We start from the raw sequence: 112,861 nt of genomic DNA, 5'->3' as shown, positions 1-112,861 counted from the left end.
TCGGAGGTGGAAGGGCTGCGCTGCCACAGGCCCGAAGGCGCCTTCTACATCTATCCCAACATTTCAGGGCTGATCGGCAAGACCAGCAAGGGCGGACGAAAGATCGAAACGGATGTCGATTTCGTTATGGCGCTCGTCGAGGAGCATCATGTCGCGACCGTGCAAGGCGCCGCTTACGGAATGAGCCCCTTCTTCCGTATCTCCTATGCGACAAGCATGGAAAAACTCGGCGAAGGCTGCGCCCGCATCGCTGAGTTCTGTAGGGATATGCGCTGACCGGCAGCCGTTAATCCTTCAGCCGCGCCGTCAGCTCGAGGAGGATGTCCCGGACGGCAAGCGCCGGCTCCGACAGGGGATTCTGGTCGGAAACGCAAAGCGACAGGGTTTCCTCGATCCGCGGAGAGACGAGCCGGCAGATCAACGGCTCGCTCGATTCCGATACGATACGATCGGCGATGGCCTTCGGCATAATCGTCGCGCCGAGACCGTCGCCGACCGCGCGTCCCAGGGTGCGGACGATCTCGACTTCCGCCACGACCTTCAAATTGGTGCGGGTGCGCGTGAAGGCGGTATCGACTGCGCGGCGAACAAAATTATAGGCCGGCGGCAGCAGCATCGGTATCCCGTCGAGAGCGTTGACGGCGACAGGTTTGGCATCCGCGTCGATCGCAAAATCGCGATGCGCGACCAGGAAAAATTCCTCGCTGAGGATCGGTTCGAACCGCACGCCTTTGATTGGCCCGGTTCCATGCAGAAGTGCCATCTCCAGCCGGCCGTTCATGATCATCTGGCTATAGGTCTGACCCACGCTTTCGGTCAGATGCAACAGGATGCCGGGATGCCGCTTCCGGGTCTCCGCCAGCAGATCGACCGACAACGTGGCAGCGCTGCTGAAAGGGACCAGACCGACGGACACGCGCCCTGCAAGGGAATTGCCGGCCGCCGAAGCATCCGCTTGCGCCTGCTCCATCTGCCGGAGGATAATCTGCGCGTGGCGATACACCGCATGGCCCGCATCGGTCATGCTGACGCCCTGCTGGCTGCGGATCAAAAGCTTCTGGCCGAAATGCTCCTCCAGCGCCGCCAGCTGCTGACTGAGCGCCGGCTGGGCGATATGCAAAAGATCCGCCGCGCGCGTGATGCTGCCGCTGTCGACGATCACGATGAAGGATTTGAGGCGTCTGATGTCCATGAGGATCGGGGAACCATTCTGATCTGCTGGGATGGCATGTTTGCAGACGCGTATAGCTTTTGCAACGCGACGAGATCGCCAACCGGGCCGGGCCTTGCTGAGCACGAACCACGCCAATAGCGCCGACATCGCGTCTTTCTGTTCTTCGGCAGCCGCGCAAGGCTCCATAACCGTTGCTTATTGCTCCAGAGATAATCGGTCTTAGGCAAGGAGTTAAAGCTTCGCTACTCTCTCCATCAACAACAAGGGAACGACAATGCCATTCTCCGACTACAAGACCGCACTGGTAACCGGCGCATCCTCCGGAATCGGCGCAGCCGTTGTCGAGCGGCTCCGCCGGGAGAACATCGAGGTCCATGCCGCTGCCCGCAGCACTGAGGCGCTGCAGCAGCTGGCCACGCGGACCGGCTGCATCCCTCATGTCATCGATGTGACCGACCGAAAGGCAATGGCCGAGCTCGCGGCTCGGGTGGAATTCGACATTCTCGTCAATAATGCCGGCGTCGACCGGCCGAAGAAGTTCCTCGAAGCCGACGAGGGCGACATCGATCTTATCGTCGACGTCAATCTGCGGGCGGTGCTGCACCTCTGCCGCCTGGTGGTGCCGGGCATGGTGGCGCGCGATCGCGGCCACGTTATCAATATTTCCTCGATCGCCGGCACCTACAATTTCGGCGGCAACTCGTCCTATCATGCCACCAAGGCGGGGGTGAGCATGCTGTCCAACCAGCTGCGCATCGACGCCTTCGGCAAACGGGTGCGGGTCACGGAAATCTGCCCCGGCCGGGTCGCCACGGATATTTTCAACCACGTCCACGGCAATGATCCCAGCATCCGGGAGCGGTTCATCGACGGTTTCGAACTGCCGCAGGCCACCGATATCGCCGACGCGATCGCCTTCGCCATATCAGCTCCGGTCGCCGTCAATATCGGGCATATGGAGATCACGCCGACGCTGCAGGTCATGGGCGGCCTGCAGACCGCAAGGCCGCAGCCGAAGACGGATCCATCCGGGGAGCCAAGTCCGTGAGCGGTTTCGACCTTTCGGCGATCCTCGGAAATCCCGAATATTCCTCCATGCTGCTGCATGGCATCGAGATGACCTTCATCATCTATGCCGGGTCCTGGTCGCTGGCGATGGCGCTGGCATTGCTGCTGCTGGGTCTGCGCCTGTCGCCCTTTCGCTTCGGCGATCCGTTGGTCGCCGCTTACGTTTCCTATCACCGCAACGTCCCGACGCTGGTGCAGCTCATGCTCTGGTATTTCGGGATCTTCACGCTGATGCCGAGCGGCATCGCGAATTGGCTTGCAAGCCACAATGCGGAATCCATCTTCGCGGTGATCGGGCTGGGGCTCTGCCAGGCGGCCTATTTCAGCGAAGATCTTCGTTCAGGCGTACGCTCGGTCGGTGACGGCCAGATGCAGGCAGCCCGTGCACTGGGCCATGGCTACGTCTCGGCGATGCGTTTCGTCATCATGCCACAAGGCGTGCGCAACGCTCTACCGCCGCTCATCAATCACAGCGTCTCCCTGTTCAAGAACAGCAGCCTCGCCGTCATCATCGGCGCGTCGGAACTGACGCATGCCGTCAAGGAAATCGAGAACCTCAGTTTTCGCACCTTCGAGATCTACCTGATCGGCACGGTTCTCTACCTCTTCTTCTCGCTCGTGATCATGAGCATCGGCGCCTACCTCTCGATGCGCGCCGATCCTGCCCGGAGTGCACGCGCATGATCCAGGACATGATCGCCATCATCAAAGACTATTGGCTGCTGCTCTTGATCGGCCAATATCCGAACGGACCGCTCGGCGGGCTTGCCAACACGCTGATCCTCTCGGCGCTCAGCATCACTCTCGCCTTTCCGGCCAGCATTCTGTTTGCAATGGCGCGGCTCTCCAAGTCGCGGCTGCTGCGCTGGCCCGTCACCGCGCTCGTCTATTTCACCCGCGGCGTGCCGCTTCTGATGCTCATCCTGTGGAGCTATTTCCTGGTGCCGCTCTTGACCGGCGCCGATGTGCCAAGCTTCGTCACCATGCTGACGACGCTCGTGGTCTATCAGAGCGCGTTTCTCAGCGAAGTCGTCCGCGCCGGCATCGTCGCGCTCGGACCCGGCCAGATGGACGCGGCGCGTGCGCTTGGCCACGGCTATATGGGCGCGATGCGCTACATCATTCTGCCGCAGGCGCTCTACAACATGATCCCGAGCATCCTCTCCACTTTCGTCTCGACGATCAAGGATACGACGCTCGGCTATGTGATCAACGTGCCGGATCTGACCTTTGCGGCGAGCCAGGTCAACAACCAGCTCCTGACGCAGCCCTTCCAGGTCTTCCTCATCCTGGCGATCGTCTACTTCATCATCTGCTGGACGCTCACCTACTTCGCAAATCGCCTCGAGCGGCGCATCACGCGGCGACGTGCGGGACTTCTCAACGTTCCCACGGCCTCTCTCGTCACGCCATCGAAAATCATATCGGAGCAGCTATGACCATGTCGGTTTCCGCGCAGGAATCGCAGACGATCCGGCTTTCGCAGGTCTGCAAGAGCTACGGCGACTATCCGGTCCTGAAGAACATCGATGCTGAGGTCGCGCGCGGCGAGGTGGTCGTCATCTGCGGTCCATCCGGTTCGGGAAAATCCACGCTGATCCGCACGATCAATCGCCTCGAGGAGATCAACAGCGGATCGATCACGCTCGACGGACAGAACATCCATGCGTCGATGCGGGCGAAGGAGCTCAACACAATGCGCAGCCGGATCGGCTTCGTCTTCCAGAACTTCAACCTCTTTCCGCATCTTTCCGTGGCTGAAAACGTCTCGATGTCGCCGATCCGGGTGAAGGGCGTGGCGCCCGATGTCGCGCACGAGAAGGCGCTCAAACTTCTCGACCGCGTCGGCCTCGCCGACAAGGCCCGAGCCTATCCCGGCCAACTCTCGGGCGGCCAGCAGCAGCGTGTGGCGATCGCCCGTGCCCTTGCGATGGAGCCCCCGGTGATGTTGTTCGACGAGCCGACGAGCGCGCTCGACCCTGAAATGGTCGGCGAAGTTCTGGCCGTGATGAAGAGCCTGGCATCGGAAGGCATGACCATGCTCTGCGTCACTCATGAAATGGGCTTCGCGCGCGAGGTCGCGGATCGGATCTGGTTCATCGATGCCGGCCAGATCATCGAAATGGCGACGCCTAAAAATTTCTTCAGCAATCCGACCCATCCTCGGGCTCAGCGTTTCCTCGCTGACCTCAGGCATTGAGACCAACCATCAAAAACAAAGGAGAACAGCAATGAACTGGAAATACCTGAGCCTCACCGTCGCATTGGCCGGCCTGGCGGCGGCGATGCCCGCGAAAGCCGATCAGCTCGACAACATCATGTCGGCAAAGACCCTGCGCTGCGCGACATTTGCCGACGTTCCCCCTTTCGCCTCTCCCGATCCGAAGACCCGCGAAATGGCCGGTTTCGACGTCGATCTGTGCGGCGCCATCGCCAAGGAACTCGGCGTCAAAGCTGAAATCAAGCCGGTTTCGGTCGAAGCCCGCGTGCCCGAGGTCAAGCTCGGCCGCGTCGACATCACCGTTGCCAACCTTGCCTATACGCTGAGCCGCGCCGAGCAGATCCAGTTCAGTGATCCCTATTACCTCGCCAAGGAAATGCTGATCGTGCCGGCGGACGATGCCGGCAAGACGAAGGCCGATTATGCCGGCCAGCGCATCGCCTCGACCAAGGGCTCGACGTCAGAAATGTCGATCAAGCTCAACAAATCGGAACCGCTGACCTTCCAGGATACCGCCTCGGCCTATCTCGCCGTTCAGCAGGGCAAGGCGCGCGGCATGGTGGCCAACACCATGACGACGACCAAGTTCGTCAATGAATCGAAGAGCAAGGGCAAGGAAATGCGGATGATCGAGGAGCCGATGCTCTACCAGCCGATCGGCATCGGCATGGCCAAGGATCAGCCGAAGCTGACGGCCAAGATCAACGAAATCCTGCACAAGCTCGACGAGTCCGGTGAAATCAACAAGATCTGGGACAAGTGGCTCGGTCCGAACACCGAGTACAAGATGACCCGCACCGACAAAGTCGTGCCGCTCGCGCAGCTGAAATTCGACCCGATCCCGTAGACCACCGGTCTCGGAACCTCCCGAAGACATTCAACCGAGACAAGACGGCGGGATTTGCCCGCCGTCTACCAACGATGCGAGGCACCCATGATTCATATAAAAGACATCGCTGAACGGCCCAGCAAAGCCGACATCGAGGCCGTTTCGAAATTTTCGCCGGCGACCATCCACGAAGCCCAGGGGCGCCGCGGCGCACTTTCCTCCCGTCTCAAGCCCGTCGACTACCGCATGAAACTGTGCGGCCCGGCATTCACGGTCAGATGCGCGCCGCGCGACAACATCATGCTGCAGCTCGCCATCAACTATGCAAAGCCCGGCGACATCATCGTCGTCTCCGCCGGCGAATATGAAGAGGCCGGCTCCTTCGGCGACGTGCTTGCCAATGCCTGCCTTGCCAAGGGCATCGGCGGTCTCGTGACCGATACCGGCGTACGCGACACGCTGCAGCTGCGCGAACTCGGCTTCCCGGTCTTCTCGCTCAGCGTCTGCATCAAGGGCACGGTGAAGGAAACCATTGCCGCGGTGAACGATCCGATCATCGTCGGCGGCGAAATCATTAATCCCGGCGACATCGTCGTCGGCGATGCCGACGGGCTGGTGGTCGTGCGCAGGCAGGAAGCCCAGGAAGCCGCCCGGCTGTCGCAGGCTCGCGAAGATGCCGAAGCCGGTTATATCGCCGCCTACAAGGCGGGCAAATCGGTCATCGAGGTCAGCAATCTGGCACCGGTGCTGAAAGCCAAGGGCCTTGTCGTCGACGTCTGAGACGATCGCCTCACTCCCAGCCCGCGCCGGCCTTCCGGTCGCGGGCTCAGATATTCTCAGGCGTCACGATTTCAAAGGTAATGGTCCGCTGAATCGTGCTGCCCGACGCGCCCTGCGTGATCGTTTCGATCATCGTCTCCACCAGCGCCGTGGACGTCTGTTCCAGCGGATGACAGAGGGCCGCGGTAATCATCCCTTCTGACAGGCCTTTTCGCGTCTCCGGGCCAATATCCCGGCAGACGAGGCGGATGCTTCGGCGCCGCTCCTGCGGCACTTCCCTCAGCGCCCGCAAGACCCCGGAAATGCCACCGCCGACGATCAGGATGCCGGTGAGGTCGTCCGTCGTCGCCAAGAGTTCCTTGACCATCCGATAGGCCTCGTTCGGCTCCTCATGCGTGGGGCGGCTGTCCTCGATGGTCAGATGCGGCGCATGTTCGCGCACATAGGAGCGGAAGCTCGCGTCGGAGACGTCCTGACACTGGTAACGGTGATTGCCGATGAAGACGGCAATCCGCCCCGGTCCGTGCGTCATGTTCGAGATCAGCCATGCCGCCGTCCGCCCCATTTTCCAATTGTCGGCCCCGACATAAGCGGCCCGCTCGCGGGCGGATTGGTCGGTAATATAGGCAATGACCGGCTTGCCCTTCTCGTGCAGCTCGCGGATGGCCTGGGCGATCACCGGGTGATCGGCGGCGACCACCGCGACGGCGTCACAGTTTGCGCCGAGCGCCTTGAGCCGGCCGGCAATATTCTCCGGCGTCAGGAGATCCACAAAATCGACCACCGGGTCGATGACCTCGTCACGCCTGGCGCGGCATGCCTCGACGATCTTCTTGCCGAAGAGCTGGTAGAGTTCGCGGCTGGATTGCTGCAGCAGAAAGCCAAGCCGGTATTTCGGCACCGACTTGCGCAGCCGGTCCTCGATTGCCCCCGCGCCGTAAAAGCCGATGCGCTCCGCGGCGGCCTGGACGCGTTGCACGGTCGTTCCTTTGACGGAGGCGGTGCCCCCCAGAATCCGATTGACGGTCGCAATGGAGACATCGGCCTCCTTGGCAAGGTCGGAGATCGTCGGCCGCCGCATGATTGTTCCCTCCATCGTCAAAGCGTTCGTATCATTATGATTGATACTCTGTGATACTTTATGCATGTTTAGTATGATTTCACATTTCTGGAATTTCAAGCAGTGATATGTTTCTCCTCACGGTCACGCCAGGGAGGCGGACCAAGGGAGGAGATTGAGATGCCTAAATTTCGCCGCCTTGCGGCAACCGTATCGGCCGCCGCCATCATGACCTGCACTGCCACGGCCGTTATGGCCGCAAACATCTTCGTCGTGGGCGGCAAGCCGGACGACCCGTTCTGGTCGATCGTCAAGCGTGGCGCCGAGGATGCCGGCAAGGTCGCAGAAGCCCAAGGTGGCAAGGTCGTCTGGCTCGGGCCGCAGAACTACGACAATCTCGGGGTCGACGCGGCCGAGCTGATCCGCCAGGCCATCGACCAGGGCGCCGACGCGATCGTCGGTCCGGACTGGGTGCCGGAAGCGATGGACCCTGCCTTCAAAGCGGTCGTCGACAAGAAAATTCCGCTTGTCATCTATAATGCCGGCGGCATCGAAGCTGCCGATCGTCTCGGCGCGATGAACTATGTCGGCTCCAACGACTATCTGTCCGGCAAGGCAGCGGGCACCTACTTCGCCAAGCATGACCTCAAGAACGCCGTCTGCCTCAATACGCTGCCCGGTGCGGCAAACATCGAAGCCTTCTGCAAAGGCATGACCGATGGCGTGACCGAAGGGGGCGGCGTCGGCTCGTCACTGCCGCTGCCGGCAACCTCGTTCGGTTCGGCGACCGCCGTGGCGCAGGCCCTGAAGGCGCATCTCCTGCAGCATCCGGAAATCAAGGCCGTCTTCGCAATCGGCAACGTCGACACCAACTCGGCGGTCAACGGCGTGACGCAGGCCGGCAAGCAGGGACAGGTGAAGGTCTGCGGCATGAATATGGATGAAACCGTTCTGAACAACATCAAGAGCGGCAGCCAGCTTTGCGCGATCGACCAGCAGGGTTACCTACAGGGCTACCTCGCAGTCTCGATCCTGAACGGCAACGTCAACTACGGCCTCACCGTACCGACGCGTGAGATCCTGACCGGCCCCGGCGTGATCGACGCCTCCAACGTCGACGCCACCCTGGCAGGTGTGAAGGCCGGCGCCCGGTAAGGGATCGGCCGAACGTCGGAAGCTGCCTGTCCCTCACGCAGGCGGCTTCCATTCTTTCAAAAGCCCGGCCGATCGGTCGCGCGGCTTTATGGTGGTGTCAAATGAACGCGAGAAACGATGTCCTCGCCTCTTCGGTTCCTTCGAGCGGCCACGCCAAAGCGACCATCGGTCAGCTTTCCCGGCGCCCTGAAGCCGGTTCGTTACTAGGCTTGATTGCGGTGTTCGTCTTCTTCGCCTTGCTGGGCGGCAAGGTCTTCCTGTCCGCTGCAGGCTATGCAAGCTGGCTTAACGTCGCCGCGGAGATCGGCATCGTCGCGCTGCCGATCGGGCTCCTGATGATCGCAGGTGAAATGGACCTCTCGATCGGCGCGGTCATTCCGGCATCATCCCTGACGGTCGCGATCATATCGGGCCATTACGGCCTTCCCGAGATCGTGGGAATTTCCGCCGGCCTGGGCGTCGGGCTGATCGTCGGGCTCTTCAATGGCTATCTGGTCAATCGCACCCGCGTGCCGTCTTTGATCATCACCATCGGTTCCATGTTCGGCGTCATGGGATTGACGCTGGGCTTCACCGTGCTCATTGCCGGCAGCACCGGCGTGTCGCTCGTGCCGAGCCCGAGCGTCAAGGCGATCCTCGGCGATTTCATTGGCGGCATGTTCCAGGTGACGGTCTTCTGGTGGATCCTGTTCGTGGCGGCATTTTTCTGGCTGCTGCACATCTCGCCCGTCGGCAACTGGATCTTCGCTCTTGGTGGCGATAAGGTCTCGGCCCGTAACGCCGGCATTCCGACGCAAAGGTTGACCATCGCGCTTTACATGATGTCGGGCTTTTCCGCCGCCTTCGTCGGCGTGAGCCAGGTGCTTGTCTACCAAAGTGCGCAGGTGCTCGGCGGACAATCCTTCATCTTCAATTCGATCATGTGCGTGGTCATCGGCGGCGTGCTTTTGACCGGAGGCGCAGGATCGGTGGTGGGCATCGTCTTCGGCACGCTCACCTTCGCGATCGTCAACCAGGGCATCTATTTCACCGGCATAGACCCGAACCTCGGCAGCGTCATCATCGGGGCGCTCCTGCTGCTCGCCGTGATGATGAATGACAAGTTCCGGCTGATGGCGATGTCCTACGCTGCGAAAAAGAAGAAGTGAGGGCAGGGAGATGAACGGCTTTTCCATAGGACACTTTGTACGCCGCCCGGAATTCGGCGCCCTGTTGAGCTTCATCGCGGTGATCGCTTTCTATGTCGCCTTCGGGGGCGTCAGCCTTGCCGCGCTCTTCGGCGCGGCAAGCTGGGTCAACTTCGCCGCCAATCTCGGTATCGTCGCCTTGCCGGTCGGCCTTCTGATGATATCAGGCGAGCTCGATATCTCGATCGGCGCGATGATCCCGGCGGGCTCGATGACGATCGCCATCCTCTCGGGCTATTACGAGTTGCCGATCGTCGTCGGCATGCTTGGCGTGCTCGCCATCGGCGTTGCCGTCGGGCTGGTCAACGGTGTGTTGGCGGTGCGCACCAGCGTGCCCTCGCTGATCATCACACTCGGCACGCTGGTCGCTGTGCAGGGCCTCATTCTTGCCGGATCCGTCATCCTGACCGGAGCCGCGTCGGTGCCCCTCAATGCCCCGGCCTGGGCCAAGACGGTCTTCGGCGACCTCATCCACGGCAAATTCCAGGTGATCATCCTGTGGTGGCTGGCGCTGACGGTGGTTTTTGGTTTCGTGCTGCATGCGACGCGCTATGGCAACTGGATCGTCGCGATGGGCGGAGACGAGGTCAGCGCGCGCAATGCCGGCATCCCGACCGACGGGCTCAGGATCGTCCTGTTCGTTCTCTCGAGCACGGCCGCCTCCTTCGTCGGAATGTGCGGCGCCATCTTGTTCAATTCCGCGCAGGTCTCGGGCGGCATGAACTATATCTTCAATACGATCGTCTCGATCGTGGTGGGCGGCGTGCTGCTCACAGGCGGCTTCGGTTCGGTCGCCGGGATCTTTCTCGGTACTTTGACCTTCGCCGTCGTCAGCCAGGGCATCTACTTCACCGACATCGACCGCAACTGGTCCAACCTGATTATCGGCGTGATGCTGATGGCCGCCGTTCTGATGAACAACACCTTTCGGCAGATGGCGCTGAGCTTCGCGCCGAAGAAAAACAAGTGAGCGTCACCATGTCCGACACTATTCCAATCCTTGAACTCCAGAATGTCGACAAGAGCTTCGGCCCGATCGACGTGCTGCACGATATCTCGCTCAAGGTCCGTGCGGGCGAGGTGCTCTGCCTGCTCGGCGACAACGGCGCCGGCAAATCGACGCTCATCAAGACGCTTGCCGGCGTTCACAAGCCGACGCGCGGCACAATCCTGATGGATGGCAACCCGGTAGAATTCAGCGGGCCGCGCGATGCGCAGGAAAAGGGCATCTCGGCGGTGCATCAATTCGGCGGAACATTTCCGCTGATGTCGATCGGCCGATCCTTCTTCGTCGGCGTCGAGCCGACCAAGGGCTGGGGGCCGTTCAAGGTCTATGACCGCACGAAGGCCAATGAGATTGCCGTCAAGGCCGTGCAGGATTTCGGCATCACCCGGATCGACGATGGCGATCGTCTTGTCGGCGGGCTTTCCGGCGGCGAACGCCAGTCGCTTGCGATTGCCCGAGCCGTGCATTTCGGCGCGCGCGTGCTGATCCTTGACGAGCCGACGGCTGCTCTCGGCGTCAAGCAGGCGGCGCATGTGCTGCGGATCGTCAACGAGGCGAAGCGGCGGGGCCTGGCGGTGATCTTCATCACCCATCAGGTCATGCATGCGATGGCGGTGGGCGATCACTTCGCCGTTCTCATCCGTGGGGCGATCGCCGCCGACTTCCGCAGGGGCGAGAAGACCCGCGAAGAGATCACAGACCTGATGGCCGGCGGGGAAACCATGGCGGATCTCGAGGCCCAAATCGATACTTACGTTGCAAGTCATGAGAGCCATTCGCCGCCGGCCGGCTAACCGCTGACGGCACCACAAACACACAGAGCAAAACACGTAACGTCCGGCAGCGTCAGAAAAGACCGCCGCCGGGAAAGGAAAATCATGTCTGGAATCCGGAGGTCAAAATGAAGATCGCAATCGACCCGTTCATGCATCGGCATCTCTCGCTTGAGGAGTTGCCGAAGAAGGTCAAGGAGCTCGGCTACGACTGGATCGAACTCTCCCCGCGCGGCGATTTCCTCGAATGGTTCAAAGCGCCGCGCGTCTTTCCCGAGCGGATCAAATCATTCAAGCGCGCGCTGAACGAGGCCGATGTCGGTATCGCCTCGCTGCTGCCGATGTACCGCTGGGCCTCCAACGACGAGATCGAACGCAAGGCCGCCGTCAAGCACTGGAAGCGGGCGATCGAGATCGCCGTCGAGCTGGAAGTCGGCGTGATGAATTCCGAGTTCGGCCGCGGTCCGCATCCGGACAAAGGATCGTGCTACTGCTGCCACACGGGATCGATGATCGAGGCCTGCGAGGACGCCTGGTGGCGCTCGATGGAAGAGCTGGTGCCGGTCTTCGAGCGCGAGGGCATCACACTCCATGTCGAGCCCCATCCCGAAGACTGGTGCGAGACGCTGCAGCCGGCGCTCGACATCATCCGCACGGTCAATTCGAAGAGCGTCAAATTCCTCTATTGCGCCCCGCACACCTTCTATTTCGGCGACGACACCAAGGCGATGCTGCGCGAAGCTAGGGATGTGCTGGCGCATGTCCATGTCGGCGACACCTTCAACCACAAGGCTTCGTCGGGCCTCAGATATATCCTCAACCCGCCCGGCACCAACGCACGGGTGCACCAGCATCTCAATATCGGCCAGGGCGAAGTTCCCTGGGACGAGTTCTTCGGCACGCTCGCCGAGATCGGCTTCGACGGCATCATGACCGCCTGCGTCTTCGCCTGGGAAGACAAGGCAGACCACAGCGGCACCTTCATGCGCTCGGAAATGCAGCGTTACATCGACAAGTACTGGGGGGCGAAATGACCCTCCAGGTTGGTGTCATCGGTACGGGTATGATCGGTCAAGATCATATCCGCCGCCTGACGAACGTCGTTTCTGGCGTTAAAATCGTCGGGGTGACCGATATCGATCAGGCCCGCGCTGCCGCTGCCGCCCCCGCAGGGGCGGAGGTATTCGCCACCCCTTCGGCACTGATCTCTTCGGAAAAAGTCGAGGCTGTGATCATCTGCTCGTGGGGGCCGGCGCATGAGGAGCAGTTGCTCGCCTGCATTGCCTCCGGCAAACCCGTCTTCTGCGAAAAACCTCTGGTGACATCCGAGTCGGCCGCGCTTCGCGTGATGGAGGCCGAAGCCGCCGGCGGCCGGCGGCTTATACAGGTGGGCTTCATGCGCCGCTTCGATGCCGATTATCGCCGATTGAAAGCGGTTATCGACGGAGGCAAGCTCGGCGCCCCGCTGATGTTCCATTCCGTGCATCGCAATGCCTCGGTTCCCGAGGGGCTCTACACCTCCGAAATGCCGCTCAACGACACGCTGGTACATGACGCCGATATTTCCCGCTGGCTCCTGTCCGACGAAGTCACCGGGGTAGAGGTGCGTGTGCCGCGCCGCTCCACGCGCGGCGGCGCGTTGCGCGATCCGGTTTTCGTGCTCCTGCACATGGCCTCCGGCGCGCTCGTCGATGTCGAGATTTCGGTGAACATCGCCTATGGCTACGACATCCGCGGCGAGGTCAGCTGCGAGGCGGGTGTGGCCGCGCTTCCGAACCGCCCGGCGACCGTGATTTCAGACACGAACGGCATTCGTCAGGCGATCCCCGAGGACTGGCGCGAACGCTTCATCGATGCTTACGACCAGGAATTCCGCGAATGGATCGTCGCCGCCTCGAATGGCACGGCCTCCGGCCCTTCCACCTGGGATGGATATGCGGCGACGCTCGTGGCCGACGCCGCCCTACGGGCGGCGGCTTCGAACCAGTCAACATGATAGCGAAACCCAATCTCTACGGACGTCCGGCCGCCATGGCGGCGGAGTGATCCGGCAGGTTATTTCAGGAGCGATGATCGGATGATCAACGGAGAAAGATTGATCGAGCGCCCCTTGCGCTGGGGCATGGTCGGCGGCGGCCGCACCGGGCAGGTGGGCTACAAGCATAGAACCGGCGCCCAGCGGGACGGCACCTATCGGCTTGTCTGCGGAGCCTTCGACCTCGACGCCGAGCGCGGGCGCGATTTCGGCACGAAGATCGGCGTCGCCGCCGACCGATGCTACGGCGACTACAAGGAGCTGATCGCAGGGGAGGCCGGGCGCGAGGACGGCATCGAGGTGGTCTCGATCGCCACGCCGAACTTCACCCATTACGAGATCACCAAGACGTGCCTGGAAGCCGGGCTGCACGTGATCTGCGAAAAGCCGCTGTTCTTCACCGTCGCCGAATGCGATGAGATCGCCAAGCTCGCCGAAGAGAAATGCCTGATCGTCGGCGTGACCTATGGTTTCACCGGCCATCCGCTGGTCCATCAGATGGCGGCGATGGTCAAAAAGGGCATGCTCGGCGAGATCCGCATCGTCGACATGCAATATACCCACGGCTTCAATTCGGGCGATGATGTCGGCGCCGGCGAGGCAGTGAAATGGCGCACCAATCCGAAGACGGCGGGCCCGACCTTCGTTCTCGGCGATATCGGCACCCACCTCTATTATCTCTCCGAAGTGGTGCTGCCGCATCTGAAGATCGAAAAACTGCTCTGCGACCGCAAGGCCTTTATTCCGACCCGCGCGCCGCTCGAAGACCACGCCACCGTTCTCATGCATTACGATAACGGCGCCCGCGGCCGTCTCTGGGTGTCGTCGGTCAATGCCGGCAACATGGGTTCGCAGCGCTACCGTTTCGTCGGCTCCAAGGCTTCGATCGAATGGTCGGATGCCCAGCCCGACCAGCTGATTTACGAAGTCCAGGGCGAGCCGAACCGCACCCTGCACCACGGCATGCCCTATCTCGAAGAGGAAAGCCTTGCAGCCGATCGCATGGGCGCCCTGCACACCGAGGGCCTCGGCGACAGCTGGGCGAACATCTACCTCTGGATCGCCCAGGCGATCGACGCAAAGCGCCGCGGCGACGAAGCCTTCCTCAACGGCCATCATTATCCCAGCATCGAGGCCGGCACCGACGGCGTGCGCTGGCTGGAAAACTGCGTCCGCTCGGCGGATGCGGGTGCCGCCTGGATCGATTTCAAATAGCTCCCTCCGGGGGCGCGCCGGGAACTCCTCCACCCCTCTCACAAGGCGCGCCCTCATTTTTGATAAGGAAAGATCGAGACGATGAAACTCTCCATTTGCACCGACGTGATGGGCAACCTGTCATTTACCGACATGCTCGACAAATGTGTTGAACTCGGCGTCGAGGGCATCGAAATGACCGGCGGCGGCTGGTCGCGTGCCCCACATTTCCACGCCGACGAACTGCTTGAAGACAAGGGGCTTTTGAAAACCAAGCTTAAGGAAATCGAAGCCCGCGGCCTTGAAATCGCGGCTCTAAACTGCTCGGCAAACCCGCTCGATCCCGGCGAGATGGGCAAGCGCCACCGCAAGGAAATGGAGCAGACGATCCGTCTTGCCGGCGAAATCGGCGTCAAGACGATCGTGACGATGTCCGGCCTGCCGGAAGCGGCCCCCGGCGACACCGTGCCGAACTGGCTCGTCTACACCAAGAGCTGGCCCGAAGAGATGCCCGAGCGCGACCGCTACCAGTGGGAAGACCGTGCCTTCCCGCTCTGGCATGACCTGGTGAAGCTCGCGAGAGAAGTCGGGGTCGAGAGATATGCGCTCGAAAATTTCTCGGCCATGCTGGTCTGGAATCCGGAGACCCTGTTCCGCCTGCGCAAGGAGGTCGGCCCGTCCGTCGGCATGAATCTCGATCCCAGCCATCTGTTCTGGAAGGGCGCCGATCCGATCGCTTCGGCCCGCGCGCTGGGAAGCGCGATCCATCACTGCCACGGCAAGGATACGCGCATCGAGCGCGGTCTCGCTGATGTCAACGGCCTGCTCGAACTCAAGGACGTCACCGACGTCGCCAACCGCAGCTGGAATTATGTCGCCGTCGGCGCCGGCCATGACCTGCAGTGGTGGAAGGAGTTCTTCTCGGTCGTCCGCATGGTCGGCTACAACGGCTGGGTCAGCCTCGAAATGGAAGACTTCACCATGTCGACCGATGCCGGGATCCAGTCCTCCATCGACGCGCTGCAGGCGACGATCAGCCGATGATGGAGCGGCGCCGGCGACGATGAGCAATCGGTGCCGGCGCTCCAAGATCGATCTGGACACTATTATGGACGCATGTTCTATAAAATGGACAGATTCGACGGGAGCGCGCCATGCATCTTTCCATGTGGACTTATCCCTGGGATATCCAGGACCAGGGGCTCGGCGTCTTTGCCGCCGAGCTTACCGGCCGGGCAGGCCTGACAAGGGTCAGCCTGGCGACCTCCTATCATGCCGGCCGCTTCCTTCAGCCGCGCAGCCCGCAGCAGAAGGCCTACTTCCCCGAGGACGGGACGGTCTACTTCCGGCCGGACGAAAGCCTGTGGCAGGACAAGCTGATCCAACCGCTGATGGCGAGCAATGTGACCGAGCGCGGCGATATGCTGGCAGCGCTCGTCAGGGAGCGCGAGGCGACAGGTCTTAAATTCTCCTGCTGGACGGTCTGCCTGCACAATACCCGTCTCGGCGTGCTGCATCCCGATCACGTGACGCGAAACGCCTTCGGCAATCTCAATTATTACAACCTCTGCCCCTCCAGCCCAGCCGCGCGGGATTATGTCGTCACTCTCGTGCAGGACATCACGACGAACTACCGGCCTGACATGGTCGAGCTCGAGAGCCCGAACTTCATGGGCTTCGCGCATGAATATCATCACGAAAAAGATGGGGTCGGCCTGAATGCCGAAGACGATTTCCTGCTGTCGCTCTGCTTCTGCGATCATTGTATCGCGCGCGCCGCCAGGGCCGGCGTGCCCGTGGAAGGCGCGCGCAGAACTGTAGCGCGCTTCATCGTCGAACTCTGCGAACGAGCGGTGCCGGAGCGGCAGTTCCCCGATTTCCCGGCGGCTGGCATCGATGCCTTCCGGGACCATCCCGATCTCCACGCCTATCTAGCGTGGCGCAGCGAACCGGTGACCAGCCTGATCGGCGAGATCAAGGCCGCGGCCGATCCGGCGACGCGTATCGTGCTTATCGATTTGAAGGACGGCTGGCTCGGCGGCGTCGATCTCGCAGCCGTCGGCAAGCTCTGCGACGGGGCAATTCTTTGCTGTTACGACATGACGCCGGAGGCGGTCGGCGATGTCATCCGAGCCGGCCGAGCGGCAATCGGGCGGGAAAAGTTCCTTGGAGTCGGCCTGCGCATCTTCTATCCCGAGGTCAGCGGACCCATGGTGCTCGCCGCACGCGCCAAGGCCGCCGTCGATGCCGGCGCCGACGGCGTCAATTTCTACAACTACGGCCTCATTCCGGCAAAGCGCCTCGACTGGGTCAAGGCCGCGGTGGACGCAATCAGTTAAGTGGAATCGCGCGCGGGGATTGGCTCAGGATGCGATAGATTCGGCGATCTGGATCAGGCAGTCGCCGGCCTGGCTGTCGCAATGCAGCCTGTGGGAAATCACCATGCCGCTCTCGGCAAAGCGCAGCTCTTCCTCCGTCTGCTCCAGGCGTTCCAGATCATGATACCATCCCGCCAAATCGCCGGCGGCAACGACGGTGCCGAGCCCGACAGCCGGCTCGAACCAGCCTCTGCGGCTCGCATAGATGCCCTGGCTGTGCCGAGATAGCGAAAGCAGATGCAGCGGCCCGGGCTGAGGGAGCGTTCCGCGCGACAGGACCGGGCGCTCGACAATGCCGAGCGTCACGAGCAACCGGTCGATCGCCGCCGCCGTGAAGGCCATTGTCTGGGGCGTCACGGTTCCGCCGCCGCCGAATTCGCCGGAAAGACCGATAATCCCCGCCCGTGCCGCGGCCCCCATCGATGTCGGCGCTGCCGGCCCGTTATCGGCGATGAAGGCATAGGACGCGCCGAGTGCCCGCATCAGCGACACGGAGCGCTCGAAGCGGACGGCATCGGCCTGCCGCTCGATCAGCGTGCAGGGCAGGTGCGCCATCGACGTGCCGCCGGAGTGCAGGTCGAGCAGGACGTCGTGCCGGGGAAAGAGGTCATGCTCGAGGAAATGCGCCATTCGCGCTGTCGGCGAGCCCATGGGGTCACCGGGAAACGCACGGTTGAGGTTGCCGCCGTCGAACGGCGAACAGCGCTTGGCCGCCATCACCGCCGGCAAGTTCGCCATCGGCAAGATGGTGACGGCGCCGCGGATTTCCGCAACATCCAACAGCCGCATCAGCCGGCCGAGCTGCAGTTCACCCTCATACTCGTCACCGTGATTGCCCGCCATCAGCAGCAGAGACAGGCCCTCGCCGTTCCTGAAATGAAAGACGGGGATGCGGATCTGATAATAGGGCGAACGGTCCACCGAATAGGGAATTGCGAGGTGGCCGGCTTGCCGGCCCTCACGCGAGAAGTCGATCGGGTTGACGAGGCCGCTGTGCATGATGTCTCCAGTCCAGGCGGTTACTGCGCCCTCAGAGGGCTGCGACCGCGGTCATTTCGACGCGCAGATCTGGATCGGCGAGGCGTGCTTCGGTGCAGGCGCGCGCAGGCGGGTTTTCTATATCGATCCAACCGTCATAGACGCCGTTCATCGCCTCGAAATCGACGATTGCCGGCAGGAAAACATTGACGGCGATCAGACGAGAGCGGTCCGTACCGGCTTCCTTCAAAAGAGCGTCGATTTTGCCGAGCACATCGCGAGTCTGCTCTTCGATCCCTGCCTTGCGATTTTCCGCGACCTGGCCGGCAATATAGACGAGACCGCCATAGCTGACGGCTTGGCTCATTCGCGAACCTTTCTGATAACGCTGGATCATGGGCAGGTTTTCCTTTTCTTGCTTTTTGAAGGAGAGGTCAGCCGAAGCTTGTGAGATAGGCCGCCGTCACCGAATGCTCGGGGTCGAGACCATAGAGAATGGCATGCCGGTCAAGGCAGGTGCATGGATGCGAGATGCCGAACTCGATTACGTCGCCGACGCGGACGTCACTCGCCTCGGCAAGGGCGACGAAGGCGTGTTGATCGTTGAGTCGGAAAACCTCGGCGCCTTTGAGGTCGCCGAGGCATGCCCCATCGCGATAGAGCGCCAGCGGCCGTGGCAGGCCCTGGTCCATCGCCACGTCGCGCATGCCCATGCCTGAGATCGCAAGCCGCGGCTCCGGCCGCGACAGGACTTCGGCCCAGACTCGCAGCGCCGGACGAAACCCTGCCGCCGCCGAAAGCGTCTCGCCAGCCACACGGAAACCGCCGCGCGCATCGAGACCGGCAAGGCCGCGCTCGTAGACGCCGTGATCATGGAAGAAGATGGCGCCGCTACGCAGGATCAGCCGGCAGACCGGATCGGCCGCAACCGCGGCCGAAAGCCCGGCGATCACGACATCGAAAAACACCGAGCCGCCGGCCGTCACAAGAAGCGGCCGGTCAGGGCCGGTGCGGGCGCGCACCTTCGGCAGAAAATCTGCCGTCATCGCCATCAGAGTCTCGATGCGAAGCATCGTCTCTGCCGCATCGGCGGTCGCGGCAGCACCTTCATAGGCGGCGATGCCGCTCAACCGGAAGGTCGACGTCTCGGCGGCAAGGATCGCATCGAGAACTGCCTCAGCGGCAGCGGCGCTGCGGATGCCGGCCCGGCCGGCGCCGAGCTCCACCAGCAGGCCAAGAGGCGGCAGGTCCATGCGCTCTCGCCACGCGGATCGGAGCGCTTCGACCAGCGCTGCCGAATCCACGAAGACGTGGAGTTCCGCATCGGGATACTGGCCGAGCAAAGCCGCAAGCCGTCGGGCGGCGGCCACGCCGCCGATCTCGTTGGCGAGGATCAGGCGGCGTTGTCCCGCCTCGAGCAGGACGGCGGCCTGGCGGATATCGGCGACTGTCGTGCCCCAGGCACCCGCCGTCACAAGCGCCTTTGCCAGCACCGTCGACATCGGCGTCTTGGCATGCGGCGCAATTTCGGCGCCGTGGCTTTTCACATAAGCCATCATCAGTTCGACATTGGCGGAGAAGGCCTGCCGATCGAGCGAGATCAGCGGCAGAGCCATCCTGCCGTCATAGGGCTTCCATCCCTGCTTGCCGATTTCCGAGAGCGAAAGCGGCGGATGGCCCGGCGGAAAGCCTCGCACCCGCTCATCGATCAGCAGGTTTTCCCAGGCAGCATGAAGGTCAGACATGGCAGCCCCTCCGGGCGTCGGCCGGTTCGGCGATACCGAGACGGTAGGTGTCGTTGGCGGTGGCAAAGAACAGAGCGCGCTGCTCGCCCGGAGAGAGCTGCGAGGCGACCGTACGGAAAACCTCATAGATCTCGTCGAAAGAGGCGTGCAGACCTGCTACCGGAAAATCGCTCGCAAACATCGAACGTTCCGGCCCGAAACAATCGAGGCAATGCTCGATCACCGGCCGCAGGCTTTCGAGTGTCCAGTCATTGTCGTAGGCGACGAGATCGGAAATCTTGAGCCGCACGTTGGCCTCTCTGCCGAGCGCCCGCAGGCCGCGGCGCCAGAGCGCCATGCCCTCCTGCGTCCGGTCAGCGGGGCTTCCGCCGTGATTGAGCACGAAAAGCGTTTCCGGAAAAGCCCGGACGAGCTCAAGCGCGTCATCCATCTGCCAGGGATAAAGCATCAGGTCGAAGACCAGCCCGAGCCGCGTGGCATGGGCAAGCCCCGCCCGCCAGACGGGATCCCTCATGCGATCCGGACGCGACGCAAAACTCTTGGCCACATCGGGATGCCAGCTCAGAATATCGCGGATGCCGACGACGTTGGAGTTTTCCGCTTCCGCCTCGAGCAAGCGCGCGGCGTCCGGCCGATCGAGGGCAATGCCGGCGATATAACGGTGCGCCACGCCGGAGCGGCTGTCGAGCCCATCCAGCCAGCGGCTCTCCTCCAGCGGATAGGCAGCGGACCAGCCGGCCTCGACATGAACGGTCGCAACCACATTCTGGCCCGCGGCGTCGGCGCGATAATCGTCGATGCCATAGTCGCGCAGGATCGGCGCCAAGCTCCCGAACACCATCCCTTCACCGGATGCCCGCGCCTTCTCAAGCCAGGGATGACGCTGCAGGCCGAGGTCCCAGAGATGATGGTGCGGATCGATTACCGGCCCATCGTAGCGTCCCGTCATCGGCGCGCCTCGCGGCCGGAAACGAGCAGGAGGGTGAGGATCAGCGTGCCGAACATGATCGACCGCCAGCCAGGCGAGGCGTTGACGACGGTGATCAGCGCCGTCGCCGTCACAAGCAGGATCGCTCCCGGAACGGTCCCGGCATAGGTGCCGCGGCCACCGAGAATTGAGGTGCCGCCGAGCACGACGGCGGCGATCGAGGTCAGCAGATAGGGATCGCCGATGCCGACATAACCCTGCCGATTCATGCCGAGAACCAGAATGCCGGCAAGGCCGGCGAAAAAGCCCGACAGGGTATGGGCGATCAGCGTGCTGCGCGTGACGCTGACGCCGGAAAGCCGGGCGGCCAGCGGGTTCGCCCCAACCGCGAGGAAACGGGCGCCGATCGGCATGCGGTGGACGAGCAGCAGGACGACAACCGCAACGACGAGCCACAGAATGATGCCCGAGGGAATGCCGAGCGGCCGCGCCTGCCCGAGCAGGATGACTGCGGGATTGCTGACGGTGACGGCGCTGCCGCCGGCGACGATGACGAGCAAGCCCTGCAGGAAGGTCGCCATGGCAAGTGTCATGATGATCGGCGGCACGCGGAGATAGGTGGAACCCGCGCCGTTCATCAAACCGATGCCGGTGGCGATGGCAAGCGCCGCCGCGATGCCGGCAAGGCCGGTCGGATCCCAAGCCGGCGAGATCAGGGGCAACAGGATCGCCGTGACGGTGATAACGGCGCCGACGGAAAGATCGATGCCGCCCATCAGAATAACCAGCGTCTGCCCGGCGGCAACGATGCCGATCACGGCGGCGAGCTCGAGAAGGTAGCGCAAATGGCCGTAGGCGCCGAAGCCCCGCAGCGTGAAGCTTGCGACGATCCACACGAGCGCCACCAGAAGGAAGGTCAGCAGCGGCGGGTTGCGGAATGCTGATCTGACGATGTTCAACGTCTTGCCCTCCACGCGCCGAGAAGTTCCGGAACGGCAACCGCGCCGACGATGATCAAGCCTTGAGCGACATATTGCGCCACCGGCGGGAAGCCGAGGAAGAACATGACGTTGATCATGACCGAGAGCAGCAGGCTGCCGCAGATCGCACCGCGCATCGTGCCCTTGCCGCCGAGGAAGCCGACGCCGCCGAGCACGGCGGCAGCGATCGAGTTTAGCGTGAAGGGCGTGCCGATGACAGGATCGCCGGAGCCGGTCTGCGCGGCGACGAAGAGGCCGGTCAGCGCAGCCAGCAGACCGGAGAGCGCGAAAGCCGTGACCTTCACCCGTTCGACGGGAACGCCGGAACGGAACGCCCCGACCGGGTTGTCGCCGGCCGCATAGATGCCGAGACCGAGCGGCGTCGCCAGGAAGGCTTTCCAGAGCGCCAGGATCACCGCGAGCATCAGAAAGGCGACGGGCGTATGGCCGGCCAGCACCATCGACAGCCAGTCGGGAACGGTGCCACCCGGCCGCGGCAGCAGAATGAGTGCGACGCCGCTGATGATGAAGGAGCCGGCGAGCGTGACGATGATCGCAGGAAGCCTCAGATAGGTGACGATGGCGCCGGTGACGGCGCCGACCGCAAGGCCGGCGGCGGCGACCGCGAGAATGCCGCCCGGCGCGCCGAGCGCCCCTTCCATCGTCGTCGCGGCGATGACCGCGCCGAGGCTGACGAGCGGACCGATCGCCAGCGTGATGCCGCCATTCAGCATGAGCAGCGCCTGCGCCATGGTGACGAGTGCGAGCGGGAACCAGTTCTGCGTGAACTTCGAGAAGCCGCCGATCGAAAGGATGCCCGGGAAGAGCATCGCATAGAGGATAAGAAAGGCTGCGACGACAAGATAGAGGCCGGAGAGGCCGCGATTGCGGCGCATCTGGATCGAGGGATAGAGCCGGGATGAGGAATTGGTGTTCATGCCGCCTCTCCCCGCGCCGTGGTGTTGACGCCCATGGCCGCACCGACGATCGATCCTTCGCTGATCTCATCCTGCGACAGCATCGCCGCGACGCGCCCTTCGCGCAGAACCACGACACGATCGCAGAGATGCACGAGTTCCGGCGTATCGGAACTGGCAAGGATGACGAGCCGCCCCTCGGCGGCGAAGGCGCGAAGCATGAGATAGATTTCCCGCTTGGTCTCGATGTCAACGCCGCGGGTGGGATCGTTGAGCAGCAGAACGGACGGATCGAGCGGCAGCCATTTGGCAAGCGCCACCTTCTGCTGATTGCCGCCGGAAAGCGCCTGTACCGGGCGGGCTGTATCACCTTTGATCGTCAGGCGGTGCGCGAGATCGGTGATCAGGCCGGTTTCCGCCGGCCGGTCGCGCAGGCCCTTGACGGCGAGCCGCCCGAGCGAGGGCAGGATGAGATTGGAGGCGATGGAATGCGGCAGCACCAGCCCCTCATGCTTGCGGTCGGCCGGGACATAGACGATCCCTGCCGCATTCGCCTCGGCGACATTAGCGGGCAGGCCAGGGTTGCCGGATATTTCCGCTCGGGCGGCTGCGGCCGGAATGGCGCCGTAGAGGCCAAGCAGCAGGTCTTCCTGCCCTTGCCCCACGAGCCCGCCGATGCCGACGATCTCGCCGGAGCGGGCGGAGAAAGCGATGTCGCGAACCATGCCGGCGGAAAAGCCTTCGACGCTGATGCGCATGACACCGGGTGTCGTGGCGCCGCGCGGCGGGAACAGGTCGCCGGTCTCGCGGCCGACCATGAGACGCACCAACCCTTCGCCGTCGATGCCGGAGAGCGACTGATCCGCAGTGACCCCGCCGTCTTTCAGCACCGTGACATGCGAGCAGAGCGCCTGCACCTCGTTCAGACGGTGGGAAATATAGAGGAGTGCCATGCCGCGACGCTTGAGCGTCTCGATCAGCCGAGCAAGGATGCCGGCTTCATGGGCCGAGAGTGACGAGGTCGGCTCGTCGAGGATCAGCACGCGCGGTTTGCGGAACAGCGCCTTGGCGATCTCCACCATCTGGCGGCGGCCGAGCGCGAGGTCGGCGACCGGCATGTCGAGCGGTTCGGTGAGCCCCACCATGCCGCACACCTCCTGCACCCGGCGTTGAAGCGCTCGGTAATCGATGAGACCGAAGCGGCGCGGAAAGGCGCCGAGCCCGATATTTTCGGCAATCGAGAGACTGGCCGTCAGGCTCAGCTCCTGCTGAACCACAGCGATACCGGCTTTGCGGGCCGCCGCCGGGCTGAAACGCCCGACGGGTTTCCCGTCGACAAGGATAGACCCGCCGTCGGGCTGGAGGGCGCCGGACAGGAGGTTGATCAGAGTGGACTTGCCGGCGCCGTTTTCGCCGAGCAGGGCGTGAACCCTGCCCGGCAGAAGGGCGATGTCGACGCCCTTCAAAACCGGATTACCGAAAAATCCCTTGAACAGCTGCCGGGCTTCCAGCAGGGGGTTTTCTTCCGTCATGACGACGTTCCCCAGACGCGGATCACTTGGTCAGCAGCTTGTCGAAGAGCGCCTTGTCGTAGTCCGAATAGATATAGCCGTCGGCCGGGAACTTGTCGGCGCGCGCGAGATAGCTGCCGATCGAGCTGTCGTCGATAACAGGCAGTGGCACCTTGACGAAGGCAGGGACATCCTTGCCTTGCAGCGCCTGGACGGCGGTATAGACGGAAAGCGCACCGAGCCAGTTGGGCTGCATCGTCGCCCAGCCCTTCAACCCCTTCTCTTTCCAGAGCTCGAGGAACTGGCGGGCATTTTCCCCTGTTGTCGGCACCTGATCGCGGCCCTGACGCTCGAAGGCGAGGACGGAGCCGGCAGACAGGGCGCCGCCGAGCGACAGCACGCCGTCGATTTCGGGATTGGCGAAGAGCAGGCTGGTCATCGCTTCCTGTGCCGGCGCGACATTATATTCCGTGTTGGTCTCGGTGATCACCTGAATGCCCGGATTGGCATCGAGCACCGGCTGGGCGCCCTTGCGGCGGTCGTCGCTCACCGAAATGCCGGCAGGGCCGTTCATGACGATGATCTTGCCCTTGCCGCCGAGCTGGCCGACCATCCACTTGGCAGCCGTCGCGCCCCATTCGTTGGAATCGGTGTTGATCTTCGCGGTCACCTTGTCGGTATTGACCAGGCTGTCGAAATTCACCACCGCAATGCCTTTGTCGCAGGCGTCGGAGATGACGCGATCAAGCGCGGTGGAGGAACCGGCGATCACGACGATGGCGTCGACATTGGCGTCGATCATCGACTGGATATGCTGGATCTGCGTCTGGGCGTTCCCCTGCGCATCCGTGATCATCAGATCCTTCACCAGACCGGCTTTCTTCAGCTCCTCCACTTCGGCCGTAATCGTGCCTTCGGTCTGCTTCATCCAGGTCGGCACCGAATAGATGTTCGCCCAGCCGATCGTGAAAGGCGCCTTCCTATCGCCTTTGATGCAATTGGCCGCAGCCGAGGCCGAACCGGTGGAAAGAACGAGAAGGGCGGCAGCAGCGGCAGCGCCGGCGAGAAGGCGGCGGCGAGGCGAGGCGGAAATGCTGTTTTCAGAATTTTTCATGTCGATCCCCTTTTTGTGTGGAAGCGTTAAACGCTTGCCATCTGTTTTTGTCCAATATAATGTACATATGATCTAAATACCGGACGCGCCGATCTTATGCCGATTTTTCCGCCTCGCAAGAGGGATGAAAAAAATTTTCGTCGGCCGGGAACAACAGGATCGGTTGACAGATGTGGCGGAGGGTTTGAAAAGCTTGGCCGGACAGAAATTGGGATCGACAGCAATGGACGCAATTCAGGACGAAGCGATCGGCAAGCGTGCCCGAGGGCTCGACCGCGCCTTCGAAATCCTCGATTTCCTGCGCCAGAAGCGGCAGGCTTTGAAGCCGAATGAAATAGCAGCGCAGATCGGCGCACCGCGCTCATCGGTCTACGAGCTCGTCAACCTGCTGCTGAGCAATGGCATTCTGGAATTCACGGGCGGCGAGGGGCGCGTCTACCTCGGCCGTAAGCTCTATTTCCTCGGCGCCGCCTATGAAAACCATTTCGATTTCACCCGCGAATGCGAGGCCGCATTGGAACAGCTCGCCGACGAAACGCGGGAGACGGCGCAGTTCTGCATGCTGGACGGAAACAAATATACGGTCGTGCGCATGCGCGAAGGCGCGCGGCCATTCCGCATTTCGACGGATATCGGCCAGTCGGTGCCGATCCCGTGGACGGCCTCCGGGCGTCTGCTCGTCGCGCATCTGTCGGATCAGGAAATTCTGAACTTCATTCCATCGCAGGATTTTCGTCTGCCGAACGGCGAATGGCTCGATCCGCAAAGCTTCATCGTCGAGGTACGCCAGGCCGAGCGAGAAGGTTTCTTTACGTTCAACAGCATCGTCGACAGCTTTACCCATTGTTTTGCCGTGCCGGTGCGGGGCGAGGAGGGCCATGCGGCCGCGACGCTCTGCCTGGTCACGCCGCGCGACGACGGCATCGCGAACCGCGACCGCTACCTCGATTGCCTGAAGAAGGCCGCCGCCGGCCTGGAGCATGCCCCGGCCCGCCCGAAGCGGGGCTGATACCCGGCACACGAACACGCATTGATCGCCGGCGACACTTCCTGCGGGAAGCCGCACCGAGCCGCGTGCTTCCTTAAATCATAGCGCGCTCGCGCTCGTTCTCTGCCGCGTGCATATCGAAGAGCCGCCGCAGGACGAGCCATGTCTCGTTGCGCGCTTCGATGTTGATTTCCAGTTTCAGTCCAATCCCGCAAATCTATTCACTCTTCTCCCGAAACTACGGAATGAAGTTTCTCTATAAAATTTATAGAGTGCGTATTTTAACATTCCGACGACAGACGGAAAACGGAGAGGACGCGAAATGACACGGAAAATCAGGCTTGGGGCATTTCTTCCCGGCGGCGGACAGCATGTTGCGTCGTGGCGGCATCCCGACCAGCCGGTCGACGGCGCGACCAGTTTCGAGTTTCACAAGCAGCTCGCCCTGACGGCGGAACGCGGCCTCTTCGATGCCTACTTCCTGGCCGATGGATTGGCCGTCGGTTTCGGTGGAGCGCGTGAAGGCGGCAACGCCCGCGTGGCCGGCTTCGAGCCCGTCACCTTGTTCTCCGCTCTTGCGCCTCTCACCACCCATCTCGGCTTCATCGCGACCTCCTCGACCACCTATGAGGAGCCTTATACGACCGCCCGCAAGTTCGCTTCGCTGGACCTGATTTCGGATGGCCGCGCCGGCTGGAACGTGGTGACAACGACGGGCGACCTCACGGCGCAGAACTTCAACCGTGAAACCCAGCTTCCGCATGCCGAACGATATCGCCGCGCCGCCGAGCATGTCGATGTCGTCCGCAAACTCTGGGAGAGCTTCGAGGACGACGCATTCATCCGCGACAAGGAGACCGGCGTCTTCTTCGATCCGGCGAAGCTGCACGACACCGACCACCGCGGCGAGCATTTCAGCGTGCGCGGTCCGCTCAACGTCTCGCGCTCGCCGCAGGGGCACCCGGTCATCGTGCAGGCAGGACAGTCGGAAGACGGGCGCGGGCTCGCCGCAGCAACCGCCGAAGTCATCTTCACCGCCCACCAGCATATCGAAACCGCCCAGGAGTTTTATCGGGACATCAAGGCACGCGCCCGTGGTCTCGGTCGAAATCCCGATCACATCCTGGTTATGCCCGGCGTCTCCGCTTTCGTCGGCAGGACCGAAGCCGAGGCACGCGAAAAATACGAACGTCTGACCTCGCTGATCGTCGAAGAAGACGGGATCGGCCTCCTCAACGGCCTGACCGGCGGCACGCTCGACTTGCACGGTTACGATCTCGACGGGCCTCTTCCGCCCGCACCGCCGACCGAAGGCATGAAGAGCCGCCAGGCCCTCATCCGCCAGATCGCGGACGAAAACAACTTCACCATCCGCCAGCTCTATCAGTGGATCGCCTCAGCCCGCGGCCACTACACGATCGTCGGCACGGCCGAGCAGATCGCCGATACGCTGCAGACATGGTTCGAGAACGAAGCCGCCGACGGCTTCAACATTTTGCCGCCCTGGCTGCCGACGGCGCTCGACGACTTTGTCGATCTCGTTATTCCGGAACTCCAGCGCCGCGGCCTGTTCCGCACTGCCTATGAAGGCAAGACGCTCCGGGAAAATCTCGGCTTGCCTTTCCCGACAAACCGCTGGGCTGCCGGACGCACCGTCCTTGAGGCAGCGGAGTGAGGAGAAACCCATGGCCTACGAAATCAATCAGGCTCTTCCGAGAAGCTTCGGCCGGCTGAAAAGCAGCAAAAGCAGTAGTTCCCCTCTGGTCTCCCATGTCCGCGGAGTGCTCGCGGCATTTCTGCCGCGCTACGGTCTGCTCATCAGCTTCCTCGTGCTCTGGCAGGTGTCGAGCACCCGGGGCTGGATCAATCCCGCCGTCTTCCCGCCCTTGAACGTGATCCTGTCGGCGCTGTGGACCAATCTTGCCAATGGCGCCTTGCTCGATGACATCGCCATCAGCCTGCAGCGCTCCGGAACCGCCTTCGCCTTCGCCGTCGTTGTCGGTATTCCGCTCGGCCTGTTCATGGGCCAGTTTCGCTTGGTCGAACAGGCGCTCGACCCAATCCTGCAGCTCTTCCGGCAGACCTCGGCGCTGGCGCTCTATCCGGTTTTCATCCTGCTGCTCGGCCTCGGCGAAACATCGAAGATCTTCGTGATCTTCTGGGCGACGCTGTTTCCGGTGCTGCTCGCCACGATCGGCGGCGTCAAGGAGGTGGACCAGAAGCTCATCGAGATGGCGCGGACCTACGGCGCCGGATCGCTGACCGTTTTCCGCCGCGTCATCCTGCCGGCCTCCGTTCCCGCGATCTTCGTCGGCCTGCGTCTTTCGGCGACGACTGCGCTTCTGCTGCTGATCGCCGCCGAGATGATCGGCGCCAACAAGGGCATCGGCTTCCAGGTGATGAACGCCCAGTACAATTTCCAGATCCCGCTGATGTTTGCGGCGATCCTGCTGCTCGCCTTCCTCGGGCTTGCCGCCAATGCCCTGCTCGTTCTGCTGCAGCGCCGCCTCTGCCGCTGGTCGCAGCCGAACGCCTGACCTCTTCCTTCGATTTCCCTCTTCCGAAAGGACTTTCCATGACCTTCCATCCCCGCAATTTTCTCCTGCCGGCCGTGATCGCTCTCGGTCTTGCCACACCGGCCGCCGCCGACACGGTGAAGCTGCGCTATCTCGCAAGCCAGGGCGGCCTCGCCGCCCATGAACTCGCCGACGCGCTCGGCTATTTCAAGGACACCGGCATCACGTTCGAGAATGTCGGCTATGCCCAGGGCGGCCCGGCCTCTCTCATTGCCCTTGCATCCGGCGACGTGGAGATCGGCAGCGCCGCCACCTCCGCCGTCCTGAATTCGATCATCGGCGGCAACGACTTCGTCGCCGCCTATCCATCGAACGGCATCAATGACGATGTGCAGTCGACCTTCTACGTACTGGAAGACAGCCCGATCAAAAGCATCAAGGACATTGCCGGCAAGAGCATCGCCGTCAACACGCTCGGTGCCCATCTCGATTACACCATCCGCGAAGCCCTGCATTCCGTCGGACTGCCGAGCGACTCTGCCAACCAGGTCGTCGTTCCCGGGCCGCAGCTCGAGCAGGTGCTGCGCTCGAAGCAGGTCGATATCGCCGCCTTCGGCTACTGGCAGACGACCTTCGAGGGCGCGGCGCTGAAGAACGGCGGCCTGCGTGCGGTCTTCGACGATACCGACGTGCTTGGCGACATCGCCGGCGGCTTCGTGGTCCTGCGCCGCGATTTCATTCAGCAGCATCCCGAGGCTGCGAAGATCTTCGTCGAGCAGTCGGCCCGCGCCCTCGACTATGCCCGCGAACATCCCGAGGAAACCAAGAAGATCCTGGCCAAGGCGCTCAGCGAGCGCGGCGAGAACCCTGACATCGCACAGTATTTCCGCGGCTACGGCGTGCGCGCCGGCGGTCTGCCTGTCGAGCGCGACATCCAGTTCTGGATCGACGTTTTGGTTCGCGAAGGCAAGCTCAAGCAGGGGCAGCTGGCGGCCAAGGACATCATCTATACGGCCGATACCAAGCCGGCAAGCAACTGAGGAACTGCAATGAGCCTCGCCCAGGACATGCGCCGCGGAGAGGTGACGATCCGTCACCTCTCCAAATCCTACAAGCTGAACGGCAGCCATCTGCAGGTTCTGAAAGATATCAACCTCCACATCCGCTCCGGCGAAAGCCTCGCGATCGTCGGCGCCAGCGGTTCGGGCAAGACGACCCTGCTCAGGGTTCTGGCCGGCCTGGAGGAGTCCGATACCGGCGAGGTGCTCGTTGACGGCAAGGCGATCCGCGGCGTCGGCGCGGAACGCGCTGTCATCTTCCAGGAGCCGCGCCTTCTTCCCTGGCTTGACGTCCTCGGCAACGTCGCCTTCGGGCTGGAAACGAGAGGTCTGACCCGCGAGCAGGCGAGGGCGCGTGCGCGTCACTACGTCAAGCTCGTTGGCCTGCAGCAGTTCGAGGCGGCCTATCCCCGGCAACTGTCCGGCGGCATGGCGCAGCGCGTCGGCATCGCCCGGGCGCTTGCCGTGCAGCCGGAAATCCTGCTGCTCGACGAACCGCTCGGCGCGCTCGATGCGATGACCAAGATCGGCATGCAGCAGGAGCTCGCCCGGATCTGGCGCGACGAGGATGTGACGACCATTCTCGTCACACACGATCTCGAAGAGGCAATCTATCTTGCCGACCGGATCCTGATCCTGCCGCGGGAAAAGGGAGCAGCGCCGCGCCTGATCGACATCGATCTGCCGCGTCCGCGCGACCGCAGCGCACCGGAATTCGTCCGGCACCGCGAGGAACTGCTGAACCTGTTCGGATTGCACTGAAAACTGCGGCCTCCATGGGTTCTGCAGGCTGGAGATATTTCACCCGGCCCAGGGATCGATCAGTTCGATCCCAAAACCCTCGAAATCCCTAATGTTGCGCGTCGCGAGGCTGAAATCATGAGCAATCGCTGTCGCCGCGATCAGGCCGTCCATCGACGACAGGCCGCGGCCACTCCGTTTTGCATGGCCCATAAGGTCTCCCCAGGCCAGGGCAACCGGTTCATCCACCGGAATGATGCGATGCTCGAAGCGTTGCGTCAGGTCGTGGGCGAGCCATTCGGCCAGCGCGTCGCGTTTGCGTCCCTTGTCCATCAGCGCAACGCCGCGCCGGATCTCCGCTACCGACACGATGCTGATGAAGGAACGATCCTCGTCGAGCTTGCCCAGCCATTCAAGGACGCGCACGTCGGGGTTCGGCTTGGTCACCTCGGACAGGACATTGGTATCCAGCAAAAGCTTCACAGCGCCCGATCACGCGGTTCATCGCGTTGACGTTCAAGGTCCAGATCGGCGCCGCGTAAGGGCGATTGCATCAGAAATTCGGCAAGCGTTCCCTTGCGGGTGGTCTTCCGCTGCCATTCCTCGGCAGAGACGACGACGACACTGGGCTTGCCGTTGCGTGTGATTGTCTGCGGCGTGGATTGCGCGCGTTCGATGACCTCGGAAAGCTTCGCCTTTGCGCTGGCAACGGTCCAGCTTTCATCGGCTTGCGGTGGCGGCTGCATAGCGCATCTCCTGACCAGAATGACTATAGTGACTATATAAGCCGAAACTGGGTGAGTGGCAAGCAGCCGTCATTGGTTCGCTTGTGTGGGCCGAAGACGCTCGGCTCACACATTGCCAGGAAAAGACCGCAGACTGTTATGAAGGCCTGCTCCTCGCTCCGGCCGTCAGATAAGGCCGCCGGTCCAGTTCCGCCGACCGATAGGAGCTGCGCAGCCGCAGCAGATCCTTGCGGGCGATCAGACCGCACAGCTTGCCCGATGCTGGATCGACGATCGGAATGCGGCCGCTGTCCGTCGACAGCATCAGGTCGGCGATGAAGGCGACCGTATCATCGGGATGCCCGACTGGCACGGAGTCATCGGTTACATTTTCCGCAAGCGTCTGGGCGGCGAGATCAGGCTTCCCCTGCCAGAGAAGGGCCTCGGCCCGTGATACGATGCCGGCCAGCCTGCCCGCAGCATCGACCACCGGATAGATCCGGTGCGTTTTTTCTTGAGAGACGAACAAGTCGCATACCTGACCGACCGTCATGCTGACAGGAAGCGTGTCGACATCGCTGATCATGATCTCCCTGGCTCGGGACAGCTCGAACGGATCGACGCCATATTCGCGGGTAATGTGCTGGCCGCGGCGCGCGATCTTCTCGGTGAGGATCGAGCGGCGCAGCAGCAGGACCGTGACGGCATAGGCCACCACCGTTGCCGCGAGCAGGGGAACGAGGGTGCTGACGTCGCCGGTGATTTCCATTGCGAAGAAGGTCCCCGTCAGCGGTGCGCGCATGGTTCCACCCATCATCGCGGCCATTCCGAGCAGTGCCCAGAAGCCGGGATCGTTGCCCGGCATGGCAATGCCGACTAGCCATCCGAGTGCGCCGCCGAAAATCAGGAGCGGCGCGAGCACGCCGCCCGAAGTGCCGGACGACAGGGCAAACAGCCAGATGATCGTCTTCACCAGCAGGATCGACAGTACGGCCGGTGCGAGCAACCGGTTGTTGAGCAGCCCGTCGATGATGTCGTATCCGACGCCCATGGCCCGCGGTTCGATCAGACCACCGAGACCGATGACGAGACCGCCAAGCGCCGGCCACCACATCCAGTGGATCGGCAATGCTTCGAACAGGTCCTCGATCTTGTAGAGCAGCGTCGTCAGCAAGCCGGATTGCAGACCTGAAATGATGCCCATTGCCGCACAGGCGAAAATTCCCCACCAGGGCAGGGTCACCTGGAAATGGGTCGGGAACAGCGGCCCCGCGCCGAACAGCAGGGGGCGCCAGCAGATCGATACGCAGGCGGCAACGGCGACGGGAATGAAGCTGCGCGGCTTCCATTCGAACAACAGCAGTTCAACCGCCAGCATGACCGCGGCGATCGGCGAGCCGAAGATCGCCGTCATGCCTGCGGCGGCACCCGCGACGAGCAGCGTCTTCCGCTCGGCCGCGCTCATGTGAAAGAATTGGGCAAAAAGCGAGCCGATCGCGCCACCGGTCATGATGATCGGTCCCTCGGCGCCGAACGGACCGCCCGTTCCGATCGAGATCGCCGAAGACAGCGGCTTCAGGACAGCGACCTTCGGCGACATCCGGCTGCCGCCGATCAGGATGGCCTCGATCGCTTCCGGGATGCCGTGGCCGCGGATCTTCTCGGATCCGAAGCGGGCCATCAGCCCGATGACGAGCCCTCCGAGCGGCGGCACCAGCACCACCCACAGCGAACGCGTCACGCCTGCCAACGAGGCGGGCTCGATGCCGATCTTCCCGAACCAGATGACATTGGTCACCAGCGCGATAAGGCTGACGAGGCACCATGCTGCAAAGGCGCCGGCGGAGCCGATGATGATGGCCATGCTGATCAGGACGAGAACCCGCCTGTCGGTGGTGAAATCTCCGGCCTCGCGCCGGGAAAGACCGCCCGTAAAGTCGTGCGGCCGGTTGCTGGTTTGATGCTGCGACATGGAAGCCTCTGCTACGCGGAAATAGGTATGCTTGAGCGGCTTGAATATATCGTAATACGATATAAATCAACGGATGAAAGCGTGAAGACGAACATGTCTTTTGAACATGCTTCCCTTGACCGGCTGACGCCTGCCCATCTATTCGAGACCGGAAATAACTCCCGCACGGATCACCAACTGCCGACGAGCGGCAGAGGAGAACGAGTTTGAAGAAAGCCGCGCCGCCGCTGAGACGGGAGGATTACGAGGCTCTTGCCGACCTCAGATTCGCACTTCGTCAATTCATGGATTTCAGCGCCTCCGCCGCACAGTCGGAAGGGCTGCCTCCGCAGCAGCACCAGGCTCTGCTGGCGATCAAGGGCCAACGCGGCGAAGCGATGACCATCGGCATGCTGGCCGATAGGCTGATCATCGCCCCCCATACGGCGACCGAGCTTGTCGGGCGGCTGTCGGATGCCGAGCTCGTCGAACGCCATGCCGACCCGGCCGATCGGCGCCGCCAGACGCTCGCCCTGACCGACAAGGCCGACGAGCTTCTGACCAGACTGAGCGCCGTGCATCTGTCAGAAATCAGGGTGATGGCCCCGAAACTGATCGAGCTCCTTCTCGAGCTTCAAAAGACGGCGCCGAAGGCCGAGTGAGTGACAGAGCCGGCAGATGTAGCCATCGTCCCAGCCTGCATCTCGTCGGCCGTCCCTTCAACCGAAGAGCGTGTTCCTGAGGCGATGGATATGCACTGCGCCGATGCCGCAGCAGCCGCCGATGATCGTCGCTCCGGCCTCGGCCCAGGAACAGGCAAAGCGCGAATAGGCATCGTCGTTCAGGTCGTCGCGGGTATCGTGCAGGCCTTCATTGGCGGCTGCCTCGCCTGTTTCCCCTTCGAAGGCATTGGCATAGACGCCGATTTCGATGGGAGCATTCCTCTCCCGGAACACCCGTGCCGCCGTCTCGACCGCGCCCTGCATGACCTCGGGCTTGCTGCAATTGAACAGGAAAGCCGCCGCGCCCGACGACACCGCCCAGGACGCCGCCTCCGCGACGCTTTCGCCGGAGCGGAGTTTCGGCGCGCCGTCCCTGATCGCCGCCTCGTCATCTGCCAAGGTGAAGGAAATCCAGAACGGCTTGCCCGATGCCCCCACCGCCTTGCGGACGGCCTCGCCCTCGGCAATCAGGCTCAAAGTCTCACCGAGCCATAGGTCGACGAAGGGAGCGAGGTTTTCGACCAGCACCTCGAGATAGTCCTGCACCCGGGAAGGCTGAAAATTCTCAGGCTCGTAGGAGCCGAAGATCGGCGGCAGCGAGCCGGCGACCAGCACCTTCCGGTCGGTCGCGCCATCGGCGGCCTCGCGCGCCAGACGACCTGCAAGTCGGATCAGGGCGGGCCCCTCCTGCTGAAAGCGGTCTTCGCCGATATGGAAGGGCACAAGCGCATAGCTGTTCGTCGTGACGATCTCAGAGCCGGCGGCGATGAATTCCCTGTGTACCTCCCGCACGATGTCGGGCGAATTCATCAGCGCCAGCGCCGACCATTCCGGCTGCTTCAGTTCGGCGCCCAGCCGCAGAAGCTCGCGGCTCATGCCGCCATCGAGAATTCGCGTTGTGCTCATGAGGTAGTCTCCATTCAGGCTGTCGCGCCGTTACCGGCAGCGGGCTTTTCAAAACAAAGTGGCGAGCTTTTCGTGGCCTAGCGGCGAACCGGCACCTGCGCTTCGAGACCTCGAAAGACGTGGGCGATCACCGCGGTCAGGGCGAGATAAAAGAGGGTGACGACGATGAGCGGCTCGTAGACGAGCAGCGTGTCCTGGCGAACCTTGTTGGCGACGGCGTAGAGATCCATCACCGTCACCGTAAAGGCGAGCGGCGTCGCTTTGAGCTGCATGACGATTTCCCCGGCGATGGTCGGCAGGGCGATGCGAATGGCGCGCGGCAGCCAGATGCGGCGGGTGAGTTTCCAGGGCGACAGGCCGAAGGCCCGACCGGCTTCGAGCTCACCCTTGGGAACGGCAAGCAGCGCGCCGCGCAGCACTTCAGCCTCATAGGCCGCATAATTCAGCGTGAAGCTGACCGAAGCGAAGAAAAAGCCCTCGCGCAGGATCGGCCAGAACAGGCTCTGGCGGATTCCGGGGATCATGGGCAGCAGCGAGCCGATCCCGTAATAGAGGAGCCAAAGCTGGATGAGCAGCGGCGTGCCGCGGAAGAAGGTGCAGTAGCCGCGGGCGGCAAGCCGCGTCAGCCTGCCGCCGCTGACCTGCGCGAAAGCGAGACCGATGGCGGTCACGAAACCGAACACCACGGAAATGACCAGCAGCGCTACGGTCTGCCAGGCGCCGGTCAGAAGCAGCGGCCAATAGGAGGAGATCCAGGTGAAACTCATGGGGCCGCTTTCTTCAGGCAAGGCGCGGCTGTCCCCGCCGCACCCGCCCTTCGATCAGTTTGAAGACGGCGTTGGAAGCGAGTGTGATGGCGAGATAGAGAAGAGCCGAGGCGAGGAAAAAAACGAAGTAGTGCTTGGTGCTTGCCCCGGCGAGACGTGTGGCGAGCGCCAGTTCCTGATAGCCGACGACCGCGACCAGCGCGCTGTCCTTGGTGACCGACATCCACAGATTGGCAAGACCCGGCAGCGCGTTCGGCAACAGCGCCGGCAGCAGGATGCGGCGGAAGCGCAGCACCGGTCCCATGCCGAAAGCCTTGGCGGCCTCGATCTGGCCGACGGGAATGGCAAGGATCGCGCCGCGCAGCACCTCGGTCATATAGGCGCCCTGCACGAAACCGAGCACGGCGACGGCGGCAACGAAACCGTTCACCTCGACCGGCGGCAGGTTGAATACCGCCAGCAGCCGGTTGAGGCCATCGGTACCGGCATAATAAAGCCCGACGATCAGGATCAGCTCGGGAACAGCGCGAATGACCGTCGTATAGAGATCGAGCACTAGGCGGAGCACTGGATTGCCCGAGAGCTTCCCCAGCGCACCGCCCGTGCCAAGCAGCAGACCGACAGCAAAGGCGCAGGCCGAGATGGCGACCGTGGAGACTGCACCTGCCAAGAGAACGCCGCCCCATCCCGGAGGATAGGGGGACAGCAGGTCCAGAATGCCTTGTTGCGCAGTCGCCATCTCTAGAAGTGCTTACTTCGCGCCGTAAATATCGAAATCGAAGTATTTCTTGGTGATCGTGTCGTACTGGCCGCTGGCGCGCACCGCGGCAATTGCCTTGTTCAGCTTGGCTTTCAATTCGGTATCTTCCTTGCGCAGGCCGCCTGAAACGCCAGCTCCGAGGATCTCCTTGTCGTCGGCGACATCGCCCATGTTAGCGCAGCAATCCTTGCCGGCATCGCTTTTCAGGAAGGCGTCGAGCGCCAGAGAATCGCCGAAGACATAGTCGATGCGGCCGGCAGCGAGGTCTTGGAAAGCCTCGTCGAGCGTCTGGTAGGTCTTTTCCTCGGCGGCAGCGGCAAAGTACTTCTTGTAATATTCAGACTGGATCGTCGACACCTGGATGCCGATGGTCTTGCCCTTCACGTCCTCGGCCGTGGCGCCCGGCTTCTGGTCCTTGGGGCCGATCAGGGTGCTCGGCGTGTTGTAATATTTGTCGGTGAAGTCGATCACCTTCGAGCGTTCCTCGGTATTCGACATCGACGACCAGATCACGTCGAACTTCTTGCTCTCAAGAGCCGGAATGAGGCCGTCCCAAGAGATCTCGACGATCGAGCACTTCTCCTTCATCTCTTCGCAGACGGCATTCATCAGGTCGATTTCCCATCCCTGCCATTCGCCCGAAGCGTCCTTGGCGAAGAAGGGCGGATAAGATTCGTTCATGACGCCGAAGCGGACTTCGGCCTGTGCCGCGACGGCGGAAAGTGCAAATGCGACGCCGGCGAAAAGCGTGGGGAGCAGTTTCATTCGCAGGATTCTCCTGGTTCGTGTGATGGGTGATGACTGGAAGCGGGGTCAGTGGGCGGTGAGACGAGTGAATTCCCGGCAGCGGGCGCTGACGGGCGCCCCGAAGACTTGCTCCGGCGGGCCTTCCTCCTCGATCCGTCCCTGGTGCAGGAAGAGGACACGGCTCGAGACGTCGCGGGCGAAGCGCATTTCATGCGTGACGATCAGCATCGTCCGGCCCTCTTCCGCCAGATCACGGATGACTTTCAGCACCTCGCCAACGAGCTCGGGATCGAGCGCCGATGTCGGCTCATCGAACAGCATGACGGCGGGATCGACGCAAAGCGCTCTTGCGATCGCCGCGCGCTGCTGCTGGCCGCCGGAAAGAAAGGCGGGATAGGCATCACGCTTGTCGAAGAGCCCGACCTTGTGCAGCAGGGCTTCTGCCTTTTCGATCGCTTCGCGCCTGGAAACGCCCATGACATGCACCGGCGCCTCGATGACGTTTTCCAGCACGGTCCGATGAGCCCAGAGATTGAAGCTCTGAAAGACCATGCCAAGCCCGGTTCGCAGCCGCTCGATTTGCCGCCAGCTCTGCGGCTGCAGCCGCCCGCCGCGGCCGGTTTTCAGAGCGACCGCCTCGCCGTTCACGGCGATGCGGCCGCGATCCGGCGTTTCTAGAAAATTGATGCATCTGAGGAAGGTGCTCTTGCCAGAACCGGACGACCCGATAATGGAGATGACGTCAGACTTATGGGCCTCGGCCGAAATACCCTTGAGAACCTGTTGCAAGCCGAAGCTTTTATGAAGATCTTCGACGCGAAGAGCAGGAATGGACTGATCCGACATGCATGGGTCCGGCTGAACTGAATTTGCGAAGGATAATGATAAAGCTGCGCGGTTTTTTCGCGCAATTTTTGTCTCTTCTGCGTATTTTGTGCAAAATAATCTTCTTCACGCGGCGAATGCAGCAGAACGCGTAAAATGCTGCGGCAAGATTTGGACTGGATAATGGAACAACTGGATCGTTTTGACCGTGACATCCTCGATATCGTTCAGCGCGACTGCCAGCTGAAGGCCGAAACGATCGCCGAGCGAGTGGGCTTGTCGGTCTCGGCCGTGCAGCGGCGGTTGAAACGCCTGCGCGAGGAAGGGATCATCAAAGCGGAGGTCGCAGTCCTCGACCGGAAGGCGACGGGGACATCGATGGTGTTCATCGTCGGGATGGAGATCGAGCGGGACAATTATGACGCCTTGGCGAAGTTCCGCGTCTGGGCGGAAAAACAGGATCATATCCAGCAGGTCTATTACGTCACCGGCGCGGTCGATCTGATCGCGATCGTTACCGCCCGCGACGTCGAGCATTATGATGATATCGCCGCCCTCATCATGGCTGACAATCCGCAGATCCGCCGCATGCACACCAATGTCGTGCTGCGGGACGTCAAGCTCGGCTTATTCGTGCCGCTGGAATAGCCACCAGCTCCTGCCGCCGGCAAGCTGCTGGACTCATGTCGGACAAAGGGCATAATTCCGGACGCAATTTCGGGAGGAACGAGCCTTGACCCTACGACACCAGATCATCGCATTGGCGATCGTCCCGCTCGTCATTTCGATCCTTGCGATCACCACGTTCATCACCTGGCAATCGGCAAATCTCGCCAAGAACAGCATCGATGCGTTCGAGCAGAACATGCTGAAGACCAAGGAAACCGAAATCCTCAACCTGACCAACCTTGCCTTGTCCGCCATCCAGGCGATCTACGACAAGGCCGGTCCCGACGACGAAGCCGCCAAGCAGCGGGTGGCTGAAATTCTGACCTCGCTCGATTACGGCAGGGATGGCTATTTCTTCGTCTATGACTATGACGGCAACAATATCGTCCATCCGCGCCAGAGCTTCCGGCATGGGCAAAATTGGTTGAATCTGACCGATCCCGACGGCGACAAAGTCATTGCCGAGCTGATCGCCACGGCAAAAGCTGGCGGCGGCCTGCACCAGTACAAATGGCAGAAACCTTCGACCGGTCAGATCGCCGACAAGCTCTCCTTCGTCGTCAGCCTCGACAAATGGCACTGGGTGGTGGGGACCGGCGTTTATCTGGACGACGTCTTCGCCCAGAGTGCCGCCGCCAACAAGGTGATGCGCGCCAATATCAAGCGAACCTTCGTGATCGTCGCGCTGATCGCCGTGCCGTCGGTGCTTGTCGTCTTTACCACCTGCATGCTGCTGACCTTCCATGAGCGCCGCATGGCCGACAGCCGCCTGAAGGAGTTGACGCAGCGGGTCATCGATACCCAGGAGGAAGAACGCGCGCGGCTCGCCCGCGAGCTGCACGACGGCATTTCCCAGAACCTTCTCGGAGTGCGCTATGCGATGGATCTCGCCGGCCGCAAGGTCAGGACCAATGTCGACGATGCAGCGCTCACCATCGATCGGGGCGTCGAGGCGCTGAACGGCGCCATCAAGGAAATACGGCGGCTCTCGCACGATCTGCGCCCCCGCGTGCTCGACGATCTCGGCCTGACGGCCGCACTGGAGGCGCTCTGTCATCATTTCGCAGAGCGGACGGGGATCGAGACTGATATCGACGCTTCAGGCTTTACCGGCACGCTGAAAGCCGAGGCCAACACCGCCCTCTATCGCGTCGCCCAAGAAGCCTTCAACAATGTCGAGCGGCACTCGGGCGCCTCGACGCTTTCGGTGAAGCTCTGGTGCGACGGCGGCCGCGCCCGCATGACGATTTCAGACAACGGCACCGGCTTCGACGGCAGCAAGGACAGCGCAGCCGGCGGATCAGGCCTGGGGCTGCGCAACATGCAGGAGCGGATGGCCCACTTCCGGGGCCTGCTGCTCATCAACAGCAGCGAGTCCGGCACGACGCTGACGGCAATGATGCCGAGGTCGGCCAATCTGCCGGCCGGCAAGCAGGCGGAAGCCGCATGACCGAACGGCCGAAAATCAGGGTTCTCCTGATCGACAACCATCCGCTGGTGCTGGACGGGTTGAAAGCCGTGCTCGAGACATTCGACCATATCGAAGTCGCCGGCACCGCCGGGCTTGCGCAAACTGGCCTCGATATCGCCCGACAGGTCCAGCCGCAGGTGGTGCTGATGGACATCAACATGCCGAAACTCAGCGGCATCGATGCGATCGAACTGTTCAGGAGCGAGCTTCCCCAGGCCCGTGTCGTAATGCTCTCCATGCATGACAGCCGCGAATATATCTCCTCCTCGGTCATGCATGGCGCTGCCGGATACGTACTCAAAGATGTTTCGACCGACGAGATCGTCTCGGCCATCGACACCGTGGCGGCCGGGGGCACCTATTTCTCCTCGGGCGTCTTCGACGCGCTGATGGGCGAACGCGCAGACGAGGGCAGTGATCCCCTGACGCCTCGCGAGCGCGACATTCTCGGGCTGATCGTTGCCGGCAGGAGCAACAGGGAGATCGCCGAAGCGCTCGGTATAACCGCCGCCACGGCGGAAACGCACCGCAAGAACCTCAAGAAGAAGCTCGGCATCGCCACCACGGCCGGCCTCATCCGCTATGCGCTCGATCACGGTATCGTCTCGAAAATCAGTGGAAACCCGCGCCTACCCACTTCTGGGTAGGCCCCGGAATTTCAGCCCCGTGCCCATCTTGTGAGGACAAAACCGACGCCATAGGACTCCATCCGCGGCTGGCCAAGTGTCAGTCGCTGGGAGGAATTCACATGCGTTACATCCGCTTTCGATCGGCTGGAAAGATCGAGCGATCCGAACCGCGCTCGCCGCGGCCGCCGGCTGACAGACCTGCCTTCCACGCCGACAACTGGAACATGGCGACCGCCGCCCGCGGCGCCTGAAAGGGATCCCGACATGGAAAAACCACATAGCAAGGCAGCGCTCTGGCTGCTGATCATTCCGTACATAGGGCTGCTCTGGGCGCCATTCTACAATCTGCGAGAGCCGTCGCTTTTCGGCTTTCCCTTCTTCTACTGGTATCAGCTTCTCTGGGTGCCGATCACCGCGACGCTGACCTGGATCGCCTATCGGAGCGTTCGCCATGACGACTGACATCAACGGCACGGCGCTTGCCGTCTTCATCTTCTTCTTCGCCCTCGTCACGGTCATGGGATTCGTCGCCAGCCGCTGGCGCAAGCCCGAGACGCTCGCCCACATCGATGAATGGGGTCTCGGCGGACGCAACTTCGGCACCTGGATCACCTGGTTCCTCGTCGGCGGCGATTTCTATACCGCCTATACCGTGATCGCCGTCCCGGCGCTGGTCTATACCGTCGGCGCCTACGGCTTCTTTGCGCTACCCTATACGATCGTCGTCTATCCCTTCGTCTTCATGGTCATGCCGGTCCTGTGGAAACGCGCCAAGGATTTCGGTTATGTCACGGCCGCCGACGTCGTCCACGGCCAGTACGGATCGCGCGGTCTCGAACTCGCGGTCGCGGCAACCGGCGTCATCGCCACCATGCCTTACATCGCCCTCCAGCTCGTCGGCATGACGGCGGTCCTGAAGGCGCTCGGGCTGCATGGCGAACTGCCGCTTGCGATCGCCTTCATCGTGCTGGCGCTCTATACCTACTCGGCGGGCCTGCGCGCCCCGGCTCTGATCGCCTTCGTCAAGGACATCATGATTTATATTGTGGTGATCGCAGCGGTCGCGCTGATCCCGTCGAAGCTCGGCGGCTACGCCAATGTCTTCGCATCGGCTGACGCGGCCTTCCAGGCCAAGGGTTCCGGCAACCTGCTGCTCGGCGGCAATCAATATGTCGCCTATGCCACGCTCGCCCTCGGTTCGGCGCTTGCGGCCTTCATGTACCCGCATACGCTGACCGGCATCTTTGCCTCCAACAGCGGCAAGACGATCCGCAAGAATGCGATCATGCTGCCCGCCTATACGCTGCTGCTCGGCCTTTTGGCGCTGCTCGGTTATATGGGCCACGCCGCCAACCTGAAGCTCGACAGCGCCAATGACGTCGTTCCCACCCTGTTCAAGACGCTGTTTTCGGGCTGGTTCTCCGGCTTCGCCTTTGCGGCGATCGCCATCGGCGCACTGGTGCCGGCAGCGGTGATGAGCATCGGCGCCGCCAACCTCTTCACCCGCAATTTCTGGAAGGCCTATGTCGATCCCAAGGTCAGCGATGCGGGCGAAGCCAAGGTCGCGAAGGTGACGTCGCTGGTGGTGAAGGTCGGCGCACTTCTCGTCATCATCTTCCTCCCGACTCAGTTCGCCCTCGACCTGCAGCTGCTCGGCGGCATCTGGATCCTGCAGACGCTTCCGGCCCTGGTCTTCGGCCTCTACACCAACTGGTTCCGTGCGCCCGGGCTGCTTGCCGGCTGGTTCGTCGGGTTCTGCGGCGGCACCTTCCTCGTCTGGGACGCCGGCTGGAAGCCGCTGCACCTGATCAGCCTCGGCGGCGAACCCTTCACCGTCTACACCGGACTGCTGGCGCTCGCAGCAAATATCGGCGTCGCCGTCATCGTCAACGCCCTGCTACCGTCCAAGGTCCCCGCCCGGGCGTAAACCAAAAAATACGAAGGGCAGCAATCGCTGCCCTTCATCACTTCATTTTCGGCAGATTGCCGTGTGGTTCAGAACTCTTCCCAATCGCCGCCAATGCCGCGTTCCCCTGGGTTGCATTCCCCTGGAACGACCTGCCGACCTTGGCAATCATCTGGCGCGCCGGCGAAGCCACGGGCTGAGCATGCTGTGCCGCGGCGACCGGCTGCGAAATGCGCCTCGATCCCACTGCTCCGCCAATGTTGAACTGACCCAGGAGCTGGAACAATGCGTCGGCTTCCTTGGCGAGTTTGTGAGCGGCGGCCGTGGCCTCTTCCACCATGGCGGCGTTCTGCTGGGTGCCCTGATCCATCCTGTTGACGGCAGTATTGATTTCCTTCAGCCCGGTCGCCTGCTCCTGCGAGGCGCCGACGATGGCGCCGACATTGCCGTCGACCTGCTGCACCTGTACCGCAATCTCCTGCAGGGCCTTCCCCGTTTCGCCAACCAGCGCGACGCCGTTTTTCACATGGCCATTCGACGCGTTGATCAGCTCCTTGATTTCCTTTGCCGCCTTGGCGGAACGCTGCGCCAGTTCGCGCACTTCCTGGGCGACAACGGCAAAACCCTTGCCGGCTTCACCGGCACGGGCCGCCTCGACGCCGGCGTTCAGCGCCAGCAGGTTGGTCTGGAAGGCGATCTCGTCGATGACGCCGATGATGCTGCCGATTTCGGTGGCGGAGGATTCGATCTTGCCCATCGCATCGACCGCGTCGCGGACGACACTGCCCGAGCGCTCCGCATTGTCTTTCGTCTTGCGGACGAGCTGACCTGCCTCCTGAGCCCTGTTGCTGGAGTCGGCGACGGTGGTCGTGATCTCTTCCAGGGCCGCGGCGATCTCCTCGACGGAGGCGGCCTGCTGCTCGGTCCGCTTGGCGAGGTCATCCGAAGCCGAGCGGATTTCCTGTGCGCCGGCTGCGATGGCGCTGGCGTTCTCGGCAACCTTCTGCATGGCGGCGCGGAGCTTTTCGACCGCTGAATTGAAGTCGGCTCTGAGTTTTTCCAGAGACGGGATGAACGGCGTGCCGATCTGCTGCGTGAGATCGCCATCGGCCAGCGCCTGCAATGCACTGCCAAGCTGGCCGACAGCCCGGTCCGTCTGCTCGGCAAGGGTGCGGCGTTCGTCGGCATCCTGTTCGAGCCGGTGCCGTTCCGCCACAGCCCGTCTGGCTTCCGCATCGGCTTCCCGCTCCGCCTTTGCCGAAATGGCGTCGCGCAATCCCGCCACGGCGCGGGCAAGCTTGCCGATCTCGTCGCCACGTGCTTCGAGGCGACGATCACCATCGAGATTGCCTTCCGCCATCGCTTTCAGCGACAGCTGCAGTTTTGCCAGCGGACCGACGATCGTGCGTGCGGTAATAATCGCGGCGAGGACGGAAAGAACAGCCGCGATGCCCAGCGCCGTCAGAACGATCGGCTTGAAGCCGCTCGCCGTGCTGCGGACGTCTCCGCCGATCGATTTGTTCAGTGCTTCCTGGTAGTCGATGAACTTGTTGATGGCGCCGAGCCAGGCAACGAAATCCGGCCGCGCCTGTTCAAGCAGAATTTTGCGAGCAGCCTCACCGTCACCCTTCTCCTGCAGCGCGATGATCTGGGCGACCAGGGGATTGGTTTTTGCCTGTATGTCGGCGATCTCCTTCAGAATGGACCTTTCCTGGTCGGTCGCGCCAGCCGGGGAGGCGACCATATCAGCCATGCGTTTTTCGTTTTCGGCGTAGGATGCCGCCAGCTTTTCGATCAGTGCCTCGGCCGCCCTGCGTTCATCGACAGACGTCACCAGGGTCACGTCGCGAACGGCGATCGCCCGATCGTGCACGCTGCCGCGATAGTTGATGGCGAACCGCTGCTTGACACTGTTGACGTCGTTGATTGTTTGAAGATTGCTGTTGATCTCGGCGACCTTCACCGTTGCGTAGATGCTCAGGCCGGCCATCAGCAAGATCAGGAAGCTGAAGCCAAGAGCGAGACGCACCGCAATCCCGGAATTCTTAATGCTGTTCATTACCACTCTCCGTCGCATGGGAGGTTTGTCACAGGTGTCATTGCTGCCAGGATCGTCGGCGCATCTCGCGCAAATGCGGGAGCTCTTTGGCCGGAGCGCGCACACAATAGGCGGCAGCACATCCAATGTGCGGGCCTCTATCAAGCTGCCAAAGCCGATTTCATGCGCGATCCGGATGCCCGATCGCCCTCATGGCGTAGGTGACCATCTCTGGGACGTCGCTCCGATAAGTTAAAAGGTAAGAGGATATCCTTTAGGGAATGTAAACGGGGTGAGCGGAGCGCCAGTATGCTGCGCCGTTCGTATATTTTGCGGCGTTTTTCTGCGGAGAATGGATAAACGGCGGTATGCTTGGTTGCCCGATGCAGTCGCCATCCATCCTATGTTTCAGATACACTGGTTCTGATCTTCTTGCCCGGCGCCAGGTACCGGCGCCTTCGGCTTATTTACGCAGCAGCGGCAAAAGCTGGTTGCCTTGCCGCTTGATCTCGGAGAGATAGGGCGTATCGGACAACACGAAATGCGTGATCCCCAGATCCTGGTATTTGCGCAGCGAGCGGGCGACGTCGTCCGCTGAACCGACCAGCCAAGTGGTGCCTGCACCACCGCCGCCGAATTTTCCCGGAGCGGTATAGAGATTATCGTCGAGCACGTCGCCGCGCTCGTAAAGAGCGAGCAGCCGCTGCTGACCGACGGCAAGCGCGCGTTGGTGATCGTGCCAGCCGGTGCCGTTGCTCCTTGCCATCTCGGCAACCTTCGCCTCAGCCTCGGCCCAGGCCTCATCCGTCGTGTCGCGGACCAGCGTCGTTATTCGCAGCCCGAATTCCAGCGGCGGGAGGTCGCGGTCGAGCTCTCGGCTCAGTTTTTTAAGTCGCCCGATCCGGTCCTGGACGCCCTCGAGCGGCTCGCCCCAGAAAAGCTGGACATCGGCCTCTGTGGCAGCCACCCGTTCGGCCGCTTCGGAGGCGCCGCCAAAATAGAGTTTCGGGTGCCGGCGGTCGCCGCGCTCCTCGATGGGCGGCACCACAGTGGATTCGGCAACCCGGAAATGATCGCCTGCCCAGGTGACATTTTCTTCAGTCCATAGTCTGCGGACCAGCCGCATGAACTCCTTTGTTCTGCTATAGCGATGCGCCTGATCGCCCTCGCTGACGCCATAAGCCGCCAGGTTGTCCTTGCCCGAGACGATATTGATTCGCACCCGGCCTCCAGTCAGGTGGTCGAGCGTCGCCGCCGCGGAAGCGAAGTTTGCCGGCCGCCAATAACCCGGTCGGATGGCAATGAGCGGTTCGAAGGTGGTGGTCCGCACGGCCAGCGAGGCCGCGACGGTGAAGGTATCGGGACGCCCCCAGCCGGTGCCGAGGAGCGCGCCCTTCCAGCCATGCTCCTCCAGCGCCTTCGCATGGCTGGTCAGCGTCTCCAGGCTATTGTGACTTTCGACGGTGGTATCGCCGCGATGGCCGGGCCTGACGTCGTTCGGAATATACCACAGAAATTCGGAATGATTACTCATGCTACGCCGCGGGTCTGGTGATCGGAAAGGCTGGCTGCAGAAACGATGCGTGGCAGGATGGAATATTATCCACGAAATACGTAGACTATTTAATTTGATAATGGCGTCACTAATAAAAAATTATGCCAGAGCGCGCAGCCGCATCGGACATCAGCGGATTGTCGATGCATGGGACACGGAAAAAGCGCCTGAGATCCTTGTCCGCAGGCGCTTCTCGGCAAGCTTGATCGCCAGCATCCTCGATGTCAGGCAGTGGCTGGCGGGTATTCATTGGCCTGGAATATGTGATGATGCACCTTGCCGGTGAAGAGCTTCAGAAGCTCGCCGGTGACCTCGCGGCTCTCAAAACGCACGTCGGAGAGAAGCGCCGCGTTCACAGCCTCCATGTGAGGATAGCGAATGGCGAGCGCCATGGCATAAATCGGCGCGCCTTCGTCGCGCTCCATTCCATCCAGCACCCGGATTTCCTCCGCGCCCGGAAATTTCGTCCAGAGCGGGACAAGGCGCTGTCTCACAAAGTCGCGAAATTCCTCTTCCCGGCCGGGATGGATTTCGCCTTCAAACAAAGCGTAGCGAATGATCATAGGTTCTCTTTTCCAAAACTCGGGGAGCCGGATCGATGTCGAGGTGATGAAATGAGGGGAGGGCGTATCGGTCGATGCGCCCTCGGGAACGCTTATTTTCCCCAGATTTTCTTATATTGATCGCGGTAGCCGTTATCGGGATCGAAGCTGTTCTTCGGTCCGCCGTCGAATTCGACGTTCGCGCTGGTGACCACGTGAAGCGGCGACACGTAGCCCGACCATGGCGCGCCGGCGAAGGCCCGGTTGAGTTCATCGACCAGCTGCCAGCCCTGGAGATTGAGCGGCTCAGCGACCGTGACGGCCTGGTATTGCTTGGCGCGAATGCGCTGATAGGCGCTCTCCGAGCCGTCACCGGCTGCGACATTCACCGGCTTTCCGTCGCCGGCAATGCCGGCCGAAGCGAGCGAGGGTCCCATGAAGTCATAATAGAGGTCGTTGATCGCCAGCGAGTGCGTCCACTTGGCGCCGTACTTCTGCAAGAGCGACGTGGTGAGCTGCGGCATGCGCTGGGAGGTTTCGGCGATTGGCGTGTCGACATATTCGAGGACGGTGCCGCCGAGATCCTCGATCTCCTTCTTCATCCGGTCGGCCTTGGCGATCGCGATCGCATAGGTGGAGTCGGTGAAGATGATGACGCCCGGCTTGCCGCCGGCGTCCGCGAAGGCCCAGTCTGCCGCCGATTTCGACACTTCCATCGCATCGGTGGTGACATTGGCAAAGACGCCGACCTCAGGAACCGGGCCGACCGCCGAGGCGGCGTGCCAGGAAACCATCGGAATGCCGGCCGCCTTGGCCGCTTCCATCGCCGGCTTCTGTTCGACCGCATCGAAACCGTTGATGATGATACCATCCGGCTTCAGTGCCATGGCCTGGCCGAAAGCCGCCGTGCGCCCGCCGATCGAACCGGCGCCGTCGAGCACCTTCACCGTCCAGCCCAATGCGCCTGCCGCCTCCTGAACGCCATTGGCCACACCGAGGATGCCGCCGTTCTTCATATCGGCGGCAAGGATGACGATGTTCTTGCCGCTCGCACCCTTGGGGCCGCTGGTCGGGCCATCCCATGCGCTCACCTTGGACGCATATTTGTCGACCACGGCCTTGGCGTCAGCCATCGAATCCGCCATTGCCGGCACACTGAGCATAAGAGCGACGGTTGCAACCGTTGCCCGCATTAAAGTTCTGCGCTTCATGTTCACTCCTCCATTTTGTTTGTTATGAAATGCCGATGAGCGGGCATCCTCATTTGGATGCGGGTGTGATCCTCCTCACAGCTCCGCGCTTGCGCTGGGCGTAGCCTGCAATGCCGATGGCAATCAGCAGAGTCACGCCGTTGAACAGCGGTTCGACGAAGAACGACCCGCCGAATTGCTGAATTCCAGAAATGCCGACCGCCAGGATGATGACACCGATCAAGGTGCCCCAGACGTTCACCCGGCCCGGCTTGATCGTCGTCGATCCGAGAAATGCGCCGACAAGCGCCGGCAGCAGATATTCGAGGCCGACGCTCGCCTGGCCGATCCGCAGCTTCGAGGCGAGCAGGACACCGGTCAGGGCCGCCAGCAGGCCTGATGTGACGAATGCGCCGATCACGAATTTGCGCACCGGAATACCGTTGAGCGCGGCGGCCTTGGGATTGGCGCCGATGGCATAGAGATAACGGCCGATCGGCAGGTATTCGAGCACGATCCACATGCAGATGGCGATCAGCAGCACGTAGAAGCCGGTGATCGGCAGGCCGAACAGCATGGTGCCGTTCAGCGCATAGAATCCCTCAGGCAGGACACCGACCACCTGCCGGCCGCCGGTATGCCAGAGGGCAAGCGCGTAGAGGACCGTGCCGGTGCCGAGCGTCGCAATGAAACTGTCGATCTTGGCGACCTCGACCAAAAGGCCATTGATGAAGCCGGTGAGGATGCCGAGCGCGAGAACGATGAGGACGGCGACCGGCCAGGGCAGGCCGTAGACCGTCTGCAGGCTGATGGCGAGAATGTGCCAGAGCACGATGCCGTAACCGACAGTCAGGTCGATGCGGCCCGACGCCATCGGGATCATCGCGGCGAGCGACAGAAGCGCGATGATCGCCTTGTCGGAGACGATCGAGCGGACGTTCAAGACGGTCGGAAAGGTATCGGGCAGCATGATCGAGAAGAGCAGGATCAGGCCGACGGTCAGGATCACCAGCCCGTAAACGGGGATCAGGCGCCCGATCTTCTGTCCTGTGGACAAGCCGGCCATTTCGCTCTTGGTCGGCTCCAGCGCCGTGGATTCAATGGATTGCATGGCTGTTCTCCCGATGGCTCAAGCGGCTTCCGATGCGGACGCGGCCGTGATGACCGCCTCCGTCGTGAGCGCACTTCCAGTCAGTTCGCTGACGATTTTGCCGCGCGAGAAAACCAGCGCGCGGTGGCAGATATGAGCGATTTCCTCGAAGTCGGTCGACACCACGACGACTGCGAGACCGGCTTCCAGCGCCTGGGTGATCAGGCGGTAGATTTCCGCACGCGCGCCGATGTCGACGCCTGCGGTCGGGTCTTCCGCGACCAGCAGCTTGCGGCCGGTCGCCAGCCAGCGACCGACGACAACCTTCTGCTGGTTGCCGCCTGACAGCGCCTCCACCGGCAGATCCGGATCGTTCGGCCTGAGGCCTACGGAATGGCCGATCGCATGGGCAAGATCGGCTTCCCCACGCGGCGACAGGAAGGAGAAAATCCCGCGGCCGACAGCGCCCGGATTGAGATAGGTATTTTCCCGAATGGACAGCGACAGTGCGACGGATTCCTCCGTCCGGTCACGGGCAATCAGACCGATGCCCGAGGCCATCGCCTGCCGCGGGCTGGAAAGATCCGGCGCCTCTCCATGCAGCAGCACCGAGCCGTTGAAGGGCTCGCAGCCGAACAGCGCCCGGCCGATCCTTTCCTGGCCGGCACCGCGCAATCCAACCAGCCCGAGCAGCTGACCCTCTCTTATATCGAAAGAGATCGGGCTCGTGCCGGTGCAGACGAGGTCGCGAACCTCGACGATCGCCTTGCCGGGTTTGATCTCGGCTTTGGAAAAGAGGCTGTCACTGCTGCGGCCGATGATCATCGTCACCAGTTCGTCGGGGGTGGTCTCGCTGACCGGCTTCTGCCCGACCATGCATCCGTCGCGCAGCACGGCGACGCGATCGGCGATGCGGAAAATCTCGTCCAGCCTGTGGGAGACGTAGATCATGCCGACGCCGCGCTCCTTCAGCGGGCGGATCGCATTGAACAGCCGATCGACTTCGTCGGCGGGCAGGCTCGCTGTGGGTTCGTCGAGCACCAGAACGTCGGCTTCGACGGCAAGCGCGCGGGCGATGGCGACGAGCGATTTTTCGGTGCGCGACAGGGCCGAGACCCGCGTCGTCGGATCGAAGTCGCAGCCGACCAGTTTTAGCGCTTCCTTGGCGCGCGCCTGCGTCTTTCCCCAGTCGATCAGGCCGCTGCGCATCGAGAAGCCCTGCGACAAGCCCATATTCTCGCCGACCGTCATCCACTCGATCAGACCAAGATCCTGATGGATGAAGGCGACCGGCTGCCGCTCGTTCGGTTTCGGCGGGCGATGATGGTAACTTTGGCCGCGGAACAGGATGTCGCCGTTATCGGGTTTGTAGATGCCGGCTAGCGTCTTGATCAGCGTCGATTTGCCGGCGCCGTTTTCGCCGAGCAGCGCCAGGATCTCGCCCTCGCGCAGGTCGATCGAGACGTCACGCAGCGCCTGCGTGCCGCCGAAGCTTTTAGTGATCGATTGGAACTCCAGCAGTCTCTTGGCTTCCACTGTGGCTCCTCCCAAAGCTGCAGCTGTCCTTACGAAAATATGTTATCGATAACATTCCCCGGTAGTCAAGCGGAAAGTGACAATCTCCAACGCCGTCGAAGATGATGTTAGTCGGCCTGCAATCCATCGAGAAGGCGCATCATCTCGGCCGAGTCCCTCGGCCCAAGACCGGCGGCGCAAAGCAGGCGGTGAATCTCCACCACCGCACCCGTCATCGGCAGCGGCGTCTTGGTCTTCAACGCAAAGGCCTGAAGCGAATCCAAGTCCTTCAGCATATTGTCGATCCGACCTGTCGGTGAGAAATCCCGGGCGGCGAATTTTGCCATGAATTCCTGCAATATCCGGCTATCCGCCCTGCCCCCGGCAAGAGCGGCCGGAATGGCGGAGGGATCGACGCCGCCGGCCTCGGCGAGCTTGACGGCTTCCGCGACCGCCTGGAACAGCACGGCGCAGAACAGCTGATTGATCAGCTTGGTGGTCTGCCCGGCGCCGGAGGCGCCCATCAGCGTATAATTGGCGGCAAGATGCCGCATCACCACACGCGCACGCTCGAAATCCTCAGCGCTGCCGCCGGCCATGATCGTCAGCTTTCCACCGAGCGCGCCGGGCACGCCGCCGGAAAGCGGGCAATCCACCCATGCCATGCCCGTTTCCGCACGCAGCCGCGTCGCCATGTCGGCGGTCTCGGCAGGGTCGATGGAAGACATGTCGATCAGCAGCTTGTCGGCGCTGGCCGCCGCCGCAACCCCGTTCTCGCCGAAGATGACGGCGCGCACGATGCTGGCGTGGTTGAGGCTGAGAATGCAGAATTCCGACGCCGAGACGGCACTCGCCACGGAGCTCGCCGCGTGCGCGCCCTTTGCCGTCAAAGCCGCGACCTTTTCGGCATCGAGATCGAAGACCGAGACTTTGTGGCCGGTCTCGATCAATCGCGTGACGATCGCCGTTCCCATGATGCCGGCGCCGATGACGGCGACATCTGCTCTATAATCATCCTGCATGAAACCCTCCCTTGACGGCCGCGCTTTTCAGCCCCTCACAAGCCAGCGCCACCACATCATCCAAAGCCATATCGATCGCCACCGTGACCACACCGGCTTCACCGGTCGGCGGCTCCAGCGTCTGCAGCTGGCTATCAAGCAGCGACGCCGGCATGAAGTGGCCCTGACGGGCCTGCATCCGCGACAACAGCAGGTCGCGCGACCCCTCCAGGAAAACAAAGGCCAAGTGCCCGCCCGCCGCCTGTCTCAACCGGTCCCGATAGCTGCGCTTCAGCGCCGAGCACGAAATTGCCAACCCTTGCGACGCCTCTTTTGCGGTCTTTATTTCCTCGCCGATCCGGTCGAGCCAGGGCAGGCGGTCGGCGTCGGTGAGCGGTATGCCTTGCGCCATCTTCTCGACATTTGCGGCGGGGTGGAGTTGGTCGCCTTCCACAAACCGCATGCCATTTCGCGCGGCGACGCCCGCTCCAACCGAGGATTTGCCGCAACCGCTGACGCCCATGACCACGACGGCCAGAGGCAGCACTTCTTTCCCGAGCTCCATCGTCGCGTCCCTGTCAGAGGCAGGTGGTGATGCCGCCATCGACATAAAGCGTGTGGCCGTTGATGAAAGACGAGCCGCGGCCCGAGAGGAAAACGGCGGCCCCCACCAGTTCCTCGACATTGCCCCAGCGTCCGGCCGGCGTCCGCTTCTCGAGCCAGGACGAGAATTCGGGATTGTCGACGAGCGCCTGGTTGAGCGGCGTCTTGAAATAACCGGGCGCGATCGCATTGATCTGCAGGCCATGTTTGGCCCAGTCGGCGCACATGCCGCGCGTCAGGTTGCGCACCGCGCCCTTAGTCGCGGTATAGGGGGCGATGCCCGGGCGGGCCAGTTCGCTCTGCACCGAGGCGATGTTGATGATCTTGCCCTGGCCGCGGGCGATCATGGCTTTGGCGGCCGCCTGGCCGACGTAAAATACGCTCGAAATATTGGTGGTCAGCAGCAGTTCCCATTTGTCCGCCGGGAAATCTTCCAGCGGCGTGCGAAACTGCATGCCGGCATTGTTGATCAGGATGTCGAGCGGGCCGATATCGGCCTCGATCGCATCGATGCCCGCTTTGGCGGCGTCCTTGCTGGTTACGTCGAAGATGGCCGCATGGGCAGACAGTCCCTGCGCCTTGAGGCTCTCGACCGCGCGTTTGACGCTTTCGGGCGTCCGGCCGTTGATGACCACCGCGGCGCCGTGCTGCGCCAGGCCCTCGGCCAGCGCATAACCGATCCCCTGGCTCGAGCCGGTAATCAGGGCAAGCTGCCCGGTCAGATCAAACAGGTTCTTCATGCAAATAACTCCTCCGGTGTCGCTGCGAATGACGGCTTATACCGCCACTTCAGGTGAAACTCACTTGACATCGCTTTTCCGGATTATATGTTATCGATAACATAATCAACTGTCAAAATGCGGGACGGAGACGGAATGCCTGAGGTAGAGATCTTGATGACCGGAGCCTATCCGGAATGGGATATGGTCGATCTGGAGGCGAAGTATCGCGTTCACCGCCTGTGGGAAGCGGCCGACAAGCAGGAACTGATTGCGAACGTCGGCAAGGATGTTCGCGCCATTGCGACGCGTGGCGAACTCGGCGCCTCCGCCGAGCTGATGCAGCAATTGCCGAAGCTGGAGATCGTCTCCTGTTACGGCGTCGGCACCGATGCCATCGATCTCTCCTATGCCCGCGCCAACGGCATTCGCGTCACCAACACCCCTGACGTGCTGACCGAGGATGTCGCCGATATCGCCATCGGACTGCTGCTTGCCACGGCGCGGCAGATTCCGCAGGCCGACCTTTTCGTCCGCGCCGGCCAGTGGGGCAATGTCGCCATGCCGCTGGTAACGCGCGTCGCCGGCAAGAAAGTCGGACTCGCCGGCATGGGCCGGATCGGCAAGGCGATCGCCAGGCGGGCTGCCGCTTTCGGCTGCGACATCGCCTATTTTGCCCGCAACGAGCACACGGATGTTCCTTATGCCTACCAGCCGAACCTAGTGGCGCTTGCCGATTGGGCCGATTTCCTGATTGTCATCGTCCCCGGCGGGCAGGCGACGATGAAGATCATCAATGCCGAGGTGCTCAAAGCGCTCGGTCCCAACGGCATGCTGATCAATGTTTCGCGCGGGACGACCGTCGATGAAGAGGCGCTGATCGCGGCCCTGCAGAACCGCACCATCCAGGCAGCCGGCCTCGACGTGTTCCTCAACGAACCGAAGATCGATGCGCGTTTCCTGACGCTGCCAAACGTGGTGTTGCAGCCCCATCATGGCTCCGGTACCGTCGAGACCCGTAAGGCCATGGGCCAGCTAGTCAGAGACAATCTCGCCGCGCATTTTGCCGGCAACCCGCTTCCAACTCCCGTCGTGTGAGGGTTTCGCTATGAAAGCCATCGTCATTCATGCCGCCAAGGATCTCAGGATCGAGGAGCGCGAGCCGGAGGTTGCGGGAGAGGGGCAGGTGGAGATCGCCATCGAAGCCGGCGGCATTTGCGGCTCCGACCTGCATTATTACAATCATGGCGGCTTCGGCACGGTGCGTCTGCGCGAGCCGATGATCCTCGGCCACGAGATCGCCGGCACGGTCAAGGCGCTGGGCGCCGGCGTGAGCGACCTTGCCGTTGGAGACCGCGTTGCGGTTTCCCCGAGCCGGCCGTGCAGCCATTGCCAATATTGCCTGAAGGGACAGCAGAACCACTGCCTGAACATGCGGTTCTACGGCAGCGCCATGCCCATGCCGCACATTCAAGGCGGCTTCCGCCAGCGGCTGGTGGCGGAGCGCTGGCAATGCCACAAGGTCGCCGACGGCATTTCCATTCAAGAGGCTGCCTTCGCCGAGCCCTTCGCCGTGACGCTGCATGCGGCAAGCCGCGCCGGATCGCTGCTCGGCAAGCGGGTGCTGGTCACCGGCTGCGGCCCCATCGGCATGCTGGCGATCGTTGCCGCCCGCGTTCTCGGCGCCCGCGAAATTGTCGCGACCGACGTCACCGACAGCGTTCTGGCGATTGCCCGCACCAGCGGCGCGGATCGAACGATCAATGTTGCCACTGATGCCGCCGACCTTGCCGCCTACGGCGCCGACAAGGGATATTTCGACGTCATGTTCGAGGCGTCGGGCAACGAGCGGGCGGTGCGCGCCGGTCTGGAGGCCCTGAAGCCCCGTGCCGTCCTCGTGCAGCTCGGCCTTGGCGGCGATGTCTCCATTCCGCAGAACATGATCGTTGCCAAGGAAATCGAGATGCGCGGCACATTCCGCTTTCACGAGGAATTTGCGCTCGCCGTCGAACTGATCAATGCGCGCCGCGTCGATCTGAAGCCGCTGCTGACAGGGGTTTTTGCCATCGAAGAGGCCGTCGCCGCCTTCGAACTGGCCAGCGACCGCAGCAAGTCGATGAAGGTGCAGATCGCCTTCTGACGCTTATGCCTAACCTATGAGGCGCCGCTGCGATCCGTGCTTTCGCGCAGAACGACCCTGTAGCCTGTCAATGTAATCTCGTCGCCGGTCGCCTCGCCGCTGCCCTGTAGGGCATCGAGCAGGCGGGCGGCGGCCTGACGGCCGATGCCGTAACAGTCGACATTGATGGTGGTAATGCTGGGATGACAGATCGACGAGATCTCGTAATCGCCGAAGCCGGCAACGGCGATATCACCCGGCACGCTCATTCCCCTGCGCTTGCATTCCATGATCGCGCCGAAGGCGGAAAGGTCGGAAACGCAGAGAACCACTTCCGTGTCCGGCCAGCGCTCCAGCAGGCTCACGATCGCCTGGCCGCCCTGTTCCATGGTGATCGGCGGCACGCCGAAGGAAATCGCCCGGCCAGGCCCCAGGCCCAGTTCCTCGACGGTCTTCAGGAAACCGCTTCGCCGCTGGCTGCCGCGCGTATCGCGCGCCGTCGTTCCGCCGATATAACCGAACTTCCTATAACCCTGGCTCGCCAGCGTCCGCACCAGCAGCGACATCGCCTCGCTGTTGGAAAAGCCGACCACATGGTTGATCGGCTCTTCCGGAAGCTCCCAGGTTTCCACCACCGGAATGCCGGCCTTATCAAGCATGCGTCGGGCGCGGTCGGTATGCGAACCGCCGGTCAGGATGACGCCTTCGGGGCGCCGCCGCAGCATCGCCTCGATCAGCTTTTCTTCTTTCTCGGCGGAATAGTCGGTATAGCCGAGAAGAAGCTGAAGGCCGGTATTCTCCAGCGCATCGGTAATGCCGCGGGCGGTGTCGGAGAAATTCGAATTGTTGATGGAGGGCACCAGCGCCGCGATGAAGCCGCTGCGCCGCGAGGAAAGACTGCCGGCCGAAAGGTCGAGCACATAGCCGAGCGCATCGACGGCTTCCATGATGCGCTTGCGCGTCTCTTCGGAAACACTCGCATCCTGCCGAAAGGCGCGCGAGACGGTCATAGCCGATACGCCGACATATTTGGCGACCTCAGCCATCGTCAGCTTCTGGGCGTCTCCTCCTTTGAGACGCTTGTCTTTTGGCTCATCCTCGTTTTTCAATGGGCCCCGCTTTCAAAACAGCTTCCGAGTTGGGCAACTCCGGACACGATAAAGTTATCGCTATCATCGCACAATCGATATTATTGCAGGAATGCGTCGTTCCACAGTCCGTGGGTCTCTGTACGAAGACTGCAAAACAAGGCAGGATGATATCGATAACAATTTGGAAGGGAGCATCATGTTCGGAGAAATCGAGGGTACGGGCTTTGAGGTTCTCGACCCGCGCTTTGAAAACTGCTTCGTCGGCCATGCCCGCGTCGAGCGGCTTTGGACGGGCGGTCGCTGGCTGGAGGGACCGGCCTGGTTCGCCGCCGGGCGTTATCTAGTTTTTTCGGATATCCCCAACAACCGCATGATGCGTTACGACGATACCAGCGGGCAGACCTCGGTCTTCCGCTCGCCCAGCAACAATTCGAACGGCAACACCGTCGACAACCAGGGACGGCTTGTTACTTGCGAGCATCTGACGCGCCGGATCACGCGGACGGATTTCGACGGTGGGATGACCGTCCTGGCCGATCGCATTGCGGGCAAACGGCTCAATTCTCCCAATGACGTCACCGTCAAATCCGACGGCACAATCTGGTTCACCGACCCGAGCTACGGCATCCTCCACGATTACGAGGGCGACTACGGCGAAGAGGAAATCGGCGGATGCCATGTTTACCGGCATGATCCGGAAACAGGCACGACCGAGCAGATGACGTCCGATTTCGTCAAGCCTAACGGGCTGGCCTTCTCCCCGGATGAGACAGTGCTCTACATCGCCGATACCGGAGGTACGCATCTGGCGGGCGGCCCGCGTCATATTCGAAAACTCGCCGTATCGGAGAATGGAAAGCTGGCCGATCTCGGCATTTTCGCCGAATGCACCTCAGGCTTTTTCGACGGCTTTCGCGTCGACCGGAAGGGCAGGATCTGGACGAGCGCCGCCGATGGCGTGCATGCTTACGATCCGGATGGCACTCTGCTCGGCAAGATCCATATTCCCGAGATCGTCTCCAATGTCGCTTTCGGCGGCGCGAAACTGAACCGCCTCTTCATAACCGCAACAACCTCTCTCTACGCTGTCTATCTCACGGCCAACGGGTCGAGACCGGGATAGAGCACGCTATCGTTTCGGGCTCGGTTGGGTTGTGTGTAGTCGACATGGCCTCCCGACGACGGCTTAGTCCTGCCCGCAACAAAAATCAGCTCCTGACCTGGATCACCATGTCCGTCATTCATACTATAGGCCGATCCAGAGGCCGCCTTCCCGGACGGCCTCTGTTGCCGGCTGCTTACAAACTACTGCCCCAACGTCATCCTCGGCCTTGTGCCGAGGATCTGCGCCCGTCTCAATTAATCATCAGAAAACAAACATTTTCCTGCCAAGCAATTGCAGTGCTCAGATGCTCGGCACAAGGCGAGCATGACGGAGGAGACTTTATCAACAAACTGAGGCGAGGCCGTCTTTCTAGGCGGCTTCGCCTTTCGGGACTTCTTGGCCTATCGTTGGCTGAGGCTGTCAGCCAGCCTGACGAGACCGAGGAAATCCGATCTGTAGCCGAAGGGATCCGTCCCCCGCGATGCCGCAGCGAGGTCGGCAATCGCCTGGTAGGAATAGGCATCGACGGCGGCGATGCGGCTCAGTTTTTGGCCGAAGGCGGCGACGGCCACCGAGAAGCGGACGTCCTGCGGCGCGGCGTCGATGGTGGCGACCGCGTTGCCGTCACCGACCGGCGTGGTGATCAGGGCGCTCTTGTCTTCGCCCGGCCACTTGTAGCGCATCTTGACGAAGGCGAGCTCGCCCTGATGCGCGCTGCCCGATGTCTCGGCCGATGCCTTATCGGCGGCGCCATAACGCAGGTCGTCGTTCATCACCGCGGGGCTTCCCTGGGGCGTGATCTCGTAGATCGCGGTGACGCTGTGGCCGGAGCCGATATCGCCGGCATCGACGCGGTCATTGTTGAAGTCCTCGCGTTTGAGGGCGCGCGTCTCATAACCGATCAGCCGGTATTCGGCGATCCGTTCCGGGTTGAACTCGACCTGGAACTTGACGTCCTTGGCAATCGGAAACAGCGTCGATCCGGCTTCTTCGACCAAGGTCTTCTGCGCCTCCGCCAGGGTGTCGATATAGGCGGCGCTGCCATTGCCGTTCTGGGCGAGCGTCTGCATCAGGGAATCGTTGAGATTACCGCGTCCGAAGCCGAGAACGGTGAGGAATATGCCGTCCTTGCGCTTCTCCTCGATGATTCGCTTCAGATCCTCGTCACTCGACGGGCCGACATTGAAGTCGCCGTCCGTCGCCAGCATCACCCGGTTGACGCCGTCCTTGACGAAGGCCTTTTTGGCAAGATCGTAGGCCGCCTCGATACCCTCGGCGCCGCCGGTCGAGCCTCCGGCCTCCAGCCTGTCGATCGCCGAGAGGATCTTCGATTTCTCCGCCACCCGCGTCGGCTCTAGTACAGTGCCGGCATTGCCGGCATAGGTGACGATCGACACGGTGTCGTCCGCCTTCAGCTTGTTGACCAGCAGCCGGAAGGCGCTCTTCAGCAGCGGCAGCTTGTCCGGTTCGTCCATCGAGCCCGACACGTCGATCAGAAAGACGAGATTGGCGTGCGGCGCGGTCGCCGGCGCGATGTCATAACCCTTGATCGCCACGTGCATCAGTTCCGTGTCGTGGTTCCACGGGGTCGGCATCACCGTCACGGTCGCCTTGAAAGGCTGATCGGCCTTCTCGGGACCCGGCCAGTCATAGGGGAAATAATTGATCATCTCTTCGACGCGAACCGATTGCGGATCCGGCATCGCCCCGTCGGTGAGCGACCGGCGGACAAAGGAATAGGAAGCGCTGTCGACATCGGCGGAGAAGGTGGAAACCGGATCCGTCGCGACACTCTTGATCGGATTAGCCGCGGCATTGGCAAAGCGTTCGCGGCTGGGATCGAGCTGAATCTGCATACGCCCATCTGCTGGCGGAACAGGCGAGGGGGCAACGGCCATCGGTTCAGCCAACCGCTGACCCTGAGCAACCACACCAGGAGCGGCCGGCGCAGCACGTTTGGCCATGCCAAGAGCCGCCGCGGAATCCTCCGACTTGCTCTTGAGAGCGGCGATTTCGCCTGCATCGAATTCAGCGCGCAACTCCGCGGCGGACTTTGCCGCCTGAGGCTCCTTGTCCTGCAAGATTTGAGCGCTATCAGCCGCAGACGATTGAGCCGGCCGATTCTCTTCGGCCGCTTCGGAAAGCCGAGGTTCGGCCGGTTTCGCCACCCCATTTTTCGAAACAGTGCCGGCGATCTTCTCCTGGTCGATAATCGGCGGATTGCGGGTCAGCTCGAGGGTGAGATAACCGGCGGCGGGAATGACGAGCAGCGTCGCAAGGGCTGAACCGGCGAGGAATTTCTTATTCACAGCAGGGCTCCATATCCAGTTGATGATGGAGCTTGGACGCCAGCCTTGGGCATTTCCTTGGGCTGCCGCTGCATTATTTTCTGCGCTGTCGAAGGCCTGCATCGCCGCCGCAAGGGCGCGCGTCCGCGCCTGCGGATCGATGGCGGGCGGGGTGAGGCGGGAGAGTTTTTCGAGTTCCTTGTCCATCATACCTCTTCCTTGCCGAACATGGCCTTCAGCCGCTTGCGCGCCTCGTGGACCTGCCAAGAGACGGTCGCCTCCGAGCAGCCCATGACATCGGCGGCGGCCGAATGGCTGAGGCCTTCGCCATAGACGAGCAGCACGGCGTCGCATTGCCGTTCCGGCAAAGCGCGCACGGCCGCCCATAATGCGCTCGATATCTCGTTGTCGTCTCCGCCCGGCGCATCCGCCTGCGGTTCGGCCGCATAGGCGCGGAACGTCTGCTGCTCTCGTGCGCGTTTGCGTCTGTGATCGCGAGCGGCGTTCAGCGTCAGCGTATAAAGCCATGTCCGGAAGCGGCTGGCGCCGCGAAAGTCGCGGATGGCGGCGCCGATTTTGACGCAGACCTCCTGGGCGATATCGTCCGCATCGGTGGAATTGCCCGACCATCGCCACGCCGTCGCGCGGACGAAATCATAATGGCGCGAGACCAGTTGCCCGAAGGCCTCCCGGTCGCCGCTCTGTGCTCGTTCTATGAGCTCCGCATCCAATGCGCACCTACCCCCAAGCTATCAAGCAAGATGCTATTTCAGGATTGAGACGTTTCTCCGAGGGCTTTCCTTGGGTCGTCGCCGAAATTTTATCGGATCTTTTTGGAAAAAGCGGCAAAGCCCTGGAAATGCGAGATCAAAATAAGAAAGCATCGCGACATCCATGGGTCGCGGCCAGACAGATTGCCTCCGCCGCAAAGAGGCATGATGGATGCAGAGTCGGCCAAGGGCATGATCCGCATGTCCAAAATCGAAAGGACCCTCAATGTCCGCTCCGTCGCCTGTCCCCACCGAAAAGGGCATTCTGCAGTTTCTCCAGATTTGCGATAGCTTCTATCCCGCAGACGCCGTCGAAGCGCCGGTCGAGCAGCAGCGGCATTGGTACGATGCTCTTTGTGCGCGCTTCGACCGCCCGCTGCCCCCGGATATGATCTTTGCGGACGGCATGGTTCAGCGCATACCGATCCGGCGCTACCGTCCGCGGAAAATCATCACCCGGACTATTCTGCTTTATATCCATGGCGGCGGCTTCGTTGTCGGTTCGCTTGAGAGCCATCACGCCATCTGCGCCGAGATCGCTGATTTTGCCGGCGCCGAACTCGTTTCCGTCGATTACCGGCTGGCCCCTGAATATCGCTGGCCGGCGCAGACGGATGACGGCTTCGCCGTGCTCAAACATCTGCTTGCCGCCAGCAACAAAGTCGTGCTGATCGGCGACAGCGCCGGCGGCAATCTTGCGGCAGGCCTTGCCTTGCGGGCGCGCAATGAGGAGCTATCGGGCGTTGTCGGCCAGGTGCTGATCTACCCCAGCCTCGGCGGCGACCTCGACGCGGGATCCTATATAGATATGGCCGCCGCACCCAGCCTGACGACGGCCGATGTCGCCTATTATCGCGAGATCCTGCGGGCACCTGAAGGAAATGAAATCGCCGAGCCGCTGCAGGCAGCTTCGCTCGTCGGACTGCCGCCGGCCTTCATCACCGTCGCGCATTTCGATCCGCTTCGCGATGACGGCCGGCACTATGCCGCCCGGCTGACCGCGAACGGCATCGAAGTCTGGTTCCGGGAGGAGCCGCAGATGGTGCATGCCTGGCTGCGCGCCCGCCATATGAGCGATGGCGCGCGCGATGGCTTCCGAGCTGTCTGCGAGGCTGTCAAGCATTTCGCGATGCTTTGACGATCACATCAGATCGCGCGCAACCTTCTTTTCCGCGAAGATCTTTTCGAAGATCTGCACGTCGTCCTCGAACGCCGTGACGACGGCGCTGATGATCCAATCGGATGCAGTACAGGCAATCCGCGCCGTTGCCACGGTCCGCACGAACCAGCCGGGACGGTGCATGTCGCAGGTCCAGGTCGACACACCGGTCATCGACAGCGGTTCATCCGGCGAAATCGACCAGACTTCCTCGCGCAAATGCCGGGTCGACAGGCCCGTGTTGGGATGTTCGTAAAGCCCGGTCTCCTCGTGGATGCGATAGTCCGTCCGATTGGCCGAGAGATCCCGGACGATCTGCCGTTTCGTCGCGGCAGCCGCATGCTCGATATATTTCGGCAGGGGATCGGGGTTGGCCGGTTCGGCGATTTCAATCCTGCGATAATCGCCGAGTATCGGCAGCCCCAGACCGAGCGAGGCGATATCGATGTCGATCCCTTCGTTCTCAGGCGGCGGCAGGATCATCGGCCAATAGGCGGTGGACAGCGAAAGGCGGATGCGATGCCCCTTGCGGAAACGATAGCCGCAGGCATCGAGCACCAATCGGATCGACACCGTCTCGCCCGGGATCAGCGGCTTCGGATCGGCATTGCCGTCGCGATGGGTGAGATTGACGACGCCGAAGGCGACCCGCGTCGCCGTGCCATCAGGATGAACATCGACGAGCCGGGCGCAGAGGTTCGCATGCGCCGCCCGGGGCCGCAGCCGCAGTGTCAGCACCGGCCGACCGAGATAGTCGCAATCATCGGCAAGCGGCATGGTATCGAAGACCAGCGAACCGGCATCGTCCAAGCGTTGATCGATCGCCATTTCCGCGTCGGGCTTCAGCGTGAAATATTCACCCGATGCCGTGCCGGTATCGAGAGGAGACCTGACATAGACGGGATGCTCGGGAGCATGCGGGATCGGCATGCCTTCGGTCAGCCTGCCGAATTGCTCGACGTAGAAACATTGCATGTGCGGCGGCGTCCAGACATCCCGCGCGATCCAGAATCCGGGATCGCTGTCGCGCCGCGGCGCCGGGCGGACGGCATCGAGAATATAGGCGCGGGCCTGCGGCAGTCTGTCGATGCCATTGTCCTCGCCACGCAGCCATTTGTTCCACCAGGCGATCGCTTCGCCATGGAAATCGGCGCGCGGTTTCGGCCAGGCAAAGTGCGGATATTTGTGCACCCAGGGACCGATCAGTGCCTTCGCCTTCTCGCCCAGACCCTCGACCGCCATCAACGGCGTATTGCGGTAGCCATCCGCCCAACCGGCAATCACGAGCGTCGGGATCTCGACGCTCGAAAAGTCCTCCGAGATCGAGCCGTGACGCCAGAAATCATCGCGCCGCTGATGGGTCAGCCACTCCTCCATGAAAAAGGGTTCGCCTGCCAGGCGCTCCAGCCACATCTCCTTCCAGCGCTCGCCGACAAGTGCCGGATCGGGCGGGCGTGACTGGTAGCCAAGCATCGTCGCCGCCCATGAGAGCTGGGCGGAAAGATGGCAGCCGTTCTTATAGTGGATATCGTCATTATAGCGGTCGACGGTCGAGGCGATCGAGATGACGGCTTTGAGCGCCGGCGGCCGCAATGCGGCGACCTGCAGGCTGTTGAAGCCGCCCCAGGAGATGCCCATCATGCCGACCGAGCCGTTCGACCATGGCTGCGCTGCGATCCAGGCGATCAGCTCGCAGGCATCGGCAAGCTCCCGCTCGGTATATTCGCCGTCGATGACGCCGTCGGATTCGCCCGATCCGCGGATATCGACGCGCACGCCGGCAATGCCGGCGGCGGCGAACACCGGATAGGTCGACTCGTCCCTGAGGCTGGTCCCGTCGCGCTTGCGATAGGGCAGGAACTCGAAGACCGACGGCACGGGATCCTTCTCCGCGCCGTCGGGCATCCAGATGCGTGCCGCCAGCCGCGTCCGATCCTTCAAGGTGATCCACTGATTTTCGATGGTTGTGAAGCTGCGGTCTGACATTGTCATATATCCAGAAGAGCTTTAGGCATTAAGCCACACGCGGCTGCCGATGTAGCCGTTGGACATATCGTTGCCGATATCGTCGACATATCCCTTCAGCATTTTCGAAGAGGCCATGATGTAGTCGTTGAAGACGGGCAGGATCAGACCGCCATCGTCTCGTACCATCAGGGCCAATTGCCGATAAAGCACCTTGCGCTTGGCCTCATCGAGTTCTGACCTTGCTTGCAGAACCAATTTGTCGAAGTCAGGGCGCTTGAAACGCGTGTCGTTCCATTCTGCGGTCGACAGGTAAGAGGTGGAATAGCGCGAATCCTGGGTCGGACGACCGCCCCAGAACGAGGCGCAGAAGGGCTGCTTGTTCCAGACATTGGTCCAGTAGCCGTCTTCCGGTTCGCGCTTGACGTCGATCGTGATGCCGGCCTTGCGCGCGCTTTGCTGGAACAGGATCGCCGCATCCACAGCGCCCGGAAGGGCTGCGTCTGACGTGAGCAGCTGAATGGAGCGGTCGAGACCCGCTTTCTTGAAGTGGAAGGCGGCCTTGTCTGGATCATAAGGGCGCTGCTCGATATCGGTCGGGGCGAGAGCGTAGTTAGAATTGACCGGATAGTCGTTGCCGATGACTCCGTAGCCGCCCAGAACCTTGTCGAGGATCGCCTGACGATCGATGGCATATTTCAGCGCAAGCCGAAGATCGGTGTTGTCGAAGGGAGCCGTGTCGCAATGCATCAGGAAACAATAGAAGCCCTTGCCTGCATTCCGGAGGATTTCGACGGTCGGTGCTCGCTGCAGCATCGGGACTGTCTTTGGGTCGACATTGTTGACGAAATGGACTTGGCCGGAGGCAAGTGCGGCAACGCGGGCGGTGTTGTCGTTGATGACGAGGATCTCGACACTGTCGACAAAGCCGCGGTCGGAGCGCCAATCCTTCGGGTTTTTCTCGAAGGTTGCGTGAACGCCCGGTTCGAAGCTTTTCAGAATGTAAGGACCTGTACCGATGGCCGCCGCAGGCTTGTCGAGGCCGCCCTTCGGTTGGATGATCAGGTGATAGTCGGTCAACAGCAAAGGCAGGTCCGCATTGCCTTCCGAAAGTGTGAGGACAAGGTCGCCCGCTTTTTCGTCGATGCCGGTGATCGAGGCCATGAGCCCCAGAGCGCCCGACTGCGAATTCTTGTCCGCGTGTCGCTTCAGTGTCGCGACGATGTCCGCGACGGTCATCTTGCTGCCGTCGTGAAACTGCACGTCGTTCCTGATTTTGAAAGTCCAGACGGATGCGTCCGCCGATGGCGTCCAGGAAGTCGCCAGCGACGGCAAGGGCGTACCGGTCTTAGGGTCGGATTCGACAAGTGTGTCGCCCCAGAGACGGCCAATCACGAACAACACGGAGGCGCTATAGGTCGCGGGGTCGAGCGCATCACTGGTGGCGCCGCCCTTGAGACCGAGTTTCAGATGACCACCGCGCTTCGCTTCCTGCGCGCGGGCATCGCGCGGCATCAGGAGGCCGGAGGTGAGGACTGGCAAAGCTCCCAGCGCGACGGCACCGCCAACGAAGTGACGGCGGCCGATACTCAGAGGCGAAGATTGATTCTTTTCACGTGTCATTTCAGTTCCCTTTTTCAACGTTATTAGAAGGGAACGTAGAGATCAGGCTGCTTCACGCAATTTCGCGACTTGACGCATCTTTGAGCGAGTTTACGCTGCTATCATTCAGACGGAACCGCCGATGCCTCACCTAGTCGACAACCTCAAGATCGCCTGTGCCACGCAGCGTTCCATTTCGCATCTTTGCCGCGCGATCGATATCAACCGGCAGCAATTCAATCGATATATCAACGGCCAGACGAGGCCGTCTGCCCATAATCTTGCGCGCATAGCCAAGTATTTCGATCTCGACGCAGCCGACTTTGGTCTCGCTCCCAGGCTCTTTCGCGAGCGGCTTCGCAAACCGACTCTAGATCTCAATCAAAGTTCGGAACTATTAAAGGCGTTCCCGGGCGATCTGGCCGCGCTCCGGCGCCATATCGGCTATTTCCAGACCTATCATCGCTCCCCGTCCTGGCCGGGAATGGTTGTCTGTTCGTGCAGCCGCTTTGTGGAGAAGGGTGGGCTTGTGCATGTCAAATCAATGGAGCGTCTGCGGGACGCTGGAAACGGCATCCAGCAATTTTCGAAATATGTCGGCCTTGCGGCCTTCTATCGAAACCGGATCTTCATTACGGAGCGAGTCGTCGGCCCGAATCCGGTACTTTCACAGACGATCCTCCTGCCGTTCGATGAGTACCAGCGCGTCTATCTGCGCGGGACGACAATGGGAGTTTCGTGGCGACGGGAAAATCTCCCGTATGCGTCGCGGATGATCTGGCGGCATGTCGGCGCCGAGCCCAACCTGCGCGAGCTTCTGTCGCGTTGCGGACCACTGCCGCTGTCTTCACGCCAGCTGCCACCGACGGTGCGCTCGTTCCTCGCAGATCCATCGGCGGAAGTGTATGCGGTGCCGGCAGAGTATTGAAGACACCGATTTTCCAACGAAGCCGTCATATCCGGATGAGTGCCGGAAGATTTCGAGCCTTCAATTCCCGGCGCTTGCCATCTTCCGCGTCGTCAGCACCCGCTCCAGCCAGCCGATCTCCATCTCGGGTACGGATTTCAGCAACAGGTCGGTGTAGTCGTCGAAGGGCGGCGACAGCGCCGTCGATTTCGGGCCGAAGCGCACCAGCTTGCCGCGATGCATCACCGCCACGCTGTCGGCAATCGCCCGGACGATCGCGATGTCATGGGTGATGAAGATGTAGGACAGCTGTTCCTCCTGTTGTAGTCGCAGCAGCAGCTTGAGGATACCCTCGGCCACCAGCGGGTCGAGCGCCGAGGTCGGCTCGTCGCAAAGAATGAGCTCGGGCTTGGCGGCAAGGGCTCTTGCGATCGCCACCCGCTGCTTCTGGCCGCCGGAGAGTTCGGCCGGGTAGCGGTCGATGAAGCCGTTGCCCATCTCGATCTGATCGAGCAGTTCCTTCACTCTGGCCGTCTTCTCCGCACCTCTGAGACCATAATAGAAGGTCAACGGACGGCCGATGATGTCGCGGACCGTCTGCCTCGGGTTCATCGCCGTGTCGGCCATCTGATAGATCAGCTGGATACGCCTGAGGTCGTCGTTTTGCCGGTTCTTCAGATCGGGCACCAGTGGCTTGCCGCCGAAGACGATGCGTCCGCTCTTCGGCGGCAAGAGGCCGGTAATGGCGCGTGCCAGGCTTGATTTTCCGGAGCCGGATTCGCCGACGACGGCAAGCGTCTGCCCCTTTGGCACATGCAGCGAGACATCGTGCAGTACCTTGAAGCCGTTGGAATATTCGGCGCTGACATTCTCCACTTTGAGAAGGGCTGTGGACTGATCGGCGGCTTCCTCGCGATAGGCCTGCCTGACATTGACGAGGGCGCGGGTATAGTCCTCGCGCGGCGCCTCGATGATCTGCTGAACACTGCCATATTCCACCTGCTTGCCATGGCGCAGGACCATGATGTCGTCGGAAATCTGCGCGACGACGGCAAGATCGTGGGTGATGTAGAGGGCGGCCGTATGGGTCTCCTCGATCGCATGCTTGATCGCCGCCAGCACGTCGATCTGCGTGGTGACGTCGAGTGCCGTGGTCGGCTCGTCGAAGACGATGAGCTCGGGGTTGGAGCAGAGCGCCATCGCCGTCATCGCGCGCTGCAGCTGGCCACCGGAGACCTGATGGGCAAAGCGCTCGCCGAAGGTTTCGGGATTGGGCAGGCCGAGGACCCGGAACAGATAAAGCGCCCGTTTGCGCGCCTCCTCCCTCGTCATCAGCCCATGTTTGACCGAGGCTTCGATCACCTGATCGCCGAGCCTGTGCGCCGGATTGAAGGCGGCCGCCGCCGATTGCGCGACATAGCAGACGCGGGCGCCGCGGATTTTGCGGATGCCGTTCTTGCCCAGCGCCAGAATATCGGTGCCGTCGAGCCGCACCTCGCCGCCGGTGATTTCGGCCCCGCCGCGGCCATAGGCAAGCGCCGAGAGCCCGATCGTCGACTTGCCGGCGCCCGATTCTCCGATCAGGCCGAGAACCTTGCCCTTCTTGAGGTCGAAGGACACGCCGTCGACGATCGTTACCCGCTTGGGCGGTTCGCCCGGCGGATAGCTGGTCGCTTCGATCTTGAGATTGCGAACGGAAAGAAGCTCAGGCATCGCCACGCCCTCCCTTGAGGCTGGATGTGCGTTTCAGCAGCCAGTCGACGACGAGGTTGACGCAGATGGCGAGCACGGCAATCGCCGTGCCCGGCACCAGTGCTGCCGAGATGCCGAAGATGATGCCGTCCTTGTTGTCCTTGACCATGCCGCCCCAATCGGCCGCCGGCGGTTGAATGCCGAGGCCGAGGAAGGACAGCGTCGAGAGGAAGAGGATCGAGAAGGCGAAGCGCAGTCCGAACTCGGCCAGCAGCGGCGACAGCGTGTTCGGCAGGATCTCGCGGAAGATGATCCAGAGCTTGCCTTCGCCGCGCAGCTTGGCCGCCTCGACGAATTCCATCACCGCGACATCGAGCGCCACGGCACGGCCGAGACGGTAGACGCGGGTGGAATCGAGGATCGCCATGACCAGGATCAGGACGACCAGGTTTTGCGGCAGCACCGCCAGCACGACCAGCGCGAAGATCAGCGTCGGGATCGACATCATCAGATCGTTGAAGCGCGAAAAGACCGTGTCGATGAGGCCACGTGAGACGGCGGCGGTGAAGCTCAGGATCACGCCGAGCGAGAAGGAGATGATGGTGGCGGCGGAGGCGACCAAGAGCGTCGTGCGCGCGCCATAGATCAGCCGCGAGAGGATGTCGCGGCCGAGATTATCGAGCCCGAAGATATATTTGTCGTCCGGCAGCTGCCAGACGTCGCCGACGACCTGGGTCTCCCCGTAGGGCGCGATCCAGGGCGCGAAGAGCGCGAAGATGAAGGCGATGGCGATGCCCGCCATGCCGATCCAGGCGGTGATGGGAATGTCTCTTGCTCTCATCGCGGATGCCTCAGCCTTGGATTGGCGACAATCGCCAGGATATCGGCAATCATGTTGAGGAAGATATAGACGGCCGCGAAGATCAGGCCGCAGGCCTGCACGACCGGCATATCGCGCACGGTGACCGCGTCGACCATATATTGCCCCATGCCGGGATACACGAAGACCACCTCCACGACGACGACGCCGACCACGAGATAAGCGAGGTTCAATGCGACGACATTGATGATCGGCGCCAACGCATTGGGGGCGGCGTGCTTGACGATCGCGCGGAAGGCGCTGAGACCTTTAAGCTCCGCGGTCTCCATATAGGCTGACGACATGACGGAGAGAATGGCAGCCCGGGTCATGCGCATCATATGCGCCAGCACGACAAGCACCAAGGTCGCCGTCGGCAGGGCGATCGCCTTCAGGCGTTCGAGGAAGCCCATGCTGTCATAGACGGTCGCCGGAAAGGTGGCCATGCCCAACTTCACGGCGAAGAAGAGGATCAGCAGGTAGCCGATGAAGAATTCCGGCAGGGAGATCGCCGCAAGCGAGATCACGTTGATGATCTTATCCGGCATGCGGTTGCGGAAATGCACCGAGAACATGCCGAGGCCGACAGCGAGCGGCACCGAAATCACCGCCGCGAAACCTGCCAGAAAGAGCGAATTGCCGAGGCGCTTGCCGATCTGTTCGCTCACCGAATTCTTGCTGGCCCAGGAAGTGCCGAAGTCACCCCGGACGGCATTGCCGAGCCACTCGACGTAACGTGTCGTCACCGGCCGGTCCAGTCCGAGATCCTGGCGGATATTGGCAACAGCCTGCGGCGTTGCCGACTGGCCGAGATAGGTGGTGGCAAAATCGCCAGGCAGGGCTTCGAGCCCACCGAAGATCAGGATGGAAACCGCAAAAAGCAGGACGATGCTGAGCACGAAGCGCTCGAGGATGAGGGTAAGCAACGGAAAACGCTGCCGGAGCCTCAGGCCGGGCAAGATATTGCTTGGGGCAGGGTTGGTCATGGCAAATGCCTTTGGCTAAAACGTCGGGAGGACCGCGGGTTTTCTTCCCACGGTCCCAGCTTCGTCGGAGATCGGAGGGGCGATGCGCCCCTTGCCATCAGGCGTCCAGCCAGACGCGGGTTGCGACGTAACCGTTCGACATGTCGTTGCCGATATCGTGGACATAGCCCTTCACCTGCTTGGTGGAGGCATTCACGAAGTCGTTGAACATCGGCAGGATCACGCCGCCTTCGTCGCGCACCATCATCGCCATGGTGCGGTACATGTCCTTGCGCTTGGCTTCATCAAGCTCGGAGCGGGCCTGCAGCAGCAGCTTGTCGAAGTCAGGACGCTTGAACTTGGTGTCGTTCCAGTCCGCCGTCGAGAGATAGGCGGTGGAATACATCTGATCCTGCGTCGGACGGCCGCCCCAATAGGAAGTCGAGAAGGGCTGGACGTTCCAGACATTGGTCCAGTAGCCGTCGCCGGGCTCGCGCTTAACCTCGATCTCGATCCCGGCCTTTTTGCAGCTTTCCTGGTAGAGCACGGCCGCATCGACAGCGCCGGGGAAGGCGACTTCGGAGGTGCGCAAGAGGACCGAGCCGCTATGGCCCGACTTTTTGTAGTGGAAGGCAGCCTTGTCGGGGTCGTAAGTGCGCTGTTCGATGCCCTCTGGAAACAGCGCATAGGTGGCGTTGATCGGGAAGTCGTTGCCGACCTTTCCGTAACCGCCGAGGATCTTCTGCACCATGGTTTCGCGGTCCATGGCGTATTTGAGCGCGAGCCGCAGGTCGTTGTTGTCGAACGGCGCCTTGTCGCAATGCATGATGAACACGTAATGGCCGCGGCCGGCAGTCGAGAGGATCTCGACATTGGGGGCGCGTTTCAACAGGTTGACGGTCTTCGGATCGACGCGGTTGATGTAATGCACCTGGCCGGACGAGAGTGCGGCGATGCGGGCGGTTGCGTCGTTCATGCCGATGATTTCGATCGAGTCGACATAACCCCGGTCGCTGCGCCAGTCGTCCTTGTTCTTCTCGAAGGTGGCGCGCACGCCAGGCTCGAAGCTCGTCAGCTTGTACGGGCCGGTGCCGATCGAGGCCAGCGGATCGTCGACGCCGCCGTTGGGCTGGATGACCAGATGGTAGTCGGACAGCAGCAGCGGCATGTCGGCATTGCCTTCGCTGAGCGTCAGCACGAGGTTGCCGCCGTCGGCCTTGATCTCCTTGATCGAACCGAGGACACCGAGCGCGCCTGATTCCGACTTTTTGTCGGTATGACGCTTCAGCGTCGCGACGACGTCGTCAATCGTCAGTTCCTTGCCATCGTGGAACTTGACTCCCTTGCGGATCTTGAAGGTCCAGGTCACGGCATCCTTCGAGGGTTCCCAGGATTCAGCGAGCGCCGGCACGGCGGCACCCGTCAGTGGATCGGATTCGACCAGCATGTCGCCCCAGCAGCGGCCGACGCAGAACATGAACTGTGACAGGAATTTTGCCGGGTCCTTGGAATCGGTGGCGGCACCGCCTTCGAGACCGAGCTTCAGATGGCCGCCGCGCTTTGGTTCGGCGGCTTCGGCGCTTTCGGTGAAAAGCTTGTCGGCGACGGCAAGCGTGATGCCGGCCGCCATGGCGCGTCCCATGAATTCGCGGCGGCTCAATCCGCCTGCAGTGACGCGACTTGTGAGATATTTCGTATAGTCGTTCATTCCCCAGTTCCTTCTTTGTGTGCGTTGACAGAACTTCCGGGCAGGATCGCAGGTGGTTTCCTCTCCACCTCCGGTGCCCGCATCATGCGGGAAACATAGCGGTTGCTGCCGCCTGACTATTCTCCTTTCCAAATGGGGGTGCGCTTCTCGGCGAAGGCGCGGGCGCCTTCCAATTGGTCTTCGCTCGAATAGAGGCGGTCGACGGTTGCAAATTGCCGTTTGGTGATCTTGTTCATGGCAGTCTGGAACGTCGAACCCTCCGCTTCTCGCACGATTTCCTTGATGGCCGCATAGACAAGCGGCGGCCCGCTTGCGAGCAGGCGGGCGAGCTCCCAGGCTCTCTCCATCAGCCGGTCGGCCGGCAGAACCTCGTTGACGAAGCCCCAGCGATGCGCCTCGTGCACGTCGAGCCAGCGCCCTGTTAAAAGCATGTCCATGGCGATGTGATAGGGAATACGCTTCGGCAGCTTGATCGACGCCGCATCGGCAACCGTGCCCGAGCAGATTTCCGGCAGGGCGAACGTCGCATGCTCGGCGGCGAGGATCAGATCGGCCGAAAGCGCGATCTCCAATCCGCCGCCACAACAGATGCCATTGACCGCACAAATGACTGGCTTGTTCAGGTCGCGCAGTTCCTGCAGTCCGCCAAAGCCGCCGACACCGTAATCGCCGTCGACCGCATCGCCTGATGCGGCCGCCTTCAGGTCCCATCCGGCGCAGAAGAACTTTTCGCCCCCACCCGTCACGATGGCGACGCGCAATTCCGGATCGTCGCGGAAATCCCGGAAGAGCAGTCCCATGGTACGGCTGGTCGCAAGGTCGATGGCGTTCGCCTTCGGCCGGTCGATGACGACTTCCAATACGCCGCCGTCACGTCGTGTGCGAATAGGATCGCTCAAACCTGCGTTACCTCCTTCGCCGTATGAGAGCATCAACTGCGGCCACACCGCGCCCTTCGGGAAGAACCATCAACGGATTAAGGTCCAGTTCCTCCAGTCGCACCGCATTCGTTACGACATATTCTGCCGTAGCTGCGACAGCGTCGACGGCGGCTTCAAGATCGCCTCTTGGCCGGCCGCGATAGCCATGAATCAATTTCGCAATCTTGAGACGCGAAATCGCTGCGTGGATCTCGGCTTTCGTCGCCGGAAGCGGCAGGATGACCGAATCCTCGAGCAATTCCACGAAAATTCCGCCAGCTCCCAATGTCAGCGACAATCCGAAGACGGGATCGCGGGTGGCGCCGACGATGAGCTCCGCGACCGGAGGATCGATCATCTTCTCGACGAGATAACCGGCATCGCAGGCCATGGCCGCTGCCGCATCCGATACGGCCTGCGCATTCCTAAGATTGAGCACGACAGCTCCTGCCTCTGTCTTGTGCGCTATGCCGAGGCCCTTCAGAACGACGGGGAAGCCGAGCCGTTCGGCCTGCTCTGCGGCTTCGCGAGAAGAAAAGGCCTGCAGCCCTCGGGGAACGGGAAGGCCGCAGGCAGAAAGTTCGATCTTTGCATCCGCTTCGGTCAGCGTTTCGATCTCGCCATCCATCTGCCGCACATCAAGCAGCGGCGCGGGCGGCGGGCGATCCCAGGCCCGGCCGATGGCGGCGGCGACTTCTGCGGCGGTGATGGCTTCATCGATGCCGGAGAAAGCGACGATACCGTTTGCCATCAGACGATCGGCGACTGGCTCCGGCATGTTCTCGGGAAGGGTTGCGAGAAGACCGGCGAGCGCACCGGTCGCAGAGGCGGCAGCGATGACGGCGTCTGCCGTCGTCATCCATTCGGCTGCATCGCAGCGGTCGCCGCGCGGAAAATCGAGGACGACAAGGTTGAGGGCAAAGCCACCCGCGAACATGGCGGTAAAGGCTTCCGTCTGGCGCGCCGCATCGCCCCAAACGAAGGTGTGGTAGTCGAGCGGGTTGGAAAGCGCCACCATCTCGCCCAGCACCTGCCGCAGACGCGGCAATTGCTGCGGCTGCAGGGCCGGGAATTCCACCTTGCGGCCGACGGCGGCATCCGCCATCAGCGAAGCCTCGCCGCCCGAACAGCTCATGGATGAAATCGATCGGTTCGGGAGAGGCCCGGCGATATGCAGAAGCTTCAGGGTTTCGAGCAGCGCCGGCAGGCTTTGGACACGGCCGATGCCCAGGCGGGCGAGCACGGCATCCGCTACCGCATTACTGCCGGCAAGCGAGGCGGTATGCGACACCGCCGCGTGTCTTGCCTGCTCGGACCTGCCCACCTTCAGCACAACGACCGGCTTCTTCGACCGGCGGGCAATGGCGGCAAGACGTTCAAGGGCGGAGAGATCGCCGAACCCTTCGACGTGCAGGCCGACTGCCGTGATGCGCGGATCTTCGATGAGCGCGCAGGCGACATCGGCAAGTGATGTCTGCGCCTGGTTGCCTGCGGTGACCACATAGGCGATCGGCAGCCCACGGGTCTGCATGGTCAGGTTGATGGCGATATTGGACGACTGCGTGAGGATGGCGACGCCGTGTTCGACGCGCTCCATGCCGTGCTGGTCGGGCCAAAGAAGCGCGCCATCGAGGCCGTTGATGAGCCCGTAGCAGTTCGGCCCGAGGATCGGCATGTCGCCGGCCGCCTCGACAAGAGCCCGCTGCAGCTCCGCGCCATCGGCGAGTTCCGCCGTCGCCTCGCTGAAGCCCGATGCATAACAGACCGCCCCGCCGGCGCCGGCGCGCGAAAGGCCGCGCACGATGTCGACGGTAAGCGCTCTATTGACGCCGACAAAGGCGGCGTCCGGTGCGGCAGGCAGATCGGAAAGGGCGCGGTAGCAGGACCGCCCGAGCACCTCGTCCAATTTGGGATGAACGGGCCAGATTTCGCCGGCAAAACCCATTCGGTCGCACTGCTCGATCACCCGGCGCGCTTCGCGGCCGCCGAAGACGGCGATCGTTTGCGGTCTGAGCAGGCGGTCGAGTGGGTTGGATGTCATCGGCTCATGCTCCCAGCGGCCGGAGCAGGTCGCGGCTGATGATATGCCGCTGGATTTCCGAGGTGCCATCCCAGATGCGCTCGACGCGCGCATCGCGCCAGAAGCGGGCAAGCGGCAGGTCATCCATCAGACCCATGCCGCCGAAGATCTGGATCGCTTCATCCGTCACGCGGGCCAGCATTTCGGAGGCATAGAGCTTGGCCGAAGCGATCTGCCGGTCGGCGGCAAGGCCAGCGTCGAGCCGCCAGGCGGCTGCAAGCGTCAGCCAGTCGGCCGCGTCGATCTCGGTGATCATATCGGCGAGCTTGAACGACACGCCCTGATTGGCGCCGATCGGCTTGCCGAACTGCCTGCGCTCGGCGGCATAGGGCAGCGCCATCTCGAAGACGCGCCGCGCCCGGCCGACGCAGGTGGCAGCAACGGTCAGCCGCGTGCCGTAGAGCCATTGATTGGCGATATCGAAGCCGCGATGCACCTCGCCCAACACCTGGGCTTCGGGGATCCGGCAGTCGGTAAAGGTGAGGGTGCAGTTGTGGTAGCCCCTATGTGAAACGGAATCATAGCCCTTCAAGATCTCGAATCCCGGCGTGCCGCGATCGACGAGAAAGGCGGTGATCTTCTTCTTGACGCCTTTCGGCGTTTCCTCCTCGCCGGTGGCGGCAAAGACGATCACGAAATCGGCGACATCGGCGTGCGAGATGAAATGTTTCGTGCCGTTGAGGACGAAATCGGCGCCGTCGCGGCGGGCGGCGCATTTCATGCCGCGCATATCGGAACCGGCATCCGGCTCGGTAATGGCAAGCGCATCGATCTTCTCGCCGCGCACCGCCGGCAGGAGATAGCGTTCGCGCTGCTCGCCCTCGCAGGCCATCAGGATGCCGGAAGGCCGGCCGAAGAAAACCGTCAGCCCCAGCGAGCCGCGCCCGAGCTCGCGCTCGACCAGCGTGAAGGTGACATGGTCGAGACCGGCACCGCCGACCTCTTCCGGGAAATTGCAGGCGTAGAAGCCGAGATCGATGCATTTGCGCTGGATCTCGCGGCCGAGGTCCGGCGGGACGATGCCGGTCCGCTCGACCTCGTTCTCATGCGGATAGATCTCGGTCTCGACGAAAGCGCGGACCGTCTCGACGATCATTTCCTGTTCTTCGCTTAGACCGAAATCCATGCCCATCCTCCTACCGCCTCTGGCCGACATGACGGCCGGCGCCCTCCGGCAGCGCCAGTTCCGCATGGGCCGCAGCAATTGCCTTCACCCTGCCCAGTACCGCTGCCGGCGCCGGGACCGCCTTGCCCGCCTTGCTGTCGACATGCAGCAGCATGTGCTCGGCGGTTGCGATGACCTCGGCCGTCGCCGTGTCGTGCAGGGTGTGGAAGACATGCAGCCGCTTCTCGTCGGCGCTCAGGATCTGGCAGGCCGAATGGATCGCCTGCCCGAGCTTCGCCTCGCCGAGATGGCGGATATGGCTTTCCACCGTGTAATAGCTGTGCCCCGCCTCGACATAGGCAAGGTCGACGCCGACGAGGCGCAGCAGCGCATCGGACGTATCGCCGAAGACCTGCAGATAGCGGTGTTCGGTCATGTGGCCGTTATAGTCGACCCAGGCCGGGCTCACTTTGGTTTCGACAAGCCGCAGCGGCTTCGAAGGATCGGCGGGCATGGTCTCGCCGCCGCCGTTCGCCCAGAGCGATTGCTCGAACTCCTTGAGCAGCTTGCCGGCGCCCCAGCCTTTGCCGCCGTCGCCGCCCTTCAGCGCCTGGAGGATACCGACGAGATTCTCGTCGCGGATACGCTCGAGTTCGCGGATCGAAAGACCGCCGGCCTGCTCGTCGGACTGCCCGCCGATCTTTTCGATCAGCGCATCGTCGAGATCGACGACATCGGTAAGCTTGGTCCAGGGCCAGGCAAGGCAGGGGCCGAACTGGGCGAGGAAATGGCGCATCCCGGACTCGCCGCCGGCGATACGGTAGGTCTGGAACAGGCCCATCTGCGCCCAGCGCAAGCCGAAGGAATAGCGGATAACATCGTCGAGGGTCTCGACAGTACAGATGTCGTCGTGGATGAGCCACAGCGCCTCGCGCCAGAGCGCTTCGAGCAGCCGGTCGCCGACGAAGGCCTCGATCTCCTTGGCGATGTGGACGCCCTTCATGCCGATCGGCGCCAGTCTTGCGATCGCCGCCTGGATGGTCGCCGCCGAGGTCTTCTCACCACCGACGAGTTCGACGAGCGGCAGCAGATAGACGGGATTATAGGGATGGGAGACGAAGAAGCGTTCGGGATGTCTCATGTCGCGCTGCAGATCGGTGGGCAGCAGGCCCGAGGTGGAAGAGCCGATCAGCGCGTCCGGGCGCGCGGCGGCATCGATCTCGGCCAGGACGCCGCGCTTGAGACCGAGCCTTTCCGGCACGCTCTCCTGAATCCAGTCGGCATCGGCAACGGCTTCCACCAGCGTCTCGCAGAAGGTCAGCCTGCCGCGCGGCGGCAAGGGCGCGCCGGTCAGCATCGCATAGGCCTTTTCGGCATTGGCGATAACCTCGCCGACGATGCGGCTTGCCTCCGGATGCGGGTCGAAGACATCGACGTTGATGCCAGCCAGCAGGAAACGGGCGATCCATCCGCCGCCGATGACACCGCCGCCAATACAGGCCGCCTTGCTGATCTTGGTCATGATATCCTCAGCGCTTCGTCAGCTTCAGCTTGTTGCGCACATCTTCCGGTCCGATGATCCGCGCGCCCATGCCCTCGACCACCTGCACGGCCTTTTCGACGAGCTGCGCATTGGTGGCGAGCTGGCCCTTGCCGACGAAGAGGTTGTCTTCCAGGCCGACTCGCACATTGCCGCCGGCCAGAACCGCCGCTGCCGGATAGGCCATCGCGTTGCGGCCGATCGAAAAGGCCGAGAAGGTCCAACTCTGAGGCACGTTGTTGACCATCGCCATGAAGGTGTTGAGATCGTCGGGTGCGCCCCAGGGAATGCCCATGCAGAGCTGGATCAGCACCGGGTCCTCGATCAGGCCTTCCTCAGCGAGCTGCTTGGCAAACCAGAGATGGCCGGTATCGAAAGCCTCGATCTCAGGGCGTACGCCGAGATCCGTCATCTTCTTGGCCATGGCCCGCAGCATGGCCGGCGTATTGGTCATGACATAGTCGCCGAGATTGAAGTTCATCGTGCCGCAGTCGAGCGTGCAGATCTCCGGAAGGCATTCGGCGACATGGCTGACGCGCTCGCTGGCGCCCGCCATATCAGTGCCGTTCTGATTGAGGGGCAGGGGGCTTTCGACATCGCCGAAGATCAGATCCCCGCCCATGCCGGCCGTGAGATTGAGGACGACGTCGACTTCCGCCGAGCGGATGCGCTCTGTGACCTCCCTGTAGAGATCGTTGCGGCGGCTTGCGGCCCCCGTTTCCGGATCGCGGACATGGCAGTGAACAACGGCCGCCCCAGCCTTGGCGGCGTCGATCGCGGAATCCGCGATCTGCTTGGGAGTGATGGGAACGTAGCTGGATTTGGAGACCGTATCGCCGGCACCGGTGACGGCACAGGTGATGAAGACATCGCGGTTCATCGCTAGAGGCATGTTTTAAGTTCTCCCGTCTTGTCAGGCATTACGCGACAGGATCGGCAGCAATGCTTTGCATTTTCGGAAGCTATCGATACATTATCGGAAACCTGGGGAGGCGGTCATGCTGCAGCGATCGACGGAACGGCTCGATATCGACCTTCTCGTCCTGCCGGATACGAACCTGATCCTGATCGCGTCGGTCATCGAGCCGCTGCGCGGCGCCAACCGCATCGCCGGCAGCGAGCTCTATCGCTGGCGGCTGCTGACGCCGGACGGCGCGCCGGTGCCGACCACCAGCCATATCGCCGTCCCGGCCGAAGGCACCTTCCAGGCGACGGCCGAGGACAGGCCGCTCTTCGTGCTGGCGAGTTATAACTGGCATCGCAGCGCAACGCCGGCATTGAAGATGCAGCTTTCCCAGGCCGCCCGCTACCGTAGGATCATTGCCGGCATCGAGTCCGGCACGTGGCTGCTCGCCGAAGCAAGCCTGCTCGATGGGCTGCGGGCGACGGTCCATTGGGAGGATTACGAGGACTTTGCACTCGCCTATCCCGAGGTCGGGGCCGTCAAGGATCGCTTCGTCATCGACGGCAAACGGCTGACGACATCGGGTTCGCTTCCGACCGTTGACCTGATGCTGGAAGTGATCCGGCAACGGCAGGGTTATTCGCTGGCGCTCGAAGTCAGCCGGCTGTTCCGCTATGAGCAGCCTTCCTTCCATGCCGACGAAACGCTTTCCGCCGCTTCGGCGGGGCTGCGCGCGCACGATCCCCGCGTGACGCAGGCGGTGCATCTGATGGAGGAGCATATCGAGCAGCCTCTGGTGTTGGCCCGGCTCGCCCGCAGGGTCGGTGTCAGCGCCCGGCATCTGCAGGATCTCTTCCAGCAGAGCATCGGCGCGCCGCCGCACGTGCATTATCTCGCGCTGCGCCTGAACACGGCGCGCCGCAAGGTCATCGAAACGACGGCCTCCTTCGCCGACATCGCGGCGGCGACCGGCTTCAATTCGGCCTCGGCCTTCGCCAGAAGCTACCGGGCGAGTTTTTTCGAGAGCCCGTCGGAGACGCGCCGCCGCTTGCGCCGCCGCATCATATCATCGGCGCCGACATAGGCTGGAATGCGTCCCGCAACATTTCGGCCAATTCCCGCACCGCCTCGCTGGAGCGGAAACTATTGCGGCGCAATACGACCTTGGAGGAATCGACCGGCGGAAAACCGTCCTCGGCGGTCAGTTCCCGGCATCCGGGCGGAATGCTGCTGCGGGAAAGCGTCGTAATGGCAAGGCCCGCTGTCACGGCATTCTTCAGCCCCGAACCGGTATCGGCGATGAAGGCGATCCGGTAGCTGCGGCCGATCTGCTCCAGCGAACGGAGCGCAAAATCGCGTGACCAGGTGGAGTTGCGATAGGTCGCAACCGGCAGGGGATCGATGTCGTGCAGCCGATGCACCATGGACGTAACCCAGACGGTCGGATCGACGCAGAGGACCTCGCCCTTGTTCTGATCGCTCCAGTCGAAAACGACGGCGAGATCGAGTTCGTCCCGTTCCAGGGCGGCGAGGTTGCGGACCGTGTAGTCGCAGGAGACGGTCACTTCGACCGCCGGATGGCGAACCGCGAAAGCCGCAAGGGCTGCCGGCAGTACCGTCTGGCTGTATTCCTCGGGAATTCCGATGCGCACCGGGCCGTCAAGAGGCTTGCTGCGGATTGTCGCGGCCGCCTCGTTCAGAAGATCGATGACCCTGCGGGCATAGGGCACCAGCTGAATGCCTTGGCGCGTCAGCAGCACACCGCGGGCGCCGCGCTCGAAAAGGTTTTCGCCGATTGCCGCCTCAAGCCGCTTGATCTGGGTGCTGACGGCAGATTGCGTCCGCCCGATGCGCTGGGCGGCCGCCGAAAAGTTCGACGTCTCGGCGACAACAAGGAAGGTTCTGAGAAGATCGCTTTCGATCGGTTCTTGCATGGCAGCCATAGAAAAAATCGATGATAGCTATCACTACTATTCGTTTGTCTAATGTCAATTCGTGGCGCAGAAATGAGCGGCGTTCGACTTCCTTCTTTGAGAATCTCTGCGTGACCATTGAAAATCCGGCTAGACAACTCGCAGGCAGCGAGCATGAGAAGGGTGTGCTTCTCATCGTTGCCGCGACACTTGCCTGGAGTGCGAGCGGCGTTTACTCGCGACTCCTCACCACCGACGTATGGACGGCAATCGCCTGGCGGTCGCTGTTCGGAGGCCTGTTCCTGCTGATCCCCTGCCTTTTCCTCGAAGGGGGCATCTCGCGGCGGCAATGGCGTTCCGTCCTCCATCCGTCGGGTCTGGCGATGATCGCATGCCAGACCTTCAGTCAGGGATGCTTCATCGGGGCGCTCTACATGACCACCGTCGCCAATGTGACGATGATCTATGCGACCACGCCCTTCATCGCGGCGCTGTTCGGCTGGCTCATCCTCAAGGAGAGAGTGGCCAGGCGAACGATGATTGCCGGCGCCGTCTCCCTCTTCGGCGTCGGCATCATCGTCGCGTCGTCGATCGGCGGCGGCACCGGCTGGGGCGATCTTCTGGCGCTCGGCATGACCGCCTCCTTCGCGCTCGTCATCATCATTCCGCGCATCGACCCCGGCGTGCCGAGCCTGCCGCCGACCGTGGTCAGCGCCTTCCTCACTCTCGTCATCTTCGCGCCTTTCGGCTCGGTCGGCTCTCTCGACCTGCACAACTGGATCGTCCTTGCCGCCTTCGGCGCCACCAATTTTTCTCTCGCGCTGGTGCTCTTCCTTGCCGGGGCAAAGCGGATGCCGCCGGCCGAGGCGGCGCTGATCGGCACAATGGAAATCGTGCTGACGCCCTTCTGGGTTTGGCTGTTGTTTTCCGAGCAGCCGCCGATCGCCACCTATTTCGGCGGCGCGATCATCATCGGCGCCGTGTTCTGGCACACGGCGGTCGATTTCAACCGGAACCGCCGGCCGTAGGCGGCTAGCTGCCGCCTATCCTCCGGTCCACTGACGCGACGGGTTTGGCCGTGTTCGCTCATGCGCCGATGAGCGACCAAGCGATTGCCGTGGCGACCGCTCCAGCCGGCAGGGGCCAGCCCTTTGTAGCTCCAGGTGGCCTCAGCCTCGATCAGCCAAAGAACGCACGAAGCTGAGCGAAAAACCCGCCTGGTTTGTGAGCCGCCATCTTTCGTACGCGGCGAGCTAGTGTTGCAGCGCTGACGCGTTCTCCGAAATGACAAAAGCAGACCAGGTCGTGCAACTGCTCATCGCTGAGTTCGAAGAACCGCCTGGCTTCTCCATAGCTGTCGTTTTCCATTCCTGCCGCCCGCAGAATGGGATCAGCGAACGCAACAGAGATCGGAGTGTCGTCGTCCCGCAAGGCAAGCCGATCGGCAATCGGCTGATATTCGGTTTCGTGAAGCGTCTTGAGAAACGGCCTGGGACTGTGTTCCAGACTGTCGGCCCACCGTTCAAGCCGTTCGCGCCTCGTCATTTCAAGGCGATTATAGGTCGTGCTGACCTTCGCGATCGTTTTCAACTGCTCAAGTGCATGCTGTTCCATTTCGGCCTCCTATCCCCGGAAAAATAGATGGTCCGCTCCCAAGAACAGCCTCGCTCAGGTCACAGCCGAAGTCCAATCACGATTGAAAACGACATCTGCCGCTGGCCAATAGATGTGATCGCAAGTGCCACGAGTTTAACGGGGGAAAGCCCGACAGCTGCGATAACATCATCCGGAGCGATCCGGAAAACTGCCGCATTCGCGAGATCAATCTGTCGTCCCCTACCGAAAGTGATGACAGCTTTGCCGCCCTGTCGCCTGGAGGTGCACCTATGTCGTTTTTTCGGGCGCCGTTTTCGGCCAGGCATGGTTTTCTGGTCATGTTCACGGCGCTGCCTCGCAAGCTGGCGACATGAACATGCGAGTCTGGCCAGCCGCCGGCGCGCTGCCCCGTAGCGGTAGAAGAACTGAAGTCCTGAAAGCGGTCTTCGGATTGACATCCGGAGATCTCGAGATGGATCGAAAGGAGGTTCTGGAGCCCGAAACCAGCTCTGTGCGCAGCAGATCTCCGGATTGCGGCGGGCGATGACGAGCGGAACGACAGGCCAGACCTTTCGTGTTCACTCTCTCCTCGATTCAGCTGCCCCCGCCTATCTGCGAAATTTCGAAATATCGCCCCGTGCGGCGATCTGAATGCCGGACTGCAGAGGAGGCAGGCCGGAGGAATAGTTGTCGTCGACTGCATCGGTTGCAGCTCGAGGCATTCAACACATGGGAGGAATCCATGAGCAAGAATAGAGGCGTCGTTTATTTGAGGCCGGGCAAGGTCGAAGTTCGCGACATCGACGACCCGAAGCTGGAAGCGCCCGATGGCCGCCGCATCGAGCACGGCGTGATCCTGAAGGTTATCTCCACCAACATCTGCGGCTCCGACCAGCACATGGTCCGCGGCCGCACGACGGCAATGCCGGGCCTGATCCTCGGCCATGAAATCACCGGCGAAATCATCGAGAAAGGCGTCGACGTCGAGATGCTCGACATCGGCGATATCGTCTCGGTGCCGTTCAACGTTGCCTGCGGCCGCTGCCGCTGCTGCAAATCTCAGGATACGGGCGTCTGCCTGACGGTAAACCCGGCCCGCGCCGGCGGCGCTTACGGTTATGTCGACATGGGCGGCTGGATCGGCGGGCAGGCACGCTACGTCACTATTCCCTATGCCGATTTCAACCTGCTAAAAATCCCGGATCGCGACAAGGCAATGGCGAAGATCCGCGATCTCACCATGCTTTCCGACATTCTGCCCACCGGCTTTCACGGTGCAGTGCGCGCAGGCGTCGGGGTCGGATCGACCGTCTACGTCGCCGGCGCCGGCCCGGTCGGGCTTGCGGCTGCGGCTTCGGCTCGCATCCTCGGCGCCGCCGTCGTCATGATCGGTGACTTCAACAAGGATCGCCTGGCGCATGCGGCGAAAGTCGGCTTCGAGCCGATCGATCTCTCGAAGAGCGACCGTCTCGGCGACATGATCGCCGAGGTGGTCGGCACGAATGAGGTGGACAGCGCCATCGATGCGGTCGGCTTCGAGGCGCGTGGCCATTCCGGCGGAGAACAGCCGGCGATCGTGCTCAATCAGATGATGGAGATCACCCGCGCCGCAGGTTCGATTGGTATTCCCGGCCTCTATGTGACCGAGGATCCGGGCGCCGTCGACAATGCCGCCAAGCACGGCAATCTGTCACTCCGCTTCGGTCTCGGCTGGGCAAAAGCACAATCCTTCCACACCGGCCAGACGCCGGTGCTGAAATATAATCGCCAGCTCATGCAGGCGATCCTTCACGACCGGTTGCCGATCGCCGATATCGTCAACGCGAAGGTCATCCCGCTCGACGATGCCGCCGCTGGATATGAAAGTTTCGACCATGGCGCGGCAACGAAGTATGTCCTCGATCCGCACGGAGAGGTGGCGAAAGCCGCCTGACGCCAGGGACTGACGACAAGATTTACGCCGCCGCGCCTGTTTTCGCAGGCGCGGCGGCGTAACAGTCTGAATCGATCGATCACCAGTGCTTTACGGCAAAACTACTGGATGCTGAACGGGAAATACTTGGCGTTGATCATGTCGTAGGTCCCGTCGGCCTTGATGGCCTTCAAGGCCTCGTTCAGGCGCGCAAGACGCTCCTTGTCGTCCAGGCGCAAGGCGATCCCGGCACCTTCGCCGAAATAGGTGACGTCGACCAGATCCGGTCCCTTGAACTCGCAGCAGGTTCCCGCCTTCGTGTTGGCGATCCAGTCATAAATGGCAAGCTTATCCTCGAGGATAATGTCGACGCGCCCGTCCGATAGACCCTTGTATAATTCCGGTGAAGATCGGAAAACCGTCTTCTTCATCTCCGGATAGAAGTGGTTGGCATAGGATTCCTGCGCCGTGGACGATGTCACCCCGAGCTTTTTGCCACTGAGGGCGGCAGGGCTGACGTCGTTGATCGGCGAGTCCTTGCGGGCGATGAACACCGACGGGCTGGTGTAATATTGCTCGGTAAAAGCGACTTTCTGGCGGCGTTCCAGGCTCATCGACATGGACGAGATGATCGCGTCGTATTTGCCGGCGACGAGATCGGGGATCATGTCGTCCCACTTTTCGATGATGAACTGGCATTCGAATTTGCCGGCTTCGCAAAGGGCATTGGCGATATCGATGTCAAAGCCTTGCAGCTGGTTATTTGCATCAAGGTAATTGAAGGGCGGAAATGCACCTTCGACGGCAACTCTCAGAGGCGTGCGATCTTGCGCAGCCAGCTGCAGCGGCGAGGCGGCGGCGAGAAGGAGGCCCAATCCGCCCGCCATCAGCGCTCCGCGCAGTATAGTCTGAATGGATAGGCGCAACATCGTCGGAAACTCCTTGTAGCGTAGTCCCGCCATAGTGCGCCCCAGCCTTTAATTCTACGTGAACGCTTCTTTGTTAACGTCCACGAATGCGCCCGTGGTGGGTTCAGGGGTTTAGGCTTGCATATCGTTGTCCCTTCCAGCTCCAATACGTTTCAGCAATCCTGGATCGCTTCGGGGAGAATTCTGTTCCTGATCGCTGTCAGCGGGCTCGGAGCGATCGGACTGGTCGTGCTTTCCGCACTCTGGGCGGGAACCGAGAGCGATGCGGCAGCCCTCGATAGACAGCGTCAGCTTGTCAATGCGCGCCTCAGGGAACAGGTCGATCAAGTCGCGCATGTCATCGGCCAATTCGGTAATGGCTACCTCTCCGGCGTTTATCCCGCCTCCCGGGCTGCCGGAGTTTCCTCCAGCCTCGATACCGTTCTCACGGCGGCGGCCGGGAGTGCGATCAGCCACACTGCGATGTCGGCCTTCGGCTATGACCAGGCCTTCGTTGTCGATGACAAGGCGCAGCTGATCATGCTGACCGATGCCGAAACCGAAAAGCGCTATCGCTGGATGAGACCGCTCTTTCTGCCTCTCCTGAAAGACGCCCGGCTGACGGCGAACCAGGGCACCGTTTCCAGCGAACGGACCCCATCATCATTGGAAAGCCGAGCGGCCAACACCGCCCGGTCGAACCATGCACTGGCCAATCTGATGCGGCTCGAAGGCCGGCCGACGATCGTGGGCGTCGTCGCCGTCAACGAAGCCGCCGAGGGGCAACCACAGCCCATGCGGCAATTCCTGATCGTCGTGCGGTTTCTCGACGGCGCAGCGCTCGACGAGTTGAGCCGGCAGCAAGGCCTCAACGGCGCGCGCTTCGCGCGAACGGCCGACGCTGACGAAAACGAGGTTGCGTTCCAGATCGACGCAACGGCAAACGGCGAACCGATCGGCTTTATCGTATGGCGGCCTGATCTTCCTGGTTCGAGGGTGATCGGCCGCTTGATGCCGGCGCTTTCGATTGCCGCCCTGGTGATCGCGGTCCTGTTTTCGGTTCTGCTGGTGCGCCTGCGAAGCAGTCTCGGCGAACTGAAGAAAAGCGAGCTGCACGCCAGGCAGCTTGCCTTGCATGATGTGCTGACCGGCCTTCCCAACCGCGCCTTGTTCGCGATGCGGTTCGAGGCGTGCCTGGCCGATACGCGCAATTCTGCCGAGCGGTCGGCGGTGGCGCTTCTTGACCTCGACCGCTTCAAGGCGGTGAACGACACCTTCGGGCATGCTGCCGGCGACGAACTGATCAGAATGGCTGCGGAGCGGATCCACGCGTTGCTTCGTCCGGACGACACGCTTGCCCGGCTCGGCGGGGACGAATTTGCCCTGCTTCTCCGGAATGTCAAAGATGATCAAATCTTGCCCTCCATCTGCGAAGCGATCGTTGCCGAACTTGGCAGGCCCTTCCCGCTTTTGAGAGGCGAAGCGGTCGCCCGGGTCGGCGGCTCGATCGGTGTGACCGTGGTGCCTGACGCCGGACGCAATGCCGACGATCTCATGCGTTATGCCGACGTCGCGCTCTACGAGGCTAAGATGGGCGGAAGAGGCCAGTGGCGCGTCTATTCGCCATCCATGGACGGTGGCAGGAATGCGCGTGACGTCCTCAAGAACGAATTGCGAGATGTTCTGGCGAAGAGCACGGCCTTGTCGGCCGGCGTTCCACAACCCGGTCCGATCGGCCACAGACCGGACTTCGGGTCGCTTGAGGTCTACTATCAGACAGTGCATCGCGCCGAGGGCGGATACTCGGCGTCGGGCGCGGAGGCTCTCGTGCGCTGGCGTCATAGTCAGCGCGGACTGTTGTTGCCTGCCAGCTTCATCCCTGCGGCCGAGGAAGGTGGCCTCATCGACGCCCTCGGTCTCTGGGTGCTGCGCGAAGCCTGCAGAGCTGCCTGCAAGTGGCCTAAAGACACCTTTGTGGCCGTGAACGTGTCTCCCTCCCAGCTGAGAAGGCCCAACTTCGCCGAGGAGGTCTTCGCAGTGCTTGAAGAGACCGGCTTGCCGCCGTCTCGATTGGAGCTCGAACTCACCGAGTCCTCGCTGATCGAGGATAGCTCGGATGTCTACACGGTACTGAAATCGCTGCGTGGCCACGGAGTTCAGATTTCGCTGGACGATTTTGGAACCGGCTTTTCGTGCCTCAGCCACCTGGTCCGCTTCGACATAGACCGCATCAAGATCGATCGTTCCTTCGTCTCCCAGCTGGGCGCAAAAGCCAACGGCGCTGCCATCATCGGCGCCATCGTCACTCTCAGCCGCAACCTCGGGATTTCGACGACGGCCGAAGGGGTCGAAACCGAATATCAAAGGGACTTTCTGGCCGCCCTCGGCTGCACCGACCTTCAGGGCTACTTCTTCTCCAAACCGGTTCCGCTTCGCGAACTCGAGTGCTTCGGCAAATCCGAAAGCGGCGCCGCACGGACGATCGCTCCAGGAGCCATTGCCTGAGCACCGTTTGATCTTTTGGCGATCAGGAACTTTCGTCCCGGGCAGCGGTTGACGCCCCAGAGCCTTCCTCGTCAGATTGAAGCATTCTGACCAGGAAAGGCTCTAGGACGAACGGAGGACGTGATGGGTGAGATCGGCGAGTGGCGGCACCTTTGCGTCGACATGCAGCGGATGTTTGCCGAAGACACGCCATGGCACGTTCCGTGGATGGCCCGGATCTCCCCTCAGATCGAGGAACTCGCCGGCCGCTATCCGTCCCGAACGATCTTCACCCGTTTCGTGCCGCCTCAGCATGCGGATGCGATGCCGGGAAAATGGCGCGATTATTACCGGAAATGGTGGATGATGACAGGTGAGCATCTTCCGCATGGCCTCGTCCAGCTGACTTCCTCGCTCGCCTCGCATGTTCCGCCGGCAAGATATTTCGACAAACGCACCTATTCCCCCTGGATCGACGGCCGCCTTCATACGATCCTTCAATCGGAACGGGTCGACACCCTTGTAATTACCGGTGGGGAAACGGACGTCTGCGTGCTCGCCGCGACGCTCGGCGCCATCGATCTCGGCTATCGTGTCATCATGCTGAAGGACGCCGTCTTCAGCAGCGCCGACGACACCTATGACGCATCGCTGGAACTTCTGCACGACCGCTTTTCCGTGCAGCTGGAGCTCATGGAGACCGTTGAATTCTTGAGCGGCCTTGGCTGAGAAGCCTTTCCGGCGATCTTTTCTTGATATGTATCAAGGCTGGGCTCCCCGCGCCGGCATAAGGTCGCCGGGCAGCCTGCCAGAGGAGCCCGGCAGCGCTTCTTGCGACAGGTTTGCGAAATCAACCGGTCCGGAGGTAAGCAATGTCTTTGAAGCTGATCAGTGGAATGATGAAGTCGTCCGGCGAGGAAGCCTTGCTGGTCATGGATGCCGGCGGCACGAACCAGATGGTCGTTATCGACAGGGAAGCCCTTCTTGAGGTTGCCCAGCCGCCGCGTTGCGACGAAAGCCGGCTTCAGGAAAATATCGGCCTTTTCAGCCGAATTGCCTGCGCGAAATTCGATCGCGGCGATATCGAGCGCGATGGGCGCATCAGAATTCATGCAGCCGACCTTGTCGCATGAGTGCCGCTCACCTCCCTGACGTGGTGAGGCTCGCATAGAAAGTGGCGCGTCGTATCCGGCACGATCGAGAGCCAAGCACCGGCGCCAACGACGAGATCAGCCGCTCACGTCAGGAACAAGCCGGCGGCGCCGGCGAGCACCGCGATGCCGCTCACGATGGCGAGCCGAACCGCATAGCTAAAGCTTCCCGCGCTTGCTGCAAGCCCTGTTTTCGCAAGAAGATTGGCGAACGCAGCGACCGCTATGGCTTGTGCAGCCGCATCCGCCGGCACGTTAGGGAGCTTCGCGATCGAAAGCGTTATCGCATCGAGATCGCCCAGCCCTGTGATGAAGGCGACCACCGCCAGTGACTGCGTTCCGAAGAATTCCAAAGCCGCCCGCGTCACGATGGTGACAGCGGCAAGAAGAAGAGCAAAGCGGAAGACGACGATGACCTCCAGCGGATTTTTCGGTGAAAAGTCGGGACTGTCACCGGCGCGCGGCGACAAGCCGGCCAAGCTACCGCCGACGGCAAGCGCCGCCGCACCCGGGCCGAGCAATGCCGCAAGCTCCTCCAGCACCGCCGGTGCGATGACACCGCAAATCAAAAGCACCCGGCTCAGGGATACCGCCCCCGCCATCATCGCTCCGGCTGAAAGCAGCGGCGAGAGCGCGGGCGTCTGCTTGGACTGTCGGGCAAAGGAAAGGGTCAGGGCCGTCGAGGAAACGATACCCCCACAGGCGCCCGTCAGGAGCAGTCCGGCTCTGGCGTCGGTGAGCCGGATCATCACATAGCCCACAAATGAAACCGCTCCCACGAATATGGTCAGCATCCACAGCTCGAAGGGGTTGATCATTTGCCAGGGGTCGACCGCCTCATTGGGAAGAATTGGAAGAATGACGACGGTCATCGTCAACAAGATCAGGGCGGCTCTCAACTCGAGCCAGGTCAATTTCCGCAGAAATCCGTGCAGTGGCTCCCGCGCCGCCAGAAGTGCCGTCATGGCGACCGCGCTCGCCGCGGTCGTCGTCATATCTGCAACGACGGCTCCGAAACCGAGCGCAAACACCGTGATCGCGGCAATGGTGCCGGTTGCGCTGTAGTCACCCTCCCGCAGCGCCTGCATGCGGCTGAAGACAAGGATCGTGATGCAAAAGAATACGAAGATGGCCGTCGGCAGGATCGGCCCCGCAATAGGTTGCAGGAAGCCGCAAAAGCCGCCGAGGAAACTCGAGAGGCCATAGGTGCGGATACCCGCCACTCTCTTGCCCGGCAGGGCCTCGCGTTCTTGCCATCCACGTTCGATGCCGACGAGTATGCCGATCGCAAGTGCAAGACTGAGGCGCTGGAATGCATCCGCCATCACCAATGAAGTCATCATCCGAAGGCCCAGTTTTTGTCGGCGCCGCCTCCCGGAGGTCTTCCGCCCGATATGTCATGAGAAGCATGCATTTCGATCTCCCTGTTCCTGGAAGCCATCCCCCCCATGCGGTCCGGTCATTGCGATTGCTCAATCACCCCCATCTGATCGTGCCGTTGCAGTGAGCAGAGTCCGCTTGATGCAGATCAACAAGATCTTTCGCCGCGACGATAATCTTGAAGAAGACGAGAGGATTCCGCCATGGTCGACAACGCGCTTTTGATGCCGGAGCAGGCGCTGCCTGCTTCTGCAAGAAATCTTTTCCTCGCCGCCTACAGACTGAACATCGAGGCGTCGCGGATGATGCTGTGTTGTCAGATCGAGTTACTGACGTCATTCCGGCGCCGGCTTCAACTCTATCAAATCTTCCTGGACGACCTCACCGAAAGTGCCGTACTGAACGATACGTTCGAGGTCGTGGCCGACTTTGCGCAGAATGCTTTGGCCGAGGCGCCCCGAGAGACTGCGCGACTGGCTGGAATCGCCTCGAAAATGGGGGTGGTCTCCGCAAAGGTGGTGCGCAAGCTGGCGGATGAGACGGTCAAAGACCTGGGCGCTCGAACCTGCGCTTGAGGCGTCCGGCATTCAGCCCGCTCTCTCGTCTTCTGCTTTTTCCAGGGCTGCGTTCAACAGTTGGAGCGCGAACTCCTCTGCAGCCTTTTCGTCATCCGCGCAAAGCTTCAATGGGGCGCATCGCTCCTTCAGATTACTGATAAGTCTCCGGCGAAGCCTGGGGACCAGGCGCGATTGCGTTTTGGCGAGAAGCTCCTGCAAACAGGTGACGGCAACCGCTTCGAACATGAGAAGCTTGCCTTCGACTTCACCTTGCGAAGGAATGGGCGACCGCTCGCCGCCCCGTTTGAAGTCTCGTTCCGTCGACAGCATTTGCGGCCTCCTAACCGATGACAGGCCCTGCACCTCTCCGAATTCCGCGATCGAGACGTCCACGGCCACGCCTGTCATTCGAGAAGCAGCCTACAGGGCAGAAATCGATAGCGCTTTGATGAAGGTCAAGGAACCCGGGGCGATGGCGACTATCCTTTTCCTATCCTACCAGAGAGGTATATCGACATGACCATCAGGACGGTACTCAGCATCCTTAGCGTTCATCAGTTCGAGGAAGATCTCAAAACCGCAATCGACTTCTGCGGTGTCCATGGCGCGCATTTGAATGCGCTGGTGATCTCTTTGGGAACTGCACCAACGATCGGCAATTATAACACCATCTCTTCTGTCTGGCTTGACGAACGCCAACGCGAAATCGACGTTCTGTCCCGGAGAACAGACGAGATCAAGACTACTCTCGACCGAGGCGAGATTTCCTGCGAGGTCCAGGACGTCTACACGGAATTCGCATGGGCCGACGAAGATATTGCCGAAAGGGCACTCTACGCCGACGTCGTCCTGATCGGGCGGCAGGCGGCCCGAGACGACGGTCTCCGCAAACGCATCATCGATGGTGCACTCTTCCAGACGCCGACCCCGATCCTCATCAACCGCGGAACACGGGCGATGAATGCCTCGTCGAGATCGGTTTTGCTGGCATGGGATTCCAGCGACGAAGCGTCGCGCGCCGCTCGGCAATCGCTTGATCTGCTTAAGCAAGCCGACACCGTTTACGTCACGATGGTGGATCCGGTGGCGCGGATGCGCGCGAACGGCGAGGAACCGGGCGCCGACATTGCCGCCTATCTTGCCCGACACGGCGTGAAGGTGCAGGTGGATCGCATTGCAAGCGGCGGACAACGCGCAGACGAGGTCCTGCGGCAGCACGCCGTCGACGTGTCCGCCGACCTGATCGTGATGGGCGCCTATAACCATCCCCGCTGGCAGCAGACGATCTTTGGCGGCGTGACGCGCGGCATGATCGAAGAAAGCACGATGCCTATCTTCATGGCCCATTAACCGGCCGGGCGCTCAGTCGGCCCGGCGCCTCATATCTTGTTGTGCACTGTTGCCCGGTTGCTGCACGTGCCCGGGCGATAGGTATTAATCGATGGCGAAAGCCGCGCGGCCCGATAATGTCCGGACAAGGATGCCGAAGAAGATGTGCGGAGATTCGGCAAAGATCGGAACCTCCTTCGGGCTGAGCGAACCGACTTCCCACCAGTCCGGGTGCTTCTGCAATATTTCCCAGGCGTGCAGACGCTCGCTCCGCCAGAGTTCGGTGTCGGGAAACTCCTCGAACTTTCCTTCGGCGATAACGCTCGTCCAGCCTTTGCCCACCCGCCGGTCCACCTGCAGGCACACTCTGTCGTTTTCCCGCATCCATTCCACTTTGCGGCCGGGCATCGAAAAACAGTATGCGACGCCGTCTTTATAGGAGAAATAAATGGGCACGACATAGGGCTGGCCGTCCTTGCAGCAGGCCAGGTGCCCAAATCTTGCCTCTTCCAGAACAGCGTGGCATCCAGCCGGCGTAAGCTCCCGTAAACCCAATGACATGAGATGCTCCTCTCGAATGGTCGAGGAGTCATTCTAGGCCGACCACGGCTTCGCGCATTGATAAAGAGCAATGTCGTATTGGGTGCGGCAGGGCCGACTGACCGCTCGGGCAACAGATCGCTCATCACAGAAGAGGTCAGTTGGCTAACGGCCAAGAGTGCCGTAGGCCGATGCCGGATGACCAGAGGAGCGATTATCCAGACGCTGAGAAAGGCAGAAACCCCTCCCTTTCTCGCCGCCACAGACGCTCGGTCTTACGGGGAGAGCCCCTCGTCCGCCAGACGGGCACAGCTCATGCAATATGGCGTGTAGGGGATGGCCTCCAACCGGTTGGGTTCGATCGGGGCGAGGCATCTGACGCAGTGACCGAAGCTTCCGCGCTTCAGGCGTTCAAGGGCGGCATCGATCGCTGTGATTTGCGCAGCGGCTTCCCTTCGCATTTCGGTCAGCACCTGATCGTTCTCGACCTGGGTGATACGATCTTCGCTATCCGGATCCAGTGCGGCACCGAGATCGGCATCGATCGCCGACCGCCGGCGCTGCAGGTCCGCTTTCATGGTCTTCAGTTTGTTTTCTATCTCTTCGTTCTTCATCGAAGCTTTCCCGCTGCGTGAAACGGCGGCACATGCCGCGCTCTATTCGCCCATTCGGCCGGCCGAATGCAACGCTCATCACCTTACAACTGCCTGGGAAGGCTGCATTGATCGGCATCAATGGGCAGGGTGGACAGTTTGAGACATGTCAACGCGCAATTCCCGCTCAAGTGCCGGAGTGGTGAACACAGACCGCCACGAAACTGGCGATTATCTCATCGAAAACCTGCTGAAGAGCGGCGTGACGGCGGAGGCGACGCACCTGCGCGCACACGGCGATCCGGTCGGCGAGGTACTGCAGAGCCAGGCGTTCGAATTGCGGGCCGACCTTCTCGTCATGGGCGGCTTCGGCCATTCGCGTTTGCGCGAATTCGTGCTCGGCGGTGCGACGCAGGCGGTGCTGACCAGCGTCACTCTGCCTGTCCTGCTGTCGCATTGAGAGAGCATGCGATCAAGGACCGGCTCTCGAACTCATTGTCAACGCCACGAAGGCCGCGTGCCTCATCAGCCGCGGTATGTCGGCGGGCAACAGGCGGCTCGTCAATGTCGTCGCAGCGTTTTACCGGACTCCGCATCGAACAGATGAAGCTTGCCCGGCCGGGCAGCGATCGTTACGGCCTGCCTCGGCTCGAAATCGTGACGTTCGGACAGCACCGCGACAAGCTCGCCAGATCCGTAGCGCAGAAATACCATCGTCTCGTGGCCGGTGGGTTCGGTGACGTTGACGGTCGTCTTCAAGCCGCTCGGAGCGAGTGACAGATGTTCGGGCCGCACGCCCAGGCGCACAGCCTGGCCGTCGGATGCCTCAGGCGTGAAGCCGAGCGCAATCTCATCGCCTGTCTCCGTGACGAAGACCGCACCTTCGGCCTTGTAGTGACCTTTCAGCAGATTCATCGACGGCGAGCCGATGAAGGTGGCCACGAACGTATTGCGCGGACGATCGTATAGCTCCAGGGGCGTTCCGGTCTGTTCGATCCTGCCGCCCTGCATGACGACGATCTTGTCGGCCATGGTCATCGCTTCGACCTGGTCATGGGTGACGTAGATCGTCGTGGTTCTCAGTCTTTGGTGGAGTTCCTTGATCTCCTTGCGCATCTGCACGCGCAGCTTGGCGTCGAGGTTCGACAGGGGCTCGTCGAACAGGAAGACTTGCGGCGATCGGACAATGGCTCGTCCCATCGCCACGCGCTGCCGCTGGCCACCCGAAAGCTGGCGCGGATAGCGGTCAAGATAGGGCACGAGGTCGAGTGTTTCGGCCGCCGCCTGCAGGCGTTGCTTGATGACATCGGCCGGCTGCTTCTGCAGGCGCAGCGCGAAGACCATGTTCTCGGCAACGGTCTTGTGGGGATAGAGCGCATAGCTCTGGAAGACCATTGCGATATCGCGATCCTTCGGCGGCAGGTTGTTGACGATCTTTCCGCCGATCGAGATGGTGCCGCCGGTAATGCTTTCGAGCCCTGCGACCATGCGCAGCAAGGTCGACTTGCCGCAACCGGACGGACCGACGAGCACCACGAACTCGCCGTCGCGAATGTCTATATCGACCCCATGCAGGATATTTAAGGCGCCGTATGCCTTCCGCGCCTCTGAAATATTGACCTCAGCCATATGCCTCCCACTCGCTTTCCGGTCATCCCCGGCACACATTCCAGGGGATGAATCTCTCGACAGTATCCAGAGTATGAGGCACAGCGAAAGCGCGCTCTGCCACGACCCGAAATACCTTCAAAACCTCCTCCATGAAACGTTTCATTTTTTATTGACTTTTTCCGCTTCCCGTCTAATGCTCAATGATGAGAGGAGCGGTTTCGAACAAGAATTATGAAACGTTTCATTTTCTTGTTTACCAGATAGTTCTGCACGAGACCAGTCCCAAATTCGGGCCGGAGCCTATCCGGGATACTGGCTGGCGGCAGCGCACCAAACGTGGAGGAGGAAGACATGAAAGTCGAAATTTACGATGCATTGATGCGCCGTCAGGCAAGTCGCCGCGACGTTTTGCGCGGAACGGCAAGTGCGGCGGCTCTGCTCGGCCTGTCCGGCGCGATGGGCGGAATTGCCGGCACCGCATTCGCCGCCGATGATCTGCGTGCGCAGATCCTGCAGATCCCGGGCGTCGGCAAGGGTTCGCCGACGGACACAGACTGGCAGAAGGTGGGCGAGCTCTGCCTCGGCCCGACAAAGGCCAATGTCAAGCAGGGCGAATTCGCCGGCGTCGAGCTGACCTTCATGGGGCTCAACAACCAGAACCTCCACAACTTCCTGTTTCGCGGCTTCCTGAAGCCTTGGGAAGCCTATACCGGCGCCAAGATCAACTGGATCGACCTTGCTCAGGCCGATTACAACGCCCGCCTTCAGCAGTCGATCGCAACCGGCACGGTTGATTACGACATTCTGGAAATGGGCGCACCCTTCGAAGGCGACACCGCCGGACGCGGCCTTCTGGACGAGATGCCCGACTGGGCTGCAAAGCAGATCGAAGCCGACGACCTGGTGAACTACCTGAAGCCACCGGTCGGCACCTGGGATGGCAAGACCTATCGCGTTACGATCGATGGCGATTGCCATACCTTCGCCTATCGCAAGGATTACTTCGGCGAAGGCTCGATCAGCGGCATGGCCGAGCCGCCGAAGACCTGGCAGGACATCAACGCAGCGTCCAAGGCGCTGATCGGCAAAACCGATCCGCTGACCGGCCAGCCGGCCTACGGCTATCTCGACCCGCTCAAGGGCTGGGGCGGGTTCGGCTTCTATTTCATCGAGAACCGCGCGACGGCCTATGCCAAATACCCCGGCGATCCGGCTTGGCTGTTCGACCCCGAAAACATGAAGCCGCTGGTCAACAACCCTGCCTGGGTCCAGGCGATCCAGGACGTGCTGGATCTGATCGCAGCCAAGGCCTATCCGGCCGATCAGATCAATGCGGATCCTAACACAACGGCCTTTTCGCAGTTCCTGGCAGGCACCGGCGCAATGCTGATGTGGTGGGGCGACGTCGGCTCCAGCGCGCGCACTTCAGACTCTTCGGTTGTCGGCGATGTCGTCGGATTCGGCATCAACCGCGGCTCCAATCGTGTCTACAACCGCAAGACCGGGCAATGGGAAGACAAGTATAACGAAGCGCCCAACATGGCCTATCTCGGCTGGGGCATCTACGTCACCAAGCGGGTCTCCAGCGACGAGAAGAAGCGCAAGGCGGCCTGGTCTGCTGCAGCCCATCTCGGCGGCAAGGATCTTTCCCTTTGGACGTCGGCCTATCCGTCCGGTTTCCAGCCCTATCGTCAGTCGCACTTCAACTACGACGAATGGGAAAAGGCAGGTTACGACCGCGCCTACATTGAAGACTATCTGGGTTCGAACGCCGACAGCTATAATCACCCGAACGCAGCGATCGAGCCGCGCATCCCCGGCATCTTCCAATATTACTCCGTTGCGGAGGACGAATTGGCGAAGGGCTTTGCCGGACAATACAAGTCGGCACAGGAAACCGCGGATGCGATTGCCGCCGCCTGGGAAAAGATCACAGACCAGATTGGCCGCGATAGCCAGCTGAAACTCTATCGGGCGAGCCTCGGGCTCTGATCGATTGACATAAACGCGCTGGCGGACTGAAAGGCTCCGCCGGCGCCCATCCTGTCCGGGCGAGGAATATCAATGTCGACAGTCGAAGGCGACCTGCTCCACACGGTCGAAGCCGGCTCCATTTCCGCGAGCCGCCGTTTCTGGGGCCGCGCGGCTCTGTGGCTGAGCGCCCTATGGTTCGTGGCATCCTTTGTATTGCAGGCTGTCCATGAACTTGGCTGGACCAATTGGGGCTTTGCCAACTGGCGGCCGGTTCTCTACGCCTATTTCATCTGGGCCGCTGTTCTTTGCGTCACCCGCGTCGTCATCTACGGCGAGGCCGGCAAGAAGGCGCTCTTTGTTCTGCCGGCGGCGCTTTTCGTCGTATCGATGGTGGTCTTCCCACTGCTTTTTGCGCTCTGGATCGGCTTTTCCGACTGGAACCTCGCCTCTTCCGCCGGGCGTCGCTTCAACGGGCTCGACAATGTACGCCGGATGATCGCCGATCCCTTCTATGCCAATGCCCTGCTCAACATGATCCTATATTGCCTCGCGATCGCGGTCGAATATGCGATCGCCTTCGGCCTGGCGCTGCTCCTCAACCAGGAAATTATTGCCCGAAAGTTCTGGCGGGTAACGTTCCTCATGCCCCTGATGCTGTCGCCGGTCGCGGTGAGCTGGATGGTCGGCAAGTCAATGCTGGAGACCCGTTTCGGTCCGATCGCGCGCCTGGCGCGCTGGCTCGGCTGGGAAAATCCCTCCTTTTTCGGAAATCCACTGACGGCGCGCCTTTGGATCATGATCATGGATGCCTGGACCTTCATTCCCTTCATGATGATCATGCTGCTCGCCGGATTGCAGGCCTTGTCTCGGGAGGTGCTGGAGGCGGCCGAAGTCGACGGCGCCACAAAATGGCAGCGCTTCTGGCAGGTCATCTTTCCGCTCATGCTGCCGGTCTCGGTCACGGCGGTAATGATCCGCATCATCTTCAAGCTCAAGCTCGCCGACATCATCATCACGGTGACATCCGGGGGCCCCGGCGGGGCGACCGACTCCGTCACCAGTTTCATCTATCGCGAATACCGCGACCGGTCGAACGTCGGATACGGGACCCTGCTCGCGCTCGTCTATTTGGTGATGATCGTCTTCGGCATGACAGTGCTGATGAAGATCTCCGACCGTATCGTGAAGCGGATGACAGGAAGGCTCTGATGGTTCGGATCGATTTCGAAAAATACGGACGCGGCCAGCGCATTCGCTGGTGGGCCATGCGTTTGGCCATCTACGGCCTACTCGTCATCTGGGCCTGTGTCTGCATCTTCCCGCTGTTCTGGACGGTTTCGACCTCGTTCAAAACAGCCGCAGATGTCATGCGCGGCAATCTGATCCCGTGGTTCAATTTCGCACCCAACTGGCTCGGCTGGCGTTCGCTCGGGATCTCTCCCGATACGATTTCCCAGATCTCGACGGTGCGTGACGAGTTCATGCGCAGGCTCTGGAACAGCGTCATCATCTCCGTCACCGCATCCGCTCTTGCGGTTGTGCTCGGATCGCTCGCCGCCTACGGCCTCAGCCGCTTCTCATACAAGTTCGGCCATATGCGCAATTCCGATATTTCCTTCTTCTTCCTGTCGCAGCTGATTATGCCGCCCGTCGTCCTCGCCCTGCCATTCCTGGTTCTCTACAAGGAACTGGCGCTGCTCGACACCTATGCCGGCATGATCGCCGTTTATACGCTGATGGTCCTGCCGATCGTCGTCTGGATCATGCGCGATCAGTTCGCCACCATACCAGTCGAGCTCGAGGAAGCCGCGCTGGTCGACGGCCTGTCGATCTGGGGCGCGTTTGCCCGCATCATCGTGCCGCTCGTTCTGCCGGGCATGGTTGCCGCCTTTCTTTTGGCGCTGATCCTGTGCTGGAATGAATATTTCTTCGCCGCATTGCTGACTTCCACCAATACCAACACGCTGCCGGTGATGATTGCCAGCCAGACAGGCAGTCAGGGCATCAACTGGTGGTCGATGGCCGCCCTTTCCACCGCCGGTATTCTTCCGCTGGTCATCGTCGGCGTCGTGTTGGAAAAGCACATCATCGCCGGGATGACCGCAGGAGCGGTAAAATAGCCGCGGGACGTTTGAATATGGCAAAGATGCCCACAGTCAAGGATGTCGCCGAATATGCGGGCGTCTCCGTGGGCACCGTTTCGCGTGTTCTGTCGGGCGAAGCCGCGGTCAAACCCATGCTGCGTGGAAGGGTCAACGACGCCATTTCGGCGCTCGGTTACCGACCGAACGTGACTGCACGAGCCTTGCGCACCAGCAGAACCGACGTCATCGGCCTCGTCGTTCCCGACATCACCAACCCTTTTTTTGCGCAGCTTGCGGCAAGCATCGAGCGCGCGGCGCTCGAATGCGGTCACAGCCTGATGCTGGCAAGCTCGCACAACGACAGCGAGGCGGAGCAGAGCCATGTTTCGGCTTTTCTCGACCGATCGGTGCGCGGCATCATCGTGGTGGCTTCGAGCGACGGTTCTGGTCTCGATCTGCCAGCCTCGGTGCCGGTCATATCGCTGGACCGGCGTTTCGGCGCCTTTCCCCTGGTGTCGACCAACCATGCGCAAGCGGCCACACTGATTGCCGATCATCTCTATGGGCTGGGGCACCGGCGCATCGCCTATATTGCCGGGCCGACCGACACCGAAGCAGGGCGCATCCGCAAAGAGGCCTTCGTCAGCCGCATGGACGGCTTCGGCAAGACCGGCGAGCCTGTCGAACTGGAAATCGCCCATGGCAGATTCGACTACGAGTCCGGCGAAAGAATTGCCCGTGAGCTGCTTTCGCGCCCGCCACAAAGCCGGCCGACCGCGATCGCTGCCGCCAGCGACCAGCAGGCGATCGGCGCATTACGTGCCGCCCGCGACCTCAAGATCGACGTGCCGCGAAAACTGTCCGTGACAGGTTTCGACGACATTTCGCTTGCCAATCTCGTGGTGCCGCGGCTGACAACCATCCGCCAGCCGGCCGACATGCTGGCGCGGCGCGCGGTCAGCCTTCTCCTGGAGGAACCGCCGGGCAAGGGGGACGAAATGGTGGACGGATCGCTGATCGTGCGTGGTTCGAGCGGCCCGTGCCCGCAACCTGGCGCACCGGCCCGAAAATCGGAATCGATTCTCGGAAAGCCCGATGCGTAGATCCAAAGCGTGAAAGCGTCCTTTCTGCGTCCGAAAGGACGCGCGGCACTCCAGGGCGGATGTCGACGGACACAAAAATTGAAGCACGGCCGGGCGTACCGGCTAGAGAAAGGGTGGAAGATCAATGCTCAAGGGAATTCGGGCCGAACTCAACGGCGACATTCTTCAGGCGCTTTGCAACATGGGACATGGCGATTATCTCGTCATCTCCGACATGAATTTTCCGTCGGATTCGATAGCCCGCCAGACGCGTCTGGGTAGACTGCTGACCATGGAAAACATTCCCGCGCCGCAGGCGATCGACGCGGTCCTTTCGGTCCTGCCTCTGGACACGCCGATCCAGCCTTCGGTTGGCCGCATGGAAGTGATTGGCAAGCCGGGTGAAATCCCGCCGATTCAACAGGAAGTGCAGGCGATTGTCGACCGGGCCGAAGGCAAGCCGTCGCCGATGTATCCCGTCGAACGCATGGCGTTCTATGACATCGCCAAAAAGGCCTATTGCGTGATCGCAACCGGGGAACTGCGGTTCTATGGATGCTTCCTTTTGACCAAGGGCGTCATTCCAGCGGAAGAGGCCGTGAGATGAGCGAAAAAAGCGGGATCGTCATTTTAGGCATTTTTGCCGCCGACACCGCCTATAAGGCAAAGCGCCTGCCCCATATTGCCGAGACGCTGATGGGGTCGGGTTTCACGCTCGGGCCGGGAGGCAAGGGCTCCAACCAGGCGATCGCCGCGGCAAAGGCAGGCGGCAAGGTGACTTTCATTTCACGGGTCGGCAACGACGCGTTCGGCGCGATGGCCCTTGCGGCCTATGCGGAGGCGGGCGTCAAAGCCAATGTGATGCAGATGGAAGGCGTTTCGACGGGCGCTGCCTTCATCTTCGTCGACGAAGCGAGCGGCGACAATGCCATCATCGTGGTGCCGGGCGCCGCAGGGCTGATCGGCATCGAAGATGTCGAAGTAAATCGGGCGGCGATCGAAAGCGCCGCTATCTTCATGACACAACTCGAACAACCGCTGGAAGCGGCCTTGCATGGCCTGTCGATCGCCAAGAGGGCAGGGGCAACGACAATCTTCAATCCGGCGCCGGCCAGCGCCATCCCGGACAGCATCTATGGCCTGTGCGATTTCATCGTTCCCAACGAAGTCGAAGCAGCGGAATTGGTGGGCCATGCGATCGAAACCGATGAGCAGGCACGTGCAGCGGCACACACGCTGGTCGATCGGGGCGCGAAAGCAGCGGTCATCACGCTCGGCGCCCGCGGTGCGTTCTATCACACAGCCGGGCAGAGCGAATTCGTGCCCGCATTTTCGGCCGGAAATGTCATTGACACAACCGGGGCCGGCGACGCCTTCCTCGGCGGGTTCGCGACGGCGATTTCGGAAGGCCGGGCGCCAATCGAGGCCGTCCGTTTCGGCTGCGCGACCGCCGCGATCGCGGTAACACGGCCGGGCACGGCTCCCGCCATGCCTTCTCGCGCCGAGATCAGCGCCTTGCTGGGCTCCTGATGATTGAATACCGCAGAGGAATTGGGCCAGACCCGTCAGTCTCGCCAGAACCGGTCAATCCAGCCTTGCGGTAAAGACGTAGCCGACGCCGCGCACGGCCTTGATGAATTGCGGCTTCTTCGGGTCCGTCTCGATCTTGCGCCGCAGCCGGACGATCTGGGCGTCGATCGTCCGGTCGAAAGCTTCGAGGCTTCGGCCCCGGGTCAGGTCCATCAGCACGTCGCGGGTCAGAACCCGTCCGGCGTGCCGGACGAAGGTCGTCAGCATATCGAACTCGCCGGTCGTCAACTCGATTTCCGCGCCTTCCGGATCGAAAAGCTGCCTGCGGCTGAGATTGAGCCTCCAGTCTTCGAAGCCGATAATCTCCTCGCCAGCCGCCTCGGCGCTGCGCGCAGGAGCTTGCCGGCGGCGCAGGATCGATTTCAGGCGCGCATGGACCTCCCGGAGATGGAAGGGCTTGGCGATATAATCGTCGGCGCCGACCTCCAGACCGACGATTCGATCGACGACGTCGTCGCGGCCCGTCAGCATCATGATCGGCACGTCGGACTGGGCGCGGATTTCGCGGGCGAGGTCAAGGCCATCCGTGCCGCCGGGAAGAACGAGGTCGAGCAGGACCGCGTCGAAATTCTGCTGGCGCAGGCGCACGCGCATCTCGATCCCGTCGGCGGCGGAAGAGACCGTGTAACCCTCGTCCTCGAAGTAGCGCGTCAACATCTGGCGAATGCGCGGGTCATCGTCGACGACGAGAAGATGCGCGTCATGTTGAAGTGCTGCCATCGTCCATCCGCCAAGCCGTTGCTCGTTACAGATCGTATTCAATGGCATCGTCTTTAACATGCCCGTCAAGCTGGTGTCACCACCAAGCGGTCGTTGTCCTCATCGCAAAGCGCAAATCCACTCCGGTCAGAATTACGCGGGTCTGGCGTCGTGCAGCCGATGGCGTTTCGTCTGCATCGGGACGGGGGCCGGCGCGGATTGCCACGCGCAGAGCCATCCGCGGACATCGTTCGCCGTGATCAGAACCGTGTTGCCGCTCGTTGAGGCAAGGCGGCGCGCAGCTATTTGGCAGAAAGTGTCGACATATTGAAGAAGGCGGAATTCGGTTGCCCGCGGCGGCGACGCCACCGACAGCAATGCCCGCCGCGACACAATGACGGTCTTCATGTCGGGCCCGAACCGCACATCGATATGCCCCGACTTGTCTTTCGCATCGAGACTTGCTGTGACGATTTCATATGGCATTCCATCGCTCCGGATCATTGGTTCGTCGCTGCGGCTTCAAAATTTTCTTCAAGTTACGGCGCCGGTCGCAAGACGCTTTGACTTCGGTCAAATGAACAGGGCGAGGGGGTCGGCGCCGAACATCGCGCTGTGACCGCCCGCGAACAGTAGCCACAGGGTCAAGACCGCAGTCGCAAGGCCTGCGACAAGCATCGGCATATCGAAGGTGGACTGCTCGCCTTTCAAACAGGCGGCGAACGGCAGGATCGAGCTATGCCCCGCGAGCTTCGCCCAAGAGCCGCCGAGACGTCGTTTCGATCTCTTTTCGGTCATCGGGATCGCGCCCAGAGCAAATGCGGCAAATCCTCCGAACAGCAGAAGCGAACGCAGGTCGCCGTTTGCGGCGATATGGCCGCTCGCCCAGGCGGCAAAACCCCAAAGCACCGGATGTCTGGTGATTTTCGTGACGGAGCCGAGCGTCGGCGACGGGTTCAAGGTAATGGACAGAGGATTGGCGCTCAAAAGCCCGGCGACGACAAGAAATATGCCGAAAGGGGCAAGCACGAAAGCGACCGCGGCATTTGCCGGCCCGAGTTCCCATAAGGGTATATAGTCCAATGCGAGTGCGGAGGAAAAAACCCAGATCAGGGCGGCGGTGGAGATGGCGGAATAACCGGCGAAATAGACCGGACGGCCGACGCGGCGGATTATTCCCGACCGGATGGTCGGAACCGCCGGGATGGAATGGAGCGCGACAAACAGCGCGAAGGCGGCAAGGAACTCGGTCAAATTCATTCTCCTGTTTCGCAGCCAACTGCGAAGGACCGCGCCGGGATGGACAGAGGTCAATCCCGCTCGCCATTTGCGAGATTGAGAAGTTTTTGAGGATCGGTCACCGTCAGCTTCTGCCGGCCGCCTTCGACCATTCCCTTCGCCTCCCAGGCGCTCAGAATTCTCGACACGGTATGCAGCGTCGTTCCCGTCATTTCGGCAATGTCCTGACGAGATATCGGGAAATCGATGCGGATACCGCTTGCCACCGGCCGCCCGGCCTGTTTGGACAACCGCAGGACGGCGTGCGCAACCCTCTTTTCCACTTCCTCGGTCGACATCTCGCGAATGCGCGTATGCGCTTCTTCCAGTCGCTGGCCGATCGTCTGCATGGCCGTCACAGCCAGGCGGGGATTCTGTTCGACGAAGCGCGGCCACATATCCGTTGGCCAGCTGATGACGAGGCTTTCGGCTGCCGCCACGGCTGTCCCGGGATAATCCTCCCGGCGCAGCGCCATCGCAAAGCCGAACAAATCGCCCGGATGGACCATCCGCACGATGATCTGCTGTCCGTCCTGCGTCACCTGCGTCACCTTCAGACGGCCGTGCAGGAGCAGGAAAAACGATTTCGCCTGGGCGCCTTGCTCGAACACCGCATCACCCTGGGCGACGCGGCGCGGCGCGGCATGCTGCAGCATCGCGTCGAGATCCGTATCCGTCATTCGCTCGAAGAGCGGCAGCGCCTTCAAAACCGTGCGGTCAACTTTCATCGTCATCATGTTCTGGCCTTGTCGCTCGCCGCCTGTTCGAACACATCGGTCATTGCTCTGCGCGCCCAGTCTTTCAGGCCTTCGAGCAGCCCGTGCTGGCGAACGAGGCGAAAGCCGAGATTGTCGGGCGGACTTCCGACGGAACATCCGCCGCCCTTGGGAATCCGGACGAAACTGCTCATCGGAGCGCGATGCTTGCCGGCGGCTATCATGATCCCACAGCTCCTGGGGTCAGGCTCCTCGACGCGGCGGTTCTGGCCGAGATCGACCCGCTTGTTACAGGTCGATGTCCACTCCCAGACGTTTCCGGCGAAATCCACCAGACCGGTTTCACTGATTCCGAACGAGCCCTGCGGCTGCGGTCGGGGGTCGATCGCCTTTGCCCTGCGTGCTTCACGCTCGTAGTCGGCGAGCCAGCGGTTAGCAGGGTTCCTGTCGTCGGGATCTATGCCGAGAGCATCGTCGGGAAAACGGTCGGCGGCGGCATAGGCCAGCTCGAAATCGGTCGGCAGCCGCCATTCGATCCCCGTGCGTTCCGACAGCCAGGCCGCATATCGGAGCGCGTCGTCGTAGCTTACGCCGGTCACCGGCGTCTCCTCCCGCGGCGGCGCATCGTCTCCGGTCTCGGCCGGCGCACAAATGGCCTCGGCCACGCAGCGATTATAATCGCGAAGCGTGGTCTGGTATTTCATGATTTCGAGCGATGAAATCACGCTCACGTCGCGTTTGGGTGCGTCGATGGCCAGACCGTCACGGAAATACTCGGCGGCGTCGCGATAGGCGAAACGATGCGGCGCAACCGTGATTGTCTGCGGCGCCGCAACGGTCGCCTCGGGCCCTTTCGTCACCACGAAGCCGGATTGCATCGCAAGCGCGGCCGACAGGACCACGAGCAGCGCGAGAGGAATTGCGATGGATATGCCTGAAACCGGCTCAATCGTTGCGTTCCGGGCCATGTTTTTTTCGCAAGTCGCGTCCCCTGGAGCATGATGCCGAAACCTGTATGTCCGGCGATATCATGCTCCTGTTCCAGAAATGAGAATGGTGCGCGGGCCGCCCCTGGCCCGCGCACCGCCCCCTCCGCCAGGTCAGCTTGCCGACGGCGCCCTGACCGAGGTCATGAGATCGTCGTCCCATTCGCCGGTCACCTTAAAGTGGGCCGCCGCCCCCAGCTCGAAGGCCTCGATAAGGTTGTGGTTCACGTAGGCATAAATGCCTGGCTGAGCGAAAGTGTAGATGGCAGCACCCGCCGTGCCGCCGGGGATGAACCAGGTTTCCTGATCCGTGTCGGGCGGGTTGAGGAATTTGCCGGTCGCCCAGACATATTCGCCGTGCCCACCGATCAGATGCGGCCTTGTATCGCGGTTGGCCTGCGAATGAACGATCAGGACGGTTTCGCCGACCTTGGCAGTCATCGCATTTTCTCCGGTCAGAGCGCCGACCGCGCCGTTGAAGACGATGTGGGTCGGCGTCAGGGTTTTCATCACTGCGACCGTCTCATCATAGGCTTCGCCGGGGCTGTCATATTTCTTGAACTTGCCGGTCTCGTCGCGCGGGACGTAGAAGTCCTGCTCCCCGACATAATAGATCTTGTCGTAGACCAGCGGCCTACCCTTGCCGTCTTTGAGACCCTCGCGCGGCAGGACCATGATCGCGCCATTCATGCCTGATGTGACGTGCCACGGAACCATGCCGGGAGGGGCGCAGTGATAGACGAATACGCCCGCCTTGGTCGCCTTGAAACGAAAGACCGTGCTCTCGCCCGGGTTGACCACCGTCAGCGCCCCGCCGCCCAGAGCGCCCGTCGCGGCATGGAAGTCGATATTGTGCTGAAGTGTATTGGTTTCGGGATTGACCAGCGTCAGCTCGACGTAGTCGTCCTGATGCACCACCATAAGAGGCCCGGGAACCGATCCGTCAAAGGTCATGGCGTTGATTTCGGTGCCGTCCTTGTCCAGGATCATCTTCTTTTCCTGGATGGTCAGCGTGAACTCCTTGATCTTCGGTCCGCCGTCAGCCTTCTGCTGGTGCGTGTGAACGAAGGGCGGCTTGACGAGCGCGACCTTCTCGCGGGGAAGCTTCGCCAGGTCGACCTTCGTCTGTTTGGCGGTCTTGAGGGCGTCGGCCGCCGCAACCTCTTCGTTGGCCTGCACCGTGCTGGATACGACGATTGGCGTCAGCGCTCCGGCAACAGCAGCACCCGTCAGCATCGTGCGCCGGGTCATTTGCAGAGTATTTGTCATTCTAATCTCCTGTAGTCGAAGACCGAGCGGACGCCGCCCTGTCGAAGGGGAGAGTAGAAGAAACCGGATGGAAATCTTTGACGTGGCGCAAACTCACTGTTTGTGCCGGCACAAAGTTCGACAGATGTTCTTTGCGTAATCTCAACGACTGCTGTCTTGCTTCCCGGCATTTCTGCATGATCAAAATGGAGACATTGATCATGCAGATTACCAAGGACGCGGAGACCAGAACGCCCCGGGGAATGAGCCGCTCCGGAATGGTCCTCTTCTCTTACGGCTTTCGTCCCTTCTTTCTGGCCGCGGCATTGTGGGCGATCGTGAGCATCGGCCTTTGGGCAGCATTCCTCAATTACGGCGTCGCGGTGGCAGGCGATTACGGGACGCTGTATTGGCACGCGCACGAGATGCTCTTCGGTTTCGCGCCCGCTGTTCTCGCCGGTTTTCTCCTCACCGCAATCCCGAACTGGACCGGCCGCCTTCCCATTGCAGGGCCTCCGCTCGTCGGGCTCTTTGCGGTATGGAGCATCGGCCGTATCGCCATGCTGACGAGCAGCGGCGTCTGGGTGACGGCCGCCGTCTTTGTCGACAGCCTTTTCCTTCCGCTCATGCTCGTCTTGTCCGGCCGCGAAGTGATTGCGGGAAGGAAATGGAAGGATCTGAAGGTCGTTGGCGGGCTAGCCGTCCTGTCTTTCGCCAACGTCTTCTTCCATTTCGAGGTGCTCGCGGGCGGCAGTCCCGAACTTGGCATGCGTCTCGGCCTTGGCGCTTACGTCCTGCTCGTCACCATCGTCGGAGGGCGGATCCTGCCGAGCTTTACCCGGAACTGGATCAATCAACGCGGCCGCACCGATTTTCCGGTGCCCTACAGCGGCTTCGACGCGGCAACGATCATCGTCGGCGCCGTCTCGCTCGCCGCGTGGGCGATCTCGCCCGGCTCCATCGCAACCGGTCTGTCTGCGGCCGCCGCCGCGGCCATGAACGGTATTAGGCTGATCCGCTGGCGCGGCTGGACGACCTGGCCGGAGCCGATCCTGTTCGTGCTGCACGCCGCCTATGGTTTCATCCCCCTGGGATTTGCCGCCGTCGCCTTCGGTTCGATCGGTCTGTCGCAGGTCGCCGTACTGCATGTTTTTGCGATCGGCGCCATGTCGATGATGATGCTGGCCGTCATGACGCGGGCAAGCCGAGGCCATACCGGGCGAAAATTGAAGTCCAGCCCGATGACGAACGCATCCTATGTCGTGCTTGCCGTGGTCGCGCTCCTCAGGCCCGCGGCAGAACTGGTTCCCGCTTTCACGATGCAGGTGTTGACGCTATCGGCGCTCGGCTGGTCGGTCGCTTTCGGCCTGTTTGCGCTCGAACATGCTCCGTTCCTGTGCCGTGACCGGAAACCGCTGGCGGCGCGGCGGCCGTGACCATGAATACCGCCTGGTTCTCAGGCGGCATTCGCATTCACTCCCCCGGCAACCGCCCCATCATCTCAGGCGTCCAGGCCGGTTCGTAGACCATGTCGACGGTGGCGGCTGAAACGCCGGCGATCTCTTCCGTCCGCGCCTTCACCGCCTCCGCGATGAAGGCGGAGGCCGGACAGAAGCGGGTCGTCGTCGTCATCTCTATCCTGACGGTACCGTCATCTGAAATTCCGACGGCGTAAACAAGCCCGAGCTCGACGATGTCAGTTCCGAGCTCCGGATCCTCGATAGCACGTAACGCTGCCAGAATTGCCGATCTGGAGATCTCATGCGCGGACATCGGAAACATTCGCCGGGGTTGCCCTGATCATGATTCTGTAGATCCTGCCGCTGGCGTCGAAATCTCCGATCCACTCATGGCCGCGGGCCTTGAGCTCATTGAACAGAAACAGCGGCTCGCGGTTCAGAAGCGCAAACAGCACTTCGCCGCTTTCCATCGATTCCAGGCGGGAGAGGATGCGCTCCATCGGCTCCGGCGGCGCGAGGTCCGTCAGATCGAGGTTCCAGCTCGGTTCCGGCCAGATCGCCTCCGCGGTTGCGGTTGCCGTTACGGGATCGCCGTTGGTTTTTTGATGAGGGACGAAATCGATTTCCCAGTCGTCCTCGGCAAGGCGCCGGCTGAGGTGCGAATAGCCGCGACGTTCCAGCTGGCGGATCAAAGGGACTGGCTCGAATATGGCGTGAAGCCGCAGGCCTTCATCGGGGTCGAGACTTGCGAAAGTGTCCATGATGAGCTGAAACGGCATGCCGCCGTCGCGCAGGATCTGTCTTACGTCGAGTTCACGGAGCTGAACCATTGTCGTTACCTCTGTGGTTTGGCGGCGACGAAAAGCGCCGGCTGTTGAAAGGGTGCTCCCTTGGCGGCGGAGTCGATATTCGCCAGGCGACGTACAAGGACAAACTCCGTGACAAGAGCAGCCGTGGCGAAAGTCTGAGCCGTGACGGCAAGACGAAAACCGGCATCCGATCCGGCCGCGATCGCCGCCGCTGATGCGACGACGGCGAGATAGAAGATGCAGAGCCAGGCTGCGGCCCGTCGTCCATTGAGCAGGTCGGCCAGCCGGGGCGTGGGCCTGCGTCCAAGAAGTGGTCCGAACGCCTCGATCCAGGTCAGGAAAGGAATGATCTTCAAGAGCTGTGACAAGCCGAGGCCGGTCAGCCAGCCGAAGACGAACAGATAGGCTATGGCGGTAAAACTCTGAGGGCCGGCATCGCTGGCCAGGGCAACGGCAAACATCGGAACCGAAAGGCCGAGCAGAACGAAGGCGGGCAGGGATCCCGACATGTTCAATTCGAGGTCTTTTCGGCGTCTTGCGCGATAGGCCAGGAACAGCTCGGCCAGATAGGCCGCGATCGGCAGCTGGAAGAACAGCGATCCCACAAGAAAGACCCGTTGCCCCAAGGATGGCTCGAATATCGTCGCGACCGCGGCAAAGCCAAGCGTCGTTGCCGCAAACGATCCCGTGTTGCGGATGAACGGCGATTTCTTCATCTCGTCGGAAAGCAGGAACATCGGCAGCAGTTTGTAGCTGACGCCGATCGCGGCAAAGGTCATCCATCCGGCGAGACCGAAGCTCGCATGGAATGGGACGGCATTGGCGACGAATTCGCTGATGCTTGGGGTGGCCGTCGGCCCCGAAACCGTGACGGCAAACAACGATCCCAGCGCGACCGTCACCGCAAGGCATGTCAGGCCGAGCATGACGAGCGGCGAAGCCGGATGCGCCGCCCTGCCGCGCCACAGGCCTGATAACAGCGCCCATGCGATCGACAGGAGCGAGGCAAGCAGTATCGCCGATGCCGCGATCATGACCGGGCCTGCCGCAGCGGATCCCGCGTCGATGAGCTGAAAGCCGCAGAGGAGAAGTCCGAGCCCGGCGATCGAGCCCACGAGGCAGGGCAGGTCGAACCGCCCGGTCGGCAGGCCGAGACCCGTCAGCACCGGCGTGAACTGCAGCAGCGCGCCAATCATCAGCAGGCCGAGCCAGCCGATCGTCATCGAATGCACGATGATGAGCGCATCGGGTTCGGCGACAGCCGAGGACGGCGCCCAAATCCCGGCCGAAAGCAGGCTTTCGGCCAGAAGCAGGAAGAAGAGCGCCGCGCCGAAATAGGACATTGTCCAACGCGACAGGCTTGTGCCGAGAGGCATCATCGCGCCGATCCGACCTCAGTGGCTGCCGCAGCAGCAGTCGCAACCGGCATCCTGCCGGGTGATCTGCACGCGCCAGATTTCAGGGCCCTGTTCCAGATAGTCCCAGGAGAACTTTCCGGGAAATCCGGTTTCAAGCTGATAATGCAGCGGCCTAGGTTCGTGATCGCTCGTGATCAGCAAACTGCCGCCGGGGGTCAGCGCGCTTAGCGTGCCGAAGATCCGGGGATGCCGCTCGGCAGGTGGCAGTGTGCGGACATCGATATGAGGAGTTTCACCCTGGAGGTTTTGCGCATCAGTCATTCTTGCTTGTTTCCTTGTGCCGCGTCCTTCGAACGGACGGGACCGCGGCTCGTCCCGTTGTCGGAACGAGACCCTAGGCGGCTTCGGAAGAGCTGACTTTGACAGCGGACAAATATCCGGATGATTTCCGCGGCGACGGCATCATCATTGATTTGGGACAAGGAAGAGCGTGCCGCTAGAGGTCATAAAGCATCCTGCTTTTGAAAAGGGATGTGACATGTCCGACGATCTGGTCGCCAAATACGGCGATGCGCGGCTTCCGCGTTACACGAGTTACCCGACGGCGCCGGCTTTTTCGGCCACCGTCGGGCCGGATGAATATGCCGCCGGCCTCGCCAATATCGGAAAGGCCGGGCCTGTCTCGATTTATCTCCACGTACCGTTCTGCCGTTCGATGTGCTGGTACTGCGGCTGCCACACGACCATCACCCGGCAGGACGCTCCGGTCGTCGAATATCTGGATGTGATGAGCCAGGAGATCGAGCTCGTCTCCTTTGCCGCTGGAAACGACGTGCCCGTCAGGAACGTGCATTTCGGCGGCGGCACGCCGACAATCATGAAGCCGCAGGAATTTTCCGCCCTGATGGCAAAGCTCAGAAGCGCCTTCGCTTTCGAGGCGGATGCCAGCGTCGCGGTCGAGATCGATCCGCGCACATTGGCCGCTCCCATGATCGATGCGCTCGGCGAAAACGGCGTCGATCGCGCGAGCCTCGGCGTCCAGAGCTTCGATCCGGTCGTGCAGGCGGCAATCAACCGGCTGCAGTCCTTCGAGCAGACCGAAACGGCGGTCGCCGGGCTGCGCTCGACAGGCGTGACGAGCATCAATTTCGACCTGATCTACGGCCTTCCGAAGCAGACGATCCAATCCTGCGTGGAAACGGTCCGCCTCGCCGTAGAGCTGCGTCCCGAACGTTTCGCCGTTTTCGGTTATGCCCACATACCTGCCTTCAAAAAACACCAACGCCTTATCGACGAAGCATCACTGCCGGACGCAAAACAGCGTAACGAGCAGGCGGAAGCCATCGCCGAGGAGCTTCAACAAGCCGGATATGTGCGCATCGGGCTCGATCATTTTGCACTGCCGGAGGATCAGCTGGCGCTCGCCGCGCGCAACGGCACGATGAGACGAAACTTCCAGGGCTATACCACGGATGATTGCGATAGCCTCATCGGTCTTGGCGCTTCCGCGATCGGGCGGCTGCCGAGTGGCTATATGCAGAACCACGTGCCTCTCGGTCTTTATGCCGAGCGCGTTGCCGACGGCGTGCTGCCGACGGCCAAGGGATATCTTCTCAGCGAAGAGGACAAGCTTCGGGCCAGGATCATCGAAAGGCTGATGTGCGATTTCGAGGTCGATCTCGGTAGGTTAAGCAGCGGGTCAGGTTTCGACACCGGCTTCCTTGTCGAACGCAACGACCGTCTCGGCGATCTGGTCGCCGACGGCGTCGTGACGATCAGCGGTGAGCGGATCGTCGTATCCCGGGATGCACGCTTCATGGTCCGTGCCGTCGCGGCGGCATTCGACGCCTATTTCGGCTCGCTCGGCCGCACGCACAGCAAGGCCGCCTGACAGCATCAAGCCCAGGCCGGAGGTGCCACTCGGGACCTCCGGCCTTTTGTTCATGCCGTTCAGGCGGTGAGGTTTCTGTAGATCGCCGGCAGCGCGCCCGGCAGCTTTGCAATATCCGAAATTACGGCAAAGCCCGCCCTTCCGAAAATTGCCGGCAAGTAGTCACCGGCATTCTGGTCCACGGTGACGGCGAACACGGCCTGGCCGAGCGCGCGGGCTTCGGCGACCGCCTTCCTGCTGTCTTCCAGGGCAAACCGTCCTTCGTAATGATCGACGTCGTTCGGTTTGCCGTCCGTCAGGATGAGGAGCAGCTTTTTCCTTGCGGCGTGTTTGTGCAGCTGTCCCGAAACATGTCTGAGGGCTGCCCCCATTCGCGTGTAGTAACCCGGTTTGAGATCGGCGATCCGCTGCGCAGTCGTCTGCGAGAACGTTTCGTCGAACTCCTTGATGCTGTCGATGCGCACCCAGCTGCGGCGTCTCGATGTGAAGGTGTGAATGGCGAAACTGTCGCCGCAGGCATCCAGGCCGCGCGCGAAGACATCGAGCGCCTGTTTCTCGACGTCGAGAACCCTGCGATTGTCCACCCAGGAGTCAGTCGACAGCGAGACGTCGACGAGGATCGATGTTGCAAGCTCGTGTGAGGCAGGACGGGCGCATTCGTAGATCCGGTCGTCCGGCTGTCCGGTCGCGAGCAGGTCTGCGCGCGACCGTATCACGGCCTCGAGGTCGAGGTCGTCACCGTCGAGCTGCGCCTTCCTGATCTTCCTCTTCGGCCTGAGCGTCTCGAATTGCCGTCTGACCTTGCGCACGATCGCCTGATCGGCAACGACGGGAGCCTGTTGCGCGGCCGGGACGCTGCCGAGCAGGACGCGGCAGTGATTCTCCAAATATTCCTCTCTGCGGAAATGCCATTCGGGATAGGTCAATACGCCATGGATCTGGGAAACGTCCGAGGCCTCCGGGGAGAGATCCAGATCGAAACGGAATTTCGACTTCGGCCGCTCCCGTGTTTCGCTCAAGGTGATCTCGTCGAGTTCGTCGGCCGCACCGGCATCGTCCTCCTCGCGATCGTCCGTCGGCCGGTCGACATTGACCATCTCGGCCATTGCGAGGATCTTTTCGAACCGGTTGAGGATGAAGGGATCGCGCTTGCGGTCGCCGGCATCCCTCTTGCGGACCGCTTGATGCGAAGAGCGGGCAGGGCCTGCCTCGCCACCCTCGGAAGGCAGGTCTTCTCGCTCGGATCTTTCGGCTTCCGTGCGGCCGGTGAAATCGGGCCAGATCGGGACCGGCAGCATCGGCAGATATCCCGGCGGCGCCTTGGCGCCTCTCGGCCGGACAAGATCGGGCAACCGGTCCCCCAAGGGAAAAGCCAGAGCAAAGCGCAGATAATCCTCGACCTGCCTTTCGGCCTTGGGCAGCCTGCCGCGCGTCCGGCATGCGAGAATGGCCTCGCTCAGGCGCAGGTATCGTGCATGCATGCCAGGAAAGATTTCGACCACTCGCGCGGCGTTCTCACGACCTGTTTCGATCCGGGCAATGTCGGAAAGCATGGCGTCGGTCGCTTGGCAGCTCGGAATGACAGCCACCGCGATATAGGCGGCGAGCCAGAAATAGAGATCCCGGTTCAGCCGCTCGTCATCGAAGATATCGATCGAGGCGGGCAGGTGGACGGCGCTGCCGTCCCAACTCGGATGATCACTTCTTTCTTCGCCGAGGCCGACAACTTGCCGGAAACGCAGCCGATGTGACGAGATCTGCTGGCGTGATTTCTGGATCTGCAATGTCGGTTCGCCGCCAAAGGCCCGGAAGCAGACGGCCAGCTGCGATTTGATGTCGGCCAATCTGACCGCGTGCTGCGGATGGCTGGGCCAGGAGCGCGTGTCGCCGACAAGGCGATGCCAGGCGCGTCCGACCGTTTCCTCGAGTTCCAGGAATTCGAGCATCTCTCACCTGCCGAGCGTCGCTGCGGCCACCTCGACAAGGGCGGCCTTCACGTCGACTTCATCCGTCAGCGGTTCGATGATCGCGGCCCTGACCGCTTCGGCAACCGACATTCCGGCATCGACGAGGGTGGCGCAATAGATGATGAGGCGCGTTGAGACGCCCTCCTCCAGATCCTTCCCCTTGAGAGCGCGAAGCCGGCGAGCAAGGTCCACCAGCGGCGCCACCCGGCTCTCCGCGAGGCCGCTTTCGATCGATACGGTCGCAATCTCGCGGTCTCGCGGTAGGAAGTCGAACTCGATCGAGACGAAGCGCTGGCGGG

At 61.9% G+C, this 112,861-nt stretch carries 110 protein-coding genes and 1 pseudogene (2 of these 111 cut by a window edge); 50 read left to right on the top strand and 61 right to left on the bottom strand.

Features of this window, described 5'->3' with window-relative positions:
- Positions 1-276, top strand: the 3' portion of a protein-coding gene (locus AMK02_RS23025) for a pyridoxal phosphate-dependent aminotransferase (protein ID WP_064807085.1). It extends 927 nt beyond the left edge of the window; only the last 276 of its 1,203 coding nucleotides appear in the window; its start codon lies off the left edge, out of view; its stop codon occupies positions 274-276.
- Positions 277-286: 10 nt separating this feature from the next.
- Here the strand turns inward: AMK02_RS23025 and nac are convergent, their stop codons facing one another.
- Positions 287-1,192, bottom strand: coding sequence for a nitrogen assimilation transcriptional regulator NAC (gene nac / locus AMK02_RS23020; protein ID WP_064807084.1), 906 nt, complete (start codon positions 1,190-1,192; stop codon positions 287-289).
- Positions 1,193-1,448: 256 nt separating this feature from the next.
- Between nac and AMK02_RS23015 the strand changes: the two genes are divergently transcribed.
- From AMK02_RS23015 to AMK02_RS22990, 6 genes are all read left to right on the top strand, one after another.
- Positions 1,449-2,222, top strand: a complete 774-nt coding sequence (locus tag AMK02_RS23015; protein ID WP_064807082.1) for an SDR family oxidoreductase — start codon at positions 1,449-1,451, stop codon at positions 2,220-2,222.
- Positions 2,219-2,926 carry an amino acid ABC transporter permease gene (locus AMK02_RS23010; protein WP_064807081.1) on the top strand — a complete coding sequence of 236 codons (708 nt, stop codon included), beginning with the start codon at positions 2,219-2,221 and terminating at the stop codon, positions 2,924-2,926. Before AMK02_RS23015 ends, AMK02_RS23010 begins: the two co-directional genes overlap by 4 nt.
- A complete protein-coding gene (locus AMK02_RS23005) occupies positions 2,923-3,681 on the top strand; it encodes an amino acid ABC transporter permease (RefSeq protein WP_064807079.1) in 759 nt (252 codons plus the stop codon). Before AMK02_RS23010 ends, AMK02_RS23005 begins: the two co-directional genes overlap by 4 nt.
- Positions 3,678-4,442 (top strand): amino acid ABC transporter ATP-binding protein, encoded by a 765-nt coding sequence (locus AMK02_RS23000; protein WP_064807077.1) that lies wholly within the window; start codon positions 3,678-3,680, stop codon positions 4,440-4,442. The genes AMK02_RS23005 and AMK02_RS23000 overlap by 4 nt, the downstream gene beginning before the upstream one ends.
- Before the next feature lie 31 nt (positions 4,443-4,473).
- Entirely contained in the window at positions 4,474-5,310 is an 837-nt protein-coding gene (locus tag AMK02_RS22995; RefSeq protein ID WP_064807076.1) for an ABC transporter substrate-binding protein, read from the top strand.
- Positions 5,311-5,397: 87 nt separating this feature from the next.
- Positions 5,398-6,072, top strand: coding sequence for a 4-carboxy-4-hydroxy-2-oxoadipate aldolase/oxaloacetate decarboxylase (locus AMK02_RS22990; protein ID WP_064807074.1), 675 nt, complete (start codon positions 5,398-5,400; stop codon positions 6,070-6,072).
- Between the two features lie 46 nt (positions 6,073-6,118).
- On the opposite strand, the gene AMK02_RS22985 is transcribed toward AMK02_RS22990, so the two are convergent.
- Positions 6,119-7,153 carry a LacI family DNA-binding transcriptional regulator gene (locus tag AMK02_RS22985; RefSeq protein ID WP_064807072.1) on the bottom strand — a complete coding sequence of 345 codons (1,035 nt, stop codon included), beginning with the start codon at positions 7,151-7,153 and terminating at the stop codon, positions 6,119-6,121.
- A 159-nt stretch (positions 7,154-7,312) separates the two neighbouring features.
- On the opposite strand from AMK02_RS22985, the gene AMK02_RS22980 reads away from it, so the two are divergent.
- The 9 genes from AMK02_RS22980 (at position 7,313) to AMK02_RS22940 (ending at position 16,821) form a co-directional block, all read left to right on the top strand.
- A complete protein-coding gene (locus AMK02_RS22980) occupies positions 7,313-8,287 on the top strand; it encodes a sugar ABC transporter substrate-binding protein (protein WP_064807071.1) in 975 nt (324 codons plus the stop codon).
- Positions 8,288-8,388: 101 nt separating this feature from the next.
- On the top strand, positions 8,389-9,435 hold the full coding sequence (locus AMK02_RS22975; RefSeq protein WP_064807069.1) for an ABC transporter permease: 1,047 nt from the start codon (positions 8,389-8,391) through the stop codon (positions 9,433-9,435).
- 10 nt (positions 9,436-9,445) lie between these two features.
- Positions 9,446-10,444 carry an ABC transporter permease gene (locus tag AMK02_RS22970; RefSeq protein WP_064807067.1) on the top strand — a complete coding sequence of 333 codons (999 nt, stop codon included), beginning with the start codon at positions 9,446-9,448 and terminating at the stop codon, positions 10,442-10,444.
- 8 nt (positions 10,445-10,452) lie between these two features.
- Positions 10,453-11,274 (top strand): ATP-binding cassette domain-containing protein, encoded by an 822-nt coding sequence (locus tag AMK02_RS22965; RefSeq protein ID WP_064807197.1) that lies wholly within the window; start codon positions 10,453-10,455, stop codon positions 11,272-11,274.
- 107 nt (positions 11,275-11,381) lie between these two features.
- Entirely contained in the window at positions 11,382-12,287 is a 906-nt protein-coding gene (locus AMK02_RS22960) for a sugar phosphate isomerase/epimerase family protein (RefSeq protein WP_064807066.1), read from the top strand.
- Complete coding sequence (locus AMK02_RS22955) at positions 12,284-13,249, top strand: Gfo/Idh/MocA family oxidoreductase (RefSeq protein ID WP_064807064.1); 966 nt, start codon at positions 12,284-12,286, stop codon at positions 13,247-13,249. Before AMK02_RS22960 ends, AMK02_RS22955 begins: the two co-directional genes overlap by 4 nt.
- An 81-nt stretch (positions 13,250-13,330) precedes the next feature.
- On the top strand, positions 13,331-14,503 hold the full coding sequence (locus tag AMK02_RS22950; protein WP_064807063.1) for a Gfo/Idh/MocA family protein: 1,173 nt from the start codon (positions 13,331-13,333) through the stop codon (positions 14,501-14,503).
- An 81-nt stretch (positions 14,504-14,584) separates the two neighbouring features.
- Positions 14,585-15,526 (top strand): sugar phosphate isomerase/epimerase family protein, encoded by a 942-nt coding sequence (locus AMK02_RS22945; protein WP_064807061.1) that lies wholly within the window; start codon positions 14,585-14,587, stop codon positions 15,524-15,526.
- A 110-nt stretch (positions 15,527-15,636) separates the two neighbouring features.
- Positions 15,637-16,821: a hypothetical protein gene (locus AMK02_RS22940; protein WP_064807059.1), complete on the top strand. Its 1,185-nt coding sequence runs from the start codon at positions 15,637-15,639 to the stop codon at positions 16,819-16,821.
- A gap of 24 nt (positions 16,822-16,845) precedes the next feature.
- On the opposite strand, the gene AMK02_RS22935 is transcribed toward AMK02_RS22940, so the two are convergent.
- The 8 genes from AMK02_RS22935 to AMK02_RS22900 are packed head-to-tail and all read right to left on the bottom strand — an operon-like array spanning position 16,846 to position 25,033.
- A complete protein-coding gene (locus AMK02_RS22935) occupies positions 16,846-17,859 on the bottom strand; it encodes a succinylglutamate desuccinylase/aspartoacylase family protein (RefSeq protein WP_064807057.1) in 1,014 nt (337 codons plus the stop codon).
- A gap of 31 nt (positions 17,860-17,890) precedes the next feature.
- Positions 17,891-18,235 carry a RidA family protein gene (locus tag AMK02_RS22930; protein ID WP_064807056.1) on the bottom strand — a complete coding sequence of 115 codons (345 nt, stop codon included), beginning with the start codon at positions 18,233-18,235 and terminating at the stop codon, positions 17,891-17,893.
- A 37-nt stretch (positions 18,236-18,272) separates the two neighbouring features.
- Positions 18,273-19,583 (bottom strand): alanine racemase, encoded by a 1,311-nt coding sequence (locus tag AMK02_RS22925; protein WP_064807054.1) that lies wholly within the window; start codon positions 19,581-19,583, stop codon positions 18,273-18,275.
- Positions 19,576-20,532 (bottom strand): amidohydrolase family protein, encoded by a 957-nt coding sequence (locus AMK02_RS22920; protein WP_064807051.1) that lies wholly within the window; start codon positions 20,530-20,532, stop codon positions 19,576-19,578. The genes AMK02_RS22925 and AMK02_RS22920 overlap by 8 nt, the downstream gene beginning before the upstream one ends.
- Positions 20,529-21,470, bottom strand: coding sequence for an ABC transporter permease (locus tag AMK02_RS22915; RefSeq protein ID WP_064807050.1), 942 nt, complete (start codon positions 21,468-21,470; stop codon positions 20,529-20,531). The genes AMK02_RS22920 and AMK02_RS22915 overlap by 4 nt, the downstream gene beginning before the upstream one ends.
- Positions 21,467-22,429 carry an ABC transporter permease gene (locus AMK02_RS22910; protein ID WP_064807048.1) on the bottom strand — a complete coding sequence of 321 codons (963 nt, stop codon included), beginning with the start codon at positions 22,427-22,429 and terminating at the stop codon, positions 21,467-21,469. Before AMK02_RS22910 ends, AMK02_RS22915 begins: the two co-directional genes overlap by 4 nt.
- Complete coding sequence (locus AMK02_RS22905) at positions 22,426-23,940, bottom strand: sugar ABC transporter ATP-binding protein (RefSeq protein WP_064807047.1); 1,515 nt, start codon at positions 23,938-23,940, stop codon at positions 22,426-22,428. The genes AMK02_RS22910 and AMK02_RS22905 overlap by 4 nt, the downstream gene beginning before the upstream one ends.
- 22 nt (positions 23,941-23,962) lie before the next feature.
- Entirely contained in the window at positions 23,963-25,033 is a 1,071-nt protein-coding gene (locus AMK02_RS22900) for an ABC transporter substrate-binding protein (protein WP_064807045.1), read from the bottom strand.
- A 223-nt stretch (positions 25,034-25,256) separates the two neighbouring features.
- On the opposite strand from AMK02_RS22900, the gene AMK02_RS22895 reads away from it, so the two are divergent.
- The 5 genes from AMK02_RS22895 to AMK02_RS22875 all read left to right on the top strand — a co-directional run bounded on the left by AMK02_RS22895 (position 25,257) and on the right by AMK02_RS22875 (position 30,357).
- Complete coding sequence (locus AMK02_RS22895) at positions 25,257-26,042, top strand: IclR family transcriptional regulator (protein WP_064807043.1); 786 nt, start codon at positions 25,257-25,259, stop codon at positions 26,040-26,042.
- Between the two features lie 301 nt (positions 26,043-26,343).
- Positions 26,344-27,696 carry an LLM class flavin-dependent oxidoreductase gene (locus tag AMK02_RS22890; RefSeq protein ID WP_064807041.1) on the top strand — a complete coding sequence of 451 codons (1,353 nt, stop codon included), beginning with the start codon at positions 26,344-26,346 and terminating at the stop codon, positions 27,694-27,696.
- A gap of 10 nt (positions 27,697-27,706) precedes the next feature.
- A complete protein-coding gene (locus AMK02_RS22885; RefSeq protein ID WP_064807039.1) occupies positions 27,707-28,558 on the top strand; it encodes an ABC transporter permease in 852 nt (283 codons plus the stop codon).
- Between the two features lie 38 nt (positions 28,559-28,596).
- Positions 28,597-29,577: an ABC transporter substrate-binding protein gene (locus tag AMK02_RS22880; protein WP_064807038.1), complete on the top strand. Its 981-nt coding sequence runs from the start codon at positions 28,597-28,599 to the stop codon at positions 29,575-29,577.
- A 9-nt stretch (positions 29,578-29,586) separates the two neighbouring features.
- Complete coding sequence (locus tag AMK02_RS22875; RefSeq protein ID WP_064807036.1) at positions 29,587-30,357, top strand: ABC transporter ATP-binding protein; 771 nt, start codon at positions 29,587-29,589, stop codon at positions 30,355-30,357.
- A gap of 39 nt (positions 30,358-30,396) precedes the next feature.
- Here the strand turns inward: AMK02_RS22875 and AMK02_RS22870 are convergent, their stop codons facing one another.
- The 3 genes from AMK02_RS22870 to AMK02_RS22860 all read right to left on the bottom strand — a co-directional run bounded on the left by AMK02_RS22870 (position 30,397) and on the right by AMK02_RS22860 (position 33,033).
- A complete protein-coding gene (locus AMK02_RS22870) occupies positions 30,397-30,819 on the bottom strand; it encodes a type II toxin-antitoxin system VapC family toxin (RefSeq protein WP_064807035.1) in 423 nt (140 codons plus the stop codon).
- On the bottom strand, positions 30,816-31,082 hold the full coding sequence (locus tag AMK02_RS22865) for a type II toxin-antitoxin system Phd/YefM family antitoxin (protein ID WP_064807034.1): 267 nt from the start codon (positions 31,080-31,082) through the stop codon (positions 30,816-30,818). The genes AMK02_RS22870 and AMK02_RS22865 overlap by 4 nt, the downstream gene beginning before the upstream one ends.
- Positions 31,083-31,218: 136 nt before the next feature.
- Complete coding sequence (locus AMK02_RS22860; RefSeq protein WP_064807033.1) at positions 31,219-33,033, bottom strand: chloride channel protein; 1,815 nt, start codon at positions 33,031-33,033, stop codon at positions 31,219-31,221.
- Positions 33,034-33,239: 206 nt separating this feature from the next.
- On the opposite strand from AMK02_RS22860, the gene AMK02_RS22855 reads away from it, so the two are divergent.
- On the top strand, positions 33,240-33,674 hold the full coding sequence (locus tag AMK02_RS22855; protein ID WP_064807031.1) for a MarR family winged helix-turn-helix transcriptional regulator: 435 nt from the start codon (positions 33,240-33,242) through the stop codon (positions 33,672-33,674).
- A gap of 57 nt (positions 33,675-33,731) precedes the next feature.
- Here the strand turns inward: AMK02_RS22855 and AMK02_RS22850 are convergent, their stop codons facing one another.
- The 5 genes from AMK02_RS22850 to AMK02_RS22830 all read right to left on the bottom strand — a co-directional run bounded on the left by AMK02_RS22850 (position 33,732) and on the right by AMK02_RS22830 (position 37,760).
- The gene (locus AMK02_RS22850; RefSeq protein ID WP_064807029.1) at positions 33,732-34,640 is read right to left on the bottom strand and encodes a homocysteine S-methyltransferase family protein; all 909 of its coding nucleotides are present in this window, start codon (positions 34,638-34,640) and stop codon (positions 33,732-33,734) included.
- A 77-nt stretch (positions 34,641-34,717) separates the two neighbouring features.
- Positions 34,718-35,407: an ABC transporter permease gene (locus tag AMK02_RS22845; protein WP_064807028.1), complete on the bottom strand. Its 690-nt coding sequence runs from the start codon at positions 35,405-35,407 to the stop codon at positions 34,718-34,720.
- Positions 35,408-35,420: 13 nt separating this feature from the next.
- A complete protein-coding gene (locus AMK02_RS22840; protein ID WP_064807027.1) occupies positions 35,421-36,146 on the bottom strand; it encodes an ABC transporter permease in 726 nt (241 codons plus the stop codon).
- Positions 36,147-36,158: 12 nt separating this feature from the next.
- On the bottom strand, positions 36,159-36,932 hold the full coding sequence (locus AMK02_RS22835) for a transporter substrate-binding domain-containing protein (RefSeq protein WP_064807026.1): 774 nt from the start codon (positions 36,930-36,932) through the stop codon (positions 36,159-36,161).
- 48 nt (positions 36,933-36,980) lie between these two features.
- Positions 36,981-37,760 carry an ABC transporter ATP-binding protein gene (locus AMK02_RS22830; protein WP_064807025.1) on the bottom strand — a complete coding sequence of 260 codons (780 nt, stop codon included), beginning with the start codon at positions 37,758-37,760 and terminating at the stop codon, positions 36,981-36,983.
- A gap of 162 nt (positions 37,761-37,922) precedes the next feature.
- Between AMK02_RS22830 and AMK02_RS22825 the strand changes: the two genes are divergently transcribed.
- The 6 genes from AMK02_RS22825 (at position 37,923) to mctP (ending at position 42,435) form a co-directional block, all read left to right on the top strand.
- Positions 37,923-38,387, top strand: coding sequence for an Lrp/AsnC family transcriptional regulator (locus tag AMK02_RS22825; RefSeq protein WP_064807195.1), 465 nt, complete (start codon positions 37,923-37,925; stop codon positions 38,385-38,387).
- An 85-nt stretch (positions 38,388-38,472) separates the two neighbouring features.
- Positions 38,473-39,858 (top strand): cache domain-containing protein, encoded by a 1,386-nt coding sequence (locus AMK02_RS22820; RefSeq protein ID WP_064807023.1) that lies wholly within the window; start codon positions 38,473-38,475, stop codon positions 39,856-39,858.
- Positions 39,855-40,526, top strand: a complete 672-nt coding sequence (locus AMK02_RS22815) for a response regulator transcription factor (protein WP_064807022.1) — start codon at positions 39,855-39,857, stop codon at positions 40,524-40,526. The genes AMK02_RS22820 and AMK02_RS22815 overlap by 4 nt, the downstream gene beginning before the upstream one ends.
- A 101-nt stretch (positions 40,527-40,627) precedes the next feature.
- Positions 40,628-40,759 (top strand): hypothetical protein, encoded by a 132-nt coding sequence (locus AMK02_RS32480; RefSeq protein WP_257784650.1) that lies wholly within the window; start codon positions 40,628-40,630, stop codon positions 40,757-40,759.
- A gap of 13 nt (positions 40,760-40,772) precedes the next feature.
- Positions 40,773-40,970, top strand: a complete 198-nt coding sequence (locus AMK02_RS22810) for a DUF3311 domain-containing protein (protein WP_064807020.1) — start codon at positions 40,773-40,775, stop codon at positions 40,968-40,970.
- Positions 40,960-42,435, top strand: a complete 1,476-nt coding sequence (gene mctP, locus AMK02_RS22805) for a sodium:solute symporter family monocarboxylate transporter (protein WP_064807018.1) — start codon at positions 40,960-40,962, stop codon at positions 42,433-42,435. The genes AMK02_RS22810 and mctP overlap by 11 nt, the downstream gene beginning before the upstream one ends.
- Before the next feature lie 68 nt (positions 42,436-42,503).
- Here the strand turns inward: mctP and AMK02_RS22800 are convergent.
- The 9 genes and pseudogenes from AMK02_RS22800 to AMK02_RS22760 all read right to left on the bottom strand — a co-directional run bounded on the left by AMK02_RS22800 (position 42,504) and on the right by AMK02_RS22760 (position 52,688).
- Positions 42,504-44,473, bottom strand: a pseudogene (locus AMK02_RS22800) (HAMP domain-containing methyl-accepting chemotaxis protein).
- A 442-nt stretch (positions 44,474-44,915) separates the two neighbouring features.
- On the bottom strand, positions 44,916-45,986 hold the full coding sequence (locus tag AMK02_RS22795) for an LLM class flavin-dependent oxidoreductase (RefSeq protein WP_064807017.1): 1,071 nt from the start codon (positions 45,984-45,986) through the stop codon (positions 44,916-44,918).
- A 245-nt stretch (positions 45,987-46,231) separates the two neighbouring features.
- Positions 46,232-46,570 carry a hypothetical protein gene (locus tag AMK02_RS22790; RefSeq protein ID WP_011427776.1) on the bottom strand — a complete coding sequence of 113 codons (339 nt, stop codon included), beginning with the start codon at positions 46,568-46,570 and terminating at the stop codon, positions 46,232-46,234.
- Positions 46,571-46,662: 92 nt separating this feature from the next.
- A complete protein-coding gene (locus AMK02_RS22785; RefSeq protein WP_064807016.1) occupies positions 46,663-47,760 on the bottom strand; it encodes an ABC transporter substrate-binding protein in 1,098 nt (365 codons plus the stop codon).
- A 49-nt stretch (positions 47,761-47,809) separates the two neighbouring features.
- A complete protein-coding gene (locus AMK02_RS22780) occupies positions 47,810-48,850 on the bottom strand; it encodes an ABC transporter permease (protein WP_064807015.1) in 1,041 nt (346 codons plus the stop codon).
- An 18-nt stretch (positions 48,851-48,868) separates the two neighbouring features.
- Positions 48,869-50,365, bottom strand: coding sequence for a sugar ABC transporter ATP-binding protein (locus tag AMK02_RS22775; protein ID WP_064807013.1), 1,497 nt, complete (start codon positions 50,363-50,365; stop codon positions 48,869-48,871).
- Between the two features lie 107 nt (positions 50,366-50,472).
- The gene (locus AMK02_RS22770; protein WP_064807012.1) at positions 50,473-51,366 is read right to left on the bottom strand and encodes an NAD(P)-dependent oxidoreductase; all 894 of its coding nucleotides are present in this window, start codon (positions 51,364-51,366) and stop codon (positions 50,473-50,475) included.
- Positions 51,356-51,910, bottom strand: a complete 555-nt coding sequence (locus tag AMK02_RS22765) for a gluconokinase (protein WP_064807010.1) — start codon at positions 51,908-51,910, stop codon at positions 51,356-51,358. Before AMK02_RS22765 ends, AMK02_RS22770 begins: the two co-directional genes overlap by 11 nt.
- 13 nt (positions 51,911-51,923) lie before the next feature.
- Positions 51,924-52,688, bottom strand: coding sequence for an SDR family oxidoreductase (locus AMK02_RS22760; protein ID WP_064807008.1), 765 nt, complete (start codon positions 52,686-52,688; stop codon positions 51,924-51,926).
- 135 nt (positions 52,689-52,823) lie between these two features.
- Here AMK02_RS22760 and AMK02_RS22755 point away from each other — a divergent pair, with 135 nt between their 5' ends.
- Both AMK02_RS22755 and AMK02_RS22750 read left to right on the top strand, forming a co-directional pair.
- Positions 52,824-53,765, top strand: coding sequence for a 2-hydroxyacid dehydrogenase (locus AMK02_RS22755; protein ID WP_064807007.1), 942 nt, complete (start codon positions 52,824-52,826; stop codon positions 53,763-53,765).
- A gap of 10 nt (positions 53,766-53,775) precedes the next feature.
- Positions 53,776-54,807 (top strand): L-idonate 5-dehydrogenase, encoded by a 1,032-nt coding sequence (locus AMK02_RS22750; RefSeq protein ID WP_064807005.1) that lies wholly within the window; start codon positions 53,776-53,778, stop codon positions 54,805-54,807.
- Positions 54,808-54,821: 14 nt separating this feature from the next.
- Here the strand turns inward: AMK02_RS22750 and AMK02_RS22745 are convergent, their stop codons facing one another.
- A complete protein-coding gene (locus tag AMK02_RS22745) occupies positions 54,822-55,895 on the bottom strand; it encodes a LacI family DNA-binding transcriptional regulator (protein ID WP_064807004.1) in 1,074 nt (357 codons plus the stop codon).
- Between the two features lie 178 nt (positions 55,896-56,073).
- Here AMK02_RS22745 and AMK02_RS22740 point away from each other — a divergent pair, with 178 nt between their 5' ends.
- Positions 56,074-57,000 (top strand): SMP-30/gluconolactonase/LRE family protein, encoded by a 927-nt coding sequence (locus AMK02_RS22740; RefSeq protein ID WP_064807002.1) that lies wholly within the window; start codon positions 56,074-56,076, stop codon positions 56,998-57,000.
- Positions 57,001-57,383: 383 nt separating this feature from the next.
- Here AMK02_RS22740 and AMK02_RS22735 read toward each other — a convergent pair whose 3' ends face one another.
- Both AMK02_RS22735 and AMK02_RS22730 read right to left on the bottom strand, forming a co-directional pair.
- Entirely contained in the window at positions 57,384-59,480 is a 2,097-nt protein-coding gene (locus AMK02_RS22735) for a vWA domain-containing protein (RefSeq protein WP_064807000.1), read from the bottom strand.
- Positions 59,477-60,001: an RNA polymerase sigma factor gene (locus AMK02_RS22730; RefSeq protein ID WP_064806999.1), complete on the bottom strand. Its 525-nt coding sequence runs from the start codon at positions 59,999-60,001 to the stop codon at positions 59,477-59,479. Before AMK02_RS22730 ends, AMK02_RS22735 begins: the two co-directional genes overlap by 4 nt.
- A gap of 265 nt (positions 60,002-60,266) precedes the next feature.
- Between AMK02_RS22730 and AMK02_RS22725 the strand changes: the two genes are divergently transcribed.
- Entirely contained in the window at positions 60,267-61,178 is a 912-nt protein-coding gene (locus AMK02_RS22725; RefSeq protein ID WP_064806997.1) for an alpha/beta hydrolase, read from the top strand.
- A 3-nt stretch (positions 61,179-61,181) separates the two neighbouring features.
- Here AMK02_RS22725 and AMK02_RS22720 read toward each other — a convergent pair whose 3' ends face one another.
- Positions 61,182-63,185, bottom strand: a complete 2,004-nt coding sequence (locus AMK02_RS22720; protein WP_064806996.1) for a CocE/NonD family hydrolase — start codon at positions 63,183-63,185, stop codon at positions 61,182-61,184.
- 21 nt (positions 63,186-63,206) lie between these two features.
- On the bottom strand, positions 63,207-64,787 hold the full coding sequence (locus tag AMK02_RS22715; protein WP_064806994.1) for an ABC transporter substrate-binding protein: 1,581 nt from the start codon (positions 64,785-64,787) through the stop codon (positions 63,207-63,209).
- A gap of 121 nt (positions 64,788-64,908) precedes the next feature.
- On the opposite strand from AMK02_RS22715, the gene AMK02_RS22710 reads away from it, so the two are divergent.
- Positions 64,909-65,694 carry a helix-turn-helix domain-containing protein gene (locus AMK02_RS22710; protein WP_064806992.1) on the top strand — a complete coding sequence of 262 codons (786 nt, stop codon included), beginning with the start codon at positions 64,909-64,911 and terminating at the stop codon, positions 65,692-65,694.
- A 60-nt stretch (positions 65,695-65,754) separates the two neighbouring features.
- Here AMK02_RS22710 and AMK02_RS22705 read toward each other — a convergent pair whose 3' ends face one another.
- The 9 genes from AMK02_RS22705 to AMK02_RS22665 form a co-directional block, all read right to left on the bottom strand.
- Entirely contained in the window at positions 65,755-67,386 is a 1,632-nt protein-coding gene (locus AMK02_RS22705) for an ABC transporter ATP-binding protein (RefSeq protein ID WP_064806990.1), read from the bottom strand.
- The gene (locus tag AMK02_RS22700) at positions 67,379-68,206 is read right to left on the bottom strand and encodes an ABC transporter permease (RefSeq protein WP_064806988.1); all 828 of its coding nucleotides are present in this window, start codon (positions 68,204-68,206) and stop codon (positions 67,379-67,381) included. The genes AMK02_RS22705 and AMK02_RS22700 overlap by 8 nt, the downstream gene beginning before the upstream one ends.
- Positions 68,203-69,210 carry an ABC transporter permease gene (locus tag AMK02_RS22695; protein ID WP_064806986.1) on the bottom strand — a complete coding sequence of 336 codons (1,008 nt, stop codon included), beginning with the start codon at positions 69,208-69,210 and terminating at the stop codon, positions 68,203-68,205. The genes AMK02_RS22700 and AMK02_RS22695 overlap by 4 nt, the downstream gene beginning before the upstream one ends.
- A 97-nt stretch (positions 69,211-69,307) precedes the next feature.
- Complete coding sequence (locus AMK02_RS22690) at positions 69,308-70,897, bottom strand: ABC transporter substrate-binding protein (RefSeq protein WP_064806979.1); 1,590 nt, start codon at positions 70,895-70,897, stop codon at positions 69,308-69,310.
- Between the two features lie 116 nt (positions 70,898-71,013).
- A complete protein-coding gene (locus tag AMK02_RS22685; RefSeq protein WP_064806978.1) occupies positions 71,014-71,796 on the bottom strand; it encodes a carnitinyl-CoA dehydratase in 783 nt (260 codons plus the stop codon).
- Between the two features lie 7 nt (positions 71,797-71,803).
- Positions 71,804-73,858, bottom strand: a complete 2,055-nt coding sequence (locus AMK02_RS22680; protein ID WP_064806977.1) for an acetate--CoA ligase family protein — start codon at positions 73,856-73,858, stop codon at positions 71,804-71,806.
- A 4-nt stretch (positions 73,859-73,862) separates the two neighbouring features.
- Positions 73,863-75,023, bottom strand: coding sequence for an acyl-CoA dehydrogenase family protein (locus tag AMK02_RS22675; RefSeq protein WP_064806975.1), 1,161 nt, complete (start codon positions 75,021-75,023; stop codon positions 73,863-73,865).
- A 10-nt stretch (positions 75,024-75,033) separates the two neighbouring features.
- Complete coding sequence (locus tag AMK02_RS22670) at positions 75,034-76,524, bottom strand: carnitine 3-dehydrogenase (RefSeq protein WP_064806973.1); 1,491 nt, start codon at positions 76,522-76,524, stop codon at positions 75,034-75,036.
- A gap of 7 nt (positions 76,525-76,531) precedes the next feature.
- A complete protein-coding gene (locus AMK02_RS22665) occupies positions 76,532-77,434 on the bottom strand; it encodes a 3-keto-5-aminohexanoate cleavage protein (RefSeq protein ID WP_064806972.1) in 903 nt (300 codons plus the stop codon).
- Between the two features lie 106 nt (positions 77,435-77,540).
- Between AMK02_RS22665 and AMK02_RS22660 the strand changes: the two genes are divergently transcribed.
- A complete protein-coding gene (locus tag AMK02_RS22660) occupies positions 77,541-78,530 on the top strand; it encodes a GlxA family transcriptional regulator (protein WP_064806970.1) in 990 nt (329 codons plus the stop codon).
- Here the strand turns inward: AMK02_RS22660 and AMK02_RS22655 are convergent.
- Positions 78,508-79,380, bottom strand: coding sequence for a LysR substrate-binding domain-containing protein (locus AMK02_RS22655; protein WP_064807194.1), 873 nt, complete (start codon positions 79,378-79,380; stop codon positions 78,508-78,510). The genes AMK02_RS22660 and AMK02_RS22655 overlap by 23 nt on opposite strands.
- A gap of 110 nt (positions 79,381-79,490) precedes the next feature.
- On the opposite strand from AMK02_RS22655, the gene AMK02_RS22650 reads away from it, so the two are divergent.
- Positions 79,491-80,387: a DMT family transporter gene (locus tag AMK02_RS22650; protein ID WP_064806967.1), complete on the top strand. Its 897-nt coding sequence runs from the start codon at positions 79,491-79,493 to the stop codon at positions 80,385-80,387.
- 151 nt (positions 80,388-80,538) lie between these two features.
- Here AMK02_RS22650 and AMK02_RS22645 read toward each other — a convergent pair whose 3' ends face one another.
- A complete protein-coding gene (locus tag AMK02_RS22645; RefSeq protein WP_064806965.1) occupies positions 80,539-80,973 on the bottom strand; it encodes a hypothetical protein in 435 nt (144 codons plus the stop codon).
- A gap of 724 nt (positions 80,974-81,697) precedes the next feature.
- On the opposite strand from AMK02_RS22645, the gene fdhA reads away from it, so the two are divergent.
- Positions 81,698-82,888, top strand: a complete 1,191-nt coding sequence (fdhA, locus tag AMK02_RS22640) for a formaldehyde dehydrogenase, glutathione-independent (RefSeq protein ID WP_064807192.1) — start codon at positions 81,698-81,700, stop codon at positions 82,886-82,888.
- Positions 82,889-82,989: 101 nt separating this feature from the next.
- On the opposite strand, the gene AMK02_RS22635 is transcribed toward fdhA, so the two are convergent.
- On the bottom strand, positions 82,990-83,796 hold the full coding sequence (locus AMK02_RS22635) for a transporter substrate-binding domain-containing protein (protein WP_064806964.1): 807 nt from the start codon (positions 83,794-83,796) through the stop codon (positions 82,990-82,992).
- Positions 83,797-83,913: 117 nt separating this feature from the next.
- Between AMK02_RS22635 and AMK02_RS22630 the strand changes: the two genes are divergently transcribed.
- From AMK02_RS22630 to AMK02_RS22620, 3 genes are all read left to right on the top strand, one after another.
- Positions 83,914-86,280 (top strand): putative bifunctional diguanylate cyclase/phosphodiesterase, encoded by a 2,367-nt coding sequence (locus AMK02_RS22630; RefSeq protein ID WP_064806963.1) that lies wholly within the window; start codon positions 83,914-83,916, stop codon positions 86,278-86,280.
- Positions 86,281-86,403: 123 nt separating this feature from the next.
- On the top strand, positions 86,404-86,988 hold the full coding sequence (locus AMK02_RS22625) for a cysteine hydrolase family protein (protein ID WP_064806961.1): 585 nt from the start codon (positions 86,404-86,406) through the stop codon (positions 86,986-86,988).
- Positions 86,989-87,131: 143 nt separating this feature from the next.
- Entirely contained in the window at positions 87,132-87,392 is a 261-nt protein-coding gene (locus tag AMK02_RS22620; protein ID WP_064806959.1) for a hypothetical protein, read from the top strand.
- 104 nt (positions 87,393-87,496) lie between these two features.
- Here AMK02_RS22620 and AMK02_RS22615 read toward each other — a convergent pair whose 3' ends face one another.
- Positions 87,497-88,753: an MgtC/SapB family protein gene (locus AMK02_RS22615; protein WP_064806957.1), complete on the bottom strand. Its 1,257-nt coding sequence runs from the start codon at positions 88,751-88,753 to the stop codon at positions 87,497-87,499.
- A gap of 240 nt (positions 88,754-88,993) precedes the next feature.
- Here AMK02_RS22615 and AMK02_RS22610 point away from each other — a divergent pair, with 240 nt between their 5' ends.
- Positions 88,994-89,365, top strand: coding sequence for a hypothetical protein (locus AMK02_RS22610; RefSeq protein WP_064806955.1), 372 nt, complete (start codon positions 88,994-88,996; stop codon positions 89,363-89,365).
- A gap of 12 nt (positions 89,366-89,377) precedes the next feature.
- Here the strand turns inward: AMK02_RS22610 and AMK02_RS22605 are convergent, their stop codons facing one another.
- Positions 89,378-89,677 (bottom strand): hypothetical protein, encoded by a 300-nt coding sequence (locus AMK02_RS22605; RefSeq protein ID WP_064807191.1) that lies wholly within the window; start codon positions 89,675-89,677, stop codon positions 89,378-89,380.
- A 186-nt stretch (positions 89,678-89,863) separates the two neighbouring features.
- Between AMK02_RS22605 and AMK02_RS22600 the strand changes: the two genes are divergently transcribed.
- Positions 89,864-90,697 carry a universal stress protein gene (locus tag AMK02_RS22600; RefSeq protein ID WP_064806953.1) on the top strand — a complete coding sequence of 278 codons (834 nt, stop codon included), beginning with the start codon at positions 89,864-89,866 and terminating at the stop codon, positions 90,695-90,697.
- Between the two features lie 84 nt (positions 90,698-90,781).
- Here the strand turns inward: AMK02_RS22600 and AMK02_RS22595 are convergent, their stop codons facing one another.
- Both AMK02_RS22595 and AMK02_RS22590 read right to left on the bottom strand, forming a co-directional pair.
- Entirely contained in the window at positions 90,782-91,237 is a 456-nt protein-coding gene (locus AMK02_RS22595) for a pyridoxamine 5'-phosphate oxidase family protein (RefSeq protein ID WP_064806951.1), read from the bottom strand.
- Positions 91,238-91,491: 254 nt separating this feature from the next.
- Positions 91,492-91,830: a TraR/DksA family transcriptional regulator gene (locus tag AMK02_RS22590; RefSeq protein ID WP_064806949.1), complete on the bottom strand. Its 339-nt coding sequence runs from the start codon at positions 91,828-91,830 to the stop codon at positions 91,492-91,494.
- 178 nt (positions 91,831-92,008) lie between these two features.
- Between AMK02_RS22590 and AMK02_RS22585 the strand changes: the two genes are divergently transcribed.
- A complete protein-coding gene (locus AMK02_RS22585) occupies positions 92,009-92,269 on the top strand; it encodes a universal stress protein (RefSeq protein ID WP_064806947.1) in 261 nt (86 codons plus the stop codon).
- A gap of 101 nt (positions 92,270-92,370) precedes the next feature.
- Here the strand turns inward: AMK02_RS22585 and AMK02_RS22580 are convergent, their stop codons facing one another.
- On the bottom strand, positions 92,371-93,438 hold the full coding sequence (locus AMK02_RS22580; RefSeq protein ID WP_064806946.1) for an ABC transporter ATP-binding protein: 1,068 nt from the start codon (positions 93,436-93,438) through the stop codon (positions 92,371-92,373).
- A gap of 333 nt (positions 93,439-93,771) precedes the next feature.
- On the opposite strand from AMK02_RS22580, the gene AMK02_RS22575 reads away from it, so the two are divergent.
- The 6 genes from AMK02_RS22575 (at position 93,772) to AMK02_RS22550 (ending at position 100,090) form a co-directional block, all read left to right on the top strand.
- Positions 93,772-95,412 carry an extracellular solute-binding protein gene (locus tag AMK02_RS22575; RefSeq protein ID WP_064806944.1) on the top strand — a complete coding sequence of 547 codons (1,641 nt, stop codon included), beginning with the start codon at positions 93,772-93,774 and terminating at the stop codon, positions 95,410-95,412.
- 72 nt (positions 95,413-95,484) lie between these two features.
- On the top strand, positions 95,485-96,603 hold the full coding sequence (locus AMK02_RS22570) for a carbohydrate ABC transporter permease (protein ID WP_064806939.1): 1,119 nt from the start codon (positions 95,485-95,487) through the stop codon (positions 96,601-96,603).
- On the top strand, positions 96,603-97,514 hold the full coding sequence (locus tag AMK02_RS22565; RefSeq protein ID WP_064806938.1) for a carbohydrate ABC transporter permease: 912 nt from the start codon (positions 96,603-96,605) through the stop codon (positions 97,512-97,514). Before AMK02_RS22570 ends, AMK02_RS22565 begins: the two co-directional genes overlap by 1 nt.
- 17 nt (positions 97,515-97,531) lie before the next feature.
- Entirely contained in the window at positions 97,532-98,581 is a 1,050-nt protein-coding gene (locus tag AMK02_RS22560) for a LacI family DNA-binding transcriptional regulator (RefSeq protein ID WP_064806937.1), read from the top strand.
- Positions 98,582-98,705: 124 nt separating this feature from the next.
- On the top strand, positions 98,706-99,167 hold the full coding sequence (locus AMK02_RS22555; protein WP_064806936.1) for an RbsD/FucU family protein: 462 nt from the start codon (positions 98,706-98,708) through the stop codon (positions 99,165-99,167).
- Positions 99,164-100,090, top strand: coding sequence for a ribokinase (locus AMK02_RS22550; RefSeq protein ID WP_064806931.1), 927 nt, complete (start codon positions 99,164-99,166; stop codon positions 100,088-100,090). The genes AMK02_RS22555 and AMK02_RS22550 overlap by 4 nt, the downstream gene beginning before the upstream one ends.
- A 54-nt stretch (positions 100,091-100,144) precedes the next feature.
- On the opposite strand, the gene AMK02_RS22545 is transcribed toward AMK02_RS22550, so the two are convergent.
- From AMK02_RS22545 to nirK, 6 genes are all read right to left on the bottom strand, one after another.
- Positions 100,145-100,870: a response regulator gene (locus AMK02_RS22545; RefSeq protein WP_064806926.1), complete on the bottom strand. Its 726-nt coding sequence runs from the start codon at positions 100,868-100,870 to the stop codon at positions 100,145-100,147.
- A 132-nt stretch (positions 100,871-101,002) separates the two neighbouring features.
- Entirely contained in the window at positions 101,003-101,335 is a 333-nt protein-coding gene (locus tag AMK02_RS22540) for a hypothetical protein (protein WP_064807189.1), read from the bottom strand.
- An 87-nt stretch (positions 101,336-101,422) separates the two neighbouring features.
- Positions 101,423-102,103, bottom strand: coding sequence for an NnrU family protein (locus AMK02_RS22535; RefSeq protein ID WP_064806925.1), 681 nt, complete (start codon positions 102,101-102,103; stop codon positions 101,423-101,425).
- A gap of 56 nt (positions 102,104-102,159) precedes the next feature.
- Positions 102,160-102,855, bottom strand: a complete 696-nt coding sequence (locus AMK02_RS22530; RefSeq protein WP_064807186.1) for a Crp/Fnr family transcriptional regulator — start codon at positions 102,853-102,855, stop codon at positions 102,160-102,162.
- 5 nt (positions 102,856-102,860) lie between these two features.
- Positions 102,861-103,811, bottom strand: coding sequence for an SUMF1/EgtB/PvdO family nonheme iron enzyme (locus AMK02_RS22525; RefSeq protein ID WP_064806924.1), 951 nt, complete (start codon positions 103,809-103,811; stop codon positions 102,861-102,863).
- Positions 103,812-103,943: 132 nt separating this feature from the next.
- Entirely contained in the window at positions 103,944-105,098 is a 1,155-nt protein-coding gene (nirK, locus tag AMK02_RS22520) for a copper-containing nitrite reductase (protein ID WP_064806923.1), read from the bottom strand.
- Positions 105,099-105,298: 200 nt separating this feature from the next.
- Here nirK and AMK02_RS22515 point away from each other — a divergent pair, with 200 nt between their 5' ends.
- Positions 105,299-106,513 carry an NnrS family protein gene (locus AMK02_RS22515; protein ID WP_082240372.1) on the top strand — a complete coding sequence of 405 codons (1,215 nt, stop codon included), beginning with the start codon at positions 105,299-105,301 and terminating at the stop codon, positions 106,511-106,513.
- A gap of 37 nt (positions 106,514-106,550) precedes the next feature.
- Here the strand turns inward: AMK02_RS22515 and AMK02_RS22510 are convergent, their stop codons facing one another.
- Genes AMK02_RS22510 through AMK02_RS22495 form a run of 4 tightly spaced genes read right to left on the bottom strand, consistent with a single transcriptional unit; the run spans position 106,551 to position 109,025 of the window.
- Complete coding sequence (locus AMK02_RS22510) at positions 106,551-106,850, bottom strand: metal-sulfur cluster assembly factor (RefSeq protein ID WP_167377211.1); 300 nt, start codon at positions 106,848-106,850, stop codon at positions 106,551-106,553.
- Positions 106,837-107,367, bottom strand: a complete 531-nt coding sequence (locus tag AMK02_RS22505; protein ID WP_064806917.1) for a DUF2249 domain-containing protein — start codon at positions 107,365-107,367, stop codon at positions 106,837-106,839. Before AMK02_RS22505 ends, AMK02_RS22510 begins: the two co-directional genes overlap by 14 nt.
- Positions 107,368-107,372: 5 nt before the next feature.
- The gene (locus AMK02_RS22500) at positions 107,373-108,725 is read right to left on the bottom strand and encodes a hypothetical protein (RefSeq protein ID WP_064806914.1); all 1,353 of its coding nucleotides are present in this window, start codon (positions 108,723-108,725) and stop codon (positions 107,373-107,375) included.
- Positions 108,726-108,740: 15 nt separating this feature from the next.
- Positions 108,741-109,025, bottom strand: a complete 285-nt coding sequence (locus AMK02_RS22495) for a DUF2249 domain-containing protein (RefSeq protein ID WP_064806912.1) — start codon at positions 109,023-109,025, stop codon at positions 108,741-108,743.
- A gap of 217 nt (positions 109,026-109,242) precedes the next feature.
- Between AMK02_RS22495 and hemN the strand changes: the two genes are divergently transcribed.
- A complete protein-coding gene (gene hemN / locus AMK02_RS22490) occupies positions 109,243-110,595 on the top strand; it encodes an oxygen-independent coproporphyrinogen III oxidase (RefSeq protein ID WP_064806911.1) in 1,353 nt (450 codons plus the stop codon).
- Between the two features lie 59 nt (positions 110,596-110,654).
- Here hemN and AMK02_RS22485 read toward each other — a convergent pair whose 3' ends face one another.
- Together AMK02_RS22485 and AMK02_RS22480 are read right to left on the bottom strand one after the other, a co-directional pair.
- Positions 110,655-112,541 (bottom strand): nitric oxide reductase activation protein NorD, encoded by a 1,887-nt coding sequence (locus AMK02_RS22485; RefSeq protein ID WP_064806910.1) that lies wholly within the window; start codon positions 112,539-112,541, stop codon positions 110,655-110,657.
- 3 nt (positions 112,542-112,544) lie between these two features.
- Positions 112,545-112,861 carry the final stretch of a CbbQ/NirQ/NorQ/GpvN family protein gene (locus AMK02_RS22480; protein WP_064806909.1) on the bottom strand. The gene runs 499 nt beyond the window's last position, so the window shows 317 of its 816 coding nt (coding positions 500-816); its start codon lies off the right edge, out of view; it ends in the stop codon at positions 112,545-112,547.

Origin of the sequence: Rhizobium sp. N731, from assembly GCF_001664145.1 — a bacterium.
In the GTDB taxonomy this organism is placed as follows: Bacteria; Pseudomonadota; Alphaproteobacteria; order Rhizobiales; family Rhizobiaceae; genus Rhizobium; species Rhizobium esperanzae.
Note: the sequence above shows the minus strand (reverse complement) of the source record. Positions and strands in the feature narration are given on the sequence as shown.

Excerpts from the sequence above, each read along its gene's own strand:
- AMK02_RS22790 (WP_011427776.1), bottom strand. The coding sequence starts at position 46,570 with ATGATCATTCGCTACGCTTTGTTTGAAGGCGAAATCCATCCCGGCCGG.
- AMK02_RS22785 (WP_064807016.1), bottom strand. The coding sequence starts at position 47,760 with ATGAAGCGCAGAACTTTAATGCGGGCAACGGTTGCAACCGTCGCTCTT.
- AMK02_RS22990 (WP_064807074.1), top strand. The coding sequence starts at position 5,398 with ATGATTCATATAAAAGACATCGCTGAACGGCCCAGCAAAGCCGACATC.
- AMK02_RS23015 (WP_064807082.1), top strand. The coding sequence starts at position 1,449 with ATGCCATTCTCCGACTACAAGACCGCACTGGTAACCGGCGCATCCTCC.
- AMK02_RS22810 (WP_064807020.1), top strand. The coding sequence starts at position 40,773 with ATGGAAAAACCACATAGCAAGGCAGCGCTCTGGCTGCTGATCATTCCG.
- AMK02_RS22715 (WP_064806994.1), bottom strand. The coding sequence starts at position 64,787 with ATGACACGTGAAAAGAATCAATCTTCGCCTCTGAGTATCGGCCGCCGT.
- AMK02_RS22485 (WP_064806910.1), bottom strand. The coding sequence starts at position 112,541 with ATGCTCGAATTCCTGGAACTCGAGGAAACGGTCGGACGCGCCTGGCAT.
- AMK02_RS22735 (WP_064807000.1), bottom strand. The coding sequence starts at position 59,480 with ATGATGGACAAGGAACTCGAAAAACTCTCCCGCCTCACCCCGCCCGCC.
- AMK02_RS22750 (WP_064807005.1), top strand. The coding sequence starts at position 53,776 with ATGAAAGCCATCGTCATTCATGCCGCCAAGGATCTCAGGATCGAGGAG.
- AMK02_RS22935 (WP_064807057.1), bottom strand. The coding sequence starts at position 17,859 with ATGCACAGCGGCCTCGTCAACCCGATCGACTTCTCGCGTGAGGGCCGG.
- AMK02_RS22675 (WP_064806975.1), bottom strand. The coding sequence starts at position 75,023 with ATGGATTTCGGTCTAAGCGAAGAACAGGAAATGATCGTCGAGACGGTC.
- AMK02_RS22720 (WP_064806996.1), bottom strand. The coding sequence starts at position 63,185 with ATGTCAGACCGCAGCTTCACAACCATCGAAAATCAGTGGATCACCTTG.
- AMK02_RS22530 (WP_064807186.1), bottom strand. The coding sequence starts at position 102,855 with ATGAAAGTTGACCGCACGGTTTTGAAGGCGCTGCCGCTCTTCGAGCGA.
- AMK02_RS22680 (WP_064806977.1), bottom strand. The coding sequence starts at position 73,858 with ATGACATCCAACCCACTCGACCGCCTGCTCAGACCGCAAACGATCGCC.
- AMK02_RS22660 (WP_064806970.1), top strand. The coding sequence starts at position 77,541 with ATGCTGCAGCGATCGACGGAACGGCTCGATATCGACCTTCTCGTCCTG.
- fdhA (WP_064807192.1), top strand. The coding sequence starts at position 81,698 with ATGAGCAAGAATAGAGGCGTCGTTTATTTGAGGCCGGGCAAGGTCGAA.
- AMK02_RS22595 (WP_064806951.1), bottom strand. The coding sequence starts at position 91,237 with ATGTCATTGGGTTTACGGGAGCTTACGCCGGCTGGATGCCACGCTGTT.
- AMK02_RS22495 (WP_064806912.1), bottom strand. The coding sequence starts at position 109,025 with ATGACTGATGCGCAAAACCTCCAGGGTGAAACTCCTCATATCGATGTC.
- AMK02_RS22970 (WP_064807067.1), top strand. The coding sequence starts at position 9,446 with ATGAACGGCTTTTCCATAGGACACTTTGTACGCCGCCCGGAATTCGGC.
- AMK02_RS22635 (WP_064806964.1), bottom strand. The coding sequence starts at position 83,796 with ATGTTGCGCCTATCCATTCAGACTATACTGCGCGGAGCGCTGATGGCG.
- AMK02_RS22550 (WP_064806931.1), top strand. The coding sequence starts at position 99,164 with ATGAGCGAAAAAAGCGGGATCGTCATTTTAGGCATTTTTGCCGCCGAC.
- AMK02_RS22960 (WP_064807066.1), top strand. The coding sequence starts at position 11,382 with ATGAAGATCGCAATCGACCCGTTCATGCATCGGCATCTCTCGCTTGAG.
- AMK02_RS22605 (WP_064807191.1), bottom strand. The coding sequence starts at position 89,677 with ATGCTGTCGACGGAACGAGACTTCAAACGGGGCGGCGAGCGGTCGCCC.
- AMK02_RS23000 (WP_064807077.1), top strand. The coding sequence starts at position 3,678 with ATGACCATGTCGGTTTCCGCGCAGGAATCGCAGACGATCCGGCTTTCG.
- AMK02_RS22740 (WP_064807002.1), top strand. The coding sequence starts at position 56,074 with ATGTTCGGAGAAATCGAGGGTACGGGCTTTGAGGTTCTCGACCCGCGC.
- AMK02_RS22700 (WP_064806988.1), bottom strand. The coding sequence starts at position 68,206 with ATGAGAGCAAGAGACATTCCCATCACCGCCTGGATCGGCATGGCGGGC.
- AMK02_RS22765 (WP_064807010.1), bottom strand. The coding sequence starts at position 51,910 with ATGGAGCTCGGGAAAGAAGTGCTGCCTCTGGCCGTCGTGGTCATGGGC.
- AMK02_RS22500 (WP_064806914.1), bottom strand. The coding sequence starts at position 108,725 with ATGATGCCTCTCGGCACAAGCCTGTCGCGTTGGACAATGTCCTATTTC.
- AMK02_RS22525 (WP_064806924.1), bottom strand. The coding sequence starts at position 103,811 with ATGGCCCGGAACGCAACGATTGAGCCGGTTTCAGGCATATCCATCGCA.
- AMK02_RS22815 (WP_064807022.1), top strand. The coding sequence starts at position 39,855 with ATGACCGAACGGCCGAAAATCAGGGTTCTCCTGATCGACAACCATCCG.
- AMK02_RS22670 (WP_064806973.1), bottom strand. The coding sequence starts at position 76,524 with ATGACCAAGATCAGCAAGGCGGCCTGTATTGGCGGCGGTGTCATCGGC.
- AMK02_RS22955 (WP_064807064.1), top strand. The coding sequence starts at position 12,284 with ATGACCCTCCAGGTTGGTGTCATCGGTACGGGTATGATCGGTCAAGAT.
- AMK02_RS22505 (WP_064806917.1), bottom strand. The coding sequence starts at position 107,367 with ATGGTTCAGCTCCGTGAACTCGACGTAAGACAGATCCTGCGCGACGGC.
- hemN (WP_064806911.1), top strand. The coding sequence starts at position 109,243 with ATGTCCGACGATCTGGTCGCCAAATACGGCGATGCGCGGCTTCCGCGT.
- AMK02_RS22825 (WP_064807195.1), top strand. The coding sequence starts at position 37,923 with ATGGAACAACTGGATCGTTTTGACCGTGACATCCTCGATATCGTTCAG.
- AMK02_RS22975 (WP_064807069.1), top strand. The coding sequence starts at position 8,389 with ATGAACGCGAGAAACGATGTCCTCGCCTCTTCGGTTCCTTCGAGCGGC.
- AMK02_RS22515 (WP_082240372.1), top strand. The coding sequence starts at position 105,299 with ATGCAGATTACCAAGGACGCGGAGACCAGAACGCCCCGGGGAATGAGC.
- nirK (WP_064806923.1), bottom strand. The coding sequence starts at position 105,098 with ATGACAAATACTCTGCAAATGACCCGGCGCACGATGCTGACGGGTGCT.
- AMK02_RS22780 (WP_064807015.1), bottom strand. The coding sequence starts at position 48,850 with ATGCAATCCATTGAATCCACGGCGCTGGAGCCGACCAAGAGCGAAATG.
- nac (WP_064807084.1), bottom strand. The coding sequence starts at position 1,192 with ATGGACATCAGACGCCTCAAATCCTTCATCGTGATCGTCGACAGCGGC.
- AMK02_RS22770 (WP_064807012.1), bottom strand. The coding sequence starts at position 51,366 with ATGCAGGATGATTATAGAGCAGATGTCGCCGTCATCGGCGCCGGCATC.
- AMK02_RS22945 (WP_064807061.1), top strand. The coding sequence starts at position 14,585 with ATGAAACTCTCCATTTGCACCGACGTGATGGGCAACCTGTCATTTACC.
- AMK02_RS22580 (WP_064806946.1), bottom strand. The coding sequence starts at position 93,438 with ATGGCTGAGGTCAATATTTCAGAGGCGCGGAAGGCATACGGCGCCTTA.
- mctP (WP_064807018.1), top strand. The coding sequence starts at position 40,960 with ATGACGACTGACATCAACGGCACGGCGCTTGCCGTCTTCATCTTCTTC.
- AMK02_RS22725 (WP_064806997.1), top strand. The coding sequence starts at position 60,267 with ATGTCCGCTCCGTCGCCTGTCCCCACCGAAAAGGGCATTCTGCAGTTT.
- AMK02_RS22895 (WP_064807043.1), top strand. The coding sequence starts at position 25,257 with ATGGACGCAATTCAGGACGAAGCGATCGGCAAGCGTGCCCGAGGGCTC.
- AMK02_RS22560 (WP_064806937.1), top strand. The coding sequence starts at position 97,532 with ATGGCAAAGATGCCCACAGTCAAGGATGTCGCCGAATATGCGGGCGTC.
- AMK02_RS22665 (WP_064806972.1), bottom strand. The coding sequence starts at position 77,434 with ATGCCTCTAGCGATGAACCGCGATGTCTTCATCACCTGTGCCGTCACC.
- AMK02_RS22625 (WP_064806961.1), top strand. The coding sequence starts at position 86,404 with ATGGGTGAGATCGGCGAGTGGCGGCACCTTTGCGTCGACATGCAGCGG.
- AMK02_RS22795 (WP_064807017.1), bottom strand. The coding sequence starts at position 45,986 with ATGAGTAATCATTCCGAATTTCTGTGGTATATTCCGAACGACGTCAGG.
- AMK02_RS22905 (WP_064807047.1), bottom strand. The coding sequence starts at position 23,940 with ATGACGGAAGAAAACCCCCTGCTGGAAGCCCGGCAGCTGTTCAAGGGA.
- AMK02_RS22705 (WP_064806990.1), bottom strand. The coding sequence starts at position 67,386 with ATGCCTGAGCTTCTTTCCGTTCGCAATCTCAAGATCGAAGCGACCAGC.
- AMK02_RS22925 (WP_064807054.1), bottom strand. The coding sequence starts at position 19,583 with ATGTCTGACCTTCATGCTGCCTGGGAAAACCTGCTGATCGATGAGCGG.
- AMK02_RS22900 (WP_064807045.1), bottom strand. The coding sequence starts at position 25,033 with ATGAAAAATTCTGAAAACAGCATTTCCGCCTCGCCTCGCCGCCGCCTT.
- AMK02_RS22980 (WP_064807071.1), top strand. The coding sequence starts at position 7,313 with ATGCCTAAATTTCGCCGCCTTGCGGCAACCGTATCGGCCGCCGCCATC.
- AMK02_RS22575 (WP_064806944.1), top strand. The coding sequence starts at position 93,772 with ATGAAAGTCGAAATTTACGATGCATTGATGCGCCGTCAGGCAAGTCGC.
- AMK02_RS22620 (WP_064806959.1), top strand. The coding sequence starts at position 87,132 with ATGTCTTTGAAGCTGATCAGTGGAATGATGAAGTCGTCCGGCGAGGAA.
- AMK02_RS22930 (WP_064807056.1), bottom strand. The coding sequence starts at position 18,235 with ATGATCCAGCGTTATCAGAAAGGTTCGCGAATGAGCCAAGCCGTCAGC.
- AMK02_RS22615 (WP_064806957.1), bottom strand. The coding sequence starts at position 88,753 with ATGATGACTTCATTGGTGATGGCGGATGCATTCCAGCGCCTCAGTCTT.
- AMK02_RS22920 (WP_064807051.1), bottom strand. The coding sequence starts at position 20,532 with ATGACGGGACGCTACGATGGGCCGGTAATCGATCCGCACCATCATCTC.
- AMK02_RS22910 (WP_064807048.1), bottom strand. The coding sequence starts at position 22,429 with ATGAACACCAATTCCTCATCCCGGCTCTATCCCTCGATCCAGATGCGC.
- AMK02_RS22880 (WP_064807038.1), top strand. The coding sequence starts at position 28,597 with ATGACCTTCCATCCCCGCAATTTTCTCCTGCCGGCCGTGATCGCTCTC.
- AMK02_RS22875 (WP_064807036.1), top strand. The coding sequence starts at position 29,587 with ATGAGCCTCGCCCAGGACATGCGCCGCGGAGAGGTGACGATCCGTCAC.
- AMK02_RS22890 (WP_064807041.1), top strand. The coding sequence starts at position 26,344 with ATGACACGGAAAATCAGGCTTGGGGCATTTCTTCCCGGCGGCGGACAG.
- AMK02_RS23005 (WP_064807079.1), top strand. The coding sequence starts at position 2,923 with ATGATCCAGGACATGATCGCCATCATCAAAGACTATTGGCTGCTGCTC.
- AMK02_RS22710 (WP_064806992.1), top strand. The coding sequence starts at position 64,909 with ATGCCTCACCTAGTCGACAACCTCAAGATCGCCTGTGCCACGCAGCGT.
- AMK02_RS22940 (WP_064807059.1), top strand. The coding sequence starts at position 15,637 with ATGCATCTTTCCATGTGGACTTATCCCTGGGATATCCAGGACCAGGGG.
- AMK02_RS22565 (WP_064806938.1), top strand. The coding sequence starts at position 96,603 with ATGGTTCGGATCGATTTCGAAAAATACGGACGCGGCCAGCGCATTCGC.
- AMK02_RS22540 (WP_064807189.1), bottom strand. The coding sequence starts at position 101,335 with ATGCCATATGAAATCGTCACAGCAAGTCTCGATGCGAAAGACAAGTCG.
- AMK02_RS22555 (WP_064806936.1), top strand. The coding sequence starts at position 98,706 with ATGCTCAAGGGAATTCGGGCCGAACTCAACGGCGACATTCTTCAGGCG.
- AMK02_RS22545 (WP_064806926.1), bottom strand. The coding sequence starts at position 100,870 with ATGGCAGCACTTCAACATGACGCGCATCTTCTCGTCGTCGACGATGAC.
- AMK02_RS22845 (WP_064807028.1), bottom strand. The coding sequence starts at position 35,407 with ATGAGTTTCACCTGGATCTCCTCCTATTGGCCGCTGCTTCTGACCGGC.
- AMK02_RS22860 (WP_064807033.1), bottom strand. The coding sequence starts at position 33,033 with ATGTCGCAGCATCAAACCAGCAACCGGCCGCACGACTTTACGGGCGGT.
- AMK02_RS22655 (WP_064807194.1), bottom strand. The coding sequence starts at position 79,380 with ATGCAAGAACCGATCGAAAGCGATCTTCTCAGAACCTTCCTTGTTGTC.
- AMK02_RS22965 (WP_064807197.1), top strand. The coding sequence starts at position 10,453 with ATGTCCGACACTATTCCAATCCTTGAACTCCAGAATGTCGACAAGAGC.
- AMK02_RS22995 (WP_064807076.1), top strand. The coding sequence starts at position 4,474 with ATGAACTGGAAATACCTGAGCCTCACCGTCGCATTGGCCGGCCTGGCG.
- AMK02_RS32480 (WP_257784650.1), top strand. The coding sequence starts at position 40,628 with ATGCGTTACATCCGCTTTCGATCGGCTGGAAAGATCGAGCGATCCGAA.
- AMK02_RS22885 (WP_064807039.1), top strand. The coding sequence starts at position 27,707 with ATGGCCTACGAAATCAATCAGGCTCTTCCGAGAAGCTTCGGCCGGCTG.
- AMK02_RS22610 (WP_064806955.1), top strand. The coding sequence starts at position 88,994 with ATGGTCGACAACGCGCTTTTGATGCCGGAGCAGGCGCTGCCTGCTTCT.
- AMK02_RS22835 (WP_064807026.1), bottom strand. The coding sequence starts at position 36,932 with ATGAAACTGCTCCCCACGCTTTTCGCCGGCGTCGCATTTGCACTTTCC.
- AMK02_RS22755 (WP_064807007.1), top strand. The coding sequence starts at position 52,824 with ATGCCTGAGGTAGAGATCTTGATGACCGGAGCCTATCCGGAATGGGAT.
- AMK02_RS22840 (WP_064807027.1), bottom strand. The coding sequence starts at position 36,146 with ATGGCGACTGCGCAACAAGGCATTCTGGACCTGCTGTCCCCCTATCCT.
- AMK02_RS22985 (WP_064807072.1), bottom strand. The coding sequence starts at position 7,153 with ATGCGGCGGCCGACGATCTCCGACCTTGCCAAGGAGGCCGATGTCTCC.
- AMK02_RS22850 (WP_064807029.1), bottom strand. The coding sequence starts at position 34,640 with ATGAGCACAACGCGAATTCTCGATGGCGGCATGAGCCGCGAGCTTCTG.
- AMK02_RS22600 (WP_064806953.1), top strand. The coding sequence starts at position 89,864 with ATGACCATCAGGACGGTACTCAGCATCCTTAGCGTTCATCAGTTCGAG.
- AMK02_RS22830 (WP_064807025.1), bottom strand. The coding sequence starts at position 37,760 with ATGTCGGATCAGTCCATTCCTGCTCTTCGCGTCGAAGATCTTCATAAA.
- AMK02_RS22865 (WP_064807034.1), bottom strand. The coding sequence starts at position 31,082 with ATGCAGCCGCCACCGCAAGCCGATGAAAGCTGGACCGTTGCCAGCGCA.
- AMK02_RS22695 (WP_064806986.1), bottom strand. The coding sequence starts at position 69,210 with ATGACCAACCCTGCCCCAAGCAATATCTTGCCCGGCCTGAGGCTCCGG.
- AMK02_RS22570 (WP_064806939.1), top strand. The coding sequence starts at position 95,485 with ATGTCGACAGTCGAAGGCGACCTGCTCCACACGGTCGAAGCCGGCTCC.
- AMK02_RS22510 (WP_167377211.1), bottom strand. The coding sequence starts at position 106,850 with ATGTCCGCGCATGAGATCTCCAGATCGGCAATTCTGGCAGCGTTACGT.
- AMK02_RS22950 (WP_064807063.1), top strand. The coding sequence starts at position 13,331 with ATGATCAACGGAGAAAGATTGATCGAGCGCCCCTTGCGCTGGGGCATG.
- AMK02_RS22590 (WP_064806949.1), bottom strand. The coding sequence starts at position 91,830 with ATGAAGAACGAAGAGATAGAAAACAAACTGAAGACCATGAAAGCGGAC.
- AMK02_RS22690 (WP_064806979.1), bottom strand. The coding sequence starts at position 70,897 with ATGAACGACTATACGAAATATCTCACAAGTCGCGTCACTGCAGGCGGA.
- AMK02_RS22760 (WP_064807008.1), bottom strand. The coding sequence starts at position 52,688 with ATGAAGAACCTGTTTGATCTGACCGGGCAGCTTGCCCTGATTACCGGC.
- AMK02_RS22645 (WP_064806965.1), bottom strand. The coding sequence starts at position 80,973 with ATGGAACAGCATGCACTTGAGCAGTTGAAAACGATCGCGAAGGTCAGC.